Origin of the sequence: Noviherbaspirillum cavernae (genome assembly GCF_003590875.1) — a bacterium.
Classification (GTDB): Bacteria; Pseudomonadota; Gammaproteobacteria; order Burkholderiales; family Burkholderiaceae_D; genus Noviherbaspirillum; species Noviherbaspirillum cavernae.
Window position 1 is genome coordinate 2,749,062 of sequence record NZ_QYUN01000002.1, and the last position, 115,343, is coordinate 2,864,404.

At 60.4% G+C, this 115,343-nt stretch carries 106 protein-coding genes and 1 pseudogene (2 of these 107 cut by a window edge); 46 read left to right on the forward strand and 61 right to left on the reverse strand.

Going from position 1 to position 115,343, the window contains the following annotated elements:
• From D3870_RS12920 to D3870_RS12930, 3 genes are all read right to left on the reverse strand, one after another.
• On the reverse strand, nucleotides 1-265 hold the 5' portion of the coding sequence (locus tag D3870_RS12920) for a VOC family protein (protein ID WP_119739669.1). It extends 173 nt beyond the left edge of the window; 265 of the gene's 438 nt are visible here — the first part of the coding sequence; its start codon is at nucleotides 263-265; its stop codon lies off the left edge, out of view.
• Nucleotides 266-385: 120 nt separating this feature from the next.
• Nucleotides 386-808 carry a hypothetical protein gene (locus D3870_RS12925; RefSeq protein ID WP_119739671.1) on the reverse strand — a complete coding sequence of 141 codons (423 nt, stop codon included), beginning with the start codon at nucleotides 806-808 and terminating at the stop codon, nucleotides 386-388.
• Between the two features lie 38 nt (nucleotides 809-846).
• A complete protein-coding gene (locus D3870_RS12930; protein ID WP_119739673.1) occupies nucleotides 847-1,662 on the reverse strand; it encodes an IclR family transcriptional regulator in 816 nt (271 codons plus the stop codon).
• Between the two features lie 141 nt (nucleotides 1,663-1,803).
• On the opposite strand from D3870_RS12930, the gene D3870_RS12935 reads away from it, so the two are divergent.
• Genes D3870_RS12935 through D3870_RS12955 form a run of 5 tightly spaced genes read left to right on the forward strand, consistent with a single transcriptional unit; the run spans nucleotide 1,804 to nucleotide 8,067 of the window.
• A complete protein-coding gene (locus D3870_RS12935; protein ID WP_242489967.1) occupies nucleotides 1,804-2,604 on the forward strand; it encodes an enoyl-CoA hydratase in 801 nt (266 codons plus the stop codon).
• On the forward strand, nucleotides 2,601-4,724 hold the full coding sequence (locus tag D3870_RS12940; protein WP_119739677.1) for an acetate--CoA ligase family protein: 2,124 nt from the start codon (nucleotides 2,601-2,603) through the stop codon (nucleotides 4,722-4,724). Before D3870_RS12935 ends, D3870_RS12940 begins: the two co-directional genes overlap by 4 nt.
• A 46-nt stretch (nucleotides 4,725-4,770) precedes the next feature.
• On the forward strand, nucleotides 4,771-5,745 hold the full coding sequence (locus D3870_RS12945) for a tripartite tricarboxylate transporter substrate binding protein (protein ID WP_119739679.1): 975 nt from the start codon (nucleotides 4,771-4,773) through the stop codon (nucleotides 5,743-5,745).
• 11 nt (nucleotides 5,746-5,756) lie between these two features.
• Nucleotides 5,757-6,938, forward strand: coding sequence for an acyl-CoA dehydrogenase (locus D3870_RS12950; RefSeq protein ID WP_119739680.1), 1,182 nt, complete (start codon nucleotides 5,757-5,759; stop codon nucleotides 6,936-6,938).
• A gap of 25 nt (nucleotides 6,939-6,963) precedes the next feature.
• Nucleotides 6,964-8,067 carry an acyl-CoA dehydrogenase family protein gene (locus D3870_RS12955; RefSeq protein WP_119739682.1) on the forward strand — a complete coding sequence of 368 codons (1,104 nt, stop codon included), beginning with the start codon at nucleotides 6,964-6,966 and terminating at the stop codon, nucleotides 8,065-8,067.
• Between the two features lie 66 nt (nucleotides 8,068-8,133).
• Here D3870_RS12955 and D3870_RS12960 read toward each other — a convergent pair whose 3' ends face one another.
• From D3870_RS12960 to D3870_RS12980, 4 genes are all read right to left on the reverse strand, one after another.
• Nucleotides 8,134-8,874, reverse strand: coding sequence for an ABC transporter substrate-binding protein (locus D3870_RS12960; protein ID WP_119739684.1), 741 nt, complete (start codon nucleotides 8,872-8,874; stop codon nucleotides 8,134-8,136).
• Nucleotides 8,875-8,963: 89 nt separating this feature from the next.
• The gene (locus D3870_RS12965) at nucleotides 8,964-10,463 is read right to left on the reverse strand and encodes a tripartite tricarboxylate transporter permease (RefSeq protein ID WP_119739686.1); all 1,500 of its coding nucleotides are present in this window, start codon (nucleotides 10,461-10,463) and stop codon (nucleotides 8,964-8,966) included.
• 279 nt (nucleotides 10,464-10,742) lie between these two features.
• The gene (locus D3870_RS12975) at nucleotides 10,743-11,216 is read right to left on the reverse strand and encodes a tripartite tricarboxylate transporter TctB family protein (protein WP_242489968.1); all 474 of its coding nucleotides are present in this window, start codon (nucleotides 11,214-11,216) and stop codon (nucleotides 10,743-10,745) included.
• Between the two features lie 26 nt (nucleotides 11,217-11,242).
• Complete coding sequence (locus tag D3870_RS12980; protein WP_242489969.1) at nucleotides 11,243-12,223, reverse strand: Bug family tripartite tricarboxylate transporter substrate binding protein; 981 nt, start codon at nucleotides 12,221-12,223, stop codon at nucleotides 11,243-11,245.
• Between the two features lie 189 nt (nucleotides 12,224-12,412).
• Between D3870_RS12980 and acnA the strand changes: the two genes are divergently transcribed.
• From acnA to D3870_RS13015, 7 genes are all read left to right on the forward strand, one after another.
• A complete protein-coding gene (gene acnA, locus D3870_RS12985; RefSeq protein WP_119739691.1) occupies nucleotides 12,413-15,055 on the forward strand; it encodes an aconitate hydratase AcnA in 2,643 nt (880 codons plus the stop codon).
• Nucleotides 15,052-15,930, forward strand: a complete 879-nt coding sequence (locus D3870_RS12990) for a GntR family transcriptional regulator (protein ID WP_119739693.1) — start codon at nucleotides 15,052-15,054, stop codon at nucleotides 15,928-15,930. Before acnA ends, D3870_RS12990 begins: the two co-directional genes overlap by 4 nt.
• Before the next feature lie 445 nt (nucleotides 15,931-16,375).
• The gene (locus D3870_RS12995; protein ID WP_119739695.1) at nucleotides 16,376-16,954 is read left to right on the forward strand and encodes a chromate transporter; all 579 of its coding nucleotides are present in this window, start codon (nucleotides 16,376-16,378) and stop codon (nucleotides 16,952-16,954) included.
• Nucleotides 16,951-17,535: a chromate transporter gene (locus D3870_RS13000; RefSeq protein ID WP_119739697.1), complete on the forward strand. Its 585-nt coding sequence runs from the start codon at nucleotides 16,951-16,953 to the stop codon at nucleotides 17,533-17,535. The genes D3870_RS12995 and D3870_RS13000 overlap by 4 nt, the downstream gene beginning before the upstream one ends.
• Before the next feature lie 156 nt (nucleotides 17,536-17,691).
• A complete protein-coding gene (locus tag D3870_RS22795; RefSeq protein ID WP_147375790.1) occupies nucleotides 17,692-19,263 on the forward strand; it encodes a glucan biosynthesis protein G in 1,572 nt (523 codons plus the stop codon).
• Nucleotides 19,260-21,833: a glucans biosynthesis glucosyltransferase MdoH gene (mdoH, locus tag D3870_RS13010; protein WP_277986372.1), complete on the forward strand. Its 2,574-nt coding sequence runs from the start codon at nucleotides 19,260-19,262 to the stop codon at nucleotides 21,831-21,833. The genes D3870_RS22795 and mdoH overlap by 4 nt, the downstream gene beginning before the upstream one ends.
• Before the next feature lie 307 nt (nucleotides 21,834-22,140).
• Nucleotides 22,141-22,425, forward strand: a complete 285-nt coding sequence (locus D3870_RS13015) for an HU family DNA-binding protein (protein WP_119739701.1) — start codon at nucleotides 22,141-22,143, stop codon at nucleotides 22,423-22,425.
• 255 nt (nucleotides 22,426-22,680) lie between these two features.
• Here the strand turns inward: D3870_RS13015 and trxC are convergent, their stop codons facing one another.
• The gene (gene trxC / locus D3870_RS13020) at nucleotides 22,681-23,118 is read right to left on the reverse strand and encodes a thioredoxin TrxC (protein ID WP_119739703.1); all 438 of its coding nucleotides are present in this window, start codon (nucleotides 23,116-23,118) and stop codon (nucleotides 22,681-22,683) included.
• Nucleotides 23,119-23,120: 2 nt separating this feature from the next.
• Nucleotides 23,121-25,430 carry an NADP-dependent malic enzyme gene (locus tag D3870_RS13025; RefSeq protein ID WP_119739705.1) on the reverse strand — a complete coding sequence of 770 codons (2,310 nt, stop codon included), beginning with the start codon at nucleotides 25,428-25,430 and terminating at the stop codon, nucleotides 23,121-23,123.
• A gap of 214 nt (nucleotides 25,431-25,644) precedes the next feature.
• Here D3870_RS13025 and D3870_RS13030 point away from each other — a divergent pair, with 214 nt between their 5' ends.
• The gene (locus D3870_RS13030) at nucleotides 25,645-26,400 is read left to right on the forward strand and encodes an SDR family oxidoreductase (RefSeq protein ID WP_119742066.1); all 756 of its coding nucleotides are present in this window, start codon (nucleotides 25,645-25,647) and stop codon (nucleotides 26,398-26,400) included.
• 43 nt (nucleotides 26,401-26,443) lie between these two features.
• A complete protein-coding gene (locus tag D3870_RS13035) occupies nucleotides 26,444-27,628 on the forward strand; it encodes a lipid-transfer protein (protein ID WP_119742068.1) in 1,185 nt (394 codons plus the stop codon).
• Nucleotides 27,629-27,644: 16 nt separating this feature from the next.
• Here the strand turns inward: D3870_RS13035 and D3870_RS13040 are convergent, their stop codons facing one another.
• The gene (locus D3870_RS13040) at nucleotides 27,645-29,468 is read right to left on the reverse strand and encodes a PHA/PHB synthase family protein (protein ID WP_119739707.1); all 1,824 of its coding nucleotides are present in this window, start codon (nucleotides 29,466-29,468) and stop codon (nucleotides 27,645-27,647) included.
• A gap of 191 nt (nucleotides 29,469-29,659) precedes the next feature.
• Complete coding sequence (locus tag D3870_RS13045; protein WP_242490074.1) at nucleotides 29,660-30,127, reverse strand: VOC family protein; 468 nt, start codon at nucleotides 30,125-30,127, stop codon at nucleotides 29,660-29,662.
• Between D3870_RS13045 and D3870_RS22800 the strand changes: the two genes are divergently transcribed.
• Nucleotides 30,017-30,289 carry a hypothetical protein gene (locus D3870_RS22800; protein ID WP_242490097.1) on the forward strand — a complete coding sequence of 91 codons (273 nt, stop codon included), beginning with the start codon at nucleotides 30,017-30,019 and terminating at the stop codon, nucleotides 30,287-30,289. The genes D3870_RS13045 and D3870_RS22800 overlap by 111 nt on opposite strands.
• A gap of 309 nt (nucleotides 30,290-30,598) precedes the next feature.
• On the opposite strand, the gene D3870_RS13050 is transcribed toward D3870_RS22800, so the two are convergent.
• The 6 genes from D3870_RS13050 to D3870_RS13075 all read right to left on the reverse strand — a co-directional run bounded on the left by D3870_RS13050 (nucleotide 30,599) and on the right by D3870_RS13075 (nucleotide 41,419).
• Complete coding sequence (locus tag D3870_RS13050; RefSeq protein ID WP_119742070.1) at nucleotides 30,599-32,854, reverse strand: CHASE2 domain-containing protein; 2,256 nt, start codon at nucleotides 32,852-32,854, stop codon at nucleotides 30,599-30,601.
• A 38-nt stretch (nucleotides 32,855-32,892) separates the two neighbouring features.
• Nucleotides 32,893-34,521, reverse strand: coding sequence for a GAF and HD-GYP domain-containing protein (locus tag D3870_RS13055; RefSeq protein ID WP_119739710.1), 1,629 nt, complete (start codon nucleotides 34,519-34,521; stop codon nucleotides 32,893-32,895).
• A 66-nt stretch (nucleotides 34,522-34,587) separates the two neighbouring features.
• Nucleotides 34,588-35,355 (reverse strand): 3',5'-cyclic-nucleotide phosphodiesterase, encoded by a 768-nt coding sequence (locus D3870_RS13060; protein ID WP_119739712.1) that lies wholly within the window; start codon nucleotides 35,353-35,355, stop codon nucleotides 34,588-34,590.
• Between the two features lie 110 nt (nucleotides 35,356-35,465).
• On the reverse strand, nucleotides 35,466-36,356 hold the full coding sequence (locus D3870_RS13065) for a FecR family protein (RefSeq protein WP_119739714.1): 891 nt from the start codon (nucleotides 36,354-36,356) through the stop codon (nucleotides 35,466-35,468).
• Nucleotides 36,328-39,834: a two-partner secretion domain-containing protein gene (locus D3870_RS13070; RefSeq protein ID WP_119739716.1), complete on the reverse strand. Its 3,507-nt coding sequence runs from the start codon at nucleotides 39,832-39,834 to the stop codon at nucleotides 36,328-36,330. Before D3870_RS13070 ends, D3870_RS13065 begins: the two co-directional genes overlap by 29 nt.
• Nucleotides 39,835-39,850: 16 nt before the next feature.
• Entirely contained in the window at nucleotides 39,851-41,419 is a 1,569-nt protein-coding gene (locus D3870_RS13075; RefSeq protein WP_119739718.1) for a ShlB/FhaC/HecB family hemolysin secretion/activation protein, read from the reverse strand.
• 440 nt (nucleotides 41,420-41,859) lie between these two features.
• On the opposite strand from D3870_RS13075, the pseudogene D3870_RS13080 reads away from it, so the two are divergent.
• A pseudogene (locus tag D3870_RS13080) lies at nucleotides 41,860-44,817 on the forward strand (bifunctional diguanylate cyclase/phosphodiesterase); the annotation flags it as partial.
• A gap of 94 nt (nucleotides 44,818-44,911) precedes the next feature.
• Here the strand turns inward: D3870_RS13080 and D3870_RS13085 are convergent.
• A complete protein-coding gene (locus D3870_RS13085) occupies nucleotides 44,912-45,511 on the reverse strand; it encodes a DUF938 domain-containing protein (protein WP_119739722.1) in 600 nt (199 codons plus the stop codon).
• Between the two features lie 108 nt (nucleotides 45,512-45,619).
• The gene (locus D3870_RS13090; RefSeq protein WP_340638443.1) at nucleotides 45,620-46,462 is read right to left on the reverse strand and encodes a Mut7-C RNAse domain-containing protein; all 843 of its coding nucleotides are present in this window, start codon (nucleotides 46,460-46,462) and stop codon (nucleotides 45,620-45,622) included.
• Between the two features lie 217 nt (nucleotides 46,463-46,679).
• Between D3870_RS13090 and D3870_RS13095 the strand changes: the two genes are divergently transcribed.
• The 3 genes from D3870_RS13095 to D3870_RS13105 all read left to right on the forward strand — a co-directional run bounded on the left by D3870_RS13095 (nucleotide 46,680) and on the right by D3870_RS13105 (nucleotide 48,563).
• Entirely contained in the window at nucleotides 46,680-47,525 is an 846-nt protein-coding gene (locus D3870_RS13095) for a universal stress protein (protein WP_119739724.1), read from the forward strand.
• Between the two features lie 231 nt (nucleotides 47,526-47,756).
• The gene (locus tag D3870_RS13100) at nucleotides 47,757-48,104 is read left to right on the forward strand and encodes a DUF2188 domain-containing protein (protein ID WP_119739726.1); all 348 of its coding nucleotides are present in this window, start codon (nucleotides 47,757-47,759) and stop codon (nucleotides 48,102-48,104) included.
• Between the two features lie 189 nt (nucleotides 48,105-48,293).
• On the forward strand, nucleotides 48,294-48,563 hold the full coding sequence (locus tag D3870_RS13105) for a GlsB/YeaQ/YmgE family stress response membrane protein (protein WP_119739729.1): 270 nt from the start codon (nucleotides 48,294-48,296) through the stop codon (nucleotides 48,561-48,563).
• A gap of 452 nt (nucleotides 48,564-49,015) precedes the next feature.
• Here the strand turns inward: D3870_RS13105 and D3870_RS13110 are convergent, their stop codons facing one another.
• The 5 genes from D3870_RS13110 to D3870_RS13130 all read right to left on the reverse strand — a co-directional run bounded on the left by D3870_RS13110 (nucleotide 49,016) and on the right by D3870_RS13130 (nucleotide 54,314).
• Nucleotides 49,016-49,330 carry a thioesterase family protein gene (locus D3870_RS13110; protein ID WP_158590453.1) on the reverse strand — a complete coding sequence of 105 codons (315 nt, stop codon included), beginning with the start codon at nucleotides 49,328-49,330 and terminating at the stop codon, nucleotides 49,016-49,018.
• A gap of 234 nt (nucleotides 49,331-49,564) precedes the next feature.
• On the reverse strand, nucleotides 49,565-51,286 hold the full coding sequence (locus D3870_RS13115; RefSeq protein WP_119739732.1) for a long-chain-fatty-acid--CoA ligase: 1,722 nt from the start codon (nucleotides 51,284-51,286) through the stop codon (nucleotides 49,565-49,567).
• A gap of 199 nt (nucleotides 51,287-51,485) precedes the next feature.
• Nucleotides 51,486-52,721, reverse strand: a complete 1,236-nt coding sequence (locus tag D3870_RS13120; RefSeq protein ID WP_119739734.1) for an acyl-CoA dehydrogenase family protein — start codon at nucleotides 52,719-52,721, stop codon at nucleotides 51,486-51,488.
• A gap of 100 nt (nucleotides 52,722-52,821) precedes the next feature.
• A complete protein-coding gene (locus D3870_RS13125) occupies nucleotides 52,822-53,592 on the reverse strand; it encodes an SDR family oxidoreductase (protein WP_119739735.1) in 771 nt (256 codons plus the stop codon).
• A gap of 14 nt (nucleotides 53,593-53,606) precedes the next feature.
• A complete protein-coding gene (locus D3870_RS13130) occupies nucleotides 53,607-54,314 on the reverse strand; it encodes a histidine phosphatase family protein (protein ID WP_119739737.1) in 708 nt (235 codons plus the stop codon).
• 102 nt (nucleotides 54,315-54,416) lie between these two features.
• Here D3870_RS13130 and D3870_RS13135 point away from each other — a divergent pair, with 102 nt between their 5' ends.
• Nucleotides 54,417-55,322: a LysR family transcriptional regulator gene (locus D3870_RS13135; RefSeq protein ID WP_119739739.1), complete on the forward strand. Its 906-nt coding sequence runs from the start codon at nucleotides 54,417-54,419 to the stop codon at nucleotides 55,320-55,322.
• Nucleotides 55,323-55,486: 164 nt separating this feature from the next.
• Here D3870_RS13135 and fumC read toward each other — a convergent pair whose 3' ends face one another.
• The 8 genes from fumC to D3870_RS13175 form a co-directional block, all read right to left on the reverse strand.
• The gene (gene fumC, locus D3870_RS13140; protein WP_119739741.1) at nucleotides 55,487-56,884 is read right to left on the reverse strand and encodes a class II fumarate hydratase; all 1,398 of its coding nucleotides are present in this window, start codon (nucleotides 56,882-56,884) and stop codon (nucleotides 55,487-55,489) included.
• Between the two features lie 124 nt (nucleotides 56,885-57,008).
• The gene (locus D3870_RS22350; RefSeq protein WP_158590454.1) at nucleotides 57,009-57,398 is read right to left on the reverse strand and encodes an energy transducer TonB; all 390 of its coding nucleotides are present in this window, start codon (nucleotides 57,396-57,398) and stop codon (nucleotides 57,009-57,011) included.
• Between the two features lie 281 nt (nucleotides 57,399-57,679).
• Nucleotides 57,680-61,726 (reverse strand): pilus assembly protein, encoded by a 4,047-nt coding sequence (locus D3870_RS13150; protein WP_119739745.1) that lies wholly within the window; start codon nucleotides 61,724-61,726, stop codon nucleotides 57,680-57,682.
• A 13-nt stretch (nucleotides 61,727-61,739) separates the two neighbouring features.
• A complete protein-coding gene (locus D3870_RS13155; protein WP_119739747.1) occupies nucleotides 61,740-62,435 on the reverse strand; it encodes a pilus assembly PilX family protein in 696 nt (231 codons plus the stop codon).
• 44 nt (nucleotides 62,436-62,479) lie between these two features.
• Entirely contained in the window at nucleotides 62,480-63,688 is a 1,209-nt protein-coding gene (locus D3870_RS13160) for a PilW family protein (RefSeq protein ID WP_158590455.1), read from the reverse strand.
• 16 nt (nucleotides 63,689-63,704) lie between these two features.
• Nucleotides 63,705-64,130, reverse strand: a complete 426-nt coding sequence (locus tag D3870_RS13165) for a type IV pilus modification PilV family protein (RefSeq protein ID WP_119739751.1) — start codon at nucleotides 64,128-64,130, stop codon at nucleotides 63,705-63,707.
• 18 nt (nucleotides 64,131-64,148) lie between these two features.
• Nucleotides 64,149-64,742, reverse strand: coding sequence for a GspH/FimT family pseudopilin (locus D3870_RS13170; RefSeq protein ID WP_147375792.1), 594 nt, complete (start codon nucleotides 64,740-64,742; stop codon nucleotides 64,149-64,151).
• Between the two features lie 17 nt (nucleotides 64,743-64,759).
• Entirely contained in the window at nucleotides 64,760-65,221 is a 462-nt protein-coding gene (locus D3870_RS13175; RefSeq protein ID WP_119739755.1) for a type IV pilin protein, read from the reverse strand.
• A 328-nt stretch (nucleotides 65,222-65,549) separates the two neighbouring features.
• Between D3870_RS13175 and D3870_RS22555 the strand changes: the two genes are divergently transcribed.
• A complete protein-coding gene (locus D3870_RS22555) occupies nucleotides 65,550-66,557 on the forward strand; it encodes an SRPBCC family protein (protein ID WP_199710640.1) in 1,008 nt (335 codons plus the stop codon).
• A 93-nt stretch (nucleotides 66,558-66,650) separates the two neighbouring features.
• Here the strand turns inward: D3870_RS22555 and D3870_RS13190 are convergent, their stop codons facing one another.
• The 8 genes from D3870_RS13190 to rpsP form a co-directional block, all read right to left on the reverse strand.
• Nucleotides 66,651-67,001, reverse strand: coding sequence for a DUF3579 domain-containing protein (locus D3870_RS13190; protein ID WP_119739757.1), 351 nt, complete (start codon nucleotides 66,999-67,001; stop codon nucleotides 66,651-66,653).
• Between the two features lie 357 nt (nucleotides 67,002-67,358).
• Complete coding sequence (locus D3870_RS22355; protein WP_158590456.1) at nucleotides 67,359-67,520, reverse strand: hypothetical protein; 162 nt, start codon at nucleotides 67,518-67,520, stop codon at nucleotides 67,359-67,361.
• 24 nt (nucleotides 67,521-67,544) lie between these two features.
• The gene (locus D3870_RS13200) at nucleotides 67,545-68,501 is read right to left on the reverse strand and encodes a CobD/CbiB family protein (RefSeq protein WP_119739760.1); all 957 of its coding nucleotides are present in this window, start codon (nucleotides 68,499-68,501) and stop codon (nucleotides 67,545-67,547) included.
• Nucleotides 68,502-68,632: 131 nt separating this feature from the next.
• Nucleotides 68,633-69,301 carry a CoA pyrophosphatase gene (locus tag D3870_RS13205; RefSeq protein ID WP_242490076.1) on the reverse strand — a complete coding sequence of 223 codons (669 nt, stop codon included), beginning with the start codon at nucleotides 69,299-69,301 and terminating at the stop codon, nucleotides 68,633-68,635.
• A gap of 155 nt (nucleotides 69,302-69,456) precedes the next feature.
• A complete protein-coding gene (gene rplS, locus D3870_RS13210) occupies nucleotides 69,457-69,840 on the reverse strand; it encodes a 50S ribosomal protein L19 (RefSeq protein WP_119739762.1) in 384 nt (127 codons plus the stop codon).
• 109 nt (nucleotides 69,841-69,949) lie between these two features.
• Nucleotides 69,950-70,696: a tRNA (guanosine(37)-N1)-methyltransferase TrmD gene (trmD, locus tag D3870_RS13215; protein WP_119742078.1), complete on the reverse strand. Its 747-nt coding sequence runs from the start codon at nucleotides 70,694-70,696 to the stop codon at nucleotides 69,950-69,952.
• Nucleotides 70,697-70,734: 38 nt separating this feature from the next.
• Nucleotides 70,735-71,280, reverse strand: coding sequence for a ribosome maturation factor RimM (gene rimM, locus D3870_RS13220; RefSeq protein ID WP_119739764.1), 546 nt, complete (start codon nucleotides 71,278-71,280; stop codon nucleotides 70,735-70,737).
• A gap of 18 nt (nucleotides 71,281-71,298) precedes the next feature.
• Nucleotides 71,299-71,553, reverse strand: coding sequence for a 30S ribosomal protein S16 (gene rpsP, locus D3870_RS13225; protein ID WP_119739766.1), 255 nt, complete (start codon nucleotides 71,551-71,553; stop codon nucleotides 71,299-71,301).
• Nucleotides 71,554-71,815: 262 nt separating this feature from the next.
• On the opposite strand from rpsP, the gene D3870_RS13230 reads away from it, so the two are divergent.
• A complete protein-coding gene (locus tag D3870_RS13230; RefSeq protein WP_119742080.1) occupies nucleotides 71,816-72,166 on the forward strand; it encodes a TM2 domain-containing protein in 351 nt (116 codons plus the stop codon).
• An 86-nt stretch (nucleotides 72,167-72,252) separates the two neighbouring features.
• On the opposite strand, the gene D3870_RS13235 is transcribed toward D3870_RS13230, so the two are convergent.
• From D3870_RS13235 to ugpQ, 10 genes are all read right to left on the reverse strand, one after another.
• The gene (locus D3870_RS13235) at nucleotides 72,253-72,471 is read right to left on the reverse strand and encodes a DUF1059 domain-containing protein (protein ID WP_119739767.1); all 219 of its coding nucleotides are present in this window, start codon (nucleotides 72,469-72,471) and stop codon (nucleotides 72,253-72,255) included.
• 356 nt (nucleotides 72,472-72,827) lie between these two features.
• The gene (locus D3870_RS13240; RefSeq protein ID WP_119739594.1) at nucleotides 72,828-74,351 is read right to left on the reverse strand and encodes an IS1182 family transposase; all 1,524 of its coding nucleotides are present in this window, start codon (nucleotides 74,349-74,351) and stop codon (nucleotides 72,828-72,830) included.
• Nucleotides 74,352-74,462: 111 nt separating this feature from the next.
• On the reverse strand, nucleotides 74,463-74,903 hold the full coding sequence (locus tag D3870_RS13245; RefSeq protein ID WP_119739769.1) for a DUF4864 domain-containing protein: 441 nt from the start codon (nucleotides 74,901-74,903) through the stop codon (nucleotides 74,463-74,465).
• Between the two features lie 165 nt (nucleotides 74,904-75,068).
• On the reverse strand, nucleotides 75,069-76,859 hold the full coding sequence (locus tag D3870_RS13250; RefSeq protein ID WP_119739771.1) for an acyl-CoA dehydrogenase: 1,791 nt from the start codon (nucleotides 76,857-76,859) through the stop codon (nucleotides 75,069-75,071).
• Between the two features lie 154 nt (nucleotides 76,860-77,013).
• A complete protein-coding gene (locus D3870_RS13255) occupies nucleotides 77,014-77,943 on the reverse strand; it encodes an electron transfer flavoprotein subunit alpha/FixB family protein (RefSeq protein WP_119739773.1) in 930 nt (309 codons plus the stop codon).
• Between the two features lie 24 nt (nucleotides 77,944-77,967).
• A complete protein-coding gene (locus D3870_RS13260) occupies nucleotides 77,968-78,717 on the reverse strand; it encodes an electron transfer flavoprotein subunit beta/FixA family protein (protein ID WP_119739775.1) in 750 nt (249 codons plus the stop codon).
• A 222-nt stretch (nucleotides 78,718-78,939) separates the two neighbouring features.
• Nucleotides 78,940-79,167 (reverse strand): sulfurtransferase TusA family protein, encoded by a 228-nt coding sequence (locus tag D3870_RS13265; RefSeq protein WP_119742082.1) that lies wholly within the window; start codon nucleotides 79,165-79,167, stop codon nucleotides 78,940-78,942.
• Between the two features lie 101 nt (nucleotides 79,168-79,268).
• Complete coding sequence (locus D3870_RS13270; protein ID WP_119739777.1) at nucleotides 79,269-79,787, reverse strand: NUDIX domain-containing protein; 519 nt, start codon at nucleotides 79,785-79,787, stop codon at nucleotides 79,269-79,271.
• A gap of 16 nt (nucleotides 79,788-79,803) precedes the next feature.
• Nucleotides 79,804-82,413 (reverse strand): alanine--tRNA ligase, encoded by a 2,610-nt coding sequence (gene alaS, locus D3870_RS13275; protein ID WP_119742084.1) that lies wholly within the window; start codon nucleotides 82,411-82,413, stop codon nucleotides 79,804-79,806.
• Nucleotides 82,414-82,696: 283 nt separating this feature from the next.
• The gene (ugpQ, locus tag D3870_RS13280; protein ID WP_119739779.1) at nucleotides 82,697-83,452 is read right to left on the reverse strand and encodes a glycerophosphodiester phosphodiesterase; all 756 of its coding nucleotides are present in this window, start codon (nucleotides 83,450-83,452) and stop codon (nucleotides 82,697-82,699) included.
• Nucleotides 83,453-83,581: 129 nt separating this feature from the next.
• Between ugpQ and D3870_RS13285 the strand changes: the two genes are divergently transcribed.
• The gene (locus D3870_RS13285; RefSeq protein WP_119739781.1) at nucleotides 83,582-84,820 is read left to right on the forward strand and encodes a CaiB/BaiF CoA transferase family protein; all 1,239 of its coding nucleotides are present in this window, start codon (nucleotides 83,582-83,584) and stop codon (nucleotides 84,818-84,820) included.
• Between the two features lie 97 nt (nucleotides 84,821-84,917).
• Here the strand turns inward: D3870_RS13285 and D3870_RS13290 are convergent, their stop codons facing one another.
• Both D3870_RS13290 and D3870_RS13295 read right to left on the reverse strand, forming a co-directional pair.
• Nucleotides 84,918-86,240 (reverse strand): metallopeptidase TldD-related protein, encoded by a 1,323-nt coding sequence (locus D3870_RS13290; RefSeq protein ID WP_119742086.1) that lies wholly within the window; start codon nucleotides 86,238-86,240, stop codon nucleotides 84,918-84,920.
• 20 nt (nucleotides 86,241-86,260) lie between these two features.
• On the reverse strand, nucleotides 86,261-87,700 hold the full coding sequence (locus D3870_RS13295; RefSeq protein ID WP_119739783.1) for a TldD/PmbA family protein: 1,440 nt from the start codon (nucleotides 87,698-87,700) through the stop codon (nucleotides 86,261-86,263).
• A gap of 210 nt (nucleotides 87,701-87,910) precedes the next feature.
• Between D3870_RS13295 and D3870_RS13300 the strand changes: the two genes are divergently transcribed.
• From D3870_RS13300 to D3870_RS13320, 5 genes are all read left to right on the forward strand, one after another.
• On the forward strand, nucleotides 87,911-88,291 hold the full coding sequence (locus tag D3870_RS13300; protein ID WP_158590457.1) for a DUF2306 domain-containing protein: 381 nt from the start codon (nucleotides 87,911-87,913) through the stop codon (nucleotides 88,289-88,291).
• 11 nt (nucleotides 88,292-88,302) lie between these two features.
• Nucleotides 88,303-88,584, forward strand: coding sequence for a 2TM domain-containing protein (locus D3870_RS13305; protein WP_119739786.1), 282 nt, complete (start codon nucleotides 88,303-88,305; stop codon nucleotides 88,582-88,584).
• Nucleotides 88,585-88,592: 8 nt separating this feature from the next.
• Nucleotides 88,593-89,666: a sensor histidine kinase gene (locus D3870_RS13310; protein WP_242489970.1), complete on the forward strand. Its 1,074-nt coding sequence runs from the start codon at nucleotides 88,593-88,595 to the stop codon at nucleotides 89,664-89,666.
• Entirely contained in the window at nucleotides 89,663-90,454 is a 792-nt protein-coding gene (locus D3870_RS13315; protein WP_119739790.1) for a LytR/AlgR family response regulator transcription factor, read from the forward strand. The genes D3870_RS13310 and D3870_RS13315 overlap by 4 nt, the downstream gene beginning before the upstream one ends.
• Nucleotides 90,455-90,633: 179 nt before the next feature.
• Complete coding sequence (locus tag D3870_RS13320) at nucleotides 90,634-92,244, forward strand: methyl-accepting chemotaxis protein (protein WP_119739792.1); 1,611 nt, start codon at nucleotides 90,634-90,636, stop codon at nucleotides 92,242-92,244.
• A 61-nt stretch (nucleotides 92,245-92,305) separates the two neighbouring features.
• Here D3870_RS13320 and D3870_RS13325 read toward each other — a convergent pair whose 3' ends face one another.
• From D3870_RS13325 to D3870_RS13335, 3 genes are all read right to left on the reverse strand, one after another.
• Nucleotides 92,306-92,773: a DUF2269 family protein gene (locus D3870_RS13325; RefSeq protein ID WP_119742088.1), complete on the reverse strand. Its 468-nt coding sequence runs from the start codon at nucleotides 92,771-92,773 to the stop codon at nucleotides 92,306-92,308.
• 345 nt (nucleotides 92,774-93,118) lie between these two features.
• The gene (locus tag D3870_RS13330) at nucleotides 93,119-93,889 is read right to left on the reverse strand and encodes a DUF1223 domain-containing protein (RefSeq protein WP_119739794.1); all 771 of its coding nucleotides are present in this window, start codon (nucleotides 93,887-93,889) and stop codon (nucleotides 93,119-93,121) included.
• 90 nt (nucleotides 93,890-93,979) lie between these two features.
• Nucleotides 93,980-95,083, reverse strand: coding sequence for a DUF2157 domain-containing protein (locus D3870_RS13335; protein ID WP_119739796.1), 1,104 nt, complete (start codon nucleotides 95,081-95,083; stop codon nucleotides 93,980-93,982).
• 201 nt (nucleotides 95,084-95,284) lie between these two features.
• Between D3870_RS13335 and D3870_RS13340 the strand changes: the two genes are divergently transcribed.
• From D3870_RS13340 to D3870_RS13365, 6 genes are all read left to right on the forward strand, one after another.
• A complete protein-coding gene (locus tag D3870_RS13340; protein ID WP_119739798.1) occupies nucleotides 95,285-97,048 on the forward strand; it encodes a glutamine--tRNA ligase/YqeY domain fusion protein in 1,764 nt (587 codons plus the stop codon).
• Nucleotides 97,049-97,132: 84 nt separating this feature from the next.
• Nucleotides 97,133-98,128, forward strand: coding sequence for a DUF262 domain-containing protein (locus tag D3870_RS13345; protein WP_119739800.1), 996 nt, complete (start codon nucleotides 97,133-97,135; stop codon nucleotides 98,126-98,128).
• Between the two features lie 44 nt (nucleotides 98,129-98,172).
• Nucleotides 98,173-98,757 carry a hypothetical protein gene (locus D3870_RS13350; protein WP_147375793.1) on the forward strand — a complete coding sequence of 195 codons (585 nt, stop codon included), beginning with the start codon at nucleotides 98,173-98,175 and terminating at the stop codon, nucleotides 98,755-98,757.
• Nucleotides 98,758-98,897: 140 nt separating this feature from the next.
• Nucleotides 98,898-99,128, forward strand: a complete 231-nt coding sequence (locus tag D3870_RS13355; protein WP_119739803.1) for an oxidoreductase-like domain-containing protein — start codon at nucleotides 98,898-98,900, stop codon at nucleotides 99,126-99,128.
• Between the two features lie 320 nt (nucleotides 99,129-99,448).
• Complete coding sequence (locus D3870_RS13360; RefSeq protein WP_119739805.1) at nucleotides 99,449-99,892, forward strand: DMT family transporter; 444 nt, start codon at nucleotides 99,449-99,451, stop codon at nucleotides 99,890-99,892.
• Nucleotides 99,893-99,997: 105 nt separating this feature from the next.
• The gene (locus tag D3870_RS13365; RefSeq protein ID WP_242489971.1) at nucleotides 99,998-100,588 is read left to right on the forward strand and encodes a hypothetical protein; all 591 of its coding nucleotides are present in this window, start codon (nucleotides 99,998-100,000) and stop codon (nucleotides 100,586-100,588) included.
• Nucleotides 100,589-100,731: 143 nt separating this feature from the next.
• Here the strand turns inward: D3870_RS13365 and D3870_RS13370 are convergent, their stop codons facing one another.
• Entirely contained in the window at nucleotides 100,732-101,178 is a 447-nt protein-coding gene (locus tag D3870_RS13370; protein ID WP_242489972.1) for a hypothetical protein, read from the reverse strand.
• A gap of 397 nt (nucleotides 101,179-101,575) precedes the next feature.
• On the opposite strand from D3870_RS13370, the gene D3870_RS13375 reads away from it, so the two are divergent.
• The 3 genes from D3870_RS13375 to D3870_RS13385 all read left to right on the forward strand — a co-directional run bounded on the left by D3870_RS13375 (nucleotide 101,576) and on the right by D3870_RS13385 (nucleotide 103,182).
• Nucleotides 101,576-101,821: a hypothetical protein gene (locus D3870_RS13375; protein ID WP_119739811.1), complete on the forward strand. Its 246-nt coding sequence runs from the start codon at nucleotides 101,576-101,578 to the stop codon at nucleotides 101,819-101,821.
• A 184-nt stretch (nucleotides 101,822-102,005) separates the two neighbouring features.
• Nucleotides 102,006-102,392 (forward strand): GYD domain-containing protein, encoded by a 387-nt coding sequence (locus D3870_RS13380; protein WP_119742090.1) that lies wholly within the window; start codon nucleotides 102,006-102,008, stop codon nucleotides 102,390-102,392.
• Nucleotides 102,393-102,726: 334 nt separating this feature from the next.
• Nucleotides 102,727-103,182, forward strand: a complete 456-nt coding sequence (locus D3870_RS13385; RefSeq protein ID WP_158590458.1) for a nuclear transport factor 2 family protein — start codon at nucleotides 102,727-102,729, stop codon at nucleotides 103,180-103,182.
• A 103-nt stretch (nucleotides 103,183-103,285) separates the two neighbouring features.
• On the opposite strand, the gene D3870_RS13390 is transcribed toward D3870_RS13385, so the two are convergent.
• Nucleotides 103,286-104,293 (reverse strand): MBL fold metallo-hydrolase, encoded by a 1,008-nt coding sequence (locus tag D3870_RS13390; protein WP_199710642.1) that lies wholly within the window; start codon nucleotides 104,291-104,293, stop codon nucleotides 103,286-103,288.
• Between the two features lie 195 nt (nucleotides 104,294-104,488).
• Here D3870_RS13390 and D3870_RS13395 point away from each other — a divergent pair, with 195 nt between their 5' ends.
• Complete coding sequence (locus D3870_RS13395; RefSeq protein ID WP_119742093.1) at nucleotides 104,489-105,328, forward strand: DMT family transporter; 840 nt, start codon at nucleotides 104,489-104,491, stop codon at nucleotides 105,326-105,328.
• A 297-nt stretch (nucleotides 105,329-105,625) separates the two neighbouring features.
• Entirely contained in the window at nucleotides 105,626-105,982 is a 357-nt protein-coding gene (locus D3870_RS13400) for a CzcE family metal-binding protein (protein WP_119742095.1), read from the forward strand.
• Nucleotides 105,983-106,042: 60 nt separating this feature from the next.
• On the opposite strand, the gene D3870_RS13405 is transcribed toward D3870_RS13400, so the two are convergent.
• Both D3870_RS13405 and D3870_RS13410 read right to left on the reverse strand, forming a co-directional pair.
• Nucleotides 106,043-106,297 carry a hypothetical protein gene (locus tag D3870_RS13405; protein ID WP_147375794.1) on the reverse strand — a complete coding sequence of 85 codons (255 nt, stop codon included), beginning with the start codon at nucleotides 106,295-106,297 and terminating at the stop codon, nucleotides 106,043-106,045.
• Between the two features lie 116 nt (nucleotides 106,298-106,413).
• Nucleotides 106,414-106,716, reverse strand: a complete 303-nt coding sequence (locus D3870_RS13410; protein ID WP_199710644.1) for a hypothetical protein — start codon at nucleotides 106,714-106,716, stop codon at nucleotides 106,414-106,416.
• Nucleotides 106,717-106,879: 163 nt separating this feature from the next.
• On the opposite strand from D3870_RS13410, the gene D3870_RS13415 reads away from it, so the two are divergent.
• The 5 genes from D3870_RS13415 (at nucleotide 106,880) to D3870_RS13435 (ending at nucleotide 111,739) form a co-directional block, all read left to right on the forward strand.
• Nucleotides 106,880-107,407 carry a DUF2721 domain-containing protein gene (locus D3870_RS13415; RefSeq protein ID WP_277986361.1) on the forward strand — a complete coding sequence of 176 codons (528 nt, stop codon included), beginning with the start codon at nucleotides 106,880-106,882 and terminating at the stop codon, nucleotides 107,405-107,407.
• A gap of 97 nt (nucleotides 107,408-107,504) precedes the next feature.
• Entirely contained in the window at nucleotides 107,505-108,152 is a 648-nt protein-coding gene (locus D3870_RS13420; protein ID WP_119739816.1) for a LysE family transporter, read from the forward strand.
• A gap of 126 nt (nucleotides 108,153-108,278) precedes the next feature.
• Nucleotides 108,279-109,478, forward strand: a complete 1,200-nt coding sequence (locus D3870_RS13425; protein WP_119739818.1) for a GGDEF domain-containing protein — start codon at nucleotides 108,279-108,281, stop codon at nucleotides 109,476-109,478.
• Nucleotides 109,479-109,606: 128 nt separating this feature from the next.
• Entirely contained in the window at nucleotides 109,607-110,227 is a 621-nt protein-coding gene (locus tag D3870_RS13430) for a class I SAM-dependent methyltransferase (protein WP_119739820.1), read from the forward strand.
• Nucleotides 110,228-110,470: 243 nt separating this feature from the next.
• Nucleotides 110,471-111,739 (forward strand): M20/M25/M40 family metallo-hydrolase, encoded by a 1,269-nt coding sequence (locus tag D3870_RS13435; protein WP_119739822.1) that lies wholly within the window; start codon nucleotides 110,471-110,473, stop codon nucleotides 111,737-111,739.
• A gap of 99 nt (nucleotides 111,740-111,838) precedes the next feature.
• Here the strand turns inward: D3870_RS13435 and D3870_RS13440 are convergent, their stop codons facing one another.
• Nucleotides 111,839-113,071, reverse strand: coding sequence for a malic enzyme-like NAD(P)-binding protein (locus tag D3870_RS13440; protein ID WP_119742101.1), 1,233 nt, complete (start codon nucleotides 113,069-113,071; stop codon nucleotides 111,839-111,841).
• 56 nt (nucleotides 113,072-113,127) lie between these two features.
• Entirely contained in the window at nucleotides 113,128-113,670 is a 543-nt protein-coding gene (locus D3870_RS22100) for a hypothetical protein (RefSeq protein WP_147375795.1), read from the reverse strand.
• Between the two features lie 31 nt (nucleotides 113,671-113,701).
• Between D3870_RS22100 and D3870_RS13450 the strand changes: the two genes are divergently transcribed.
• Both D3870_RS13450 and D3870_RS13460 read left to right on the forward strand, forming a co-directional pair.
• On the forward strand, nucleotides 113,702-114,385 hold the full coding sequence (locus D3870_RS13450; protein ID WP_119739826.1) for a methyl-accepting chemotaxis protein: 684 nt from the start codon (nucleotides 113,702-113,704) through the stop codon (nucleotides 114,383-114,385).
• A gap of 509 nt (nucleotides 114,386-114,894) precedes the next feature.
• On the forward strand, nucleotides 114,895-115,343 hold the 5' portion of the coding sequence (locus tag D3870_RS13460) for a CHRD domain-containing protein (protein WP_119739830.1). Its footprint extends 772 nt past the window's final position; 449 of the gene's 1,221 nt are visible here — the first part of the coding sequence; the start codon lies at nucleotides 114,895-114,897; the stop codon falls past the right edge of the window.

Below are 115,343 nucleotides of genomic sequence, written 5' to 3' on the forward strand. Positions count from 1 at the left end.
CCTCTTCCCCGGCCAGCGCACACAAGCGATCCACCTCGTCGCGAGATGCAACGCCGACGCCCAGATGTGCGCAGGGCTGCAGCGGATGCGGCACGGACGATGCCTTGATCAGCACGATAGCGAAGGCGCGCGTGAGGTCACTGAGCCAGACGACATCGTGCCGCTGGTGCACCACTTTCATCGAGGCGTAGCGTGCATAGAACGCGATGCTGGCGTCGAGGCTGACAGCGGGCAAGGCGACATGGGTGAGGCCGAGGTCGGACATGGTGGTTACCGGCGGGTGAACAGGCTTTCCTTTTCGACCAGAATGCGGGTGCGTAATTCCACCATGACGTCCACCACGACGATGCCGTCGCGCCACGAATCTTCGCGAGCCTTGCCGGCGTCAAAGATATTTCTTCTTCAACCTGAAATCATGACTGAGCACGATTCTGGTCGCCTCGATCAGGCTGCTCAGTCCCAGCACCAGTTGCGTCATGGCATGGCCGGGCAATGCCCATATCTGCGAGGACGGCGCTTCCACACGTGTCGCTGCGGTGATGAGGGGTGCGACCCACTCGGCTTCGGGCGTGACGTCGAGCAGGACATCGCCATCGGGATCGGTGTGCATGAAAATCTCGCCGCCTTCGGCCAGATAGAAGCAGATGCCGTAGCCGCTGGCATTCGCCTTTTGCACGGCGCGCTGCAGTTCGCGGTTGTAGTTGTCGATCCATGCCTCGACGTCATAGGTCGTGGTCAACACGATCCATGGACGCTTGGGCAGGTCTTCGTTGCCGGTGGAATCCGGATCTTGATCCGTGCTGTGCATTGCTGTGCTTTCCTGTTGAACCAGTGCGTTGCCAGAAATTATCTTTCCGTCAGGAATCTGGCTATCGCATGTTGAATGACCTTCACGACTTCCGCGTAGCGCTCGGGATGAAGACGAGAGGATATCGCGGCGACGCTGATTGCTGCATAAGGCGTGCCGTCGGGATTGGGAATCGCCACGCCGATGCCGCTGACGCCTTCGGTCAGGCGGTCGCGGCTGACGCCGTAGCCGCGCTCGCGCGTGTCGCGCACCATGTCGCGCAACTCCGCGATGGACAAGCCGCGAAATTGCGCGATCGCCGCCCTGTTGCGCGCGCAAACCTGCTCGATCTCATCGTCGGCGAGGCTGCTCAACAGATGCAGCCCGCCCGCGCCGACACCGAGGGCGCGCCGCCCGCCCACCTCCAGCATCAGCGCCTTGATCGGGAATGAACCTTCCTCGCGATGGAGGCAAACCGCTTCGTCGCCGCTGCGCACCACCAGGTACACGGTATCGCCGGTTTCGGCGGCAATCGCTTTCATCGCCGGGATGGCGCGCTCCAGCAAGGGCGAGCGCTGCATCGCCGCCAGCCCGATCTCGAACGAGAGCAGACCGAGCGCATATGCCTTGTCCGGCATGCGCTGCTCGATCAGGCCTTCTTCGACCAGGCATTTGAGAATGCGGTAGGTGGTGGAGACGTCGAGTTGCGCCAGATCCGCCAATTGCGTCAGACGCACGCCGTCGCGTTGATGCGCGGCGACGAGGCGCAGCAATTGTGCGGCGCGTTCGATGCTTTGCGTGCCGGAACGCGCCGTGGCCGCCCTCGGAACTGGCGAAGGCGTTTCTATTACATTCTTTTTTTTATTAACTTTCATATTGTGACAATATTCATCGGTAAGCAAATGAAACAAACAGCTCACTATTCATAAAGCGTTGACACAGGATTGGATGCCGTTGTAATGTCTATCAACGACAAAACTATAGCACAACTATCACATTGTGAAAAAGGAGACGAAGTGAATTTCGAGCATTTACTGTATGAACAACAGGGCGCGGTTGCGCGCATCTGGCTGAACCGACCCGAACAGCGCAATGCGCAAAGCCAGCAGTTGCTGCAGGAACTCGACGACGCGCTCGGCCATGCGGTGCGTGACGATTCCGTGCATGTCGTTGTGCTGGCCGGCAAGGGCGATCATTTTTCCGCCGGACACGATCTCAAGCAGGCGCAACGGGAGCGCGCCAACTTCACGGTGGAGGAACGCTGGCAGTACGAGGAACGGTATTACTACGACTACTGCCTGCGCATCTTCGATCTGCCCAAGCCCACCATCGCCCAGGTGCAGGGCGCATGCGTGGCCGGTGGCTTCATGATCGCCAACATGTGCGACCTGATCGTGGCTGCGGACGATGCCTACTTTTCCGATCCGGTCGGTCACACGCTGGCAACCGCCGCGACCGAAGTGTTGATTCATCCGTGGGTGCTCGGCCTGCGCAAGGCGAAGGAAATGCTGTTCACCGGCGCGCGCCTGTCAGCCGAGGATGCACGTGAAATCGGCATGGTCAATCGCGTCGTGCCGCGCGCCGAACTCGACGATGTCACGATGGAACTGGCGCAGCACATCGCGAAGGCCCCGCCCTTCGGCCTGCGCCTGCTGAAACGCTCGCTCAACCGCTGCCTCGACACGCAGGGCATGCGCAACAGCATGGCCGCGCACTTCGACACGCACCAGCTGTCGCATGTGACCGAGGAATTCAAGGCGGTGCGCGACAAGGGTCTCGCGAACGCGATCCAGAAGAACAAGGCGGCGGGTCAATGATGCGCGATCTTCGTCCCCTGATCAGTCCCGACTCGATCGCCATCATCGGCGCGTCCAGCAATCCCGGCCGCGTCGGCGGCATGCCGCTGGCCCTGCTGCTGCAGCACGGCTATGCCGGACGCATCTATCCGATCAATCCGAAATACACCGACATCAGCGGCCTCACCTGCTATCCCGATGTGGAATCGCTGCCCGGCCCAGCCGATCTGGCGGTGCTGGCGATTGCAGCAGAGGACGTGGTGGCATCGCTCAAGCGTTGCCACGCCAAGGGCATCCCCGCAGCGATCGTGTTTGCGGCCGGCTTCGCCGAGGCGGGCGATGCAGGCAAGGCGCTGCAGGATGAGCTGGAGCAGTTCGCCGCCGCATCGGGCATGATCGTCGCCGGCCCGAACTGCATGGGCTTCGCCAATCTCAACACGCACGCCTACACCGCCTTCGCCTCCGTCTTCAAGAACACGCCGCCACCCGCGCAGCCGGGCAACACGGCACTGGTGACGCAGAGCGGCAATGTCTGCGCCGCCGTGTACAGCGTGGGCCGCAAGCAGGGCGTCGGCTACAACTACGTGATCAACACCGGCAACGAGGCCTGCCTGGAATTCTCCGAATACCTCGAATGGCTGGTGGAGGACGAATCCACGCATTGCGTCGCGGGCTATGTCGAAGGCTTGCGCGACGGGGCACGGTTCGTTCGCACCGTCGCGCGCGCCCGTGAATTGAACAAGCCGCTGATCCTGCTGAAGGTGGGCGACAGCAGCAAGGGCCAGGAAGCCGCCGCCTCGCACACCGCATCGCTGGCGGGCGACCAGCGCGTCTACAAGGCCGCCTTGCGCCAGCTCGGCGTGATGCGCGCCGACGATCTGGCGCACATGGCCGACCTCTGCTATCTGGCGCAGTTCCGCCACAAGACCGGCGGCAAGCGCATCGCCATCGTCACCATCTCGGGCGCGCTCGGCGCGCTGCTGTCGGACCGCTTCAGCGATCACGGCGTGGAGATCCCGACCCTGCCGGCCGACGTGCAGGCCACCCTGCGCGCGGGCATTCCCGACTACGGCATGGTGTCCAACCCGATCGACATCACCGGCAACGTCGTCAATCAGCAAGGCTTCTTCGCCGAGGCACTGGGCACTGTGCTCGACTGCGCCGAGGTCGACGCCATCGTGATGTACGCGCCGGGTTATCTGCTGGATCGCCTGACGCCGGAACTGGTCGAGGCCGCCGGCAAGACCGACAAGTTGATCGCCGCCATCGACACCGGCAATGCAACCGTGCGAGAAACGCTGGAACAGGCGGGCATTCCCGTCTTCACCGAAACCGGACGCGCGGTGGCGGCGCTGTCGTCCTTCCTGCACTGGCAGGATGGCCGGCGCGCGACGTGGCGGCCCATGCCGCAACGCGCGGCAATGACCGCATCCGCACTCGATATCGTCGAGACGGTTCGTTCGAAAAAACGTGTCGCGCTGGACGAGGCCGAGGGCAAGAAACTGCTGGCGTCCTTCGGCGTGCCGGTCGCGCATGAAGCCGTCGCCACCAATCCCGCCGAAGCGGCGTCGATGGCGCAGCGCATCGGCTTTCCCTGCGTGCTCAAGATCCTCAGTCCCGACATCCTGCACAAGACCGAAATCGGCGGCGTGCGTCTGAATATCGGCAGCGCGCAGGAAGCCGCCAGCGCCTGCGAGGAAATCCTCGCCGCCGCGCGCGCGAAGATGCCGGACGCAAGATTGACCGGTGTGCTGTTGCAGCGCCAGGAGAAATCCGCCGCCGAACTGCTGGTCGGCGTCACGCGCGATCCCGTGTTCGGCCTCGTCATGACGGTCGGACTCGGCGGCATCCTGACCGAGCTGTATCAGGACGTGGCGCAGCGCATCCTGCCGGTCGATGCCGCGATGGCGCAAGAGATGTTGCGCGAGCTGCGCGCATGGCCGCTGCTCGACGGCTATCGCGGACGCCAGCCTGCGGACGTGACCGCCGCCTGCCAGGCCATCGCGGCAGTGTCGGAAGCCGCCCTCGCGCTCGGGCCGGAATTGAGCGAACTTGAAGTCAACCCGCTGATGCTGCGTGCAGCGGGTGAAGGTGCCGTCGCGGTCGATGCCTTGGCAATGCTGACGCCGCGCGAGAAATAAGTCGTTGTTCTACAAGCCCGCAATTACAAACCACAAGGAGACAAGCATGACAATTCGTTCACGCCTTTGCGCCGCCCTGATCGCCGCATTCTCGATCGGTGCGCTGCCCGCACATGCAACGACACCCTACCCAACCAAACCGGTCAAGCTGATCGTGCCGTTCTCGCCCGGCGGCGCGTCCGACACGATGGCGCGCATCATCGCCGAAAGGCTCGCCGTCAATCTCGGCCAGCCGGTGATCGTCGACAACAAGCCCGGCGCGGGTACCATGATCGCGTCCGAAGCCGTCGCCAAATCCGCGCCGGACGGCTACACGCTGGGACTGGCCGCATCGTCGCTGACCATCAACCCGGCGCTGTATCCGAAAGTGCCGTTCGATACCGTCAAGGACTTCGCGCCGGTGATCCTGGTGTCTTCGCTGGTGCACGTGCTGGTGGTGCGTCAGGACATGCCGGTCAAATCGGTCGCCGATCTGATCAAGCTGGCCAAGAGCAAGCCGAACGGCCTGAACTACGGCTCGGTCGGCAACGGCACCTCGACCCACCTCGAGATGGAACTGTTCAAGAGCATGTCCGGCACCGAGATGACGCACATCCCCTACAAGGGCAGCGCACCGGCCTTGACCGACATGATGGGCGGCCAGCTGCAAGTCATGTTCGACGCCGCCGCGTCCTCGATGCCGCATGTCAAGTCGGGCAAACTGCGCGCGCTGGCCGTCACCTCGGCCAAGCGTTCGACCCTGCTGCCCGATCTGCCGACGGTGGCCGAATCCGGTCTGCCGGGATACGAAGCGATGCCCTGGCTCGGCATCCTCGCGCCTGCCGGCACCTCGCCGGAAATCGTCAATCGCCTCAACGCCGAAGTGACCAAGGTGCTGGCCCAGCCCGAGGTGAAGGAGAAATTCGCCGGACTCGGTCTTGAAATCATCGGCGGCACGCCGAAGCAGTTCGCCGACTTCATCAAGGCCGACCTCGTCAAGTGGGCCAAGGTGGTCAAGGATTCCGGCGCGAAGGTGGATTGAGGAGCGACACGATGCATCTTTCATTTTCCGCGGCGGATGAAGCCTTCCGCGCCGAACTGCGCGCATGGCTCGACGTTAACCTGTGCAGCGTCGAGACCAGCTTCGGCGGCAAGGTCGCACGGCACAGCGACGAGTTCCGCCTGAAGTGGGACAAGCACCTCGGCGCGCATGGCTGGACCGGACTCAATCTGCCGCAGGAATATGGCGGACGCAATCTGCCGCTGGTGCAGCAGGCGATCTTCCATGAGGAGTACGCGCGCGCGGGTGCCCCGCAGTCGATCAACAGCATCGGCCAGGGCATCCTCGCGCCGACGCTGGCGCACTTCGGCAGCGAGGCGCAGAAGCGGCGCTTCCTCGCGCCGCTGCTGCGCAACGAGGAAATCTGGTGCCAGGGCTATTCCGAACCGGGCGCCGGTTCGGACCTTGCCTCGCTCGCGACGCGTGCGGTGCGTGATGGTGACCATTACGTGATCAGCGGGCAGAAGATCTGGACCAGCTTCGCGCAGTTCGCGCACTGGTGCTTCGTGCTGGTGCGCACCGATGCGACCGTCGCCAAGCACAAGGGCATCTCCTTCCTGCTGGTCGACATGAAGTCGCCGGGCATCACCGTCAAGCCGATCCACCAGATGAACGGCGAGGAAGAGTTCAATGAAGTCTTCTTCGACAATGTGCGGGTGCCGGTCGAGAACCTCGTCGGCGCGGAAAACGACGGCTGGCGCATCGCGATGGCGGCCGCAAGCTTCGAGCGCGGGACCTATTTCATTCCGCGCCAGGTGAAGCTGCAGCAGGAACTGCGGGACATCGTCGTCCTCGCGCAGCGGACCGTGCGCAACGGCAGGCCGGTGATCGAGGATCCGGTGATTGCCGATCGCCTCGCGCGGCTCACCATCTCGGCGCACGTGATGCGCGTGCATGCGTATCGCGTGTTGACGCAGGCGATGCGCGGCGAACCGCCGGGGCCGGAAGCGTCGTACACCAAGCTGTTCTGGAGCGAGACGCATCAGGCGCTGTACGAGCTTGCCGCCGACATCCTCGGGCCGGACGCAGCTGCGGGACCGCAGGACAGCCACGCGCCACGGCAAGGGCGCTGGATGCGCGACTATCTGTGGACGCGCGCCGAGAGCATTCTCGCCGGCACTTCCGAAATCCAGAGAAACATCATCGGCGAACGCGCGCTGGACTTGCCGCGCTGAATCCGCCACGCTGACAGGACTCGAAATGAACTTTGCATTCACGGACGAACAACAGATGTTGCGCGACAGCGCGCGCAAGGCGCTCGCGGGCATTCCGCGCGAACGATTGCGTGCCGGCGAACACGATCCTTGCGTGGCCCGCGAGGCATGGGCGCTCGCAGCCGAGCTGGGATGGCCGGCGCTGGCGGTTGCCGAGAAGGATGGCGGACTCGGCATGGGCCCGGTCGAAATCGTCGTGCTCGGCGAAGAAATGGGCCGCGCGCTGTATCCCGCCTCGTTCAGGGATACCGCAGTCTTGCTGCCCGCATTGCTCGCACGGGCCGAGGCAAATGACATGGCCTATCTGTACGAGGAATTGTGCGGCGGTGCATTGCATGCGTCGTTCGCGCAGCTCGAACAGGACGGCGACTGGTTTTCCGACAGCGCCTGCGCGACCAGGGAAGGAACACTGCACGGACGCAAGGTGCTGGTTGAACACGCGCAAGCCGCCACGCATTTGCTGGTGGCGAATCGCCGCACGCATGGCGCAAAAACAGTGCTGGAGGTGACGCTGGCCGCCATGAATGCACCAGGATTGTCATGCATTCCGCGACAGCCGCTCGACGTGATCTGCGGCCTTGCCGATGTCGAATTCAATGCGGTGAGTGGTCCGCGCCTGAGCGTGCATCTCGATGCCGAAGGTGAAATGGCATGCTTCGGCACGGCGCGGCTGTTCAATTGTGCGGAACTCAATGGCGCGGCCGAAGCGGCCTTGCAGATGACACTCGGCTACGCGCGTGAACGCAGGCAGTTCGGCCAGCCGATCGGCAGCTTCCAGGCGATCAAGCACAAGCTGGCGGATGCCTTCGTCATGCTGGAAAACGCAAAGTCAGCCACCTACTACGCCGGCATCGCCTTGCAGGACGGCTTGCCGGATGCGCGCTTCGCGCTCGACGCAGCGCAGGCGGCAAGCTGCGAGATGGCGGTGCGCGTCACCTCGGATTGCATCCAGGCGCACGGCGGGATCGGCTTCACCTGGGAATACGACCTGCATCTGTACTTCAAGCGCGCGCGCCGCCTTGTCGCCTGGTTCGGCGGCGCGCGCTTCGCGCATCAGCGCATTGCGCACGATCTGATGGCGGCGGCATGATGCGATGAACGCCTGCTCTCTGCAGGAGAAGCGGCAGGCGAAGCGGCTTGACGACAGCGCAGCTTGTCACTCATCCGAAAGCGGCGCAACAGCAGCGCCCGCAATGGCGTGCCGCTCAAGGGATTGCGCAACAAAACCGGAGGCCTTCATTTCCTCCACAAATGCGCGAAGGTACTCGACGACTTCGGCCGGCCGGCACTTTGGCGTGGCCATGGCTTGCCTGATCACCATGAATCGTCCCGCCAGCAGGCGCAAGCCGCCGAAGCGCGCCGCATCGGACTCGAGCTGCTGCCTGACCCCGGCGGCCACTTCCAGTCCCTGTTCGATGAATGTGTCCACGACCGTGGGTGAGGTCGGGGCCCGGACGATCTGCGCGTGTTTCAGTTCCCGGCTCAGGAACAGATCGTATGCGCTGCCGGCACCCACCGCGACACGCATGCCCGGTCGGTCGACCTCTTCGTTTTTCACGACAGGCGATTCATTTCTAACCAGATAGCATCCTTCGATCAGCACATAAGGCGCCGTGAAGCTGATGCCTTCGCCGCGCACCGGGTCGATTGCCAGGAAGCCCGCGTCGATCTCGTTGCGCGCCAACGCATCAGCCGCTTTCCCCGCTGCGTCGAACACGACGTATTCCGCCTCGACACCCAGTCGTTGTGCCAGCGCGTTCGCCAGATCGACAGAGATGCCGAAGGGCTGGCGCGTTTGGGGATCGGCATTTGCCAGAATCGGATTGCCCAGATTGATCGATGCGCGCAGCCTGCCGGTGGGAGCGAGGTGAGCGATGATGGATTTGCTTGCGTTCATGGCCGCCCTTGTCAGTGGAGAAAATTTCAGGGAACCGGGGCCGATGCGGCAGGAGCAGTCGATCCCTGCCGCATCGTACCCGCGCCCTGTTACTCGTCGCCGCCCTTGAATCGGCGCAAGCCCTTGAAGACCATCGGCGCTATCAGTGCGATGACCGCGATGGCGATCAGCGTGGCCGATACCGGATGCTTGAAGAACACCCAGGAATCGCCGAGACTGACTTGCAAGGCCCTGCGGAACTGGCTTTCCGCCATCGGCCCCAGGATGAGGCCCACGATCATCGGTGCCACCGGATAATCCCAGCAGCGCATCAGATACCCGACCGCGCCAAAGACCACCAGCATGGTGAGTTCGACCACCGAGGGATTTGCTGCCAGCGTTCCCATCGAGGCGAAGACCAGGATGCCGGCATACAGCCATGCCTGAGGGATGGCGAGCAATTTGACCCACAGGCCGACCAAGGGAAGATTGAGTACCAGCAGCATCAGATTCCCGACGAGGAAGCTGGCAATCAAACCCCAGACCAACTCGGGATTGGTGGTGAACAAGAGCGGCCCCGGCACCAGCCCGTATTGCTGAAACCCGGCCAGCAGCATGGCGGCCGTCGCAGAGGTTGGCAGCCCGAGCGCCAGCAGGGGCACCAGGGTACCGGTGGCCGCGGCGTTGTTCGCCGCCTCCGGGCCGGCCACGCCTTCAATCGCGCCTTTGCCGAATTGCTCGGGATTCTTGGCAAGCCTGCGTTCCAGCGTGTAGGACAGCAGCGTGGGCACCTCGGCACCGCCCGCCGGCAGCGCACCGATCGGAAATCCGAGCAGCGTGCCGCGCAGCCACGCCTTCCAGGAGGATTGCCAATCCTTCAGTGTCATCCACAAGGAGCCGCGTACCGCCTCCACCTTCTCGACAACGCCGGTGAAACGCGAGGCCATGTACAAGGCCTCGCCCATGGCAAACAGGCCGACGGCAAGTGTGGTGATCGAGATGCCATCCAATAATGAGGGAACGCCGAAAGCCAGCCGCGCCTGACCGGTCAGTTTGTCGATGCCGACCAGTCCGAGGAACAATCCCAACGACAGGCTGGTGAGGCCGCGCAGGACGGAGTCGCCAAACGTGGCCGAGACCGTAATGAAGGCGACCACCATCAGCGCAAAGTAATCCCATGGCCCGAACCGGACCGCGAGTTCGACAATCCATGGCGCCAGCACCGCCAGCCCGATGGTGGCAATCGTGCCTGCGACGAATGAGCCGATCGCGGCAGTCGCAAGCGCAGGACCGCCGCGACCGGCACGGGCCATTTTGTAGCCTTCGATTGCCGTGGCAATCGAGGCCGCCTCGCCGGGAGTGTTGATCAGGATCGCCGTGGTGGAACTGCCGTACATGCCGCCGAAATAAATACCGGCAAACATGATGATCGATCCGGTCGGGTCCAGCTTGAACGTCACCGGAAGGAGCAAGGCCACCGTGAGCGACGGACTGATACCCGGCAGGATGCCGACCAGCGTGCCAAGCAGAACGCCGATACCGGCGAACAGCAGATTGCCGGGCTGCAGAGCGACCCAGATGCCCTCTGCCAGGAGTGCAAAAATATCCATGAATTCCCCTTGGAGCGTCTAACAAAATGATTCTGAGGGTGTTGCGCCCCTTGCAGGGCGCACCTTGGCTGGCAAGCCAAGGCTGCTACGCAGGCGCAAAGCATGCTTTGCGAATTCCCTGCTTCGCCCTTGCCGTACAGGCGTACTGTCTGCGGCGGCGCCCTTGCAGGGCGCGCACAGGCTTGCATGCCTGTGCCGTTTCGCAGGCGGGCAGCAGGCTGCCCGAATTCCCTGCTCAACCCTACTCAGAACCGCTTCGCTTCATTGTGCTAGACGCTCTTAGCCCAGCAGCAGTTTCTCCAGCGGGCCCGCTGGCAGCGACAATGAAAGCGCCTTGGTAAAGAACACGTAGACGGCGATGCTGAGTACCAGGCCATACACCGGGCCGAGCGACTTCAGCGAACGGCCGAATCCGCGTGCGGTGGCGACAAAGAGAATGGTCGACGAGACGACGAAACCTGCCCCAAACGCCAATGCGGCAATCTGCACGATCAGGCCGCCGAGTACCCAGGCCAGCGCGCGCGGATTGCCCTTTTCTCCCTGATGTGGCGCCTGCTGCTGCTCCCCTCGCTTGCGCCACGCCTGCACGAGGTGCGCCACCCCGAGCACGGTCAGCAGGGCAGCGACCAGCTTCATCGCCACCGAGGGACCGACGCCCGGACCGGTACTCACCGCCAGCCGGAACGCATCGGCGAAGGTCAGGCCTGCAAGCAGCAGCAGCACGACGCCGACGATCAGCGGCGCCCGCCACACGGGCGCCTTCCTGACGTTGCCGTCGATCATTTCACCAATCCGATCGAGGTCAGCACCTCCTTGATGCGCGCCTGGTCAGCCTTCATGAACGCGGCGAACTGATCTGACGGCAGATAGGCGTCTTCCCAGCCACGCGCCTTGAGAACCTTTTCCCATTCAGGCGACTTGATCGTCTTTTCGACCGCCGCTGCCAGCGTCTTGCGCTGCTCAGGCGTGATGCCGGGAGCGGCGACAATGCCGCGCCAGTTGACCAGTTCCACATCCATGCCCTGCTCCTTCAGCGTGGGCACATCGACGCCCGCGAGCCGCTTGCCGGTAGACAGGGCCAGGGCGCGCAGCTTGCCCGCCTTGATCATGCTTTCAAACTCGTTATAGCCGGATACGCCCGCAGTGACGCGGCCGCCGAGCATCTCGGCAAGCGCTTCGCCGCCGCCGGAGAACGGCACATAGTTCAGCTTGCTGGCATCGCCACCGGCAGCCTTTGCCACCAGTCCCGCCAGGATATGGTCGGCGCCACCGGCCGAGCCGCCCGCCCACACCACCTTCGAGGTGTCGGCCTTGATCGCCGCAGCGAGGTCCTTGATCGTCTTGTGCGGCGAATTGGCCGGAACCACCACCACCAGCGGATCCGCCGTCAGCCGCGCAATCGGCGTCACGCTATCCAGTCCGACGGGCGATTTATTGGTCAGCACGGCGCCCAGCATCGTGATGCCCATTGTCATGAGTTGGTTGCCGTCGCCCTTGGCATTGTTGACGAACTGGGCAAGGCCGACTGTGCCGCCGGCACCTGGCACGTTGATGACTTGAACGCTTTTGGCGGCCTTGGTCGCGACCATGACCTGCTGCAAGGAACGCGACGCACCATCCCATCCGCCGCCCGGCGCGGCCGGCGCAATGATCTTGAGTTCCAGTGCCTCTTGCGCCATGGCAGGCAAGACAGAGGCGCACGCAGCGCCGAACGCAATCGCATGGCCTGCACGAACCAGCATCGTCTTCAACTTGAACATATCCATATCTCCTAGAAATGAAACTCCACTTGTTTTGATGCGGATTTTTTTGCCGGGGGCTTCCGCTCGCTTGCCCGGTATGCAACAGATGGTACGCCGCAAAAGCCGTTTTTTGCCAGCCGGTTTCTCATCATTTTTCATTCTACGTTACTTTGCATTTTTTTGCGATCATATGCAATAATACGTTTCATGAAAACCTCCCCCGCCTACCCGCCCGGTGACCTGGATGTGGCCGGCCGCCGCTACAAGATCGTTGATTTGCCGGCCCTGTTCGGCAGCGAACTCGATCGGCTTCCCCTTGTCTTGCGCATCCTGCTGGAAAATATCGTGCGCAACATGCGCGGCCAGGAGCGGGACGATGCCGTCGCCGCCATCTTCGGATGGCTCGCTTCCGGCAGCAGCGAGGCGGAGATTCCGTTTCAGCCTGGCCGCGTGCTCATGCATGACACGACCAGCACCCCGGCACTGGTTGATATCGCGGCAATGCGCAACGTCCTTGCCGAGCACGGCGTCGACCCATCCCTCCTGAATCCGGTGATTCCCGTCGACGTCTCGGTTGACCATTCGCTGGCGGTGGAAGAATTCGCCAGACCCGACGCGATCTCTCTCAACCTGCAACATGAAATGCGGCGCAACGAAGAGCGTTACCGCTTCCTGCGGTGGGCCTCCAAGACCTTGAGCGGCGTGCGCATTCATCCTCCGGGAACGGGGATCATGCACACCATCAATCTCGAACAGCTGGCGACGGTCGTTTGCGCCGAAACGCGCCGGGAAGAATCCGGCGAGGAAACGTGGGCAGTCCCCGACACCTTGATCGGCACGGATAGCCATACCCCGATGATCAACGGCATCGGCGTGCTTGGTTGGGGCGTAGGTGGACTTGAGGCGCAGACCGTGATGTTCGGCATGCCGACCATGCTGCGCATTCCGGATGTGGTCGGCGTCCGGCTCACCGGCGCGCTCGGTGCCGCCTGCACGTCGACCGATCTGGCATTGACGGTGACCCAGCGCCTGCGGCAGGCCGGCGTGACCGGCGACTTCGTCGAATTCTTCGGCCCCAGCGTCGATACCCTCAGCGCAGGCGATCGCGCAGTGGTTGCCAACATGGCGCCCGAATATGGCGCCACCACCGGCTACTTCGGCATCGACCGCCATACCATCTCCTATCTGCGCGCGACCGGGCGGACCGAGGACGCACAGGCACTGGTCGAAGCGTACGCGCGGCGTACCGGCCTGTGGTTCGAACCGGGCGCCGAGCCGCGCTACAGCCGGGTCATCGAGATCGATCTCGATGACATCGGCATGCACGTGGCCGGGCCGACCCGGCCGCAGGATCGTTTGCGGTTAGCCGACGTGCCGGCAGCATTGCAGCAGTTCAGCGTGTCGGCCCCCTCCCCGGAACTGCCGCTGCATCCGATCGCGATTGCTTCCATCACGAGCTGCACCAACACCTCCGACCCGGCGCTGCTGATTGCCGCCGGACTGGTCGCGCGCAAGGCACGCGCCTTCGGCCTGCAACCGGCCAGGTGGGTCAAGACCTCGCTCGCACCCGGCTCTCCCGCCTCGGCTTCCTATCTCAAGCGCACAGGCTTGCTTCCTGATCTGGAAGCCATCGGATTCGGCATCGTGGGATTCGGATGTGCAACATGCATCGGCAACTCCGGTCCGCTGACCGAGCCGATCCGGAAGATGATCGATGAAGGCAGCGGCAAGCCGGTGGCCGCGCTGTCCGGCAACAGGAATTTTCCCGGCCGCGTGCATCCCGATCTTGACCTGGGCTTCATCATGTCTCCTGCGCTGGTGATCGCATACGGATTGGCCGGCGATGCAGACAAGAATCTGGAGGCCGGTCCGATCCAGACAACGGCGGACGGAAAGCCTGTGTATCTGCGGGACTTGTGGCCGACGCGCGAAGAAATCGCGCGCTGCCTTGCTGCGGCACAGGATACAGCGGACTACCGCAGGGATTTCGAGCGGGCGGAAAAGAACCCGGCATGGCATGGCCTCGATGCCCCTGACTCGGCGCTTTTCCCCTGGGACGAGCGGTCGAACTACCTGCAGCGCCCGCCCTTCGCGTCACTTGAGGCAGGCGGTCTGCTCGGTAATTACCGCGCCTACCCGCTGATGGTGCTGGGCGATGACATCACGACGGATCACATTTCGCCGGCGAGCGCCATTCCGCCCAAGAGTCTGGTTGCCGACTATCTGGTGCAGCGCGGCGACAAGCGCAACGACCTGAACGTCTTCGCCTCACGGCGAGGAAACTGGCAGGTGATGCTCAGAGGCACATTCCACAATCGGAACGTGATCAATTTGTTGAAAGACGGACTCCCCGTCGCCCATACCGTGCATGTTCCGAGCGGCGACGTCATGCCCATCTGGGAAGCGGCACAACGCTATCGCGACGACGGCGAATCGATCGTCGTCATTGCAGGAGAACGTTACGGCACCGGCTCGTCCCGCGACTGGGCGGCAAAGGGCTTGCGCCTGCTGAATGTGCGGTCCGTGCTGGCGTGCAGCTTCGAACGGATCCACCGTTCCAACCTGATCGGCATGGGCATCCTTCCCGTGCAACTCCCGGCTGCCGCGATCAAGGGGATGCCGGCCATCGCCCTCGGTGACCGGATTGAAATCCACGCCGACGCAGATGCGTTGTCACCGCGCTGCCCGATTGCCGTTCGCGTGCACCGGGCCAATGGCACTGTCGATACCATCGCGGCCAAAGCCGCGGTCGAAACGCAACTGGAAATCAATCTGCTGAAAGCCGGCGGCGTCATTCCTCTCATCCTCGACCAGACCATTCAATCCAGCCGGCAAGTCGCAGCATCATGAAACCCGTCGCCGCGCGCATTGTTGACATCATCCAGGCCGACAACCTCGAGATCGGGACGCATCTACCGGCGCAAATGCTGGCGGATCGCTTGCGGGTATCGCGCCAGCCGGTCAACGACGCGCTCGGCATGCTGTGTGAAAGAGGCATTCTTCGGCGGGAGCCGAACCGCGGCTATTTTCTTGCGCAAAAACCGTTGCAGCCGGCCAGCGAAATCGGGCTGGCGGAAAATGACATCGTGACCGCCGTGTACTTTCGCATCGCGGAAGACCGGCTGCGGGGACAATTGCCTGACGAATTTTCGGAGAGCCTGCTGAGGCAGCGCTACCAGCTGACCGCCACCCAGCTGTCATCGGTTCTGGCCCGTATTGCCCAGGAAGGATGGGCAGAGAAAAAGCCCGGCTACGGCTGGTCGTTTTCCTCGATGCTGACCACGCCCGACAGCCTGGTGCAGTCGTATCGCCTGCGGCTCGCCCTGGAACCGGCGGCCCTGCTCGAGCCGGGTTACCGGCTGGATCGTCAGGCAGCCGATCGTTGTCGCGCCGCGGAACTGCACCTGCTCAATGGCGGCATCGAAACCGACAGCGCAGACCAGTTGCATGATCGCGGCGTGCGCTTTCACGAGACGCTGGTCGAGGCATCCGGCAATCCCTTCTTCATCGACGCCATCCGGCGCGTCAACCGCGTCAGGCGACTGCTCTCCTACCGCTCGATGCTGGACCGCAGCCGCTACAAGCAACAGTGCAAGCAGCATCTGCATATCCTTGAGCTCCTCGAACACGAGCGGAACGAAGAAGCATCACAAGCGATGGCAGAACATTTGCAAAGCACCTTGAAAAACATCGGAAAGATTCGCAAGATCCTGGACGCGGCGTAACGAGCCGCAGGAGAGTGCAGCAAGCCGCGAAGAGAAAAAAAAAGCCCGCTGACCTTGCGGTAGCGGGCTGAATCCAATTCAAAGGAGAGTTGGAGGAGACAGATTTCATTGTATGGCACCGCATCATATTTTTCCTCTTTATTCTTGTGATAGCAGATATGCGCAATCCTTATATCTGCACGCGACCCACACAAAAAAACGCCCGGCAAGCCGGGCGTGTTTGTCTCCTGTCATCCTTGAGCATGGATTTTTTTGATGTCGGCAGATACTACACTACAATCATTCAAACGAAAAACAACAATGATTCAGGCTTGATGTCGACTTCACTTCCAAGGACCAGGTTTGCCATGCCAGCCTTCCCGGAACTTGAACATTGCCTGAACAGCAATACCTTTTTCACTCCGCATCACCCTCGTCGGTACATCCCGACCCGCGCCAGCACCTCATGACCGATCTCCAAAAAGCGGAAGACCGTCCGCGCCCGCAATCCCTGACTGATTTGTTTGTCTCCTTCACCTTGATTGCCTTGCAAGGTTTCGGCGGCGTGCTGGCCATCATCCAGTACGAACTGGTGGAAAGAAAGCGCTGGCTGAGCAAGGAGGAATTCATCGAGGATTGGGCGGTCGCGCAAATCATGCCGGGTCCGAACGTGGTCAACATTTCCCTGATGATCGGCGCGCGCAGTTTCGGACTGCCGGGCGCGATGGCGGCACTGGCTGGCATGCTGGCGGTGCCGCTGATCGTGCTGTTGCTGCTGGCGCTGGCCTATTCACACTACGCAACGCATCCCGGCGTCACTGGCGCATTGCGCGGCATGGGCGCGGTCGCCTCGGGGCTGATTATCGCCAGCGGCCTGAAGCTGTTCAATGCCTTGAAGAAGAATCCGCTTGGCATGCCATGGTGCATCGCGCTCGGATCGCTGTGCTTCATCGCCATCGCGCTGCTGCGCTGGCCGCTGATTTACGTGTTGCTGGGCCTCGGCATCGTCGGCTTCGGGCTGGCTTACCGGAAATTGAAGCCATGAATTCCGCGCTGCAGATTTCCATGCAATGGAGCGACTGGCTCAACCTGTTCGGCCACTACCTGTTGCTGTCGTTGTTGTCGATCGGCGGCGCCATCACTACCGCGCCGGAAATGCACCGCTACCTGGTCGACGAGCATCGCTGGCTGACCGACATGCAATTCAATGCGTCGATTTCCATCGCGCAAGCCGCGCCTGGACCGAACATCCTGTTCGTCGCCTTGATGGGCTGGAACGTCGGCATCAATGCGGGCGGTTTCGGTACCGGCCTGCTGGGCCTGACTCTGACGATGGCCGGCATTCTCTTGCCGAGCACCACCCTGACTTACCTGGCGGCGAAATGGGGACACCGCAACCGCGACTTGCGCGCAGTGCGCGCCTTCAAGCTGGGCCTGAGCCCCATCGTGATCGCACTGGTGATCGCGACCGGCTGGATACTGGCAAGCGCCAACAACAATCCGGCCGAGGATTGGCGGATCTGGCTGCTGATCATTGCCACCACGCTCATTGTCTGGCGCACCCGCATTCACTTGCTGTGGTTGCTGGGCGCAGGTGCCTTGCTCGGCTGGTTCGGTCTGATCTGATTTCGCTTCGGCAATTGTCGAAGGCGCTCGCCCTGCCAATCGCATCACATATCGCCATCAGGCCCGTCCGTTAGTTGACGTTGCATTGCACCACGTCAAAAAGCCGAACGGACACACGGTCATCATTGCAGATCGGTGACTGCCTTTCGGATTCCGATGCCTCGCTTTCTCTTCAACATCATTTCGTCATGCTGCCGCCAACCGGCGCTTGCATTGTGTCTGTGCCTGCTGCCGTCGGCGGCGCTGGCCTTCAACTTCGACGACGTCGCGGCAAAAGCGAAACAGCTTGCCGAGAGCCCGTACAAGAAGCCGGCGAAGAATATTCCGAAGGCGCTCGAAAACATCACCTACGATCAGTACCGCGACATCCGCATGCGGACCGACAAGACGCACTGGCGCAACGCGAAGCTGCCGTTCGAACTGGCGTTCTTCCACCAGGGATTGTTTTTTGAAAGCCCGGTGAAGATCAATGAGGTGAGCGACAAGAGCGTGCAGGAAATCCGCTTCGATCCGAAGTCCTACAACTACGGCGCGAATGAAATCAACACGAAGGATTTGACCGGCCTCGGCTTTGCCGGCTTTCGCGTGCACTACAACATCAACACGCCGCAATACAAGGATGAAGTGATTGCCTTTCTCGGTGCCAGCTATTTCCGGGCAGTCGGCAAGCGCCAGCTGTACGGTTTGTCGGCGCGCGGGCTGACGATCGATACGGCCTTGAATTCCGGCGAGGAGTTTCCGCACTTCACCGAATTCTGGATCGTACGTCCCGACGCGGCGGCGAAGGAATTGACGATCTACGCACTGCTCGATTCGCGCCGACTGGCAGGCGCGTACCGCTTCATCGTCAAGCCCGGCGTCGATACCGTGGTCGATGTCAAGACGCAACTTTACTTGCGCGAAAACGTCAGCAAGCTTGGCATCGCACCCTTGACCACCATGTTTTTCTTCGGTGAAAACCAGCGTGCGAGCATCGAGGATTATCGGCCCGAAGTGCACGATTCCGATGGTTTGTCGGTCCAATCCGGAACCGGCGAGTGGTTGTGGCGCCCCTTGGTGAATCCCAAGCGCTTGCTGGTGACTTCGTTTGCCACGATCAATCCTTCCGGTTTTGGCCTGATGCAACGCGACCGCCACTTCAACAGTTTTGAAGACCTCGAAGCACACTATGAAGCGCGGCCCAGCGCATGGATCGAACCGCTCGGCGCATGGGGAGCCGGGCGCGTCGAACTCGTGCAGATACCGACGCCGGACGAAACCAATGACAACATCGTGGCGTTCTGGATACCCGATGCCGCGCCGCGCCCCGGCACGCCGCTCGCTTTCGAATATCGGGTGCTGTGGCAAAAGGACGTCGAGAAGCGCCCGCCACTGTCATGGGTGACACAAACGCGGCGCGGCCACGGCTATCGGCGCAAGCCGGATGACAGCATCGCGTTTCTGGTCGATTTCGAAGGCCCGGCGCTGAAGAAACTGCAGAATGAAACGAGCGGAACGAATGGAACAAATGGGATGAATGGAGCGAAAGTCGAAGCCATCGTCACCATCGACAGCAACGGCAAGCTGCTCGAAACCAATGCCTACCCGAACGAAACGACCGGAGGATGGCGCATGACGATCCGCATGCGCCGCATCGACGACAAGAAGCCGGTGGAAATGCGCGGCTACCTGCACAGCAACAACGAAACCCTGTCCGAAACGTGGAGTTACATACTGCCTCCGGACTGAGCCGCGATGCGGCACAGTCGGTCTTGCCTTTGCCGCACTCGCAGCTGTGCGCAAGTTATCTTGCGCGGCTGCCGCTGTCATCCGTCATGCGCCGCAGCATCGCCGCAGGCGTGGACGAGCATGCCGACCATGACGACCTGATACCGCGCGCAGCGATGACGCGGCTGCACCAGGTGCTCGCCGGCGAACGCGCCAGCGAGGATAATCCGGCATACGCGTCGATCGATGCGCGGCTCGGCTTGTGCTACCGGCCGCTGCCGTCGCTGGCAACGCGTCGCGATGCGTCGGCGCCGTCACCGCACAGCGCGGACCGGTTCGACGGCCGCTTGCCCCTCGCGCCGCCGCTCAACCGGGCATCAATGGTGCCGTATCCGTGGGGCGCGCTGAATCCGCTGGTGCGCTGGATCAGGAAGGCGATCCGCCGTCCGCATCACTGGAGTACGCGCCGATCCGACGACGACTCCGGCAACACCGCGCGCCAGCCGTGGCCCGCCGCGACGCCCGAGATTCCGGAAGACACGGTCGATGCCCCCGATCCGCGCGGTGGCTGGCAGAACAACGGCAACGTCCGGCGCATCGTGTTGTTGACCCTGATGCTGATCCAGACCGCACTGGCGACGCACTTCATGCGCCAGGTTCTGCCCTACCAGGGAAGCCAGCCGCTCGAGCTGGCGCTGCTGGCCCTGTTCGCGATTCTGTTCTGCTGGGTATCGGCCGGATTCTGGACGGCGATGACCGGATTCCTCGTTTTGCTGCGCGGCACCGACCGCTACATCATCTCGCGCCACGCCGGCGGCAATGCACCGATCGATGCAGCCGCGCGGACCGCTATCGTCATGCCGATCTGCAACGAGGACGTGGCGCGGGTGATGGCCGGCCTGCGTGCGACCTACGAATCCGTGGCGCGCACGAACGACGCCGACCGCTTCGATTTCTTCATCCTGAGCGACAGCAATGAAAGCGACATCTGCACCGCCGAAGTGGCGGGCTGGGCCGATCTGTGCCGCGCCGTGAACGGCTTCGGCCGCATCTTCTATCGCCGGCGTCATCGGCGCGTCAAGCGCAAGAGTGGCAACATCGATGACTTCTGCCGCCGCTGGGGCAAGGACTATCGCTACATGATCGTGCTCGACGCCGACAGCGTGATGAGCGGCGCGTGCCTGACCACGCTGGTGCGTTTGATGGAAGCCAATCCCGGCGCCGGCATCATCCAGACCGCGCCGCGTGCTGCCGGGCGCGACACCCTGTATGCGCGCATCCAGCAGTTTTCGACCAGCGTGTACGGTCCGCTGTTCACCGCCGGCCTGCACTACTGGCAACTGGGCGAATCGCATTACTGGGGACACAACGCGATCATTCGCCTCGCGCCGTTCATGCGTCATTGCGCACTCGCGCCGCTGCCCGGACACGGTTCGCTGGCCGGCGAAATCCTGTCGCACGATTTCGTGGAAGCGGCGCTGATGCGGCGCGCGGGCTGGGCGGTGTGGATCGCGTACGACCTCGACGGCAGCTACGAGGAAATGCCGCCCAATCTGCTGGACGAATTGAATCGCGACCGGCGCTGGTGTCACGGCAACCTGATGAACTTCCGCCTGTTCGCGGCGCGCGGCATGCATCCGGTGCACCGCGCCGTGTTCGTCACCGGCGTGATGGCCTATCTATCTGCACCATTGTGGTTCATGTTTCTTGCCATATCGACCGCCCTGCTGGCGCTTCACTCGCTGACCGAGCCGCAGTACTTCATCGAGCCGCGCCAGTTGTTCCCGATCTGGCCGCAATGGCATCCGGAAAAAGCGATCGGCCTGTTTACCGCGACCGCGACGCTGCTGCTGCTGCCGAAATTCCTGAGCGTGCTGCTGATCTGTGCGCGCGGCGCGCGGCAGTACGGCGGCGCATTGCACCTGATCGCGAGCATGGCGATCGAGATCGTTTTTTCGATGCTGCTCGCGCCGCTGAGGATGCTGTTCCACACGCTGTTCGTCGCCGCCGCCTACCTCGGCTGGGCGATCCGATGGAAGTCGCCGCCGCGCGCGGATTCGGAGACGACGTGGGGCGAAGCCTTGCGCAAGCACGGCTGGCATACCGCACTCGGGCTCGCGTGGGGCATCGGCGTGTATTGGCTCAATCCATCGTTCCTGCCCTGGCTGCTGCCGATCGCTGGTGCACTGGCGCTGGCGATACCGCTGTCGGTCCTGTCAAGCCGCATCTCGCTGGGCCGTCTGTTCCGCCGCGCGCACCTGTTCGTGATACCGGAAGAAAGCACGCCGCCGGTGGAATTGCGCGAGACCTTCGCGCATGTCGGCATGGCTGATGCGTCGCCGGATTTCATCGATGCGGTCGTCGATCCGCGCATCAATGCCTTGATGTGCGCAGCCGCCACCGCGCATCCGGCGCTGCCATCCGGCAGCCGCCAGGCGCGGGCACGACTCGCGCAGACCGCGCTGCAATCGGGCCCCGATGCGCTGACCAATACCCAGCGAAACATCCTGCTCGCCGACCCTCTCGCATTATCACAATTGCATCTGGATGCATGGACCTCCGAGCGTGCACACCATGCATGGCGACAGTGAGCGATCGCCGTTTTGTTGAAATGGAAACAGTGCCTTGCATGAGGCCGAGGATTCCTTGAACACGCGCCGTCGGTGGTCCTGCCATGAACATGGTAGGACAATTCCTACGCCACGCTTGCGGCCCTTCACTCGCCTGCAAAAACTCAATACAATCTGTCGCGCTCGTCGATGCAAATGGCGTTTCCGACTCGCATGGCTGCAGTCTCTGTACAAAATTTGCGACGCATGCAGCGTTTTTTCCTTTTGAGAATGATGTTCAAAAGAAATACCAGTGCTAGAATGAACGGCACTTTTTTATGGAGGCTCAATGAACAAAACAGAACTGGTCGACGCTATTGCAGCTGATTGCGACATTTCCAAGGCATCTGCACAACGTGCTCTCGATTCGCTGATCGAAAACATCGTGAAGACCGTGACCAAGGGCGGCACGGTGCAACTGGTCGGTTTCGGATCGTTCGGATCCGGCAAGCGTGCAGCACGCACCGGCCGCAACCCGCGCACCGGCGAAGCGATCAAGATTGCAGCAGCCAAGACAGTCAAGTTCAGCGCAGGCAAGGCATTCAAGGATGCCGTGAACAAAGTCAAGAAGTAATTCTCGGTGCATCGGTGTCACAGCCGATTCGATATTCGAGATCAAGAAAGCCTGGCCGAAACGCCAGGCTTTTTTCATGGGCACAAGCAATATCGAGCGAGAGTCCTCACATGCGTTCGGAATGACAGCACCCGCTCCAACCGGTCTTTACATGGCACGGAGAACCGCACTGGAAGCGCTCGCTTTCTCCACGCAATCTTGCGATGTCCGCACTTCACGCCGCATCGCCATTCGTTCCGGCAAAGGGTTCCGACCTCATCCTGCATGCGCCCTGGCCCACGCCACAATTCGGCCGGCATCCATCGCGCCGGCCTGACGCGCGACTTCACGCCCGCTCTTGAATAATGCCAGCGTGGGGATGCTGCGAATTGCATAGCGCGCAGCAATGTCCTGCGCTGCTTCGGTATTGAGCTTGACCACGCGCATGTCAGGCTCCAGCATCTGTGCCGCCTGCGCATAGGCCGGTGCCATCATGCGACAGGGGCCGCACCACGGCGCCCAGAAATCCACCAGTACCGGAATGTCATTGCGCTCGATGTGCCTGGCGAATCCCGCGCCATCGAGCTCGGCGGGATGCCCGTTGAACATGCCGCGCCCGCATTTTCCGCAAACGGGCTGCTCATGCAATTTGACGGCAGGCACGCGGTTCACCGTGGCGCAGTGCGGGCAGACGATATGCAGCGAATCGCTCATGCTCAACCCGCCTTTTCCGCATCGATCACGTCGGCCACCGCGACCGCCGTCATGTTGACGATGCGCCGCGTGGTGGCGGCAGGGTTCAGGATATGCACCGGCTTGGCCGTACCGAGCAAAATCGGCCCCACCGTCACGCCCTGCCCGCCGGTGATCTTCAGCAGGTTGAAGGCGATGTTAGCCGCGTCCAGCGTGGGCATCACCAGCAGGTTGGCGCTGCCGGCCAGCGTGCTGTGCGGCAGGAAGTGACGGCGCACGTCTTCCACCAGCGCGGCATCGCCCTGCAGCTCGCCCTCGACTTCCAGATGCGGCGCGGAACGCGCGAGGATGTCGCGCGCCATGCGCATCTTGAGCGCGGATGGCCGGGTGGACGAGCCGAACATCGAGTGCGACAGCATCGCCACCTTGGGCTGCAGGCCGAAGCGCATGACTTCCTTCGCCGCCAGCTTCGTGATAGCGGCGAGTTCTTCGGCACTCGGATCGTCGTTGACGTAGGTGTCGGTGATGAACAGCGTGTACTTTTCCAGCATCAGCGCATTCATCGCTGCCAGCGCATTGACGCCGGGGGCCATGCCGATCACATCGCGCACGTGTTCCAGATGGGCATCGAAGCGCCCGATCGTGCCACACAACATGGCGTCGGCATCGCCCATATGCATCAGCATCGCGCCGATCAGCGTATTCGAGCGTCGCAATGCCGCCTTCGCCATGTCAGGCGTGATGCCGTCGCGGCCGCGCAGACGCTGATATTCCTCGTGATAGGCGCGGTAGCGCGGATCTTCCTCCGGGTTGACGAGTTCGAAATCCGTGCCCGCTTTCAGGCGCAGGCCCGCCTTCTGGATGCGCATCTCGATCACGTGCGGTCGTCCGATCAGCGTCGGCTTCGCCAGTCCTTCATCGACCACGGTCTGCACCGCGCGCAAGACACGCTCTTCCTCGCCCTCGGCATACGCCACGCGCCGGGGATCGTTCTTTGCGGCAGAGAATACCGGCTTCATGATGAGGCCGGTGTGATAGACATATGTACTGAGCTGCTGGCGGTATGCGGCCGGATTCTGGATCGGACGCGCCGCCACGCCGGATTCCTCTGCCGCCTTGGCCACGGCCGGCGCGATCTTTTCAATCAAGCGCGGATCGAAGGGCTTGGGAATGATGTACTCCGGTCCGAAACTCAGTTCCTGACCGGCGTACGCGGCGGCCACCGTGTCGGTGGTTTCGGCCTCGGCCAGTTCCGCGATCGCCTTCACGCAGGCCAGCTTCATCTCCTCGGTGATCTTGCTCGCGCCGCAATCGAGCGCGCCGCGGAAGATGTACGGGAAGCACAGCACGTTGTTGACCTGGTTCGGATAGTCGGAGCGACCGGTCGCGATGATGCAGTCGGGTCGCGCAGCCTTCGCCACTTCCGGCCTGATCTCCGGTTCGGGATTGGCGAGCGCGAGGATGATCGGCCTGTCGGCCATGGTCTTGACCATCTCGCCGGACAGCACGCCGGCGGTGGAGCAGCCGAGAAACACGTCCGCGCCCTTGATGATGTCGGCCAGCGTGCGCGCATCGGTTTGCTGCGCATACCGTTGCTTGTTGACTTCCATGTTGGCCTCGCGGCCGATGTAGATCACGCCTTTCGAGTCGGTCACGAAAATATTCTCGCGCTTGACGCCGACGCTGACCATCGTGTCGAGACAGGCGATGGCGGCAGCCCCTGCACCGGAAACGGCGAGCTTGATCGTCCCGATTTCCTTGCCGACCACCTTCAAGCCATTGAGCAATGCCGCCGTCGAAATGATCGCCGTGCCGTGCTGGTCGTCGTGGAAGACCGGTATGTTCATGCGCTCGCGCAGCTTCCGTTCGATGTAGAAGCATTCGGGCGCCTTGATGTCCTCCAGGTTGATGCCGCCGACGGTCGGCTCCAGCATCGCGATCGCATCCACCAGCTTGTCGGGATCGTGTTCCGCCAGCTCGATGTCGAACACGTCGATGCCGGCGAACTTCTTGAACAGACAGCCCTTGCCTTCCATCACCGGCTTGCCGGCGAGCGGGCCGATGTTGCCCAGGCCGAGCACGGCGGTGCCGTTGGTGACGACCGCGACGAGATTGGCGCGCGACGTATATTCAGCCGCGGTGGCGGGATCCCTGGCAATTTCCTCGCAGGCGTAGGCGACGCCCGGCGAATAGGCGAGAGAAAGATCGCGCTGATTGGACAGGGCCTTGGTGGCGACGACTTCGATCTTGCCGCGCGTCGGGCTGCGGTGGTATTCCAGCGCGGCTTCGCGCAGCTGGTTTTCCTTGCGTGTGTCGGATTCGTTCTGGTTCATGGCAGTCACCGGATTGAAGGGGCGGCAGTATTCATTGAAACAGGGGACAATGTGATGCTGATTTGCATCTTGTTGTCGGCGCTGACGAGAATGACGTTCTGGGTAACATGTGTTTTCCACCCTAACTCTTTGCCTCATCGGTAGTTTGATTCTCGTCTAAAACGAGAACGCAAACGCCAGCTGATACATCTGTTTCATCATGGAGGAAAAACAAATGACATCGAACAAAATCGCTCTCGTTACCGGCGCGGGTTCCGGCATCGGCAAGCATGTCGCGCTTGCCTTGTTGCGCGAGGGCTATTCCGTGGTGCTGGCCGGACGCCGGCGCGAGCAGCTCGAACAGACCGCGCAACTGGGCGCGGTGGCCGGCGCGCGTTCGCTGGTGGTGCCGACGGACGTCAGCGACCCCGCCTCGGTAAAAGCGTTGTTCGCACAGACAAAGGAAGCCTTCGGCCGGCTCGACCTGTTGTTCAACAATGCGGGCGTGTTCGCCGTCTCCGTCTCGCTGGAAGACTTGCCGTATGAGCAATGGAAGGCGGCTGTCGATGTCAACCTGTCCGGCGCATTCCTGTGCACGCAGGAGGCGTTCAAATTAATGAAGGAGCAGCAGCCGCGCGGCGGCCGCATCATCAACAACGGCTCGATCTCGGCGCATGCGCCGCGTCCCAACTCGGTGGCCTACACCTCCACCAAGCACGCCATCACCGGCCTGACGAAATCGACCTCGCTGGACGGCAGGAAATATGACATCGCCTGCGGCCAGATCGATATCGGCAATGCCTCGACCGACATGACGGAAACCATGAGCAAGGGCATCCTGCAGCCGAACGGCGCGCTCGCGATCGAGGCGACGATGGATGTCGAACATGTCGCGCGTGCGGTGCTGTACATGGCGAGCCTGCCGCTGGATGCCAATGTGCAATTCATGACAGTGATGGCAACCAAGATGCCGTTCATCGGCAGGGGATGAATGGGGTTATGCAATAGCTCGATACAACAACATGGAGGATGACATGAGTCGCAAGGTAATCGTCGCAGGTGTTGGCATGATCCCGTTCGCAAAACCCGGCGCGAGCGCGTCGTATGACGAGATGGGCGCGCAGGCCGGGCGGCTGGCGCTGGAAGATGCGGGAGTCGGTTACGACGACATTCAGCAAGCCTATGCCGGATACGTGTACGGCGATTCGACCAGCGGGCAGAAGGCGCTGTACCGGATCGGCATGAGCGGTATCCCTATCGTCAATGTGAACAACAACTGCTCGACCGGCTCGACCGCGCTGTTCCTTGCCCGCCAGGCGATCGCGAGCGGCGCGGCGGATTGCGTGCTGGCACTGGGTTTCGAACAGATGAGCCCCGGCGCACTGGGTTCCGTGTTCCAGGACCGGCCGAGTCCGTTCGATCAATTCGACGCAGTCACCGACAGGCTACTCGGTATGCCGGAAATTCCGTTGGCGCTGCGCTACTTCGGTGGCGCGGGATTGAGCCACATGAAGAAGTACGGCACGAAGCTGGAAACCTTCGCGAAGATACGCGCCAAGGCGAGCCGCCATGCCGCGAACAATCCGCTCGCGCTGTTCCGCAAGCTGGTGTCGGAAGAGGATGTGATGAGCGCGCCGATGCTCTGGCCCGGCGTGATGACGCGCCTGATGGCATGTCCGCCGACCTGCGGCGGCGCGGCGGCGGTGCTTGTCTCGGAAGACTTCGCGAAGGCGAAGGGGCTGGATACCCGCGTATCCATCGCGGCGCAGGCGATGACTACCGATCGCGCCGGCACCTTCGAGTCGGACGACATGATGCGCGTGGTCGGCTACGACATGACGAAGGAAGCGGCGGCAAAGGTGTACGAGGCAGCGGGCATCGGTCCCGACGAGGTGGATGTGATCGAGCTGCACGACTGCTTCGCGCAGAACGAGTTGATCAGCTACGAGGCGCTGGGCCTGTGCCCCGAAGGCGGCGCGGAAAAGTTCGTCGAGGATGGCGACAATACCTACGGTGGCAGGTTCGTCACCAATCCATCCGGCGGCCTGCTGTCAAAGGGACATCCGCTCGGCGCGACCGGCCTCGCGCAATGCTTCGAATTGACGCACCAATTGCGCGGCACCGCTGGCGAACGCGGCGTGCCGGATGCGCGCATCGCTCTGCAGCACAACCTCGGCCTTGGCGGCGCATGCGTGGTGACGATGTATTGCAGGCAGTAGCGCCGATCAAGTCTCGTCAGCGTTCCAGCACATAGCTACCGGGCGCCGGCCCAAGCGGCGGATAGCCCTTGTCTGCCGCCCCCATTGCGGGCGGCGCGACCCACCCCTCTGAATTGCTCGCCAGCCAGTCCGCCCACACCGGCCACCACGAGCCTTCGACGGCGGGCGTGCCGAGGAACCATCGGTCCGGATCGACGTACTTGTCACCATGCAGCCAGCGCGATACTCGGAAATGGCGGCCTTCGTGTCCCGGTTCGCTCACGATGCCCGCATTATGGCCGCCATTGGTCAACAGGAAAGTCAGATCGGCATCGACGATCACATTGATCTTGTAGACCGAGCGCCACGGCGCGACATGGTCGGACTCCGTCGCCACCACGAAGATCGGCAGATCGATATCGCTCAATGCCACCGGCCTGCCCCGCACCTTGTAGCGCCCCGCGTACAGATCGTTGTTGAGGAACAGCGAGCGCAGATACTCGCTTTGCATGCGGTAAGGCATGCGCGTGGCATCGGCATTCCACGCCATCAGATCGTTCATCGGCGCGGGCCGTCCCATCAGGTATTGATTGATGATGCGCGACCAGATCAGGTCATGCGAGCGCAGCAACTGGAACGCACCGGCCATCTGGCGGTTGTCGAGATAGCCCTGATCCCACATGATGTCGTCGAGAAAATTGAGCTGGCTGTCGTCGATGAAGAGGCGCAGCTCGCCCGCTTCGGTGAAGTCGGTCTGCGCCGCGAACAGCGTCATCGAATTCAGGCGCGAATCCTCGCGCTGCGCAAAGTACGCCGCCATGATCGATACCAGGGTGCCGCCAAGGCAGTAGCCGACCGCATTGACCGGCCGTTCCGGCACGATGGTCTGCACGGCATTCAGGGCTTCGAGCACGCCGCTGTGCAGATAATCATCCATGCCCATGTCGCGATCCTTCGCCGTCGGGTTGTGCCACGAAATCATGAACACTGTGTGGCCGCGCTCGACGAGATACTTCACCAGCGAATTGGCGGGAGAGAGATCGAGGACGTAGTACTTCATGATCCACGCCGGCACGATCAGGATCGGCTCCGCAAGGACCTCGGGTGTTGCCGGTGTGTACTGGATCAATTCCATCAGGCGGTTGCGGTACACCACTTGTCCGCGGGTCACGGCAAGCTGTTTCCCTGGTTGAAACGCTTCGGTACCCGCCGGCGGCTTGCCGCCGACTGCGCGTTCCCAGTCTTCCAGCAAGGTGGCGGCACCGCGTACAAAATTCTGCCCGCCTTCCTCGATCGTCGTCTCCAGCACTTCCGGATTGGTCGCAATGAAATTGACGGGCGACATCATGTCGAGCAATTGCCGGCTCACGAATGACACCATGTTCTGATGATGCGGCGATACGCCGCCGATGCCGGTGGTCGCGTTATGCCACCATTGCTGATGCAGGAGGAAGGATTGATGGATAACGTTGTACGGCCAGCGCTGCCACGCAGGATCGTTGAAGCGGCGATCGTGCGGCAGCGGTTCGATGCAGCGTTCCGTCGCCTTGCCGACCGACGCGCGCGCCGCATACAGTTGCAGGCGGCCCGTCTTGCGCATCGCCTTTTCGGCAAGCTGCCCCCACTTGCCGGGGGCCTGCGCGAGGTGCGACGCCCAGTCGATATAGGCGAGCGCAAGGCTGGATGGGGAAATCGACGACGTCAGCCGCCCCATGAAAGCATGCATCAGCCGATCGATGCTGGCCGGTGAAACGGCATCGCCGTCGGATTCGTGCAGAGGCAGGGCTGATGACAGATGCGCGTCGGCCGCGTGCTGCTCGCCGGCAATATGCGCATCGCTTGGCGGCCGGGACAGAAGCATATCCACGTTGCACCTCCAGTATCGATGTTGACTCACTGTCTAAAGCATAGGCCGTGCCTCGCCAAATTTCCATTCCGGCATGTCCCGCTTGAGAGGACGGATTGTCTTTTCGCAATGGATGAACATCGATGCAGGCGCACAGGGGCTGACAGCATTGTGCATACACCTCGGGCGGCGCTGCTGCAACCACGCTAACCGGCATAAGCGCGCTTGAGCGCAGCGATGTCGAACTTCTTCATCTGCAACATCGCCGTCATGGCCCGTTGCGACTTCACCGTATCGGCATCACCGAGCATCTCGATCAAGACGCTCGGCACAATCTGCCAGGAAACGCCGTACTTGTCCTTGAGCCAGCCGCACTGCTGCGCCTGCTCATCGCCGCCGGCAGAGAGCCTGCTCCAGTAGTGATCCACCTCTTCCTGCGTCGCGCAATCGATCTGGAACGAAATCGCCTCGTTGAACTTGAACATCGGACCGCCGTTAAGCGCAGAGAATGGCTGCCCGTTCAGCTCGAAAGAAATCGCCATCACCGTTCCCGGTTCTTTCCCGTGAAACTCCTTCCCTGCCTCGCCATAGCGGGAGATTTTCGTGATTTTCGAATTTTGAAAAATTCCCGTGTAAAACGTGACGGCCTCTTCGGCATGGTCGTCAAACCACAGACAGGGGGAGATTCTGTTAACGCTTTGCATGATGTTCCTCCAGGTGACGTGGAACCGGTGAACGAAACAAAGGTGCGCAAGCTGCGCAAGGGAGTGGAGCTGAAGGCGATGACATCGCAGATGGGTGATGCAAGCGCCTCGCAACAATTCTATGCAATGTGATGCGACCTCGCCAATGTCATGCGCGCGATGCCCCAGGGAGCGCGACATGGATCGGTCACGGCAAAAAATTTCTCGCGTGGGGGGAAGAATGGAACCAACGCGGAAATATTCTCCATCCAAGAGTGCGCATCAGCCACTACGCAAAGATAATCATCATGGCATTTTTTCGATTCGGGAACCCGGCATGCCCGCACCACACAGCAGCGTCAGATACAGGCTCGCCACAATGACGACTATATTCAAGGAGATGCCGAGTGGAATTCGACGATAGCGAAGGCAGACAGGCCGTGTACTTGCCGCAGGGACGGTTTACTTCGTCTCGAAGGTCGTAACGCCATCCCAATCAGTCCCGGGCGGATGCTCGCGATAATGCGCGATGCGCTCGAGATAAAGCAGGTACAAGCCGTCATCCGGAGCGCTGTCATGCAGCGCACGCACGCGGCTCTCCGCCTCATCCCATCGCTGCGCGCGGATCAGCGCCAGCGCCTCATGCCACTTTTCGAGATTGTCCCTGACACCAGCATCCAGCTGTGTCTTCAGCGCAATCGGTTCGAAGATCGGCACCGGTTCGTTCTTCCCCTTCACCTTCACGCGATCCAGTTCACGATAGGCGAAATCCGGCGCGGCGCGCATCGTGCCTTCGCCGACGGTGATGCCGACACCATAGACCTTGGTGATGCCTTCCAGTCGTGACGACAGATTCACCGCATCGCCCATGACCGTGTAGGCACGGCGGATTTTTGAGCCCATGTCGCCGACGCGCATTTCGCCGGTGTTCAGGCCGATGCCGATCCTGAGTGCCGGCCAGCCGCGCGCGAGGAAATCCCTGTTCAGCGATGCGGCGGTAGCCTGCATCTGGAGCGCGGTGGCGACCGCGCGGGCGGCGTGATCAGGCAGCGTGACCGGCGCCCCCCAGAAGGCCATCACCGCATCTCCGATGTACTTGTCGAGCGTGCCGCGATTGCCGCGGATGTTTTCCGACATCGCGGTGAGATAGATGTTGATGTATTCGCGCAGCGTATTCGGGTCGAGCCCTTCGGAAATCGTGGTGAAACCGCGCACATCGGCGAACAACACGGTCAGTTCGCGGCTCTCGCCTTCCATGCTGTAGCTGTTGGGATTGGCGGCCATTTCCGCGACCAGTTCCGGCGCGACGTATTCGCCGAACAGGTTGACCATCGCGCGACCCTTGCGGTGCTCGAACAGGTAGCCCCATGCGATATTCACGACGAACAGGCCGGCGATCAGCAGCAGTGCGTTGGCGACCGGCAGCACCATGTCGTGCGCTTGATACATCCAGAAATTGAACGCGCCGATGGCAGCCGCCATCGTCAGCGAGAACAGGATGGACCAGACCGGCGTCAGCAGCGACAGTGCCACCGTGAGCGTGACGCCGAGCGCGATCACCTGCAGCAGATCAATGGCCGCGGCAAAGTCCGGACGCTGCTTGAAGTCGCCGTCGAGGATCGACGCGACCATGTTGGCGTGGGCTTCCACTCCCGGATATTCGCTGTTGACCGGTGTCGCGCGCAAATCCTTCAGACCGGCGGCGGTTGTGCCGACGAGCACGATTTTATTTTCGAGATCCTGCAAAGGTACCCTGCCCTTGAGCACGTCCGCTGCGGCAATGTAGCGGAACGTCCCGCCGTCCGGGCCGCCACGGCCGCGGTACTGGATCAGCGCCTTGATCTCGCGTTCGACCGGAATCACGGTCTGTCGAGGCAAGGTGTTGAGGCGGAGCGATTCCAGCACGCCGTATTCGCGCTGCGCCTGGTCCGATCTGACGTCGTCGGAAAGAAAGACGGGCCGGATCGCGGTCGCGCCAAGGGCAACGCGCGCGGTGGCCAGTGCAAGCGATTCGTAATAGCTGTTGTCGATCTGCGCGACGAGCGGTATCGAGCGCAGCAGGCCGTCGGGATCAATCTCGGTGTTCATGTATCCGCCGGCCTTTGCCGTCCGCTGCAAGGCGGGCAAGGCACCCTCGTATCCCTTCCACGGCAACACGTCGAGCGCATTGCCGTTCAGCTCTGACGCGGTGAACGCGGGCGCGGGGAGAAGTCCTTTATGCGCACGGTTGGAAAGAAAATACGACAGCACGACGGGACGCTCGTGCAATGCCGCGGCAAGTCGTCCGTCATAGTCGAGCGAGGCTTTCAGCGTCTTGAGTCGTTCGCCGAAGGCCGCAAACTCCTTCAACTCTCCCTTGGCAAGCCCTTCCAGCACGCCATAACCCGAACTGGTATCCGCTTCGCTGAACAGCACGTCGAAGGCAATCGTCCTTGCGTGATAGTGGTCCGCCAGTTTCGTCACGAAATCGGCGATCACATTGCGGCTCCACGGCCAGCGTCCCACTTCGGCGATGCTCTTGTCGTCGATATCGACGATGACGATGCGCGGGTCCGGCGCGGCGGGCTGCACCCGTATGCGCATGTCGTAGAAAAACAGGTCGATGCGGTCCGTCAGCGTTGCGGGAAACATGCCCAGCGTCTGCGCACAGGCCAGTACAGTGAGGACGAGGCCAAGGGTCCAGCGGGTACCGTGTTTGGAAAATAGCCTGCGCAAGATGACTCCAGAAAAATTGAACGCCGTGTCAGGCGCTTGTATCAAGACTTGTAACCGGGAATGCGGCTTTCATCGACCTCGTCGATCTGCGCGGGATCCATGAAGCGGCGCGCATAGTCGAGATACACCTTCTCGCGGATGAATACGTCGAACAGGTCTGGATCGATGTGGTTGCGCAGAACGAAGCCGCCGAGAATTTCCAGCGACTCGCTCAGATTCTTTCCCTTCTTGTACGGACGGTCTTTCGCGGTCAAGGCCTCGAAGATGTCCGCGATCGCCATCATGCGCGCCTGCACCGGCATCTGGTCGCCGCGCAGTCCGCGCGGATAACCCTTGCCGTCCATCCTCTCGTGATGGCCGCCGGCGTACGCCGGCACATCGCGCAGATGCTTCGGCCACGGCAATGACTCCAGCATCCTGATGGTGACGGCGATGTGGTTGTTGATGATGTCGCGCTCCTGCGGATTGAGCGTGCCGGCGCGTATCGTCAGGTTGGCGATTTCCTCGTCGTCGAGCAGATTGCGCTCCCTGCCATCCGGCCCGGTCCAGCGATGCAACGCAATGTCGCGCACCCGCTGCTGATCTTCCGGCGACATGCCTTCGTTGCCGAAGTTGGCGCGGCGCAGGAAGGCGCGATCGTCGTCCAGCCGCGCCAGTTCGCTTTCCAGTTCGCGCTCGATCTCCACGTCGCGCAAGGGATCGCCCGGCACCGCAAGACGCTTGTTCAGCGCCCTCAGCTGCGCGTCTCTCTTGAGCACTTCGAAGCGCGTATCGACCAGATGGATGCGGTCGCAGATCGTTTCCAGCTTGGTCGCCTTCTCCACCACGTGCACCGGCGTCGTGATCTTGCCGCAATCGTGCAGGAGGCCCGCAAGCCACAATTGCCGGCGGTCATTCTCGGTCATCGCGAATGCCGCCAGCGGTCCGCTGTCGGTGCGATGCGCGGCTTCGGCCAGCATCATGGTCAACACGGGGACCTGCTCGCAATGACGGCCGGTGTGCGGCGATTTTTCGTCGAGGCCGATGTTGATCATCTTCACGAAGGACTCGAACAAATCCTCCAGCCGCGCAATCAGGTTGCGATTGTTGATCGCGATGGCCGCCTGCGACGCAAGCGCCTCGACGAAACGCAGGTCGGTTGCGGTGAATGGCCGCGTCCTGCCGGTGGCCGGGTCTTTTGCATTGATGAACTGCATCACGCCGAGCAGCTCGCCCTCGTGATCCTGCATCGGCACGGTCAGGAAGGATTCGGAGTGATAGCGGTACTGCGCGTCGAACTTGCGCATGCCGGAGAAGTTGAAGCCGTCGGCTTTGTAGACATCGTCGATGCTGACCGAGGTTCTGGTGTTGGCCGCGAATGCCGCGACTGCGCTCAGGTTTTTGCCGCCGCTTTCGGTGACGAGCGGAATGGGCGGAAGGTCGATCGCCTTGCCGTTCTCGCCGCCCTGGTACATGCCGAGCGAATCATTGATGGAAATCGTGAAGCACAGCTGCTGTCCGTCGGCGCTGACGCGATACAGCGTGCCGCCGTCGGCGTGCGTCATGCTCTTGGCGGCGAGCAGGATCCGCTCCAGCAGCACCGTGATGTCGTGGCCGGCGCCGAGCTCCACACTGAGCTCGGTCAGCTTCTCCAGCCTGTCGGCGACTTCGGCATGCGCAAGGTCTGTCATGTGTCGCGGCCCGTGACGCGGGGCGCTCCCGCTGCGCTGTTGCGGTTTGCGGGGCTCATGGCATCGTCAGAAATCGAACATGTCGCCGCACTGGAGCGCCGTCAGTGCGCGACCGCCTGCTGCGGCAGCGAGCTCTTCCATGATCTGCCGTTCCTGCCCCGGTTTGAGATGGTAGATCAGGAACTCGATCGAACGCGGCATCGCCTCGATATCGGCGAGCAGCGATTGCGGACAGAAATGCCTGGACCTGGCGGCGAGTCCGGCTTCGCTGTTCGTGAACGAGCAATCCACGATCACCTTGCGCAACTTCTCTTCATGCGCGAACGCGGCCCACAGAGAGGGCGTGGACGACATGTCGCCGGAGAACAGGAAGCCGGCATCGCCGTCATGCACCCAATATGCAACCGAGCCGCTCATGTGATCGACCGGATGCGCGGTGATCATGCGGCCGCCGATGTCGATCGTCTCGCCCGGCACGAAGGGTACCCAGCGCAGCACCGGATTGACGGCATCGGGAATCGTCGCGAAGTCGGGCCACAGGACCCAGTTGAACAGATGCGTCTTGAGGGCGTCGATGACTTCCCGCGTGCCGTGCACGGTCACCGGACCGGCGCGCTTGCCGACCACGGTATCGACCAGAAAGGCCAGCCCCGCGACGTGATCGAGGTGGCTGTGCGTCAGGAAGACGTGATCGATGCCGACCAGCTGATCGACATCGAGACTGGAGACGCCCGTGCCGGCATCGAGCAGAATATCGCGATCCAGCCGCAGGCAGGTGGTCAGCCGCTGCTGTCCGCCGATCCCGCCGGCACACCCCAGCACCTGCAATCTCATCGTATGGAACCTCGTCGCGCGGGATGCGCCATCGCGACGTCCGTGCGCAGCTTGCCGGCCGCTGATGAAAGCACCACCATTTCGTCTCCTATGGATTTCATGATGACCGGCTACCGTACTTCACAGTCCACTGCGGACGATGCCGCGCCGGCATCTTGCCGGCCTTGCGCTCCGACGGAGGCCGAGAATGCAGGCGGAGGCGTGAACTGTATGCCCGGATTGACAGGCAATAGTATCGGCGGTTGCTGGAAGCTCGGCACAAAACCAAACTGACCGGCAGAAAAGCTTTGCGTGCCGCCTTTGTTGCTGAGATTGATCATCCCGTCCACAACCTGGACGTAGAGACCGGGGGCTCTCACGGGCGGTGCCGATGGCATCAACTGAGCAAGCACCACCGGTGTCTCTTCTCTGCGCGGCAGGATGGCAAGCGGCGCTTCGCTGAACGGCATGTCGGTCAGTCTTGCGCGATCCGATGTCCAGCTCGACGCACCGGCGGCCGCGACGCTGGCAAAGCCGTAAGCAGCGACCGCCGATTGCGACGGCGGCACGTATTCGACGAGGAAGGTCGTGCCGCGGATGCCGATCGTCGCCGCGGGCGTATTCACGCCGACGCGCTCCTTGTTGCGCTTGCCCAGCAGGCCGGTGATGGCGCGCAGTCCGCCCTTGACCAGGCTGAAGGTGGCGCTGTCCTTGTCCGGCGCGCCCTCTTCGAAGACGAAGCTGTCGATCTTCAATTGCGAATTCGGCTTCAGGGTGATTTCGCTGTTGTCGGCGAACTTGATGCGCGCATACGTGTCCTTCTCGGTGAACAGGACATCGCCCTGCTCCACCGTCGATTGCTGCGACAGGATTTTCACCGAACCGTCCGCCTTCTTCGCCAGCAGCGGGCCGCTCAGATGCGTGATCGTTCCGGCGACCTGCGCGGCATGTGCCAGCGCCCCCGTGAAAAGGAGCGCCAGCAACAGCAACGCATTAGTTGCAATACATCTTGGCAGCTTCATTCCGCTTTGCTCCGTTGTTGTTGATGGCTACTTTCTGGTTCCCGCCGCCACTGCCGGGATCGGGCACGCCGTCGTCATCGCCTGACACGCCGCCGATGATGACGTCCTGCGTGACGCGCTCGGTCATCGATGTGATCTGGCTGTTCACGTTGTTGATGGTGGCGGCAATGGATGCGGATGGCACGAGGCTGGGTGGCACGACGCTGGGTGGAACGACCGGCGGTGGAAACAGGACGCTGTTCTGGTTGGCGGTTTGCGTTACCGAACTACCCACGGGCATCTGGTTGATGACGATACCGGCCCCTGCGGTCAAGGCGATGGTGCCGCCTGCGCTGACCGGACCGTTGATGGTCAGGATATCGTTGACGCTGTTGCTCGCACCCGCTTCCAGTGCAATGTTCCCGGCAGTGCTGACTGCGCCGTTGATGGTCAGCGGGCTGTGCGTGACCAGGCTGATGTTGCCCGTGTTCGCGAAAACACCGGCTTGCGGCACCGGACTTCCAGCCATCAGGTAGGTGGTGGTCGCAGCGACCGTCATCGCGCCGATGTTGTCGATGGAGATGTTGCCGCTTCCGGCTTGCCAGACGTACTCCACTGAAAGCGGGCCGGTATTCTTGATACTGATATCGGAAGTGCTGGCCGAGCCGGCATTGCTGGCGACAAGGGCACTCACGCTGGTGTTGAGTGCGATGCCGCTGTAGGCCTCGGCAACCAGCCGGTTTCCGATCACGGTTCCTCCACCATCGATGATGGCATCAGCCGCGCGCAACATGACTGTGCCGGTACCCGCATTGACGCCAGACGCCACGGTGATATTTCCGGGGGCGTAAGACGGGGACGGCGAGTCCGGAGAGTTGGGATCTCCCTCCAGGAATTCGCCTTGGCTGCTGATGGTGATATCGCCGCCATTACCGGCCTGCCGGACCTCATTGACTGTCAGCGCGCCTTTGTTGTCAATGACGATCGCGGAACTGCCGAACGTATCCGTATTGATCGCGCTGAACGAACTGACACGGCTGATGATGCCGATCCCGCGCTTCGCCTCGGCCGACAGATGATTTGCCATGATGCCGTCGCCATAATCCTCGTACTGGTCCATGGATATCGCGCCATCGGACGTTAACGTGACGTTGCCGGTTCCTGCATCGAGGCTCTTGTTCACCGCGATATCCCCGCCGCTCGCGCGCAGCGAAATGTTGCCGCCTCCCGTACGAATGCCATATGCAGCTGCGGGTTGCACGGCGACATTGGCAACATTGATGCCCTGCGAATTCGTGAAGTTGAAGGCACCGCCCATGGTCGAGCCGGCAAGGTACCCTACCGTATTGCCCGGATGGTCGAGAAACACACCACCAGGATTCACCACGACAGACGATTCGCTGTCCCATCTACCGGAATTCACACCCAATGCATTGGCGATGATTGGCGCAGACTGGCTGACGGTGCCGCCGGTTTCCAGAAACACCGTCTTGCCCGGCAGTTCGATGGCTCTGTCCACAATGATATTGCCCTGCATGGCACCGTTGAAACCGGCATTGCTCATGAGGAGCACCGGCGCATTGAATAGGGCATTCATCAGCGCGCTGGTTCGGATGTCTCTACCTTCCGTGTAAGTGCGGTATTCAATCGTCTGCCCTGCATTGATCGTGAGGCCCGTGAAGTCGGTGTTATCCGCTGTCAGTTCGACGTCGGTAAAGGCGCTGATCGTCGATGGCGCTCCCGCTGTCGAGATGGTACCGCCAGCGCTGTTGGCGCTCAGTTGGACAAGCCGTCCTTCTATGGAACTGCCGGCACCCGTCCCCAGCTGGATGTTGTCGGCACTCAGGTACACCATTCCCGCCGTCTCGCCGCTGCCTGCCGATACCGCGCCGCCCACCGCGATGGATTTGCCGTTCAGGGAGATCTCGCCGCCGTTCGATGTCAGCGCATTGTTGATCCGCACGGCGCCGGTCGTATTGCCCGGATCGGACGGGAGATAGTTTGCGTTCAGCGATATGGCGCCACCGTACGTCTCGATGCTTTGGTTCACCACGATATCGTTACCGGCGCTCGCGTACAGGCCGACGCCGGGAGCCGTGATATCGACCGCCGCATTGAAGGTGATGTCGTGCTGCGCTTGCAATATCACATCGGCGGTCGCGCCCGAAATTGTGTTGGCACTGATGGTCGAGACGCCCGTGTTCGGCGGCTTGGTATAGTTGTCGAAGTCAGTCAGGACATCGCTTCCGCTGGCGGCAACTTCAATGTCGTAAGGGTCCAGCAACCAGGTTCCTGTCTTGCCTTTGGAGGCCCCGGCATTCACCCGAATGCCGGCCACGTCCAGATAGTGTCCCGACGTTTCGATCAGCCCGCCGTTGCCGCCCGCCGCGCCGCCGCGCGCCGACAGGCTGCCGTAGACGCGCGTCACTTCGTCCGACCAGATGATCAGTTTGCCGCCGTCGCCGTCGCCGATGGCATCGGCCTTGATCTGCGCGTCCTTGCCGATGTAAGTGCTCTTCGCGTTTGGCATGGCGGCGTTCTTGCCCTGATAATCGCCGCCGACCAAGACCGTGCCGCCGCCGGTCTGGCCGCTGGCGTCGATCTTCGCGTCGCCCAGCACGCCGATGCGCTCGCCGAGCACGTGGATTTCACCGCCCCTGCCTGCGCCGGTGGCGCTGGTCTTGCTGCCGGCGTCGAGGATGGTTTCCTTGCTGGCCTTGAACACGATCTTGCCGCTTTCGCCGACCACCGCGCTGTCGGCGCTGATGATGCCGCGCTGCTTGATCAGTGCGCCGTAGATGCCGGCCTTGCCGCCTGCCGCGATGATCTCGCCGAGGTTGAGCGACTGGTTGTCGGGGGCGCTGATGACGACGTGCAGATCGGGATCGGCGGAATCGACCAGCTGCACCGTGTGGCCGGCTGCCAGCACGACCTCGCCTCTCGGCGAGGTGATGATGCCGGTGTTCTCGACGTTCGGCGCGATCAGGTAGACCTGTCCGCCGTTCGGCGTGGTGATCTTGCCTTCGTTCTTGAGGTTGCCGGCGGTACTACCCGCCTGGAATTTCATCTTCCCTGCCCAGAAGTCTTCGTTTGTAATGTCCAGCGTCGATGCGACCAGACCGTTGACATTGATCTGCGCGCCCTGACCGAACAGGATGCCGTTGGGGTTGATCAGGAACACGCGGCCTTCCGATTGCAAGGTACCGAGAATTTCCGACGAGTATTTGCCGACGACGCGGTTCAGTACGCTGCTATTGGCGCTTTGCTGGAATTTCGTGACTTCGCCGGCATTGATCGAGAAGCTGTCCCATTTGATGATGGAGCCGTGCGAGTTGGTGATCGTCAGGGTGTTGCCCTTGGTGTCGAAGCTCACCTGACCGCTCACCACCTGCGCGCCGCTCGGATTGGCCCATGCCGCACTTGGCGCGAAGCAGCCGGCGATCAGCAGCGGCATTAATTTGCGACGAAGGCTGGTACGCGTTTCGGCATTCTTTTTCATGTTGTTCCCCTGATTCTCAATACGACAGGCCGAGACGGAAATGCACGCGGTCGTCGCCTTTCCCGGTGGTGATCCCGGCATCCACCACATGACCGTAATCCACTTGCAAGCTCATGGTCTTGCCGATGTTCATGCGCAGGCCGACGCCGATGCTGCCGATCGAGGCCTTGTCGATTTCACCGGGTAATGGGTTGTTGCGGCTCACGCGGCCCATGTCGTAGAACGCCAGCGCGCGGCATTGCGCGGCAACGGCCTGGATGCCGCCGCACAGATTGGGCGTGTAGACCTCGGCGTTGATCACGTAGCCGGAATCGTTGGAGACTTCGCGCTCCTGGAAGCCGCGCACCGAGCTTGCGCCGCCGATGCCGAATTGTTCGCCCGGCACCAGTTCATCGTTCGTATACTGGCCGGTCATGCTCACGCGGGCGAGCCAGTCGTTCGGCAGCGCACGGCTGTAGCTGGCGCCGTAGCGCACGATGTTGTAGACCGACGGCGCGCCGAAGCGAACGCGGTTGAAGTCCGCCGTGCCGCCCTTGTCGCCGCCCGGGATATTGTGGAACGCGGTGGCGCTGAAGTTGACTTCGGATTTGGCCGGCGTCCATGTCCCCAGATAGCCGATGCTCAGGGGATGCACGGTCACGTCGTCGGTGATGCTGTTCTTGTACGCCTTGTAGTCGAGGCCGTAGATCAGCTTCGATTCGTAATCGCCGCGACGGCGGAGGTTCTGGTTGTAGCGCACGCCAAACACCGAACCCTCACCGGTGACTGGGAGATCGAAAATGCCGGCCAGCACCACGCTCGAATTAACCTCGGAATAACTGGCAAACAGGTCGATCGATTCGCCCAGCGCATACAGCGGGATGTGGTAGCCCGCGCCATAGACGCTGACCTTGCTCGGATGCTCGACCGAAGTCGTGTATTGCAGGCTGACGACGTGGTCGAGATTAGCGACGTTGGCATGCTGAAAGATCGCGTTGATCTGCGTCTCGCCGGTGCTGGGGTTGCCGGTGTTGTCGATGACCGCGCCGACGCGCCATGGCTTGTCGTCGATGACCTTGACCGTGGCGTCGATGTCGTTCTCGCTGCTGCCGCCATGCAATTGCAGATTGGTCTTCTTCACCGGATTTTCGTTGGCGAGCTTGAGGCTGGACGAGATTTTTCCGATGTTGGGCGTCTCGCCCTCGCGCAGGCCGGGCAGGCTGCGACGGATGTTGGCCTCGTCGAAGAACTGCTGCCCTTCCACGCGCACCCTGGCCAGTCTGGGCTGGATTACCCGAACCCGCACCACACCCTGGTTCAATTCCTGCTCCGGCAGCACGACCTGGACCACGTTGTAGCCGAGCTTCTGATACGCGCCTTCCAGCGCCTCGACGGCCTGCTGCACATCGCCGAAGCTGCGCTGCTTGCCGGTAAACGGAGCCAGCAGCTGGTCGGTTTGCTGCGGCGTGAGCAAGGTGTTCCCCTGTATGTCGTACCGCACGATCTCGAAGCGGCCAATCGGGTCCTGCTGGGCGTGTGCAAGCTGCGGCAATGCCAATACTGTCAACACAGTACTGGCGATCAAGCGCGATAAATGGGGTTTCATTTCTTCGTCGTTATTGTTGCGGGCGAGGGTTGTTTCGGAACGTTAATTGTATTGACTTTTGTCAATACTTTCCGTAGCGCAACTATACCCCACCAGGTTGACGAAACCCTCATAAGTTGCATTAAAGAAATATTAATTTGGCATTCGCAGGGCTTTTTGTTGCAAATCAAACCCTGCCCCGGAAATCCGGTCAAACGAGTCGATTCCGGATCGCGCTGGCCGGCGGGAAACCCCTCCCAAGGCCGTCTCGATGCCAGGGCGCGTACTTCCGCGCGTACCTCGTTCCCTTGAGAATGTTCAAACGGCACGACGGAGGAACTGGCATATTGATCCATCGAGACAACCACCGACGGTCGCTGGATGTGCATGGAATAAACGGGAATATGGGCCGCAGCAAGTACCGAACCTCAGCGACAGAAGACCTCGCCCCGAGTCCCGGCATGGATCATCTGCCGGAACTCGGCAAGGCGCTGCTGCTTGTCGCCGCGTATTACCTGACGGCGGCACTTTCCCTCAAGTTCTTCGCCGCCGGGCCCGCCAGTCCGTTGTGGGCACCGGCGGCGATCGCCTTGTGCGCCTGCCTTGCCTGGGGGCTGCGCATGGTGCCGGCGGCATGGCTGGGCGCGGCATTGATCATGTGGAGCGCCGGCCCGCCGTTCTGGGTCGGAGCACTGACGGCGCTGGGCGTGACGCTGGAGACGGTCGTCGCCGTCTTCCTGATCCGGCGCATGATCGGCATGCCGGTCAACTTCAGCGATACGCGCAACATCTTCCGGCTGGTCGGCATCGCCGCCGTCAGCAGCGTGCTGTCGGCCACCATCGGCGTATCCGTCCTTGCACTGACCGGCCACCTGGACAGCGCCGGCATGGGGCAGTCCTGGCTGACGTGGTGGCTGGGAGACACCACCGGCATCATCATCGTCGCGCCGCTGATCCTGACGTGGAGCGGCCGCTTCGGCAGCATGCTGAACCGGCAGCAGTTCGCGAGAGCCTTGCTGAATGTGCTGATACTGGCGCTGATGACGCATCTCGTCTTCGGCAACGTGTTCGGCCCCCTGCCGCTGGCCTTTTTGCCGATCACCTTCGTGATGTGGGCCGCGTTTCGCTTCAGTCTGCCGGCCGTGACCTGGATCAACGGCCTGATCTGCGCCATCGCGATCTGGCACACCCTGCACGGCACCGGCCCGTTTGCGATGCCGGACCTCAACATGTCCCTGCTCATCCTCGGCGTCTACAGCAGCGTGCTGGGCACCGTGGGATTGTCGCTGGCCAGCCTCGTCAGCCGGGCGCGCATCACCCAGGAAAAGCTGCGACAGGAGCGCGACTTTCTCGAGCAGCGCGTGCAGGAAAGAACCGCCGCGCTGGTGCGGGACATCGAGGAACGCAAGCGCATCGAACGCGAACTGGCCGCGCGCGAACGGCAACTGGCGGACGCGCAAAGTCTTGCGCAGGTCGGCAGCTGGAATCTGGATATCGAGGCGAATACCATTTCCTGGTCGGACGAGCTGTATCGCATATTCGGCGTGACCAGGGAAAATTTCGACGTGACGCGCGAAAACTGCAAGGCGCTGATCCACGAGGACGATATCGCGCCGCTGCAGCAGGTTGTCCTTGCCAGCCGGGCAACGGGCGAGCCGTTCGACATCGAGCATCGCGTCATCCTGCCCTCCGGCGAAACCCGCATGCTGGCCGCACGCGGCTATGTCACGGCGGACGAGAGCGGCCGCGTGGTGCGCATGTTCGGCACCACGCGCGACATCACCGACGCCAAGCGCGCCGAACTGGCGCTGCGGGAAGCGGAGGAGCGCTACCGGCTGGTGGTCGAACTGTGCCCCGATGCGATCCTCGTGCAGCAGGACGATAACTATACCTTCGGCAACCCGGCGGCCACGGCACTGCTCGGCGCGGGCACGGTGAACCTCATCCTCGGCAGACCGGTGCTGGGCTTCGTCCATCCCGATTTTCACGAGATCGTGCGCCAGCGTCATGCCAGCCTGGTGCGCGGCGACAGCGTGCCGCGCAGCGAGGAAAAATTCCTCCGACTCGACGACACGCCGGTGGATGTCGAAGTGCATTCCTCATCGTTCATGTACCGGGGAAAATTCGCCGCCCTGCTCATCGCACGCGACATCACCGAACGCAAGAAATCCGCCGAGCAACTGGCCTGGCTGGCGCACTACGATTCGCTCACCGCGCTGCCGAACCGCATCCTGTTCCACCAGCGGCTGGCCCACGCCATGCGCATCGCGGAACGGCCGGGCCGCTCGCTGGAAGTGCTGTTCCTCGATCTCGATCATTTCAAGCAGATCAACGACACGCTGGGCCACGCAACCGGCGACTGGGTCCTGCAGGAAACGGCCGAACGGCTGCAAGGCAGCCTGCGCGAGTCGGATACGGTGGCACGCCTGGGCGGCGACGAATTCGTGGTGCTGGTGGAAAACGTGGACGAACCGCATCGCGGCGGCTTCATTGCGGAAAAGATACTGGCCGCGATGAAGCGCCCCTTCATCAACAGCGAGCACACGCTCAACATCACGACCAGCATCGGCATCAGCAGCTTCCCGACCGACGGAATCGACGCCGATGCGCTGCTGAAGAAAGCCGATACCGCGATGTACCGTGCCAAGCAATCGGGCCGCAACGCCTACCGCTACTACTCGGAGGAAATGAATCTGCACACGAGCGAGCGGCTGCGGCTGGAAGAAGCGCTGCGCGACGCGATCCGGCACGATCAGCTGTCGCTGCACTACCAGCCCAAGGTCGACATGCTGTCGCGCCGCATTACCGGCATGGAGGCGCTGCTGCGCTGGAACCATCCGGCGCTGGGATCGGTCCCGCCGCAACGATTCATTCCGCTGGCGGAAGAGACCGGACTGATCCATGCGATCGGCAAATGGGCGATCCGCGCCGCCTGCATCCAGAACCGGTTGTGGCAGGACGCGAATGCGACGCGTCTGAAGGTGGCGGTCAATCTGTCGCCGCTGCAGATGTCGGACGACAACCTGATCGCCGACATACGCGAGATACTCGACGACACCGCGCTCGATCCGGCATGGCTGGAACTGGAGATCACGGAAAGCACGGTGATGGCCAACCCCGACAAGGCCATCGTCCTGCTCAAGAGCCTGCGCGACATCGGCATCAGCGTGGCGATCGACGATTTCGGCATCGGTTATTCGTCACTGGCCTATCTGAAACGCTTCCCCATCCAGGCGGTCAAGATCGACCGCTCGTTCGTGCAGGGCGTGCCGCAGGACCACGGCGACGCCGCGATCACGAAGGCGATCATCGGCCTTGCGCACAGCCTCGAATGCACCGTCATCGCCGAAGGCGCGGAAACCCAGCAGCAGGTCGATTTCCTGCACGAACATGAATGCGATACCGTGCAAGGCTACTTCTTCAGCGCGCCGGTCAATGCGGACAGGTTCGGCGAACTGCTGAGGATGGAAATGCGGATGCCGGTGCATTGAACGAAAAGTCGTTCGATCCTCGTCACGCCCGTCCGCGCCGCCACACCAGCAGCCGGTTGTTGGCCGGCATGGCGTGGTCCGCCTGCAGCTCCAGACCTTGTTCACGCGCCAGGCGGTTCACTTCCTCGACATCGCGGATGCCCATGTGCGGGGCCTGCTCCTTCAACGCCGTGTCGAAGCGCGCATTGCTCTCGCTGGTGAATTTCCCTTCGTAGTTGAACGGGCCGTAGATGCACAGCACGCCGTCGCGGCCCAGCACACGGCCGATGCCGGCGAACATGCCTTCCACTTCGTGCCACGCCATGATGTGGCAGGTGTTGGCGCTGAACACGGCATCGAACGGACCGGCTGGCCATGCATCGCCGCCGGCATCCAGCGCGAGCGGCGGCATCACGTTCGGCAAGCCGGCCTCGTCTTGCCAGGCGATGATGCTGGAATGATTTCGCGGCAGATCGCTCGTCTGCCACCGCAGGTGCGGCAGGTGCGCGGCGAAGTGGACGGCGTGCTGGCCGGTGCCGCTGCCGATTTCGAGCACATGTCTGCGGTCGGCGAAGACCTCGCGCAGGATTTGCAAGATGGGATCGCGGTTGCGTTCGCAGGCGGCGGAGAACTGTTTTTCCATGTCGGGATGCTGGTGAAAAAGATCGAGGATAGCGTGGCGTGCGCGGTTCCGCATTGTGCGCGGTTTCTCGTCACGCCGTGAGGTTGCGGCAGACGCATGGAGCCTTCCTTACAGACCATGCACCCCGATACTTTCGCGATTGCCGTTACCTCCCAGCATCTGCGCCACTCGTTCGCGCATGTGCGCCACGTGCGAGCCTTCCCAGTACACCTGCGCACAGACTTCGCATTCGAAGAAGCGGTCGTAGAAGCGCCTGCTGTGCGTCGGCACGCGATGCGCCACGGCGCTTTTCTCCACCACGCGCAGCACGCCGTTGCAGGTCAGGCAGCGGCTGAAGGCGCGGGCGCTGCCGGACAGGTCGAAGCGCGCCACCAATTCGGCGATCTGCTCGTCGCACGGGACGGCATGCAGATAACAGCCGCGCACGATTTCCTTTCTGATCAGCAAATCGCGGTCGCGGGTCAGCACGATGCGCTCGTCTTCGGCCGCGATGCGCGCCACTTCCGCATCGCTGTAATCGTTGCGGTACAGCACGTCGAAGCCGAGCATGCGCAGGTTTTTCGCGAGCTGGCCGAGATGCGCATCGGCGATGAAGCGTTCGCCGCGCAACGACGGTCCGCGCACTTTCGTCAGCGCGCTGATGTCCAGCGTGCTGAAGTGCGGGTACACGCTGACCCGTTCGCCGCCCTGCAAACGCCATGAAAAATCGACCGATTCGCCATCGACGAGGATCAGTTCCACTTCGGTATGGGGCGCGCCGAGCGCCTCGATGGTGTGCTTGACGGTGGCGTCGCGTGACAGCGCGTAACTGAAGCTGCGCTGGCGATGGCGTGGGGCGAGGAATTGATTGAGCTCTGCGTAGAACCGGAAATGGGCGATGGCCACGATGGGAACCTTGTTGGACGCCGGCTCAGCGGATGACCGCCGCACCGCTGCGCTTTTGCGGGACACAACATGTTTTATTGTAGGCAAGGGCACGCTGAAATCAAGGAAGCGGCGGCAACGGCCGCCACCGCATACCGCCCTTGGCGATTGCATGCATGCCGCCGATTTGAGATATATCAAATCCCGGCCTCTGCACCTTCTTGCCGCTCCCGCTCCGCACTAACGTAAAAGCTGAGGAAGTCTTTTATCGCAGCGTGGCGCGGCCTGTGGGTCGAGGTGCAAGATGTCGTACAAGACCGTCCTGGTGCATGTGGACGAATCGGAACATGCGAGCGAGCGGATCAAGCTCGCCGCGACCGTTGCCATGGCGGAAAACGCTCATCTGATCGGTACGGCAATGACCGGCGCATCGCGTTATCTGCAGCGCGCGAAAATGCTGGCCGATGTCGGCCCCAACTTCAGGATTCACCTCGATCTGCTGCGCCAGCGCGCGGATCGCGGGCTGGAAGAATTCGAAGCGGTGGCGCAGAAGGTCGGCATCCCCTCCTTCGAAAAGCGGCTGGTGGATGACGAGGCGGGCGGCGGCGTGTGCCTGCAGGCGCGTTATTGCGACCTGGTGGTGATCGGACAGATGGATCCCGATGAAATCTCGCCGATCGTGATGCCGGATTTTCCGCAATACGTGGTGCTCCATTCGGGACGGCCGGTGCTGATCACTCCCTACGCCGGCCGGTTCGACAACATCGGCAGCCGCGTGCTGATCGCGTGGGACGCGAGCATGGCCGCGACGCGCACCATTACCAACGCGATTCCCTTGCTCAAACGCGCACAGATCGTGGAAGTGGCGCTGTTCAATCCGGACGAACAACTGCCCACGTCGGCGCAAGGCGGCGTGCCGGGCGCGGACATCGCCCTGTACCTCGCGCGGCACGGCATCAAGGTTGACGTCACGCAACGCAGTACCGATGCCGAGATCGGCCATGCGCTGCTCGCGCTGGCGGCCGAATTGCACTGCGATCTGATCGTCATGGGCGGCTACGGCCATTCACGCTTTCGCGAGATTCTGCTCGGCGGCGTGACGCGCACGGTGCTGGAAAGGATGACCGTGCCGGTACTGATGTCGCATTGAGTTGAGGCAAGTCTCGCTTGAAATCGACTTTTATCAAGACATGTCGATTCCTGATGCAGCGCATGTAGCGTTTTCAATAATCAATGGAACATTTACAAGATGAGATTGCCAAATAAACAGCAATGGCCTGGTTTTTGACAGCAACAGACAGGCACAGGATTTGCACCATATCTCACGCAATGCAGATGGCCCGGCGCGTGTCATGTACGAAGGCATGAAGCGCATTTCGGCATGAGCGCAGCAATGCTCGCATTGGACAAGCGCGGCCATCGCGCGTCTGACCGACTCCTGCACCGAGGAGATATGGCGATGGAAAACGAAGGGAAAGAGCCATTGGTGATCTGCGTATCGCCGGGTCTTCACGGCAGATGGGATGTATCGGAGAAGGGTGCCGAGATGCCGCTTGCATCGTTTGACGAGAAGGAGGACGCCTATGCCTACGCCGCCGGTTTGACCAGATCACGCGAAGACGCAACAGTGCTGGTCGAAGACGAGGAAGGTTTTTCCATGTTGCCCTTGCCGGATGACGGCAAGTCCGGCCGCAAGCGCGGCAGGCACATGCGCAACGGCATGTCATGAACAGGCAGGCCGTGCCGTACGGTTTTCAGTCGTTTCAAGCAGGAGGGAACAGGTAGCGAAAAATGCAGTGCAGTACCCGGTTTGTACAGTCAGCGGTTTGAATCCGAACAGCCGGGCCGGCCATGAACCAAGTTCTTCATGACCAGTCTATCGATGTAGCCAGTCTATCAACATACATAGGAGGTAGGTATGAATTTCATTATCTGGATTGTTGTTGGCGGTATTCTCGGATGGCTCGCAAGCCTGGTGATGAGAACCGATGCACAGCAAGGCATGCTGCTCAACGTCGTGGTCGGCATCGTCGGGGCATTGCTGGGCGGCTGGCTGCTGGCTCCGTTGTTCGGCACCGGCACCATCAATCAGAACGACTTCAGCATTTCATCGCTGCTGGTATCGTTCCTCGGCGCGGTCGTGCTGCTTGCGATCGTGAACCTGCTGCGGCGCGGCACGCCACGTTGACGGATACATCGATTCGGTTCAACCGGCTTGTCTGCAAGTTGTAGAGCAATCGGTGCGGGGCTCCACTCCTGCGGGAGCCCCGCACCGCGATGCTTTTGTCAGACGCAAATTCGCGGCCCGAATTTGCAGCCCTCCCTCTTCCCGTCTCCCTTCCATATCATTCTGCACAGCTTTGGCAGTCTGCCTCGAATCGCCAGGGTTCTTAGAGCATCTAACAAAATGAAGCAAAGCGGTTCTGAGTAGGCGCGCCGCCGCAGACAGTACAACTTGTACGGCAAGGCGGGTGTAGCAGGGGTTTCGGACGGCATGCCGTCCGCCTGCGAAACGGTCTGCGCTTGCAAGCGCAGATGCGCCCTGCAAGGGCAACACCCTCAGAATCATTTTGTTAGATGCTCTTACAAGGCGTTGATGGCGTCGTCCCAAGATTTCAAGGATTGCGGCTTGAGAGATCCTCACTGACCGACGAGATGGGCGGGATCAATCGTCTTGCCGCCTTTCTTGAACTTCACCTTGACGAATACCCGCGCGTATTTTTCGCCCCGGACAGAAAACACGTGTTCGAAGTATGCGCATTTGTCATCCCAATAGGCGATTCCTGTTTCGATCTCCAGTTTCGTGAATATCCTGATCGGTCTGGAGAATTTGATGAGTTGCGATGCGTTGACGAAGCGGTATCCATTTCTCAGAAACATGCCCAGCAGCCCGGTCTTGATCATGAAGTCAAACTGCGCGGCCTCCACCAGCTGAAAATACTTGTCGCTCTTCAAAGTGGCAATGCCGGTGTCCCAGGGGCCAACGAGAAAAGCGGTTCGCACACACCCGACGGGGACCGCCGTCCCATGCCTGAACAATGAGACAAGGATCGTGATCATGTTTCTGATGATTCCCGACATCGTCAATGTGCCCCGCAGGTGAAAGAATCAATGCAAGTTTGCGATTGAAAAGTGAATCCCCGCACGACCGGCCAGTGGCTCCTTCGACCCAGGCTGGCCGGGGCCGCATCAGGATACCGCCCGTCTCTTCGCCTCTTCGTCGTACAGTTCCTTTTTGGACAGCTTGCCCACCGGCGTCTTCGGCAGTTCCGCGCGGATCTCCATCGCCTGCACCATCTCGTGCTTGCCCAGCCGCTTTTTCAGGAAGCCCTTGAGATCCTCCAGCGTGAACGCGGCAGCTCCCTTCTTCAGCGAAATGAATGCCTTCGGAGACTGTCCCCGGTATTCATCGGGGATGCCGATGACGCTGACCTCGGCCACCGATGGATGCTCGTAGATCGCTTCCTCGATGTTGCGCGGATAGACGTTGTAGCCGCCGCACAGAATCATGTCCTTGGTGCGATCGACGATGTAGACGAAACCGTCTTCATCCATGGTCGCCACATCGCCGGTGCGGAAGAATCCGTCCGCCGTCATCGAGGCCGCCGTCGCTTCCGGCTTCTTCCAGTAGCCCTTCATCACGTTCGGCCCCTTGATGCACATTTCGCCGCGCTCGCCACGCGACACTTCCTGCGTCGGGTCGTCCACGCTGACGAATTTCAGCGTCACTCCAATGGTCGGGATGCCGCAGGAACCGACCTTTTGCGTGCCGTAGATCGGCGTGAAGGTGCCGGTCGGCGAAGTCTCCGTCATGCCCCAGCCTTCCACCAGGCAGCAGCCGGTCAGCCGCTGGAAAGTCTGGTTGACTTCGACCGGCAGTGGCGCGCCGCCGGAATTGCAGAACTTCAGGGAACTCAAGTCGTAGTTACCGATGTCCGGGTAATTGATGATCGCGGTGTACATGGTCGGCACGCCGGGGAACACGGTGATTTTCTTCGCCGACAAATCCTTGACCGCCGCTTCCACCTCGAAGCGGGTATGCAGCACCAGTTCCGCCCCCATCTGGATGCCGAACAGCATATCGACTGTCAGCGCGTAGATATGGAACAAGGGCAATACGGCCAGCACGCGTTCCTTGCCTTCCTCCAGCACCTTCGGTTCGCCGCTGACGTTGGCGAGAATCTGGCTGCATGCCGCCGTGAGATTCGCGTGCGTGAGCATCGCGCCCTTGGGCAGTCCGGTCGTGCCGCCGGTGTATTGCAATACGGCGATGGCATCGGCCGGGTCCGTCACCGGGTACGGCGTGTATGCGCCATCGTTGTCCAGCAATTGCGCAAAGCTGTGATGACGTTCGTCGGCCGCCACTTCGCTCAACAGGCCTGCCTGCTGCATGTGGCCGCGCACTGCGTCGGGATGCGCAGCCATCTCAGCGATGCTGCCGATCACCAGCTTCTGCAGGCGCGTCGCACCCAGCAGCTTGTCCATCTGCGGATACAGCACCTTGAGGTCGAGCGTCACGATGATGTCGGTTTCGCTGTCCTCGACCTTGTGCTCCAGCACCTTTTCCGCATCGAGCGGCGAATAGTTCACCACCGTGCCGCCCGCCTTCAACACAGCGAAGAAACTGATCACGTAATGCGGCGTGTTCGGCAGATAGAGGCCGACATGCACGCCCGGTTTCACGCCCAGCTTCTGAAAACCCTTCGCGGCGCGATCGACCAGTTGCTGCAACTCGCGATACGTGATTTTCCTTCCCATGAAATCGAGCGCGGGATTGTCTGGCCACTTCGCCGCCGCATCGTCCAGCAATTGCGGCACGGGCATGACGGGCAATTGCGCCTCCCAGCGCACGCCTGCCGGATAGGATTTGATCCACGGAAAATCCACTGCATCAATTACGTTGTCGTTCATCGTTTGTCTCCTTCTCGTTGTGTCATGCCGTCATCGTTTCGCGCCGGCTCTCTGGCCGCTTTTTCGAGACGATGGCGGTTCGGTATTGCATGCTCGACCGCCTGCCAATATCACTTCCACATAGGAACACTCCTCCCCTCTTTGCAGAGGGAAGGAGCTGTTCGGCGATGTCGATGTTGATGTTGATGACGCAGTAATCCTAGCGCTGCACCGCCTTTTCCGCCTTGTACTTTCTCAGTTCCAGCTTGCCGATCTGGTTGCGGTGCACTTCGTCCGGGCCGTCCGCGATGCGCAGCGAGCGCGCGCCGGCGTAGGCATGCGCGAGGAATTCATCCGTCATGCCGCCGCCGCCATGCGCCTGGATCGCCCAGTCGATCACCTGGCATGCCATGTTCGGCGCGGCCACCTTGATCATGCCGATTTCCTTCAGCGCGGCCTTGTTGCCGACGGTGTCCATCATCTGCGCGGCATTCAGCACGAGGAAGCGCGCCTGGTCGATCAGGATGCGCGACTCCGCGATGCGCTCCAGCGTCACGGTCTGTTCCGCTACCGGTTTGCCGAAGGCGACGCGGGTCAGCGTGCGCTTGCACATTTTTTCCAGCGCGCGTTCCGCCACGCCGATCAGGCGCATGCAGTGATGGATGCGGCCCGGGCCGAGGCGGCCTTGCGCGATCTCGAAGCCGCGCCCTTCGCCGAGCAGGATGTTGGAGGCCGGCACGCGCACGTTCTCGAACACGATTTCGGCATGGCCATGCGGCGCGTCATCGAAGCCGAGCACCGGCAGGTGGCGCAGGATGTTCACGCCCGGCGTGTCGCGCGGCACCACGATCATCGATTGCTGCAGGTGCTTGTTCGGATTGTCGGGATCGGTCTTGCCCATGAAGATGAAAACCTTGCAGCGCGGATCGTTCGCGCCCGACGACCACCATTTGCGGCCGTTGATCACATAATGGTCGCCGTCGCGCACGATGCGACTTTCGATGTTGGTCGCGTCCGACGAGGCAACCGCCGGTTCGGTCATCGCGAAGCAGGAGCGGATCTTGCCTTCCAGCAGCGGCTTCAGCCATTGCTCTTTCAGTTCCTCGCTGGCATAGCGTTCCAGCGTCTCCATGTTCCCGGTATCGGGCGCGGAGCAGTTGAACACTTCCGGTGCCCAGCTGGCGCGGCCCATGATCTCGCACAGCGGCGCGTATTCGAGATTGGTCAGGCCCGCGCCACGCGTCGATTCCGGCAGGAACAGATTCCACAATCCCGCCGCGCGCGCCTTCTCCTTCAGCTCTTCCATGATTTTGGTCGGAATCCAGGCATCGCCCTTGCGGCGGTTCGCCTCGATCTCGCCAAAAAACGTCGCTTCGTTCGGATAGATGTGCTCATCCATGAAGGCGTTCAGGCGTTCCTGCAGTTGCTTGACTTTGGGGCTGTATTGGAAATCCATTTTTACTCCGTTGTGTGCACACCGCGTGCGTTGTGGTTCATGTCAATCAAGGAATGTTCAGTCTTTTTCGGTATCGATATTGCTCGCCGTCGGCATGCCCTTATCCGAGCAGATAACCGCCATCCACATTCAGGCAGGTACCGGTGGTGTAGCTCGCGGCATTCGATGCCAGATACAGCACCGCGCCCGCCATCTCGTCCGGTTGCGCCACGCGGCGCATCGGCACGTGCGGCATCATCTTGTTCAGCACGGCCGGGTTGTGCACCAGCGCGGAGGCGAACTTGGTGTCGGTCGCGCCGGGCAGCAAGGCGTTGACGCGCACACCGGACGGCGCGCACTCCTTGGCGAAGGCCTGCGTCATCGAAATCACCGCCGCCTTGGTGATCGAATAGATGCCTTGCATGTCGCCGGGAATGACGCCGTTGACCGAAGCGACGTTGACGATGCTGCCGCCGCCGTTCTTCGCCATCAATTTGACGCCATGCACCGAGCTGTAGAAATAGCCGCGAATATTGACGTCGAGCGTCTTCTGGAACGAGGACAGGTCGGTATCGACGATCGGGCCGAAATACGGATTGGTCGCCGCGTTGTTGACCAGAATGTCGAGCCGGCCGTGTTTGCGTTCAATCGTGGCGAACAGCGCCTCGATCTGTGCCATCTCGCCGATGTGGCAGGCGATTGCTTCGGCCGAACCGCCCGCTTCCCGGATGGCGGCGACGACCGTTTCGCAGGATTCCGCCTTGCGGCTGGAAACGATCACATGCGCGCCGTAAGCGGCGAGCGTTTTGGCGATGGATTCGCCGATGCCGCGGCTGGCGCCGGTGACGAGTGCGACTTTTCCGGTGAGGTCGAAGAGATTGGTGGTAGCCATGATGTTCCTGTGGATCAGCGATAAGTAACGCTCTCCGGCTGGCCGAGCCATTCCAGATGCGCGAAGTTGTTGAGATAACTGAGGGAAACCGCGCCGCGCCGGTACAGCAGCTTGGTGATGGCGCAGTTGACGAGCGACCAGTTGAGTTCGGCCACCTTCTGATCCGGCAGGCCGAGCAGATGCTGAGCGATGGTCGAGATCGTGCCGCCGGAGGTGAAGACCGCGATCGACTGCGACTGGCCGGCGCTTTCGATCAAGCGTTGCAACGCACTCACGACGCGGGTGCGGAACGCGGACCAGGGTTCGCGATAGTCGGCATCGTGTTCGCCGCTCATCCAGCGCGCCATGGATTCCTGGAAATATTGCTGGAACACATAACGCGCGTTCTCGGTCGTGGCGAAAAAATGCTTCACAGCCGCCGGATCGTCGAACTCCGGGCGATGCCGGATCATCACTTCATGGTGATCGTATTCATTGAAACCGGGATCGGTCTGCCAGTCGAGATCGACGCGCGACGCCATGGGCAACACCGCAATGCAGGCATTCGCGGTCTGCCGATGGCGCTTCAGATCACCGGTGACGATGCGGTGGAATTGCTGCTTGCCGTTGGCGAACCACTCGCCCAGCAAACGGGCCTGCTCGTGCCCGAGTGCGGACAGCTCGTCGTAGTTCTCGCTGCCGAATGACGCCTGTCCATGCCGAATGAGATAAATCTGTCCCATGCCGAATGCCTTCCGTGAAATCTCATTACCGAGTTGAGGAAAGCTTATCGCCGGGCGTAGAATCCATCAAATGAATAGTTATTATCGATTCACATAAATTTCATGCATATATCCCGCGTAGACCTGAACCTCTTCACCGTCTTCGAAGCGATCTACACAGAAGGCAGCGTCACGCGCGCCAGCCAGAAACTGAATCTGACGCAGCCGGCCATCAGCCACGCCCTGGGACGACTGCGGCAGATGTTCGACGACCCGTTGTTCGTGCGCCAGGGACACACGATGGTCTCGACGCCGCTGGCGCGCAACATGATCGAGCCGGTGCGGCGAGCCTTGCGCGGACTGGAAGTGACCTTGAACGGGCTCGACCAGTTCGACCCGGCCACCATGCCGAAGCAGTTCAAGCTGGGATTGCGCGACGTGCTGGAAGCGACCATCCTGCCGCCGCTGATCATGCGCGTCAGTCAGCAGGCGCCGCTGGCGGACCTCGCGGCGATCCACGTCGACCGCCGCGAGCTTGAAGGGGAGCTGGCCGCCGGCACGCTCGACGCCGCCATCGACGTGCTGCTGCCATTGTCGAACAAGGTGCTGCACAAGCGCATCGACCAGGACTCGACCGTCGTGGTCGTGCGCAAGGGCCACCCGGAAATCGATGGCGCGCTCGACATCGCCACCTACCTGAAGCAGGACCACATCCTCGCCAGCTCGCGCCGCAAGGGGCCGGGGTTGCAGGACTTCGAACTGAGCCGCTTCGGCCTGGAACGCCGCATCCGCCTGCGCTGCCAGCACTACTTCGCCGCCTGCCGCGTCGTCAGCCAGACCAATCTGATCCTGACCATGCCGGGCCGCTACGCGCGCATCGCCAACCAGCAATTCGACAACCAGATCCTGCCCTTCCCGCTTGAGGTCCCGGCCTTCGACGTGTTTCTCTACTGGCATTCGAATGTGGACAACGATCCGGCCAATTGCTGGCTGCGGGAGCAGATTGTGCAGTCGTTTCAGGCGCAGTGATCGCAGTGATGGAATTTCCTGCCATGCATGGCAGAGGAAGGTAGAAGGCGGCGGCAATGATGCGCACTGCGCACCCTGCTGACATCCCTTGCTGCCAACGGTGCCGTGTTCTTGTCGTCACGGGGCGACGCCCGTATCACGGACAGATTGTGTGAGGAAGAACACTACATGTGCTTCGGTCGCGTCATTTCGCTCGGCTGAATCCACTTGGAAAACTCCTCCTCCGTCACATGTCCCAGCGCCAGCGCCGCCTCTTTCAAGGTCGAGCCTTCGTGATGCGCCTTTTTCGCAATCTGCGCCGCGCGGTCATAACCGATATGCGGCGTCAGCGCCGTCACCAGCATCAGCGAGCTTTCCATCAAGTCGGCAATGCGCGCGTGATTGGCCTCGATCCCGCGCGCGCAATGCTCGTCGAAACTCTTCATGCCATCGGCCAGCATGCGCACGCTCTGCAGGAAATTGTGCGCGATCAGCGGCTTGTACACATTCAGCTCGAAGTTGCCGGAAGCGCCGCCGAAGTTGATCGCCACATCGTTGCCGAACACCTGCGCGCACAGCATGGTCAGCGCCTCGCACTGCGTCGGATTGACCTTGCCCGGCATGATCGAACTGCCCGGCTCGTTCTCGGGAATCGTGATTTCGCCGAGGCCGGAACGCGGCCCCGACGCCAACCAGCGCACATCGTTGGCGATCTTCGTCAACGCGGCGGCCAGCGTCTTCAACGCGCCATGCGCCGCCACCATCGGATCGTGCGTCGCCAGCGCGGCAAACTTGTTGGCGGCGCTCCTGAACTGCAAACCCGTGCTGCGTGTCAATTGCGCCGCCACGCGCTCGCCGAATTCGGGATGCGTGTTCAGGCCGGTGCCCACCGCCGTGCCACCGATCGCCAGTTCATACAGCGCGGGCAACGTCGCCTTGATCATCGCCTCGGCAAAATCGAGCTGCGCCACATACCCGGAAAACTCCTGCCCCAGCGTGAGCGGCGTCGCATCCTGCAAATGCGTGCGTCCGATCTTCACGATATCGGCAAACGCCGCCGATTTCGCATCCAGCGTCTTGCGCAGATCGCGGATCGCATGCAGCAGGCGCTTGGCCACAGCGATCGCCGCCGCCACATGCATCGCCGTCGGGAAGACATCGTTGGACGACTGGCCGAGGTTGACCTCATCGTTGGGATGAATCAGCCGCCCCTCGCCCACCATCCCGCCCAACAGCTCCGAGGCGCGATTGGCCAGCACCTCGTTCATGTTCATGTTGGTCTGCGTGCCCGATCCGGTCTGCCACACCGACAGCCGGAACTCGTCGCGATGCAACCCCGCGATCACCTCCTCCGCCGCCTGTCCGATGGCGTTCGCCTTCTTCTCGTCGAGCAGGCCGAGCTCAAGATTGACCGTCGCGCAAGCCTGCTTGACGCTCGCCAGCGCCACGATCAATTCCTCCGGCATATGCTCCGTGGAAATATGAAAGTGCTCGAGCGAACGCTGCGTCTGCGCGCCCCACAAACGATCGGCAGGAACCGCAATCGGGCCGAAGGTATCGCGCTCTGTCCGGGTCGTGGTCATGATTTCCTCCGTTCACAGGAATTAGGACAGGTGTGGCGGGGATTGGTTTTACAGCGGGGTTTGGCGGGTGACAAGGAAGTTTGCCGCATGCGTGAGTGACGCGGCCTCGCCTGATTTCGCCGCTCTACTGTCCCTCAAATTCGACAAGAATTTTCATGCGCGACCGGCTCGTCTTGCCATCCTTGATGCCCGGCTGCATCTTCGCTTGCATGAAGGTTTCGATGGCAACTTTCTCAAAGCCTGGAGACCAATCCGCTTCGTCCACCTCAACACGATCAACCTTGCCGTCCGCGCCGATGTACAGGACCAGCACACCGGCCGCCCTGCCGGTTTGAAGCGGTTCATCGGGGAACGGCACGATCACCGGCTCCTGCGGACGTGCGGGCTCATCGAGCTCTCCGGCGGAAAGATACGGTGCTTCCTGCACGCGCAGAATGGGCAGTATGGCGAATGGAGATGAATCATCTTCCGCCTTGTCCATCGTGCCCGCTTTGAGTTGGCTGTCGGCAATCATTTCGACGGCAGGCTCAGGAACCGCCGTCGGAGAGACTGATTGCGGACCGGCCGGAGCATCGCGTGGAGGGGATCGGAATTGCACCTGCATGACACGCTCCTCGTGCGCAGGTGCGGAGGAGACATGCATGTTCGTTGACTGCGATTGCCATACCGCGACTGACGCAGCATGCAAGGCCAGTGTAGCGAGCAGGCCGAACCGCATTGGCTTTTCCATCTTCATTTTCGACATCAAAGTCCCCTGCCTGGCGGCAAGGGACTTCGCGAGACTGCTTGCATCGATCAATCGGGAATTTCGCGCCAGGTTGTGCGGCGCGCATTGATGCCGCCGCCCAGATTGCTTGGATTCACTTCCGAACTGACGTTGCCGGCTGTGTCGGTAATGATCGTGACCGTTCTGCCGTTGATCAATCGCACCGTCCTGATACCCGCCACCAAGGCATTGCTGCTCAGACGCAGGCCGGCCATGCCGTCTGTCGACAAGCTCAGATTCATGCCTGTATTGATGTCAAGGAAATAGAGGAATGCATAGCCGCCTGCATCATTGCAGACACTATTGGCCGGCACGTTTGCCGCAAGGGTCAGGGTATTGAGCTGCATCGACATATCGACATTCACGCGCTCCCCCGGAGACGCATTGTTCGGATTGAAGTCGAGGTACCAGCCGTCGTTGCTCGCCCAGTTGATCGCATCCCCGCTGACAGTACGGATGGTCCGACCGGCCAGTTCTTTTTCATTTGAGCCACTTGTTTGCGTCAGGGTTCGCGACACCATCGTGCTGCCGCGCACGTTCGCGATCCCGGTCGTGCCGAGGGAATCCTTGAGAGCGTAGACGGATTGCTGGCTGGTGTCAGTGAGATCTGCCTCGCCAAGATACCTGCCGGTGCCGACCATGACGATGGGCTGCTGCGCGCCGGATGTCCCTGCCACGGCAAGCTGGGGCTTGACTGTCACAGGCTGCCGGTTGTTGCCGCCATCCTTGAGCTGCGCCAGCAGCACCGCCTCCTTGCCCGCCGGAGCATGGTTGTTATCGAAATCGATGCGCCACATGTTGCCTCGCAGGTCGCCACCATACAAACGGTCCGCGATCGGAAGCGAGACGTTTTCCACCCATCCGGCGAGCTTGCCCAGCCCGCTCGGCGTATCCGTCGTGCCGGCAGGCGTTGTGCCAGTGGTATACGTGGGTATGTCATCCAACAGTTGACCGGTCACTGCATCCACCACAAACACGTGGCCGTTACCATCACCGGTATTGCCGCAGCCGTTACCGGGATAGTTGTTGTAGCCCGAACTGAAGATCACGACCCAGCGGCCATCCTTGCGCTTGACCACCACCGGATTGCCGAAGCTGTATCCGAGATTGGGGTTGCTGAATTCCCACAGCCCCTTGGGCGCGGCCGGATCGGTGACGTCCAGCGCATAGTAGCCGCAGCCGCCCTTGTTCAAGCCGCCGACAAGAATGGTCTTCCAGTTCGAGGTCGCTGCGCAGACCTGCGGATTGTCCGTGCTGAATGTCGTGCAGATATCGGCCAGCGTCGGCGAACCATCGACAAGGTATTGATGGTTGTCTGCGTAGTTGCGATCCGCGAGGCGCCACATCTTCGACATGACGAAAGTCGGCACATAGGCCCACCGCTCCCTGCCCTTTTGCGTACTGTTGCCGTCGGCATTGAAGGCGTGAAGCATGCCGTCATTGGCTGCAACAAAGACCGTGGCCGCACGATTGACATTATTGGTCTTGAACGTCGCATACGTGGTGTCGAACGTGTCGTAGCTGAACGGCGGTTTCTTCATGTAAACCGGAACGGCATTGACGATATCGCCCAATACATGATCGCGCCCGCGATAGATGCGGTTGATAGTCGTTGCGTTGACGGCCTCGTCTTCGTATACGCTACGGCCGCGCAGGTAATTGACGAGATTGTCGCCATTGTTGGCCAGTGCTTTCTGGTCGGTGCTCAAACTATCGCCATTGGAACCGCATTGGGCAATCGCAGGCGTCTTGCTGCAGATGTTTTCGAAATGGCTGTTCAAGCCATCCGCCGTCAGGTCCGTCAGCGTGAAGTCCTTCAGCTTGTTCGTCGCACCGGCACTGAAGAACTTGATGGTCCGGCCATCGCCTGGGGCAGCCGCAGTTTCGGCAGCATTGACTTGTGCGTCCAGCTGCGCCTGCGCGGACCAAAGTGGTACGCCGGATAGCGCACCGGTGCCTGGATCCATTGAATACGCCGTCAAATCACCATCCCATTTGAGCGTCTGGTACAACGCGACATAGACAAAGTTGTCGCCTGCTACTGGTTCCAGATTCGATGTCGCCGCTGCGGCGGATGAGCCCTTGCTCGACTGGATACCGGCCAGCGCGGACTGAATCCCGTCTTTCAGCGTTTTCGCATTGGTCGCGCTGTAATACATGGCTCGGCCATTGACCGCGGCATGCCACAAGTCGTCGATTTTTGTAAGTTCGGTATTCGGATTGGGCCAGTTGGCGCTGCCATTGACGATGTCGTAGTACTGCGTCACGCCCGTGACGTTTTGAGCGTCCTTATAGTTGGCTTCATACTTGATCGTGCCGCTGACTCCCAATCCGATGGTGAATGTGGTCATATGCTGCTTGCTGTTACTGTCCTTGTCGCTGCCGCGCACATTGTTCTCGCAGAGATTGGAGTAGGTCGTGCTGCCGATCGTGTTGCTGCAATTGTTCAGGACCTGGTCCCGCAGATCGGTGGTGTAATAGTAGTAACCGATATCCGCGAGTGTATTGCTGATATTGAGCGCGTCCATGTACGGCAGCATTGCCCCTTCCGTCGCAGGCGCTCCACCGTTGAATGCGGAAGCGGGAAAATTACGGTACTTCGCTCCGGAATTCGGATCCTTCGCCGCCGTGACAACAGGAACGACCGTCAGTGCGCCAAGCGATGCGGGTGCCGTGATAGTGATGACATTGTTGTTGTAAGCCGCACTGAACCCCGTGGTTCCCGTCCTGGCTTTGATGGAGTCGCGCACAGCCATGCCGAGAGTGTCCGCGTCGACCGTACACTCTTTCGGTGCAGCGCCATTCATCAACTCGATGGGTGCGGTGCCCGGATTGACGCTGACGCTGGTGAACTGATAGCAGCCACTTTTCCCATTGCCTAACTCCTTGCTGATGGAAATCGTTGCTCTCGCGCTCACTGCCGACGTGGCGGCCCCGTCCTGATTGCCGACGTCGGTCGAGCCATCAATGCGCTTGGGACCGTAGGATGAGGTTTCCGCCTGAGTGTTCCAATATCCGTCGGTCGAAAGAATGGTGAAATTCTGCTGGCAGGAATACTGCACCGGATCCCATCCGGATATCTGGCCCGCATACATGCGCCCCATGCGCGACAGGGCGCCACGCAACGGCGTATATCCTCCATCCCGGCCGCCATACAGCCGGCTGTACCAGATGCTGCGCTGCGATCCGGATGCCGTGCCGCTGAAGTCGGCGATCTTCAGATCATTGTTCTTCTGGGTGGACTCGTCTGCGCCGGATTCAACACTGTTCAGAAAAAACAGGCCAATCCTGTATTTTGCTTCGTCCAGATCCTTGAATGCTTCTCCGGTAGCCGCCTTCATCAGCATCGCGCGGCGGCGATAGTAGGTGTACCAGTTTGCGTAATTGGTCTTGGCAGCGGCGATCTTGGCAGCAGTACTCCCGCCATCCAGCATACCTGGCGCACCGATCTTGTCAGGATCAATGACGATGCTGTAATTGCTGTCAGCTTCGCACGTTGCAGCATTCTCGTTGGTTTTGTGTCTGGAGTAGTAGTACTTGGTGGAAGTGACGGAAGCATTTGGGCAATCCACCCCTTTTGAACAGCTGACCGCATTCGGCGTCAGATTCGACAATGTGGAGAGATTCGTTGTCGTGTTGCTGCTGGAGTCCCCGCTGTAGGTATAGCCATTGGCTGGGAAATAGCCGTCTTTCAATGCTGCGGTGAAGCTGGCGTCAGGATAGCGGGTAACGCCATCGGAATACACGGCACCATCCAGCTTGAAAGGCGGCTTGTATGTATTTTCCGGATCATAGAACAACGTGTTGTATTTACTGGATCCCCAGCAACGGTTGCCCCTGTTGGTACCCTCGTCATTCGGCATGTTCTGATCATCCATCGAGCCGGAATCATCCACGACAAATGCGATATTGGGCTTGACCGTGTTGGCGCTGGTAATGCCGGTTGCCAACGGTCCATTGGCAAGGTCCGTGACGGCCGCCAATGCGATGACGGATTGCACGCTGGAGAGCGTCAGCAAGATCGCGCGCATCGTGTGCATACAGCGCCGATCCATATATCCAGTGTTCGGTTTCATGTCACTCCCCGCATTAGAAATGGACGTAGGTTTCCGTAAAGCTCACGGTATTGCGTGGCCCTTTGGAGCGGACCACTATTCGATAGTACGGACCGGGCGGCACCGTAAAGCGCGCATAGTCGGTGTAGTTGGTGTCGTTCCTGCCGCTGGCAACATTGCTGCTGCCCGATATCGGCTTCGCGCATCCGTTGCCCGTCGCGTTAGGGTCGCCCGTCGTCTTGCACATGCGCGTGATCACGTATTGTGTCGTGTAGCCATTACCGGCCGCATCTTCTGGCGTGGCCTTGATGCACGATGCACGCGATGTGCTCGCGGCATACGCGCAGCCGTCATCGTTCCAATCCACGAGCACTCTTGAAGTACTGCTTGATTTTCCAGTGATATCGAGCTCGTCGAGGCTGCTTGCGTAATAACCATTCGTGACGCTGTTCTTGAAGAGCGTGTTCGCCTGATTATTTTCCGAGACAGACGCACCTTCTCCGTTATTCGCAAGAATCCAGTTGACGCCGGCTCCAACTGCTTTGTCGGCTGCCGATGTCGCCCCCTGTTTAAACGCCACATTGCCGACGATCAGCGATCCGGTATCCACCATCCGGATCAATCCGACTGCGCCAAGCGACAGCAGTACCAGTGCGATCAGCACGATCATCAGCGAGACCCCGCGCTGACCGGATATCGCTTTCTCGCCGTTGCGAACACTCATCTTCATATTGGCTGCACTGTACGTTGACGTCATGGCTGTCCTGCTCCTGCCTATTGTTGCCAGATGGCGTTACGCAGCGGTATCGTCGTTTCCATCACGCGATATCGATAACGCTGCCAGTTCGCACTGCCTGCACTGACATCGATCTTGGCGCCGTTGCCGGTCGGATTGGGCCGCCAGCAGACTGCCGCCGGATGCGGATTGGCACTGTCGCATGTCGATGCAGCCACGCTGCCGTCGAGAGTCACGATGCCCGGTTCAGGAGACTGGCTGCGTGCCACCAGCGCAATGCGAATCGCTATGACTTGCTGCCATTCAGCCGGCGTGGTCGGCGCATCCGCATTCCATGCATCGACCACGTGATCCGGCGGGGTGGTTGTGTCCTTGCCGTACACCGCTTGCAATTGCACGATGTTGGGATACAGGTCGAACTCGGCCCGGTTATTTGTCTTCAAGCTGTAATCGGTAAGACGCAGATAGTTGCCGCGGATGCTGTAGGTATGGTCGAGGAAGCTTCCCAGGTTGATGACGTAATCACCTGGCGCGTAGCCGGCTTCGGGGAATATGGTTGAACCACCCGGCTGATTCCAGTCACTCTGCCCGGAGTTGTGCAATACCTGGTTCTGCCCCTGTGCGTTTCCATTGCCATTGCCGTTGTCGCTGCCATTCCCGCTACCACCATTTCCGCTGCCATTCCCGCCACCGCTTGCACCGCCGGTGCCCGTGACCTGAAACAGCGAACACCACGTCGGAGGTGTGGCGGAGAGATTAGTGGGCACCGCGATCATCAGGTCCCCGTCCTGCACTCCCATGTCCGACTCAACGAAAAAGTTGGCCGCAGTCCTTGGATGCTCGACCGCGATACGTGTTGGCAGCGTGACGCCGTTCTTGTTGCTTGCCAAAAATTGCACCGAATCAGGGGCATTGGCATCCGTGTCGCTGCCGTTGACGATTCGTGCCGGCACGAGGTTGAATTCGATCTCGTCTTCGCCACCATACTTCGCGTGAATGGGGCATCCCGTGGACTCCTTGACGGTATTGATCCCGTAGCCTGCATTCTTGCCATCGCGCTCGATCGTATACAGCGCCATCGTCGCATTGACGGTGGCATCGGCGCCCGACGTCGATACGCGTTTTCGCGCCTCGGCCACCTGCATGACCTGACTGACGACCAGGACGGTAATCAAGCCGATGGTCAGACCTACCATGATCTCGACCAGAGAAAAACCTGCGGAGCGTCCGGACTTTTCGATGTGCACGATTTTCTCCGCCGATTCAGTTGGTGATGTTCGCATCAATCGCGAAGCGTGCAGGCACTGTCTCACCCGGCATTTGCCAACTCAGCGAAATGCTCACGTCACTTCCGTTGACGGTGACATTGGCGGCACCGTTCGGCAACATCTGTTGCACCATGCTTCGCCATGCCGTGCAACTCGCATAGGTGGAGGTGGTGCAACCGTTCGCCGTCATCGCATAGCTCGCAAGGTTCGGCAAGTCCGCCCACATCTGTCCGATGAGCTGGTTGGCCAGAAAGGAGGCCTCGCCGCGAAGCTTGGCTTCCGTCACATTCTTGCTCATTACCGCCTGCAGTCCGACCAGGGCGAGGATGCCAAGCGAGAAAAGAAAGATCGCGATCAGCGCCTCGATCAATGCGATGCCGTCTTGATTCTTTCGAAGGGGGAGTCTTGCGTACCTATGCATGAAAATTCCTTTCGGGATTCAGCAACGCGTCGGGGTGCCGTCAGCCGCATTGGGGTCGCACATCCGGATCGCGCCTCCCGGTGTGACATGCACTTCCAGCGCGCGCGTGGTGGCCGGTGCTGCTGCCGATACGAAACTGATGCGGGCAAGTGGCGACGCACCGCCGGTGCAGGTCGTCTCGACACCACCGAAACCGTTGAACGTGATGCAGCTCGATGCCGCGTCGGCACCAGTCAACGCGGTAACGTTCACGCCGCTGCTGCCGTCGCTGCCGGATCGCGCCTGAATCAATCCCGGTGCGGCGCTGTCCGACGCAGCGGCTCCGCAGCGAGCGGCTGGGTCGGTGAAGCTCACCACCCAGGAATTGCCGGTATTGCTTTGAACGCACGTTGCATCGATTCCCGACACCACCCACAACGAGACTCGTGCATTGCGCCGCAGCGCCTCGGCGCGTGCCAGATTCAATCCCGCCTGCATGCTGTCTGCTGCCGTGCGGATCTGCGTATTCTGGATAAAGGCCTGAAAGCCAGGCATGCCGACCGCCAGCAGTATCGCCATGATCACCACGGCAATCATCATTTCAACGAGAGTGAAGCCGGTGCTGCGCATCATGGTGTCGTCTCCGTGGTTCAGCACTCGCTGCCCTTGATCAGCCAGCAAGATTTGTCCACGCTGCCCCCCTTGAATCTGGTCGTCTTCTTCACATTGTTATGGTCGATCGTGAAGACGTGCCCAACTGCCCCACCTGTGCTGCCGGTGGCGGTAATCACATAGGCTTCATTCGCAGAGACGGGGGCGGTGCCGGTGAGTGCACAGGCATATGTGAACCGTGCATTGGGCACGGAAAAATCGATTCGGCCGGCCGTACCGTCGTGTCCGCATGTGTCGGTACCGAAGTTGCGATTGCTTTGATAGAACTGCTCCATCCTTATCCGCAAATCGGACATCGTGGAGAGCGCTTCCTGCAACGCACTGCGCCTGACATAGTCGCTGTAGTTGGGCACCACGATCGCGGCGAGGATGCCGACAATGACGACGGTGATCATGAGTTCGATGAGCGTGAAGCCGCGTTGAATCTTGTGATTTTTCATGGCAGGTTTCCCATAATCTTGCTGTGAGATTAGTTGATGGCGGGAAATATGTCATGGTCTGAAAGGATTGGCGGCCAGGTTTGACCGACAAGCGGTAAGTAGCCCGGCAACATAGATGTCAATATGTCAACGCAATCGATGACGACCGTCTACATTGGCACGATTACCTGCACATGGAAGCAATTGCATGATTGGCAATCAACCAGACTATCCGGTCCTGCCGCCCTACCAATCAACCCCATTGAAATGCGCGTCTCCGCCTTCCAATGCGCCGGCGCAAACCACGCCGTGGACATTGCGGGAAAACTCCGGAATAGGGATCTCCGTCATGGCCCGATACCACATCATCACCTGCTGGCATCTGCAAGCTCCGCTGCAAAACGTCTACGACGCGGTGGTGGAGTCTGCGTGCTGGCCGCAATGGTGGCAGGGAGTGGAACACGTCAAGGAGATCACGCCCGGCGATGCGAAGGGCATCGGCAGCGTCCGCCGGTATGCATGGAAAAGCCGCCTGTCCTATCGCCTCGGCTTCGAAGCGCGCGTGACCCGCATCGAACCGCTTGCGCTGCTGGAGGCCGTCACCACGGGAGATCTCGAGGGAACCGGCCGCTGGTCCTTTGCGCATGCGCACGGCATCACGACCGTGCGGTACGAGTGGGATGTGCATACCACGAAAGCATGGATGAACCTGCTGACGCCGGTGGCGCGGCCGCTGTTTGCGGCAAACCACATGGCGCTGATGCAACAAGGAGCCGAAGGCATGGCACACATGTTGAATGCCCGGCTGCTCGGCGTGTCGCATGCCGCGCCGTCATCCGGCGATGATTGCCCGTGGCCACATCCACCCGACATGTCCGCACCGACAACGTCATCGCGCGCACCTTCCGTCAACTGGGCGTCCGGCGCCATTGCCGGCGTCGGCGCCGGCATCATCGCGACCTTCGTCCAGCTCGCATTGTGGCTGGCTTCTTCCGCGCCGCTGGCAGCCATGTTTGCGCGGGACACGCGCATGGCCGCCGCCATTGCTATGGGATCTTCGGTGCTACCACCGCCTCTCACGCTTGCATGGGACATCGTGACCGCGGCAACCATGGTGCATTTTGCGTTGTCCGCCATCTATGGATTGCTGCTCGCACCGCTACTGGCTCGACTTCGCATGCGTGCGGCGATTGTCGCGGGCGCGGGTTTCGGATTGATCGTGTACTGCGTGAACATGTACGGCTTCACGAGCATCTTTCCCTGGTTTGCAGCGAGCCGCGACTGGATTACTGCCACTGCACATGCGGCATTCGGTCTTGCATTGGCATATTTGTACAAAGCGAGGACGCTCGCCTGAGCTTGTGCAGGCAGAACAACGCGTCACGAGGGAAGGATTCGCGCGGCAGACATGATGACGCAGCGAATTGCGTCAGAGACAAGGGGAAAACGATCAGCCTTTCCCGGCCTCGGGCCCCGGCTCCGGCAACAGGCAGGCATCGATCACCTGCAAGTCATTGTCTTTGGCGAAATTGAGAACGAAGTGGTATGCAAGCGGCTCAACCTCTCGCAATTCCTCATTGACGACAACCGATTTCACGCCGCCAAGAACGGTTGGACGGACATAAGGGGAATACTGAAGATGCGCATTGGGACCACCGGAGCCTTCGGGGCGAAAGCACGCCATCACACCGCACAAGCGTTCGGCCCAGTCGCTGGGGCGAAACTGCTTGCCGTCCCTGGTAAGGCCCTGGATGAAAAACTCGCGGGCGATGGTGTTCGGTTTGGGCGTTTGGTCGGCCATGTGTTCGGCTTGTTTCTAGAGCAGTTACCATCGAGAGGCCGAGCAGGAGACTTGCATTCCCGTTCGACTCACCATCCCTTTTGCAGGACCTGCATCGCAGATCCGTACCCTCCCAAGGCGCTCAGCGCAGTGCGGATTGCCTGAAGGACCATCCATGCTGCGTGCGTTTCGAAATGCGGCAACCTCATGTCGCTCCATCGAGTATGAGCGGAATTATCGCGGCCTCCTTCTTACGCCTGAAACGTCATGCAATCCGAGGCTTTCGATATTCTTTCATATGATATCTTATAGAAGACTTATTGTGAAACAGTCTTCCATATCGCGAAAAATGCAGCACCCCTGAAGAGTTGCCAGACATCAGCTGGCAGCGATCCCACTGCGGATATCAAAACCAGTATAGACATCGCGCTCCACGGAAGACAACAAGCCGATCCCCGAATTCCAGAGTCCGTCAGCATTCTTGCCGCCAACAAAAAACAACACCGGCCGCACGGGCCGGTGTTGATATTGATCGGTCATATCGCTGCGGAAAACCGGCAAGACTCAACCGAGCCACACCGCGAGAGAAAGCAGCAACAGCAGCAACATCCATAGCAAAAGCGCACGCCAAACCAGTCCCACAGTGCTTTGCAAGGCGCGAACTGATGCCTCCTCGCCCGGCGGACTGTCGATGATGGCAGCGGTCGAGTCGATGACAGACGCATCGGCCGGCAGAATGTCGGCAGCGATCTCGGAAGAGGCACCCAAACGCAAACCCATTGCGCCACCGCCGGCCGAGAGGATGATGCCGATCGCCTCATCATTCCAGCGGTTTGCGAAATTGCGCCACGCATAAATGGCATCCTCAAAATTGCCGACGATGGCAAATGCAATCGCGGTCAACCGCGCCGGTATCCAGTCGAGTACATAGAATGCCTTGACCGCAAAGCGGCCGAATGCTTCATTCTTCATGTGGTCCGGCTCGTTCCAGGCGCGCGCGAGATGTTCTGCGACGCGATACATGATCGCGCCGGCCGGGCCCAAGGGCATCAGGAACCAGAAGAAGACGCCAAACACATTGCGGTGCGTCGTTATCAGTGCATTCTCTACCGCAATGCGCGATATCTCGCTCACTTCCATCTCTGCCGTATCCTGCCTGGTCCATTCCGCCAGCAGACGGCGCGCAGCGACCATGTCGCCGCTATTGAGCGCAAGCTGGATGGAAGTGAAGTAGTGACTGTAATGCCGGAATCCGAGCGTCAGGTAGCAGATCAGGATATTCAACGCCAACGCTGCAAAAGGACTGATTTTGGTGCACAGCCAGTACAACAGCAGCGTCGGCACGATCAGGACCATCATCATCACAATCCATGCCAATCGCCCCTGGCTTTCCTGACCAGCGTTGAACCAGCCCTCCATTCGGGCAGCGAGGGATCTGATTGCCGCATACGCGGGATTGTCTGCGCGCAAAGGTTTGAGTTGCTCAATCAACAGCGCACAGAGGATGGAAATAAAAGTCATCAGACAGTCTCAAGCATCACATTACCCGTACGATAACGCAGCGCAACGCGAGAATCAAACGGCGTGGCAAGATGCTTTTTCGCCATGGCTGATCCGAAGATTCGCGGCCCAACGTGATCAGCGCGAAAAAATCAGGCGCGCAGGAAATGAAACAGATTGCGAAGCATTGCAGCGGTTGCGCCCCAGATGAAAAATCGCTCATAGGGCATCGCGTAAAACGTGCGATGGCCACCGGTCGGCAGTTGAATCGTGCGACGTTGATGGTTCATACCATTCATGAGGAACGAGAGAGGCACTTCAAAGATTTCGGCAACTTCGAAAGGGTCGGCACTCAAATCGAATGGAGGCCGCACGATCGAGACCACCGGCGTAACGCGAAATCCGGTTCCGGTGAAGTAATCAGGCAGCGCGCCAAGGATTTCAATATGACGCCTGTCAAGACCGACCTCTTCCGCAGTTTCGCGCAGGGCCGTTTCGATCGCGGAAGTGTCAGATTGGTCGACTCGCCCCCCGGGGAAGCTGACCTGCCCTGCGTGATCATGCAAGTGTGCAGTACGCTGGGTCAGCAGCATGGAGAGACCATGGCTGTGCACCACGATCGGCATCAGCACCGCGGCAGGAATCGGCGTCACTGCGGATTGCAGCATGCGGCTTTCATCCATGCGCTCCGGCACCCAGACCTGCGGATGAACAAATCGTTCGTGCAACCAGTCGACTGACATCCTGCTTGCCGGGATGGCCGGCTCGCCCGCAATGGATTCGACAGGGCACTCTTCCGGATCAAAATCAATTTTGGACAATGCGTTTTCCTGATCTTGCAGAATTGAAAACAATCGAAAACCGGCGCTTGCATTGGTCAGCACACCGGATGGCATGACGAAATACCATCGAGACGAGCGCATAACGCAAAAAGGGCACCGAGGGTGCCCTTTTGAACGCAATGCCGCAGCCGTGATTACTCTGCAGTTTGTCCCGATGCGCGACGGGCCGGCAGCTTTTCCTTGATGCGTGCCGACTTGCCGGAACGCTCGCGCAGATAGTACAGCTTGGCGCGACGCACATCGCCGCGACGCTTGACTTCGATCGACGCGATCAGCGGTGAATACAACTGAAAAGTACGCTCGACGCCTTCACCGGACGAAATCTTGCGAACGATGAAATTGGAGTTCAGACCGCGATTGCGGCGCGAAATCACGACACCTTCGTAAGCCTGTGCACGTTTGCGCGTGCCTTCAACCACGTTGACGTTGACGACGACCGTATCACCCGGTGCGAAGTCAGGGATGTTTTTGCCCAGACGAGCGATTTCGTCCTGCTCGAGTTGTTGGATCAAGTCCATTTTTAGCTCCAGAAACCATCTTGCCGACGCCACTGATTTTCACAGCATGTTGCCCGGTAGAGGATGGGGTTGCAAATATGGGCAAAGCCGATGCATCACCCACTCGTTACTACAAACTGCTCAAAAAACGTTCGTCAGCCCGTGACAGCGATCCTGCCTCACGCGCCTGCGCAATCAAATCGGGCCGTTTCCTGGCGGTGACTTCAAGCGCCCTTTCACGCCGCCATTTTTCGATTTCCGCATGATGCCCGCCCAGCAATACTGACGGCACCGCGACATCTTCATATACTTCGGGCCGCGTGTAATGCGGACAATCCAGCAAGCCGTTGACGAAACTGTCTTGAACCGCGGATGCATCGTCATTCAACACCCCCGGCAATTGCCGGATCACTGCATCCATCAGCGCCATCGCCGGCAGTTCGCCGCCGGACAGGACGAAATCGCCAAGGCTGATTTCCTCATCGACGCATCGATCCAGCAAGCGCTGATCCACTGCCTCGTAACGCCCACACAACAACACAAGTCCCGGTTCTGCAACCAGCTGCATCACGCGCTGATGCGTCAGCGCACGACCTTGCGGCGAAAGATATATGACTCGCGGCGACACCAAGCCTGAATGCCTCTGGCGTGACTTGGCCGCGTTGATTGCCGCCTCCAGCGGCTTCGCCAGCATCACCATTCCGGGGCCGCCGCCATAAGGCCGGTCATCGATGGTCCGGTAATTGTCATTCGTGAAATCCCTGGGATTCCACAACGACAGAGAACATTTCTGCTGATCGAAGGCACGACGGGTAATCCCGGACTGCGTCAATGCAGCGAACATCTCGGGGAAGAGCGTAACGACGTCAAATTGCATGCGTTCCACCCAACTGTTCTCAACAACTCATGAGAGGGCTAGTAATCCAGCCCCCAATCCACCGTAATTTTCCTTGCCGATTGGTCGACCACTTTGACAAACTGATCAACAAACGGTATCAGCAATTCTCGCGTCTCTTCAGCACCCATCGGAACGATTACCCGCAGAATCGGGTGTGCGCCGCTATCCATCAAGTCGGCGACCGCTCCGAGGGACTCGCCCTGAAGATTTTCGACGGCAAGGCCGATCAAATCAACCCAGTAAAACTCATTGTTTGCCAGTGCGGGGAAATGACTGCGCCGAATCTGCACAGTAGCGCCCTTGAGCGCCTCTGCCGCATTGCGATCGGCAACCCCCATCAGCTGTGCCACGACATCTTCGCCATGGGTCTTGGCCTGCATCGCATCAACATCGCGTAACGCTGGCTTGTCCAACCACCATGTCTTTGCATGCAACAGCGCATCGGCATCGGCGGAATAGGGCTTGATCCGTACCCAGCCTTGAATACCGTACGCACCGGTCACGTGACCGACCAGCACCAAGTCGTCAGGGATCGAAACCCCTGAAACAGTGTCGCGTGTCAAACCGGGTGACAAGCTTGATTAAGCTGCAGCTTTCTTGCCGGCTTCGCTGACCAGACGGGCAACGGTCGGCGACAGTTGAGCGCCAACGCCTTGCCAGTGAGCCAGACGATCTTGCGCAATGCGGAAGCCCTCATCCTTGCCGGCAGCAATCGGATTGTAAAAACCGATGCGTTCGATGAAACGACCATCGCGGCGATTGCGCGAGTCAGTGGCCACGATGTTGAAAAACGGGCGCTTTTTGGCGCCGGAACGAGATAAGCGAATAACGACCATAATGTATTTCCAAAAAGTGTTCGAACGCGGAAAAAGCGGACGATTATAACCTGTTTGCCAGCCCTCGGCAACTTTGATAATGCGTGGCAGACGAACTCCCGCCCCATCCTCGCGCTTTCATCGAGAAGTTGCAATTCTCGTCATTGTCATGCCCCCGGCACTCATGCACACTACGCGCGGCATTCAGATCGCCGAAATTACTGTTCAGACACATCTTTACCATCTGACCGGCAAATACTGTTTTTCACTGGATAAACTCGACATGCTCCATTCACACAAAAACAAGACACTCGCCACCTTGCTTGCCTTTGCCCTTGGGGGTGTGGGCGCGCATCGCTTTTATCTGTACGGCACAAAGGATGGCTTGGCCTGGCTGCATGTTGTGTTATTCCCACTTTCCATCTTCGCCGGCTTCGTCGAAGCTCTGGTTATCGGGCTGACGCCGGATGACAAATGGAACGCCACTCACAATGCCGGCTCGGCAACGCAATCGAAATCGGGCTGGCCGCTTGCCTTATTACTCGTATGCACCATGGGAATCGGGGCAATTGCGGTGATTGCCGCAATTGCACGCACTGTGGATTACTTGTATACGGGTGGAGCCTATGGCTGACATCCAAATTGCACGAAAAATCGACCGCAAAGCATCATCCTCTCCATCCATGAGCGATGTCGATACCAACACAACAATTTCTTGCTTCAAAGAGCGGCGCTGACAGGCCTCTCCACAGGCGGCGTGCCTTCCTTGAATAGCTGCTTGAGCTGCTGGCGAAACTCTGGCGTGTCTTCGTGCTTGTGGACCGTCGTTGCATGTTGCACCGCAGCTTCCATCAACTCCTGATCCGTGTCGGCGGCAATTGCAACAGAGCAGTTGGATTCGCTTGGAAATTCGCGGCAATCGATATATTTGCGTGCCATGATGAACCCCCATAAGGTAAACGCATGAACCTGGCGATACAACCCCGGATGCAAGGCAAGAGCGGAATCCGCTTCAGACAGAACAAACTACGGCGCTGACGCCACACCTCATTTATAGGAAACACTACCGACCGCCGCAAGCCGTTTTCAGTGAACTCCACGACCTCTGGCTAACGACGCTGTAGAAAAACCCCATTCTGAACACCCGGTTCAGCCTGAGGCAGCATTTTTTCAAACCATTCCGCGATTTTCATTTTCGGGTCCCTGTTTTTATCGAACATCGTCGCTGCAAACAGGTCTTGTCTGACAAGCCTGTTCGCGCGATACCGCGGCGAGCCGGCATTCTCCCGGCCTCTTTATTGCGCATAACCGTGGTTCGCCAGTTTTTCAACATTATGTACCAGGCAGTACAGTTTCCACTGTCCGTCCACCTTGGCTTTTCCCCGTAGCGTAAAGCGGTGCAGCCGCTTGTTGCCGCGCAGGTTGCCAAACACCGGCTCCACCGTCGCAAAGCGGCGCGTGATCATTTCCCGACCCGCATCCGAATCGATTTTCACCTTCATCCGGTCAACATGATTTTCGTGGATGTCTCGTTTCCCCTGGAAGAAGGAGACCTGCCGGGTTGCCGTCTTCTCGGGTGTGCGCAAGCATTCCTTGCGCCGTTCGCACGGCACGCAATCCTGTTTGGCGCCACTGAACTTCATCGCCGCATAGCCATTGATGGTGCAATTCGATCCGTTGCTGTAGAGCCGCTTGCCTGCCGGACAAAGACAGTGGGAGCGATCCTCTGCCAGCCGGAAATCCGCCGTCTTGAAGCATGTGGATTTCTTTGGTGGTTTGGCTTTGTTCCACAGCGGGTCAGGCTTGGCAGCATGGACATGCCGGTCCGCATACCGCTCATCCCGCTTGCGATAACCATTGTCCGGCACATAGGCATTGATCCGCAGTTGGGCCAGTGCCTTCAGATTGGCTTGCGAATGATAGCCGGCATCGGCGGTGATCACCGTCTCGACGCTGCGTAGTGCCTCTGTGGCCTGAATCACCGGCAGCAGCAGTTCTTGTTCCGAGCCAGTGCCGTGCGCCTGCGCATCGACGATGATTTGCGATTTCTCATCGACTGCGGCCACACCGGTATAGCCTTGAATCACGCCTTTGCCGGTGGCCATCTTGGCCGATTCATTGTCGGTGCGATTGGATAGGCGAATGCTGCCTTTGCTTCCCTTGCGATCTTCCGGGTTCTTGTTGAGCCAGTCGCGCAGCTGCTGCGCTTCCTTTTGCAGGCGTTCCAGTTTCTGCGCTTCGCGCTTTGCCAATGCCTCGTCGGTGGGGGCGTTGTCGGCGCTCTGGTGCTTCTCCAGCAGCTGTTTGGCCGCGTGCTCCATCTTGTCAAGCTGGCGCTGATAGTCGGCGCGCGTACCTGATTTCGCTTTACTCGCATTGGCCGGAAGCTTGACGCCGTCAATGGCGAACATCTCGCGTCCAATCAAGCCCTGACGGTCGCAAATGAGCAGAACTTGCGCAAACAGTCGGGCAACCGTATCGCCCATGCTCGAGACAAAGGCGGCCAGTGTGGTGAAGTGGGGTTGGCTGTCTCCCGAGACGGCGATGAACAGCACATTCTCGCGGCACGCCGCTTCCATCTTGCGGCTGCTGATGATGCCCCGGCTGCAGGCCAGCAGGATGATCTTGATCAGCACCGCCGGGGCGAAGGCAGAGGCGCCATCGACCTCATTCCTGTAGCGGGCATGGAAGGCGGACAGATCGAGTTCATGATCGACCAGATGGCACAACGCGTATTCGAAACTGCCGGGAATGACTTGCCGGTCAAAGTCGACCGGCAGCAGTTTCAAGCCTTGGTGGATCGGTTTGAATCGCGCCATGTCGCACCCATTCGTGTGTTACGCCATGAACAAAGTATGCCGGCTCTGCCGATCCGGTTTTTGAGCAATTCGGGTTTTTCTACAACCTCAACGTTTGCGGCATGCATTGATTCAGATCGAAATGCTATCGGTTTCAAACATCTGGCAGCCATCGATTTTCCAGTTGCTGTCTTCGTCTTGCTGCATCCAGAAAATCGCAAGCCAGACATGGCTGTTACTGTCGGTAATCCGAACCACCTGAATCGGGTCTCCATGCAGCATCTCGGGCCTGGAAAATATCAGGCCCACGGCACGATAAATCGGAGTGTATTGGTTCTTGATCATCCGCATGAAATTGTCCGGCGTGCCGATCTGCATGCGTTTCGCAAGGCTCGTCATCTCGAATGCACTTGTCGCATCATCCTGAGCCAAGGCCTCAAGCTGCGACTGCACAGCAGCATGAATCGCTATCGCGTCGGCAGTAGTGATTTCATCAATCGGTTCGGTATTGCCATGTTGCGGAAGCAAACCCAAACCAAACAGTAGTACCGTTGTCGCCAGAAAAATTTTCATGCCCGCCTCTCGATACACGACTGCAATGGCTGAATCGATTCAGTATATGGCGGATAGAATATTTTGCCGGACGCGCTCCTGCTAAAAGACGATCTATTGAGATAGGCAAAATGAAAAAGGGCAGCGCGCAGGCTGCCCTTCAACGGTCCACGGTTCCAGCGCCTGTCAGAACTGCTCTTCCGCAAGTGATAGAACGCCGATGCTGCCATCCACGATCGCGGCACGGTAGCCTGAAGCCTGCGAAAGAAAATGATCGGCAAAGAAACGCGCTGTCGCAATTTTTGCCTGATAGAACTTCACGTCGCCCTCGCCTGCCTTGAGCTTGCGTTCTGCCACCAGCGCCGCGCGCGCCATTTGCCAACCGCCCAGCACGATGCCCGCCAGTTTCAGATAAGGCACGCTGCCAGCGAACACGCCTTTAATGTCGGACTTCATGTTGGATGCAACGAAATTGACGACATCTTCCAATGCCTTCGACCCTGCTGCGAGGTGATTGCGGATCGCCGCAAGATCGCCCGACGTGAATGCGGCAAGCTCTTCCTCGGTCTGACGCACCTTGGCGAGAATGCCCTTGGCGACAGCACCGCCATCGCGCGCGGTTTTGCGACCGACAAGGTCGTTCGCCTGGATGGCGGTCGTGCCTTCATAAATCGACAGGATGCGTGCATCGCGGTAATACTGTGCCGCGCCGGTTTCCTCGATGAAACCCATGCCGCCGTGAACCTGCACGCCGGTGGAGGTGACATCGATCGACAACTCGGTGGACCAGCCCTTCACGATCGGCACCATGTATTCATAGAAGGCCTGGTTCGCCTTGCGCGTCGCCTCATCCGCGTGATGATGCGCGGCATCGAATGCGGCGGCGGTAACGTACGACAGCGCACGCGCTGCCTCGGTCTGGGCGCGCATCGACATCAGCATGCGACGCACATCAGGCTGATGGATGATCGTGACCGGGCCGGCGGAACCGGCGAGATCGCGCGACTGCACACGCTCTTTCGCGTACTGCACCGCTTTCTGGTAAGCACGCTCGGCCACGCCGATGCCTTGCATGCCGACCGCGAAGCGCGCCGCGTTCATCATGATGAACATGTATTCGAGACCGCGATTTTCCTCGCCGACCAGCGTGCCGATCGCGCCGCCGTGATCGCCGAATTGCAGCACGGCAGTCGGACTGGCCTTGATGCCCAGCTTGTGTTCGATCGACACACAATGCGCGTCGTTGCGCGCGCCGAGCGAACCATCCGCATTGACCAGGAATTTCGGCACGATGAACAGCGAAATGCCCTTGACGCCTTCCGGCGCATCGGGCGTGCGGGCCAGCACGAGATGGACGATGTTATCCGCCATGTCGTGTTCGCCGTAGGTGATGAAAATCTTGGTGCCGAAGATCTTGTAGGTGCCGTCGCCTTGCGGTACGGCGCGAGTACGCACCAATGCGAGATCGGATCCGGCTTGCGGCTCGGTCAGATTCATGGTGCCGGTCCACTTGCCGGAGATCAGATTGGCGAGGTAAGTAATTTTCTGTTCATCCGTGCCGGCGGTCATCAATGCCTCGATCGCACCATCGGTCAGCAGCGGACATAATGCGAACGAGAGGTTGGCCGAATTGAGCATCTCGATGCATGGCGTCGCCACCAGTTTCGGCAAGCCCTGGCCGCCGAACTCCACCGGGTGCTGCACGCCCTGCCAGCCTGCTTCGCCGAATGCCTTGAACGCCTCCTTGAAACCCTTTGTGGTCGTCACATTGCCGTCGTGCCAGTAGCTGGGCTCCCTGTCGCCCGCGACATTCAGCGGTGCAATCACTTCGCCGCAAAATCTCGCATTCTCTTCCAGCACGGCCCCAACCGTTTCGGGGCTGGCGTCTTCACATCCCGGCAATGCGTTGACTTCAGGCAGCCCGGCCAGTTCATTCATGACGAACAGCATGTCTTTCAAGGGGGCGACGTAGCTCATGTAAGTCTCCAAAAAATAAGGCAGGGTTTGCAGGATTATTGCGGCTGGAAGGAAAAAATCCTGTCAGTTCCGCGACAAACCCGGCAAATCCTGCCCGGTGGTAGTTATAGTAATTTTTCACAAGGCGGACGCATGTGCATCCGCCGCATTCCTGTCAACCGAGTTCTTTCACCAGTTGCGGCACAACTTCGAACAGGTCGCCGACGATGCCGTAATCAGCCACGGAGAAGATCGGTGCTTCCGGATCCTTGTTGATCGCGACGATGGTCTTCGAATCCTTCATGCCGGCCAGATGCTGGATCGCGCCGGAAATGCCGACGGCGATATACAGCTGCGGCGCGACGATCTTGCCGGTCTGACCGACCTGCCAGTCGTTCGGCACGAAGCCTGCATCGACCGCTGCGCGCGAGGCACCCATGGCTGCACCAAGCTTGTCGGCCAGAGGTTCCAGGATCTTGAAATTGTCGCCGGAACCCATGCCGCGGCCGCCGGAGACGATGACCTTGGCTGCGGTCAGTTCCGGGCGATCGGACTTGGCCACTTCGCGCGAGACGAAGGCTGACTTGCCGGAGTCGGCAACCGGCGTGACGTTTTCAATGGCAGCCGAACCGCCTGTGGCCGCAGCGTCAAAGCCGGTGGTGCGCACGGTGATCACCTTGACCGGGTCGCTCGATTGCACGGTGGCAATCGCGTTGCCTGCATAGATCGGACGCTCGAAGGTGTCGGGCGCATCGACGCGGGTGATTTCGGAAATCTGTCCGACGTCGAGTTTGGCGGCCACGCGCGGCAGGATGTTCTTGCCGTAAGCAGTTGCCGGCGCGAGGATGTGCGAGTAGCCGCCGGCCAGCGCGAGCACCTGCTCGGCAACGTTTTCGGCAAGGCCGTCGGCGAATTGCGCGCCATCGGCGACTAGAACCTTGGCGACGCCAGCGATCTTCGATGCGGCTTCGGCGACGGTACCGGCGTTTTGGCCGGCAACGAGGACGTGGACATCGCCGCCGCATTTGGCGGCAGCGGTAACGGTATTGAGGGTGCTTCCTTTGAGCGAAGCGTTATCGTGTTCAGCGATGACGAGTGCGGTCATGATGGTTTCCTGATCTGAAAATGGTTAGATGACTTTCGCTTCGTTCTTGAGCTTGGCGACCAGCGCCGCTGCATCCGGCACAGTGATGCCGGCGGAGCGCTTCGGCGGCTCGGACACTTTCAGGGTCTTCAGGCGCGGCGCGACGTCAACGCCGAGGTCAGCAGGCTTGACGGTGTCGAGCTGCTTCTTCTTCGCTTTCATGATGTTCGGCAAGGTCACGTAACGCGGCTCGTTCAGGCGCAGATCGGTGGTGACGACCGCCGGCAGCGTCAAGGCGATGGTTTCGAGGCCGCCGTCCACTTCGCGGGTGACAGTGGCTTTTCCGTCTTCCAGCATGACCTTGGAGGCGAACGTGGCTTGCGGCCAGCCCAGCAGGGCGGCGAGCATTTGACCGGTCTGGTTGCAATCGTCATCGATGGCTTGCTTGCCGAGAATGATCAATTGCGGTTGCTCCTTGTCGGCGACGGCCTTGAGCAGCTTGGCGACGGCCAACGGTTGCAGTTCGGTATCAGTCTCGACCAGGATGCCGCGGTCGGCACCGATCGCCATGGCGGTGCGCAGGGTTTCCTGGCATTGCGTCACGCCGCACGAGACGGCCACGACTTCGGTGACCTTGCCGCCTTCCTTGAGGCGGGTCGCCTCTTCCACGGCAATTTCATCGAACGGATTCATCGACATTTTGACGTTGGCGATATCGACGCCGGATCCGTCGGATTTGACGCGGACCTTGACGTTGAAGTCCACCACGCGTTTGACTGGAACCAAAACTTTCATGGGTTTGCCTTTGGGGGAAAAGATTGACGTAAACGTAAACCAAAAAACGATTATAAAAGAGAATACCGCGACAGGCCAAAATTTAGCACGACCGTTCTATTTCGTGTTAGAGATTATCCACTAATTCGGATCAAAAAAGCGAAAAACCTGTTCGTGACGATTGCCTGCAACCGCAAGGCCTGCCTTGGCGCTCGGTTGCAGATCGAGAGGAGCGCGAGGCGCTTACTTCCGTTTCATGAAAAAGGTAAATACCTGATTTTCTTCGCTATGGGAGAGGAGTTCGTTGCCGGTCTGCTTCGAGAATGCCTGAAAGTCGCGCACTGATCCCGGATCGGTTGCCATGACGCGCAGCACCTGCCCGCTCGCCATTTCCGCCAATGCCTTCTTCGCTTTCAGAATGGGCAGCGGACAATTCAACCCGCGTGCGTCAAGCTCTTTTTGAAATTCCATGGCCATGCTCTCGGGAGAGAGGAATGAATGCAGAATTGGAAATTCTACTCCAAACGCCCGAAATTTGTGCGTCGCAACAAGAAATATCTGTTTTCAGGAAATCAAGATGCCGGCCAGTCGAGATACTCCACCGGCAGACCGCGGGCGCGCATCCAGTCCGCCATGGCGTGGCCGGTTCCGGCGTGCCATGGGCGAAGCTTCTCGGGCGCAATCAGCCGGTAATCCACCAGCTCTTCGGAGAGCCGGATGTCGCCGGCGGCTTTCACGTGATAGGCAATGATGAGTTCGTTCTTGCGGATGAACTCGTAGACGCCGATCAAGCTGATTTCTGTGGCGTCGAGATTGGTTTCTTCCTTGAGTTCGCGCGCCACGCCTTGTTCCGGCGTTTCGCCGCGCTCCATGAAGCCGGTGATCAGTGCAAACATCTTTTCCGGCCAGGCCGCATTGCGCGCCAACAGAATGCGGCCCTCGACTTCGACCAGGGCGGCCAATACCGGAAGCGGATTATCCCAGTGCGTCCAATGTCCGTCGGGGCAGGCGAGGCGGACCTTGCCGCCCTCGCCCACATCCGCGCGCTCGATGAGCTGCGCGGCACACATCGGACAGTATTGGTAGGTCATCCCGCCTCGCCGCGCATCAGGCGCGCTGGCGCACCCAGTCCGCGACGCCATCCAGCGCCTTCGGCAATCCGCTCGGATCGGTGCCGCCGGCCTGCGCCATGTCGGGACGGCCGCCACCCTTGCCGCCGACCTGCTGGGCGACGAAGTTGACCAGGTCGCCGGCCTTCACCTTCGAGGTGGCATCGGACGTCACACCCGCGATCAGGCTGACCTTGCCGTCGTTGACGGCGGCCAGCACGATGGCGGCGGTTTTCAGCTTGTCCTTCAGCTTGTCCATCGTCTCGCGCAGGGTCGGCACATCGGCGCCGGCGAGCGTCGCCGCCAGCACCTTGATGCCGTTGATGTCGGCGGCCTTGGCGAGCAGTTCGTCGCCCTGGCTGGATGCCAGTTTCGATTTCAGCGCGGCGACTTCCTTCTCCAGCGCCTTCACCTGGTCCTGCACCTGACCGATGCGCTGCGTGATTTCTTCCGGCTGGGATTTCAATGCAGCAGCGGCTTCGCTGACGCGAGCTGCGAGGTTCTGCACGTAGACCAGCGCGGCTTCACCCGCCACTGCCTCGACGCGGCGGATACCTGCGGCGACGCCGCCTTCGGAGACGATCTTGAACAGGCCGATGTCGCCGGTGCGGCTGACGTGCGTGCCGCCGCACAGCTCCTTGGAGGAGCCGATGCCGAGCACGCGGACTTCATCACCGTATTTTTCGCCGAACAGCGCCATCGCGCCGTACTTGATCGCATCGTCATACGACATGTGCTGCGCCTGTGTCGATTCGTTCAGGAGAATTTCGCGATTCACGATATCTTCGACGCGGCGGATTTCATCGGCCGTCAGCGGCGCATTGTGGCTGAAGTCGAAACGGGTCTTTTCCGCATCGACCAGCGAGCCTTTCTGCGACACATGCTTGCCCAGCACCATGCGCAAAGCCATGTGCATCAGGTGCGTCGCCGAATGGTTGCGCATCGTCTGCGCGCGCAGTGCGGTGTTGACCTTGGCAGTAATCCTGTCGCCGACCGCGATGCTGCCCTTGGTCATCTTGCCGTGATGGCCGAAGACGTCAGCCTGAATCTTCTGCGTGTCGTCGATAGCGACGGCGGCACTGGCGGATTCCAGCGTGCCCGAATCGCCGACCTGACCGCCCGACTCGGCGTAGAACGGTGTGCTGTCGAGCACCACGATCACATCTTGACCGGCTTCAGCCTTCTGCACGGCACTGCCTTCGACGTACAGGGCGACGATCTTGCCTTCCTGCTCCAGCTTGTCGTAGCCGACGAATTCGGTCTTGTCGCCGCTGTATTCGATGGCTGCAGTCATCTTGAATTTGCCGGCGGCGCGCGCCTGCTGCTTCTGGCGTTCCATCGCGGCGTTGAAGCCTGCCTCGTCGAGTTCGACGTTGCGCTCACGGCAAATGTCAGCGGTGAGGTCGAGCGGGAAGCCGTAGGTGTCGTACAGCGTGAAAGCGGTTTCGCCGTCGAGCTTCTTCGGATTCTTCGTCAATGCGGCTTCGAGAATCTTCATGCCGTTTTCCAGCGTCTCGCCGAAGCGCTCTTCTTCCTGCTTCAAGACCTGTTCGACGCGCGATTGCGCTTCCGCCAGTTCCGGATAGGCGGCGCCCATTTCCGTCACCAGATCCTTGACCAGTTTGTAGAAGAACGGCTGCGTCTGATCCAGCTTGTAGCCATGGCGCAGTGCGCGGCGGACAATGCGACGCAGGACATAGCCGCGTCCTTCGTTGCCGGGAATAACACCATCGACGATCAGGAAGGAGCAGGCGCGAATGTGATCGGCGATGACCTTCAGCGAATTGTTCGCGAGGTCTTTCGTGCCGGTCTCGCGCGCGGCGGCCTTGATCAGGTTCTGGAACAGGTCGATGTCATAGTTGGAATGGACGTGCTGCAACACGGCGGCGATGCGTTCCAGCCCCATGCCGGTATCGACGCACGGACGCGGCAGCGGGTGCATGATCCCCTGGTCGTCGCGGTTGTACTGCATGAACACCAGGTTCCAGACTTCGATGTAGCGGTCGCCATCCTGCTCCGGGCTTCCCGGAGGGCCGCCCCAGACGTCCGGGCCGTGATCGTAGAAGATTTCCGAGCAGGGACCGCAGGGGCCGGTGTCGGCCATCTGCCAGAAGTTGTCGGAGGCGTAGCGCGCGCCCTTGTTGTCGCCGATGCGCACGATGCGCTCGGGCGGCACGCCGATTTCGTTTTGCCAGATGCCGTAGGCTTCGTCGTCTTCCTGGTACACCGTGACCCACAACTTTTCCTTCGGCAGCTGGTAGACCCCGGTCAGCAGTTCCCAGGCAAAGTGGATCGCGTCGCGCTTGAAGTAGTCGCCGAACGAGAAATTGCCGAGCATTTCGAAGAAGGTATGGTGACGCGCGGTGTAGCCGACGTTTTCCAGGTCGTTGTGCTTGCCGCCGGCGCGCACGCTGCGCTGCGCGGTGGTCGCACGCGTATAACTGCGCTTGTCCTGGCCGAGGAACACGTCCTTGAATTGCACCATGCCGGAGTTGGTAAACAGCAGCGTCGGATCGTTGCCTGGCACGAGGCTGGACGAACGGACAATGGTGTGCCCCTTGGATTCGAAATACTTGAGGAATTTTTCGCGGATTTCAGACGAGTTCATGTTCTTTGGCAGATAGGTGGCGAAGCGTTGCAAACCATTGATTATACGTGATAAGCCCCTCTGAATCCGGCAAGAAAAAGCGCGCCGGACAGGCGCTGCAGGCCTTTTTCTGACATGGATTGCCAGCCATCATTGTCATTTGATTAATTGCGCTGCGAGCCTTCGCATCCGCCGATGAACGCCCTTGCACCGGCAGCGTTCGGCACGCCGCATCTGATCAAACCGCAGATGAAAAGACACTGCAGTGAGCGGAAACTGCGCGTCGCGCAGCAAGCCGTTTCAATCAAGAAAACTGCGGGCCGATCACATCGATCCGGTCCGTGCAAAACGCATCCACGCCCCACGACAGGATTTCGCGTGCGCGCCCGGGATCATTGACGGTGTAGCAAAACAGGCCGAAGCCCTGGCCCTTGATTTCGCGCGCCTGATCCGCGGATAACTTCTTGTGATTCGTGTGCAGGGCAATGGCGTCGAGCGCCTGCAATTTTTGTCGCCAATCCGCCGGGATGGCATCGACCAGATAGCCTCGCGGAATTTCGGCGGCCGCATCCCTTGCAGCCGCCAGGGCATCGAAGGAGAACGAGGAAAACAGGGGCAGCGCCGCAGCAGGTGCGCCCGACGCGATCTCCGCAGCAAACAGGCGGCGGGCGATTTCCGCCACCACGCGTCCGGTTTGCACATCAAATCCGGGAGCGGGCTTGATCTCCACATTCATCCATATGTGATGTTTCTTGCAGTAATGCACGGCCTCTTCAAAGGTCGGCACGCACTCGCCTGCGAATTGCACGCCGAACCAGGCGCCGGCATCCATGCGGGTCAGTTCGCCGGCAGTGGCGTCCGACACGTTACCGGTGCCCTTGATCGTTCGGCCGAACACCGGATCGTGCATCAGTATCGGCACATTGTCGGCGGAGAGCATGACGTCGAATTCAACGGCCCTGAACCCATGCTGCACGCCGCAGCGCATGGCGGCCAACGTGTTTTCGGGCGCCAGCGTGCCGCCGCCGCGATGCGCAATGATTCCGGGATAGGGCCACATGCGAATTCTCTCTGGAATGAAGTACACAGAAACGAAGTCTAAAGCACAGCAGTAGAATCAGGCACGGCTTCACGAGCGCGTTCACAACGACCACTTCTTTCGACATTTATCCGCAGGACAATCCACAAGATGACTGACGCATCGCTGAAAAAGGCATTGGGACATATTCGCGTGCTGGACTTGACGCGCGTATTGGCAGGACCGTGGTGCGCGCAGAATCTGGCTGATCTCGGCGCCGACGTCATCAAGATCGAACGCCCCGACACAGGCGACGACACGCGCCACTGGGGGCCGCCCTACCTGAAGGATGCCGAGGGCCGCGACACGGCGGAAGCAGCCTACTACCTCGCCGCCAATCGCGGCAAGCGCTCGGTGACACTCGACATCGCCACGCCGGAAGGGCAGGAAATCATTCGCCAGCTCGCACGCGTGTCGGACGTCGTGCTGGAGAATTACAAGGTCGGGCAGTTGAAGAAGTACGGACTGGATTACGCATCCCTGCGGCGCGAAAAGCCCGACCTGATCTATTGCTCCATCACCGGCTTCGGCCAGACCGGTCCGTATGCGCAGCGCGCCGGTTACGATTTCATCGTGCAGGGCATGGGCGGCTTCATGTCACTCACCGGCGAGCGCGATGATCTTCCCGGTGGCGGGCCGCAAAAGGCAGGGGTGGCGATTTCCGATCTGATGACGGGCATGTACTCGACCATCGCCGTGATGGCGGCGCTGACGCACCGCGACCGCACCGGCGAAGGCCAGTACATCGACATGGCACTGCTCGACGTGCAGGTGGCGATGCTGGCCAACATGAACACCAACTATCTCGCCAGCGGCAACGCGCCGAGACGCTGGGGCAATGCGCATCCGAACATCGTGCCCTATCAGACCTTCGCGACGTCGGATGGACACATCATTGTCGCGGTCGGCAATGACGGCCAATATCGCAGATTTGTCGAAACGGGCGGACGGCCGGAACTGGCAACGGACGATCGTTTTGCCACCAACCCGATGCGGGTGCGCCATCGCGACACGCTGGTGCCACTGCTGGCCGAGATGGTGAAAACGAAGTCCAGACAGGAATGGATCGATGCCTTGGAAATGGCCGGCGTGCCCTGCGGCCCGATCAACAACCTCGACGACGTGTTCGAGAATCCGCAGGTCGAGGCGCGCGGCCTGCGCATCGACCTGCCGCACCCGCACGGCGGCACGGTCAAGCTGGTCGGCAGTCCGATGAAAATGTCGGTCACGCCGCCGCAGTACGAGATGCCGCCGCCGCTGCTGGGAGAGCATACGGCGGAGGTGTTGCGTGAGGTGCTGGGGAAGAGCGAGGAGGAGATTGCGGTGCTGACGGGGAAGAGGATCATTTGATTGTGTGAGGCGGAGGGCTGTCATTCCGAACGCAGTGAGGAATCTCAACCGCCGCGCGCCGTAGCCGGCAACAATTCACCGCTACGGCATCACAACTTCACAGCACGAACCTGAGTTCCTTCACCAGCGCTCCCGGCAATCGCATGCTTCCCGTGCTGCGCGCGCCGTAGGTATCGGTATCGATCAGCAATTCCCGCTCCCGCGTCAATCCGAGCAGATTCTCACCCAGCATGCGGTACAGCGAATCGTCGAAGCGCATCACGTTCAGCGGCGCCTTGATCTCTCCGTTTTCCACCCAGAAGGTGGCGAAGCGGGTCATGCCGGTGAGGCGAAAATTGCTGCGATCGGAGAAATTCAGATACCAGAGATTGCCGATGAACACGCCAGTGTCCAGCTCCTGCAGCGCGCGCGACTGCGGCAGAGCGCCGCCCGCAAGATCGAGCGAATTGGCCGACTCGCCGCCGTCCGCGCCATTGGTCGCGATACCGTATTCCTTCGCCGTGCGCGGGGAAATCATGCTACCCGCCAGACATCCCTGCTCGATCAAGGCGATACGCTCCGGCTTGATGAAGCCCTCGTTCTGGAACGCCGGGGCCAGACCATCGGCGGTGTTTTCCGCCAGCGTCACGGCAGGATTGAGTTGCCATCCTTCATCGCGCATGCGGCGCAGTGAACTCTGCCTGGTCCGCAGGGCCTTTTCCGACAAGCCATCCCAGTTCAGCATGCCGATGATGTCGCTCAACGCAGCCGGCGTGAGATAGGCGCGATATGCGCCGGGCCGGATGCTGATCGGTGTGCGCTGGAGCATGGCGAGCTGCGCGGCGGCGTTTGCAAATTTTTCGCGGAACTCTGCGCTGCTCCATTCAAAACCGGCATGGGTGGTTTTCACCGCCTTGTCGCGACTCTGGTACAGACTCCAGTCGAGATTGAAGCTGGCGCTCTGATGCCAGTTGCGTTGCCCGAACGAATTCGCGAAACCGCGCCAGAGCGGGCCGGCGGCGAGAATGCCAACCATGTCATGGCCTTGGGCCGCAGTCAGCGCCTCGTCGACGATTGCGCCGGTTTCAGGCAACTGCGATGCGGAGATATGCTCGCTCGATTGCACTTCGGTCGAGATCAACAGGTGCGGATCTTCCGGCAATTCCGGCAGGCGGGAACGCAGCCCGTTCAACATGTATTCCAGCAAGGGGCGGTCGGATTCGAGATTGCCCGCCAGCGAGGTCGATGTCTTCGCATGGCGCATGCCATCGATCAGGTGCAGCGACAGATAAATCTGCCGCACATGCCCCGGCTGGCGAATGGCGCTGCGGTTGAAGCGCACGAAATCGGAGGCTTCCGCAGAAAGCCAGCAGGTGTATTGCTCTTTTCCCTTGAGACGCGTATCGAGGAAAGCGGCGAGATCGTGAAAATAATTCTGCATGTCGTTCCGCATTGCTTGCATCATTCGCCCCCAAACACATCGATATTCCCGAACAGGCATGCGGGCGAGGCGTGGCCGACGCGGATCACTTGCGACGGCTCGCCCTTGCCGCAGAACGGCGTGCCCATCACGTTGAAGGTCGATTGATCGCCGACCGCCTTGAGCGAGCGCCAGAAAGTCGCCGAGATGCCGCGATAATTCGGGTTCTTGACGATGCCTTTCAGCTCGCCATCCTCGATCAATCGCCCGAATTCGCAGCCGAACTGGAACTTGTTGCGCGAATCGTCGATGGACCACGACACATTGGTATCCATCAGCACGCCGCGTTCGACCGAGCGGATCATCTCGTCGAGCCTTGAACTGCCGGGTTCGATGTTCAGGTTCGCCATGCGGTCGATGGGCGGGCGATTCCAGCTGCAGGCACGCGAATTCGCCACGCCAGCCATGCCGGCGCGCGCCTGCGACACCGCACCGCCCAGCGGGCGTTCGAGGAGGCCGTTGCGGATCAGGAAGGTACGCTCGGCGGGCGAGCCGTCGTCGTCCCATCCATAGCTGGCGAATTGCTCGGGCCGCGTCGGATCGTAGGTGACGTTCAGCAGATTCGCGCCATATTGATAATGGCCGAACATGTCGAGCGTGACGAAGCTGGTGCCGGCGAAATTGCGTTCATCGCCGAGAATGCGATCCAGTTCGAGCGGATGGCCGATCGATTCATGAATCTGCAGCATCATTTGTTCCGGCATCAACAGCAAGTCCATGCTGCCGCTCGGACAATTCGGCGCGGCGAGCAAGTCAAGTGCCTCCTGCGCGACGCGCCGCCCCGCGCCATGGAATCCGGCCTGCTCCAGCACTTCGAGTCCGCCCTGCCGGCAGTAGCCGTTGTATTGTCCGCCGAGGCTGCGGGTTTGCGTGTCGGCGCCCTGATTGGCGGTCGCCGCGAGGCCCGGGATCAGGTAGCGGAAATGCTGCGCGATATCACCGCCATCCACCGTCAGGTAAAGCTGCGACGACGCGACCGACCAGACCGATGCTTGCCAATCCACGACGCGCGGATCGATGGCGCAGGCATGCGACTCCTGCATCAGCAGGTCGATCAAGTCCTTGCGGCTCCACTCCTTGCCGTTCGGCGAGGCGGGGCTTTCAAACAAACCGCTCGGGCGCGGCAGTGCAATGGCGGAATAGTCGACCACCGAGCGGCCCCGACTGGCCTCGGCCCACGCCTGCGCGCGAGCGATCGCATCCTGCAAGCCGGCGCGCGTCACGTCACTGCTTGCCGCATAGCCATATCCGCCGCGATGCATGACCGTGATCATCGCGCCGCGGTCGATGCCGGACGAAACGGGTTGCAGAACGTTCTGACGCACCGTCAGCTGCTCGCTGGCTTCCTCGACAAAACGCAGGGAGCAGAAGTCGACCGCCGGAGCCAGATCCTTGAACAAGGTTCGGATGGAATCGAACAAGATTCACCTCGATAAGAATGACGAAAAAACAGGATACAGGAGCATTCGACAGTCGGCCCGCTGCCGGACGGCAGGCGAACGGCTCCGTTTGCTCCGCAAAACGCCCTGTTCGCTCCTGCGATCCGCCGTTTCGTCGCATTGCGCTACCGCCGCCGCGCGCGCTTGCCAATAATGCAGCCATCGACGAATCGCCCCACTCAGGAGAAGATCATGGCATTCACTCCCCTCATTCTGACGCATGTATTGGCAGCGAGCGGCGCATTGGTGATCGGCGGCATCACGCTGGCGATGAAGAAGGGTACGCGGACGCATCGCCTGTTCGGGCGCGTCTGGGTGGCGCTGATGTTCATCGCCGCGGCCGTGTCGTTCGGCATCCAGTCGAAGGGACATCTGTCGTGGATACATCTGCTGTCGGCATGGGTTCTGTTGCTGCTCGGCATGTCGATCTATGCGGTCCTCAAGCGCAACATCAAGGCGCATCAAAGACGAATGATCGGTGCCTACATCGGGCTCATCGTCGCGGGCGCGTTCTCCTTCCTGCCGAACCGCCAGCTTGGCACACTGCTGTTGCAGACAACCGGACTCATTTGAGGAAAGCCATCATGTCAGACTCGATCACTCATCACGACGCGAAGCGTCATGTCGAACGCAAGCTCGGCTTCTTCATCCACCTTGCCGTCTATCTGACGGTCAATGGCGGGCTGCTGCTTCTCAACCTGCTCATCGTTCCGGGAAGGTTCTGGGCGTGGGCGCCGCTGTTCGGCTGGGGAATCGGGTTACTATTCCACGGTCTCGCCGTTTTCCTGAGCGCGCCCGGCGCGACATGGAAGGCGCGCATGATCGAGCAGGAAATGAAAAAGCATCAGCGACTCCAATCCGAATGACTTCCTCCTTGCCCGCCCCACTCCACATGCGCGCCCTGTTCCGGCGTTTGCCGACCGACCTGGCCATCGTCACCGTTTTCAACGTGCTGATCGCGGTGACGCTGACCTACCTGGTACGCACGGGAAGCCCCTTGTCAGTGAATCTCGCGTATTCGCTGTGCATCGGCACCCTCGCGCTGCTGTTCTGCGACGTCCCGCGCCTGCTGCTGTGGGGCGAGGGCAAGCCGCCCAGACTGCCGTTCTTTCTGATTCTGGCCATCGCGAATCCGATTGCCTGGTATCTGGGCGTCGGCATCGCCACGCATATTCTCGGCATTCCACGTGAAAACTTCACGCTCGCCCGCGCCAGGAACCCGACCGGTTTCCTCACCTTCTTCGCCCTGGTCTCGCTGTTCATCTGCTGGTACTTCTGGAACCGCGGCAAGCTGCAGCTGCTCGCCGCCGAAGCCGCAACCGAAAAGGCCAGAACCGCCGCCATCGAAAAGCAGGCCATGCAGGCGCAGCTGCAAATGCTGCAGGTCCAGATCGAACCGCACATGCTGTTCAACACGCTGGCCAACCTGCGCGGCCTGATCGCGCTCGATCCGCCGCGCGCGCAGCACATGCTGGACCAGTTGATCCAGTACCTGCGCGCCACGCTCACCTCGTCGCGCGCCGAAAAGACCACGCTGGATCAGGAATTCGCGCTGATGGAAGCCTATCTCGGCCTCATGTCGGTACGCATGGGTGCGCGCCTGTCGCATGACTTGCAGCTGCCGGATGCATTGCGCGATCTGCCGGTTCCGCCCATGCTGTTGCAGCCGCTGGTCGAAAACGCGATCAAGCACGGACTGGAGCCGAAGATGGACGATGGACACATCGGTATCCGTGCGGAGCAGCAGGACGGCATGCTGATCCTGACCGTTGCCGATACCGGACTCGGCCTCGATGCGCCTGTCTCCGACACGCCCGGCACGCATGTCGGTTTGGCGAATGTGCGCGAGCGCCTGCAGGCGCTGTACGGCGAGCGCGCGACGTTCACCCTGACACCCAATGCGCCGACCGGCGTGATCGCCCGACTCACTCTTCCGACAAGACCATGACCAGCCTGCGCGCCATCATCGCCGAAGACGAACCCATCCTTGCCTATTCCCTGGTGCAGACGCTGAACCGGCTGTGGCCCGAGCTGCAGATCGGCGCAGTGCTGGAAAACGGCGTGGCCGCCGTGAGTGAAGCGCTTGCCCAGCACCCCGACATTCTTTTCCTCGACATCAAGATGCCAGGCAAGACCGGGCTTGAAGCGGCGCAGGAACTGGCCGAAGACTGGCCCGAGGACATCCCGTTTCCGCTGCTGGTGTTCGTCACCGCCTACGACGAATATGCGCTGCAGGCGTTCGACCAGGCGGCGGCCGACTATGTGCTCAAGCCGGTGAGCGACGAGCGGCTCGCGAAAACCGTCGACCGCCTGAAGGCGCGCCTTGTGCAGCATCAGGAACGCAACGGCGAGCTGGAGCGCATCGTCGGCCAGCTGCGCGCTCTGGTTCCCGCGCCGTTCGCCACGACCGAACGCCTGAGCATCATCCGCGCTGCCGTGGGCAACCAGATCCGCATGATTCCGATAGGCGAGGTGCTGTACTTCGAAGCGACCGACAAATACGTCAACGTCGTCACCGCCGACAGCGAATCGCTGATCCGCACCAGCCTGAAGGAACTGCTGCCGCAGCTCGACAACGACCGGTTCTGGCAAATCCATCGCGGCACCGTGGTCAACACCGCGTGCATCCAGGCCGCCGTGCGCGATGACAGCGGCAAACTGTCGCTCAAGCTGCACGGCCGCAGCGAAAGCCTCGTCGTCAGCCGCGTCTTCTCCCATCTTTTCAAGCAGATGTAGAACGTTCCCTCGGGTCTTTCGTGCCTTTCTTGCATTGCAATAAAGAAATATTTCGTCTATAACTTGGTGTTAAATCATTGACAACGTGAGCACGCGTGGCCGTTCACACCTTGTCATGGCTATTCGCAAGACCGTGCGTCTTCTCACACCCTGCAAAATCACGAACCGAGGAAGTCCGAATGAACGCCATTCGCCACCTGAAGCTGTCGCATCGCTTTTCCATTCTCATCGCCGTGTTTGCCGTCGGCTTCCTGCTCTATGGCGCGTGGTCGTTCAAGACCATCGGCGAGCTGAAGGTCAACGGCCCGGTCTATCAGCGCATCGTGCAGGGCAAGGACCTGATCGCGGATGTCCTGCCGCCGCCGGAATACATCATCGAGTCCTATCTCGTCAGCATGCAGCTGGAACGCGCAACCGGGAAACCCGAACAGGACGCACTGGTCGATCGGCTGAAGACACTCAAAAGCGAATACGACGCCCGCCATGAATTCTGGCTGAAGGAAACGCTGGAGCCGGAACTGGCCGAACTCTTTCTCAAGCAGGCGCACCAGCCCGCCGTCGCTTTCTATGCCGCCGCCTTCAATGAGTTCATTCCTGCGATGCAAAAGAACGACGGGCAAGCCGCCACTGCCGCGATGGCGAAGATGAACCGCGAGTACGAAGCGCACCGCAAGGCGGTCGATCAAGTCGTGCAGATCACCACCGCGCGCAACGCCGCCGACGAGGCGCAGGCGCGCGAACGCATCGAATCGGCCAATGCACTGTTGCTGGCGATCCTTGCCGCCTCGCTCGGCGCGGCAGTTGCGGTGGCTGCCGTCATCATGCGCGGCCTGCTGGCGGAGCTGGGCGGCGAACCGCGCTACGCCGCCGAAATCACGCGCAAGATCGCCGCCGGCGACCTCACCATGAAGGTCGAGGTCAAGGATGGCGACAGGGACAGCCTGCTGCACTCCATGAAGAGCATGCAGGAAGTGCTGGCGCAGATCGTCGCCAACATCAAGACTGCCGTCGATTGCGTCAGCACCGGCTCGCATCAGATCGCATCGGGCAACGTCGATCTTTCCACCCGCACGGAGGAACAGGCCAACTCGCTCGATGCCAGCGTGACGTCAATGCAGAAGCTCAACCACATCATCAAGCAGAATGCCGATCACGGCCTGCATGCCAACCGCCTCGCGATGTCGGCATCCGAAGTGGCGCTCAAGGGCGGCAACGTGGTGTCGCAGGTGGTGGAAACCATGGAGTCGATCAATGCCTCGTCGAAGAAGATTGCCGACATCATCGGCGTCATCGACGGCATCGCCTTCCAGACCAATATCCTTGCACTGAACGCTGCAGTGGAAGCGGCGCGCGCCGGCGAACAAGGCAAGGGCTTCGCGGTAGTCGCAGCCGAAGTGCGGCAACTCGCCCAGCGTTCCGCCGCTGCCGCACGTGAAATCAAGAACCTGATCGGCGATTCGGTCGACAAGGTGGACACGGGCGCGAAGCTGGTCGATCAGGCCGGCGCCACCATGGGCGAGATCCTCGCCAGCGTCAAGCACGTGAGCGACATCATCGGCGAGATCACCGCCGCCGGCCAGGCGCAAAGCACCGGCATCGACCAGATCAGCCATGCCATCAATGTGATGGATGAAGCGACCCAGCAGAATGCCGCTCTGGTGGAAGAGGCAGCGGCGGCGGCCGAAAGCCTGAAGGATCAGGCCGCCAGCCTGGCGCAACTGGTCAGCGTGTTCAAGGTGGATGAGGCGCGCGTGGCGCGGGCGACGCCCCTTGCAGCAGTGTTGACGTAACCGCAAGGGCTTTGCATTGATTTCGTCATTCCGAACGCAGTGAGGAATGACAGCACAGGCCCTAGCCCGCCGGCTTCACTGCCATCAGATAGATCGCCGGCAGCGGCAACAGCGTTGCAGGAATCCCGGCAACCGTCCACAGCATGGACAGCTTCCAGTACCGCGCCGGGATTTCAGCCTGTGACGCCAGCGGCCTGAGCAGACGCGATTGCGCGATCTGCACCGGCAACAGCACGAACAGCCAGATCAGGCCGCTGCCAATGACCATAAAATAGCTCCAGCGAATCCACGATGTCGCCATCACGCCGCCGTAGAAAGGCGCCATCGCATGACCGGTCGCCATCAGGAGCGCGATGCCGCCCGCCGTGAAGAACACGTCGGTCAGATTCACCAGGCGCGTCGCGTAACGGATGATGCCGACGTCACGCGTGCGGTCGGCCAGAGCCTTCCAGAAGGCGCTGACGATGATGTTGCCGACGAAGAGCGTGACGGCGAAGATGTGCAAGGCTTTCAGGGTTGCTGCTGACATGGTGGCTCCTGCGGTGGATGAATGTTCGGACGTGGGCCATTGTCGCGCCTGCCGCAGGAATTGAGGAGCCGCATGCGACGAAACGCGACATCCGATGCGTGAAACGTTGCTTGCGGCGATGAAATGCGCTTGCCTCATCTGCCGCATCTTCCAGATCGGAACGGCTCAAGCCCTCGAATCATCTCAACATCATGAGCTTCCTGAAATCGGCAGTCATTGACTGCCCATGGCCTTGTCATCCCGGCGAAGCACCCGGATTCGGTGACGTCCATGTGCGACGTCGGATTCCGGCGTACGCCGGGATGGCGGCGACGGCAGCGCAATCGTCCGGTTTTCGGATTCCCGCTAGCCGGCACACACCGGCAATGCCAGTGCCTGCAATACCTCTCCCGTGTCCGACTGCACGAAGGCGGCAACGCCAAGATTCTTCGCCGCGCCGGCCGGCAACGCCAGCGCGCGTTGCAGTTGTGCCTTGCCAGGCGCGCCATTCAGCGCAATCGGGCCGATCCAATCGCGCACCACGTAGTCGTGCTGCAGCGTCACTCCCCGGTTCTCGCCGGCCCTGATCACGCTCGTCAACCCGTTTTCATACAAGGCGACGAACAGCTGCCCGCCTTGCGCCGATTGCGCGTTCACATCGACCGGCAGACCGGCGTCGGAAAGCGCCCCCAGCGCGATACGGATGTCCGCCTGTGCAGGCCGCTCGTTGGCGCGCCGGACCGCTGCCGGTACGCCGCTGCGCCAGTTCCGCAATTCCTTGCCCGCAACGAATATTTCCGGCGTATAGATCGTGCGGCTGGATGCGCGCTCGGACAGCCAGCGTTGCCGCTCGGTGAAGGTCCGTTTCGCGTATATATCTTTCCAGCCGATGTAGTCCCAGTAATCGACATGCAGCGACAGCGGCACCACCTGCTCCGCCGTCAGACCGGCATCCCGCAGTTTGCTGACGAATTGGTCGGCGGGCGGGCAACTGCTGCAACCCTCGGACGTGTACAGCTCCAGCAAGGCAACCGTATGCGCAGGGCTTTGCTTGCTGCAAGCCTGCGCGACGGCATTCGGCCATGGCACGATAAACAATGCGAGGAACAGTGTGAACGACGTTGCAAGCGTTTTCATCGCATCTCCAGAATGGCCGGTCCAGTCCGGTATGCATTGGTCGATGCGTGATACGGAAAACTTACAGCGCGGCCCGCACACGTCCTGCCCTCAGCGCCGCGCCTCGATCAACTCGCGCAAATCGTCCGGCAACATCGCCCGCATCCGTACGGAAACCACCACCTCGTTCTTGCTCCACCACAAGCCTATCCAGATCAGCGCAAAGCCGAGCAAGGTCAGCACCAGCACAAACGCCAGACTATTCCTGAACAGGTGCCATGACAGGTCGCCCAGCACGATCGCAATGCCGATCCCGCCGAACACCGCAAACGTCCGCCGTCCCAGCACCGCGCCGATGAACACCAGGCCGAAGTGGATCGCCAGATACACCAGCTTGCCCGACAAGCTGCCCGAACCCATCAACGACAGCGCACCGCAGAACGTCAGCAAGCCGAACAGGTACAGCCAGAATGCGTAATCCTTGTCATGCCGCGAGCGCAGATCGACAAAGAACGCGAACAGCAGCATCACGAGGCCGAACACCAGCGAAATCATCTTGCGCAGTTCCCACGCCGCGCCGCCGAACCAGCCGCCCGGCTCGCCGCTCGCCTGCGTCAGCAGCGCCGGCACGATGTCCATGCCCATGTACCAGAGCGTCACCGCCACCGGCATCATCAGGAACGGATAGCGGAAGCGCCACAGCATCGCCGCGCCCGCCACCAGAGTCGCCAGTTCCATCACCAGCCAGCGCCAATCGATGTAGCGGTGGTAATCGCGATAATGCTGCGCATGCGGACCATCGCTCCAGAATCCGAGCACATGCTGCAAGGCGTACACCGCCAGCGGCACCAGCGCGATCGCGAGCGTCGCAAAAATGCCCGCCGGCACACCATGACTGCGCTTCTCCAGCCACGCGGCAACCCCGATCGCCGCCAGCGCATAAGCCACCGACAAACCCAGCAACGCGCCCATGCCCAGCGCATCAACGGCAATCGTGGTGAACAATGTCGCCGCCCCGATCGCCAGCATGCCGCCGAGGTAATACAGCACATTCGTGCCATTGAATCGCGTCCCATTGCGCGCCCCATTGCGTGCCCGATTGTGCGGCGATTGCGTATCCCGCTGCACCAGGAAGGCGAACAGCGCATCGATCGCCACCGGATCGAGCACGCCCGCCTTTACCGCCGCCTCCAGATCTTCCCTTCTGACCGTCATGGACCACTCCTTGTCATTATTGCCATTGCGGAATGTATCGCGTTCCACAGCCGGCTGGGCGGAGAACTTCGCCAGCCTATTGTCGCGATACGCGCAGTCTCGGCCGGCGATACGGGACCGCCACCCTTGGCAGACCTGGCGCACTACCCTCTACGGTAAAATGCAAGCAACCCTTTCAGCGAATTTCCACGAAACACATTCATGAACGATCCGAAAAACAGCGCCGCCAATTCGTCCGCTAACTCGTCCGCTAACGCGCCCGCCTCCAATTTCCTGCGCGGCATCATCGAAGCCGACCTGGCCGCCAACAAATACGCCAACCGCACCGACCCCAACGGCCACACGCTGCCGTCCGTCGTCACGCGCTTCCCGCCGGAACCCAACGGCTACCTGCACATCGGCCACGCCAAATCGATCTGCCTCAACTTCGGCCTCGCACGCGACTTCGACGGCCGCTGCACGATGCGCTTCGACGACACCAACCCGACCAAGGAAGAACAGGAATACGTCGATACCATTCTCGACAGCGTCAAGTGGCTCGGCTTCAACTGGAAGGATGACAGCGGCGACCATCTGTACTTCGCCAGCGACTACTTCGACCAGATGTACTTCATGGCCGAATACCTGATCACCGCCGGCCACGCCTACGTCGACAGCCAGTCCGCCGAAGACATGGCAAGGAATCGCGGCAACTTCGGCGAACCCGGCAAGAACTCGCCCTACCGCGACCGCCCGGCGCAGGAATCGCTCGACCTGTTCCGCCGCATGAAGGCAGGCGAATTCAAGGATGGCGAACACATTCTGCGCGCCAGGATCGACATGGCCTCACCCAACATGAACCTGCGCGACCCGGCGATCTACCGCATCCGCCACGCGCACCACCACCGCACCGGCGACAAGTGGTGCGTCTACCCGATGTACGACTACGCACATCCGATCGAGGACGCGATCGAGAACATCACGCACTCCTTCTGCACGCTCGAATTCCAGGATCACCGCCCGTTCTACGACTGGGTGCTGGAGCGTCTCGCCGAAGGCGGCTTCTTCAAGAAACCGCTGCCTGAACAAACCGAATTCGCGCGCCTGAACCTGACCTACGCCATCACCAGCAAGCGCAAGCTCCTGCAACTGGTCGAGGAAAAAATCGTCGACGGCTGGGACGACCCGCGCATGCCCACCATCGTCGGCATCCGCCGCCGCGGCTTCACCCCCGAATCGATTCAACTCTTCTGCGAACGCATCGGCGTCACCAAATCCGACAGCTGGATCGACATGGGCACGCTCGAAGGCGCGCTGCGCGACGACCTCGACGCCAAGGCCCCGCGCGCCGTCGCCGTACTGCGTCCGTTAAAACTCATCATCGACAACTTCCCGGAAAACCTGCAGGAAGACTGCACCGCCCCCGTCCACCCGCATCACCCGGAACGCGGCCACCGCACCTTCCCCATCAGCAAGGAACTGTGGATCGAGCAGGAAGACTTCATGGAAGTCCCCACCAAAGGCTACTTCCGCCTCTTCCCCGGCAACAAGGTGCGCCTGCGCTACGGCTACGTCGTCGAATGCACCGGCTGCGACAAGGACGACAACGGCAATGTCATCGCCGTCCACTGCAACTACTTCGCCGACAGCAAGAGCGGCACCGAAGGCTCGAACAACTACAAGGTCAAGGGCAACATCCACTGGGTCAGCGCGCACAACGCACTGCAAGCCGAAGTGCGCCTGTACGACCGCCTGTTCAGCGATGCGATGCCGGACGCGGGCGGGAAGGATTTCAAGACGGCACTGAATCCGAATTCGAAGGAAGTGATTACGGCCTATTTCGAACACGGGATGGGGAAGGCGCTGGCCGACGACAAGTTCCAGTTCGAGCGGCATGGATACTTCGTCGCGGATCGGGTGGATTCGAAACCGGGAAAGCCGGTGTTTAATCGGGTGGTGACGTTGAAGGATTCGTGGGGGAAGTGAGGGAGTAATTAATTATCTGCATCGCTTTGATGCGGTACTAGCAACAGCATTTTTCATGCTTAACAATAAAAACCGGAGCGCTCAATGGATCGCGTTGACTATGAATCTCTTGTAATACAAGACTTAGCCAATTTTTACAAAAATAACGAACTGAAGCTCGACCCGTGGTATCAACGTCGCTCCGTATGGAATCTCGCACAGAAGGGATACCTACTCAATACACTGTTCGTCAAGAAGCCGGTACCAACGATATACATTCGCCATTATTTGGACGTAGAGAGCGAGAAAAGTATTAAGGAGGTCGTCGATGGGCAGCAGCGTATGCGCTCAATTCTGGGATATCTTGATGATGAATTTGCAGCGCGTCATCCCAATCACAATGCACCCGTAAAGTACTCTGCTCTCTCGCCCAAAGAGCGAACTGAGCTGAAGATGACCAAGCTGTCGATCGGATCTCTTGTCAACGCCGAGGAGAGCGACGTTATCGAAATATTTGGGCGCTTGAATTCCATTTCTAAGTCGTTAAACGCTCAAGAAAAGCGGAACGCAAAATTTAGCGGAGCAATGAAACAGTTCTGTTTGGAGTATGCGGCCAAAAAGGTGGGCTTTTGGCGAGAAACCAGCATATTCTCCGCGACAGATATTTCCCGCATGGACGAGGTCCAGTTTATTTCAGATCTTGTCCTGAATCTGTTATCGGGGCTTTCTGACTTCAGTTCGGCCAAACTCGATAACTTGTACGAGCAATATGACGATCTGTTTGATGACGAGAAAAAAATTCAAAAGCGGTTGGATCGAATTTTTTCAATTATTGAAAAACTGACTGCGACTGCGATAAAAGATACGATTTTTTATCGCTCCCCAATTTTCTTCTCTCTTTTAATAGTGCTTGATCAAAAAAAAGGCGCTATTGGTTCGAAAAAACTAGAAGAACAGATGAAGGCGATCGACGCACTTTTTAACGACGCATCGAAGCATAAAGCCGAGGATAGAGCTTTTTATGAAGCATGCACTGCTTCTACGCAGCGCATAAAAAGCAGACGGGTACGCCATGAATACTTAGCAAAGCGAATCAGCTGACCCATATGGTTTCGCTTGCGTCGGACTATCAACGATTCGTTAGATTGACGAACGAATTGTTGCAACTAAACCATAAGCTAACCAATCTTGAGCTGGAGTATCAAAAGCTTATATCTGAGAACATCATGCTACGGCTCTTTTACGAACTGGATAAATGCGCTGAGAACATCGCTTTAAAGCTTACACGCGGGGTTCTTTACCTGGACGGCAGTGCTCCGCGGCTATTAATACCTGGATTTCGAAGTGTTGATGCGGCACGCCAACATATGCTGCAGGTGACGAAAAAATATTACTTAGAGTGGACTACGCTATCCAAGATACAAAAAAACTTAAATGGCATTCTAGATCCGGGCGACCATTTCTTAAGCATTAGAAGTCTGCATGATGCAACCTATGACGATATGAGGCATGTGCGGAATCATATCGCTCATGGCTCTACATCAACACAATTAAAGTTTTCTGCTCTCTCAACCAAAATTTTCTCGGCATCACGAGGCATTAATCCTGGTAGATTTCTTTTGTCCTGCAAAGCAGCTATCCCTGGTAATCCGCCCAAAGATCGCATTATTGTTCAATACATAAGGTGGTCGAAAGTATTTATTAAGACCTTGACGAAGTCTCCCATCTAAGGCAACGCTGAACAAGTAAACGAGATCTCGAGATTGCTCGTCAAGTTCCATGCGCACCATTCTGCATGCGGACCCAGTTACCTAATCACTGACGCGCAACGTTCCTCCAAATCGGTACGCGGGGCGCTCGGCAATTACCAATGAATGAAAATCTGCAGTCCCCGTCTCCTGCCAACGCCTGTCAAGCCAGACAATGGATCGCCGATCTGATCGCGCAACTGTCTCAACACAGCGTCTTGCTGCGGGATCCACCGGAAGAGCCGACTACCTGCTGCGGTCGCGGCTGCAGTGGCTGCGTGTGGGAAGGGTATCTGAGTGCAGTCGGATATTGGTGTGAACAAGCGCGGGAAGCTTTGCTCAGGCACGGCTGATACGGCAAGCGCAGAGTGCGCCTCGCCCGCTTGGCGCCGAAGCTTCGGATGTGATGCTGCCCGGCGCTCGACGAAACGTCCGCCAATGATTACAGAGAAGTCAGTAATTTAGATGACAACATTGTGACCACATTCCCTCCCCTTCAAGGGGAGGGTTAGGGTGGGGATGGGTTAAATCCGCAGCGAAAAACCCATCCCCATCCCGGCCTTCCCCTTGAAGGGGAAGGAGTTGAAGCAATGCAGCCGTCGTCCAAATTTCTGACTACTGAGTAATGGGCGCATGGCAGTAGGCGCATGACACCTTTCACAGGACGAACAATATGAAAACATGGTATGTAATGCTCGCCATCGCAGCGGGTGCGGTCCTGCCGATCCAGGTGGGCGTGAACAGCACTCTTCGCCATGGCATCGGCAGCCCGATCGTGGCCGCGCTCATTTCATTTGGCGTGGGGACCGTGTGCCTGTTGGCATACGCGCTCGCGGCACGCGCCGAATGGCCGACGGCCCAGATGCTGGCGAAGTTGCCGATGTGGGCGTGGATCGGTGGTGTGGTGGGCGCGTTTTACGTGGCAACCGCGATTCTCGTTGCGCCAAAACTGGGAGCAGCAAACCTGGTGTGCCTGACCATTGCCGCGCAATTGTTCATGTCACTCCTGCTGGACCATTACGGCCTGATTGGATTCGCTCAGCATGGCATCAATGTGGCGCGCATTGTCGGCGCACTACTGCTCATTGCGGGAACGGTGATGATCGTGAAGTACTGACGAATGAACGAGACAGTGTGACATGCGCAGCGCATCGACCTGTCTGTCTGTTTGCTCGCGTCGCCTCATCAATGTAACAAATTTCTTCATCGCAACATCTCTCCATTGTCACTGGCTAATATCGAACCGCACTGCAACCAACCTCGGGCAGTGCGGCTTCAGCGCCATCGGCGTGAGCAGGCCTTAACCATTCCGGCGCGAACGCTCGAAACTGACCGTGAGAGATCGCGTCATAACGGAGACAATCTGATGAAGAAACTATTCCCTGTCCTTTTTGGCATCGGCATGACCGTCGCAATTCCTCACGCGTTCGCAGAGAGCGCTGCTCCGGCACCAACGAGGAAACCGGTAAAGCACGCCGCAAAGAAGGCGGTGCAAAAAACGGATGAGGACAATCAACCCGACCTCGCCGGCAAGACCCGCACCGACTTCCATTGCGAGCTTGGCAACAAGGTATCGATCTACGACAACGCCGGCGACAACCAGCGCATCGGCATGCGCTGGAACAAGAAGATGCACGAACTGACGCGCGTGGAAACCTCGACAGGCGCGCATCGTTTTGAAGACAAGGATGCCGGTCTGGTTTGGATCAGTATTCCGGCCAAGAGCATGCTGCTCGACTCGAAAAAGGGACTACAGCTTGCCAATGAATGCAGGAGCAGAGAGCACATGAAGGCCAAGAGTCCGAACACCTGAGCGAACACACAAGCCAGGACCCGCGGCAGCGAAGGCGGAAAAGTGAAGCGCATTCCGCCGACTTCCGCTCCTCGGTTGCAAGACAACCGTCGGCTGAACAAACGCCGTGCATTCCGATGAGTGGCACGGCTGTTACGACGCGATCAGAAATACTTCTTCACAACCTCGCCAAACGCTTCCTCAACCGACTTGCCCTTCTTCATCAGTTCGGTAATCTCGTCCGAATATTCGGTAATCTTCGGCGGGAGCGTTTGCCGATTGTTCTTGAAATATTCATAGCGTTGGGCGGCGAACTGGTCTTCGAGTCTTGCCGCGCTGGTTGCGCCGCCGGCGCGGACGACACGTGCTGTGCGCGAGCCGGTGCGAGAGCCTGTGCCGATTCCGGCGATGAGCGCCTTTACCTTGTCCAGCGTGAGGATCGCGCTGAGGTTGGCACCGGAGAACTCATCGCCCTCGGGACGCAGCAGGTGATGGTTCTTGTCGAACGCCATTGTTTTTCCGAGGGTGGTCAGGATTTGATAGCTCGGCTCGGAGCCGCCGCTAACAAAGGAAAACTGAACGCGGTCGCCATAGTCGGCCATTTTTGCCATGACGCCTTTGAGATATTCCGCTGGAAGGGTGTCAAAGTTGCCATTCCAGCGCTTGCTTCTAGTTGAGACCAAGATAGTGTGCTTTCAAAAAAGTTACTGATATGCCTGCGAGCTGTCGGCTCTGCTAGTGCTGCGAAGTAAATCCGGGCGCGCATTATCGCTTAAATGAGGGGCAACGTCTTGACCAACGAAGACGGCGCCAGTTCCCTTCATCAACTGACCGGAAGAATGCAGCGAATGGCCGACCCTGATGGTCATTCCATCATGCGGGGCGACAGGCAGAACATGGAGCACATATCGTCACAGTTTGTCCACCGTTCGTCCACCGTTCGCGTCCATCGTCCAATATACTGCGACAACTCCCTCCAAACCGCTGCGCGCGCCGCGCCTATTGCCCATGACCTACGAAGAATACCTGGATGAAGTGACCACGCTCATGACGGAAATGTTCAACATGAGCGACGAAGATGCGATCAAGCATGTAATGCGGGCGCAGGCGGCGGATTTTTTTACCTTGCATGATGACCTTCCGGCCATGCGTACACAGGAACGCGCCGTTCAGGATGCTAAAACCATTTTCGAGCAAAAGAACAAATCGCGTCCGCATACACCACCCAAGCGTTCAGGCAAGCGCAAAACATGATCGCCAGCCGGTGCGGCTTCGCCGCCCGTCAAGCGCGGCATGAGAATTTCAGCGGTGTTATCGCACCCTACCATTGCACCATCACATCAGGGCTGCATATTTATCAATCCTTTTGCACTTCTGCCTTTATCGGGTCCGCCGGTGAATCTACATTGAGTGATGCCAGACTCGGAAGGAGATGCAGATGCCCAAATATCTCATTGAGGCCAATTATGTTGGCAAAGGTGTGGATGGTCTGCTGAAGGAAGGCGGCACCAGGCGGCGTACGGCGATTGATGAATTGTTCAAGTCGATGGGCGGCACGGTCGAGGCCTTTTACTTTGCCTTCGGCGACACCGACGTTTTCGTGATCGGCGAACTTCCGGACAATGCCACCGCGACGGCACTTGCCCTCAAGATCAATGCGGCCGGAGCGGCGACGTGCAAGACGACCGTGCTGATCACGCCCCAGGAAGTTGACGACGCCGTGAAGAAGAGCGGCGTTTATCGGCCGCCCGGATATGAGGCTGATCAAGCCGCAGTCACCAAGTGGGATGCCGAAGGCGGACAGCTCGCCCAGGATTCCGCTTGAAGCGATATGAGGGGAAATCTTCCGCATTCTTGCGGATGGCTGAGGGCGTTGTTGCGACTTGCCGAGTGAGCCGAGAATGCTCGCCTGGAGTCGTGCTGCATTCCACGGGCTGCGCCTGCGGATGACCATTTCTCTTCGTCTTCATCCTTCCATTGAGCGCCGCTGTCATGATGCGGCATTGATCATCATTTGCTGACTTCCGGATTTGCACACACCGCATCCGGCACGCTTCTGCCTTGATCATCCTCAATCATCCCTGCCAATGCTGACCTATGGTGTAACGCAAGGACAACGCAGGGAGAAGGGGAAATCGATCGCATTGAAGGAGACCGTGATGGACATTCAGCAAAACAAGCAACTGGTCATGCAGGGGTATCAGCTGTTCCAGGCCGGGGATATTGCCGGTTTGCTGCAACTGTTTGCCGACGACGCGGAATGGGTCGGCCCAACCACGGAATATGTGACCTTCTCCGGCAACCGTCACGGCACGCAGGAACTGGCGCAGTTTTTCGCCGAACTGGACCGTACCCAGGAAGCCCGGCATTTTGCGCCCGAGGACATGATCGCCGAGGGCGACAAGGTGGTGGTCACCGGACAGGCAACGTGGACAGTGAGGGCGACCGGCCAGGACTATGACAATCCATGGGTGCACATCTTCACCATCCGCGATGGCAAGGTGGCAAAGTTCCAGCAATTCAATGACACGGCGGCAGCGCGGAAAGCCTTCAAGCCGGTGGATACAGCGGCACAACAGGCAGGGACCGGCACAGGCGCGACACCGCTCCATTGACCCGCAACCAACGCGGCAACATCATGCCCCGGCTGCCTGCCGGGGCATTTTGCCGGGCGCGCCGACCCGCATCGCGCCAACACTCAGGATCGCCGCCCGCCGATCACGGTTTGCCAGGCAGCGGCGAGAATTCCACCGGCACCCACGCGTATCCCTTGCGCTCGGCGCGGACATGTCCGATGCCGGGGAATGGAATGTGCGCGCCCGCGACCCAGAGTTTCTTCTTCGCGGCGTCGGCAAAGACTTTCTTGCGGCTGGCGATGGCCTGCTTGCTGTTGAAGTCGAAGTCAATCGCGACTTCGGGCCGCGCGAACTGGACCGAGTGGCTGTGCACGATATCGCCCCACACCAGAAGCTGCTGCTGCGCCGAGGAGAACAGGTAGCCGGCATGGCCTGGCGTATGCCCCGGTGTCGACACGGAAACGACACCAGGCAGGATCGTTGCACCGGCGTCGAACTCCTTGAGCTTGCCCGCTGCAAGGTATGGCGCAACGGAATCCTGCGCCATCTTGAAGTAGGGCTGCGCGTCCTGCGGCGCTTTCGCGGCGATGTCCTTGTTGAGCCAGAATGCCGCTTCCTCCTTCGCCACGTATACGGTGGCATTCGGGAACGCAGGTTTGCCATCGGCAGCAACAAGACCGCACGCATGATCGCCGTGCAAATGCGTCAGCAGCACCGTATCGACCTGCGCCATGTCGTAGCCGGCGGCGCGGATGTTGCCGCCAATCACACCGAGCGTCGGACCGAAGCATTTTGCCGCGCCGGTATCGATGAGAATCAGGTTGCCGCCGGTATTGATCAGGTACGCGTTGACTGCGGTCTGCATGCCTTTCGTGGTTTCGACAAACATGCGTGCCAGCAGACTTTGAATGTCCGTCGCGCTCGCGCCCTTCAGCAGCTTCTGGTCGAGTACGACCAGCCCGTCGTACAGCGCGCTCACTTCAAGCTCGCCCAGCACCATGCGATAGAAGCCGGGGACCTGGGTCGCCTGCTTCGCCGGCGGCGCAGCTGAAGCCGTGGCAGGAATGAGGGCCGTCATTGCCGTGGACCCGGCGATCAATGTGGCCAGCAGGATTTTCCGCGAGATGTTCTTCATGTTGTGTCGTGCCATGGCTTTCTTTGTGAAAATTGATGATGGGAATTTGATCATAACGTAATTCCGTCAGCGCTTTTCCTGTGGAAATCCGCCGGCGGATTGTCGTGTTCGGTCGGGGGGCGGCAAGGAGATTGCGCAATATGGCTGCACCGGAACGCATTATCTTGTGCATATGCGGCAGCCGATGCCTTGCTGCCGGAAAGGCATCTGATGTCGTCCATGCGGATTGTGTTGCTGACGTCGCTTGCGATGCTGGCCTTTGCCGGCAATTCGCTGCTGTGCCGTCTTGCGTTGACGGACACCGGCATCGATGCCGCAAGCTTCACGACCATACGCATTGTTTCCGGCGCGCTCGTGCTGGTGCCGGTGGCGAGATGGCGCAACGGTGCGGGTGCACCTGCGCCGGACTGGCCGTCGGCCATCGCGCTGTTTGCCTACGCGGCGTGTTTTTCCTTCGCCTATGTCAGCCTGTCGGCGGGGACCGGTGCCTTGCTGTTGTTCGGCGCGGTGCAGGCAGCGATGATCGGCTACGGCTTGTGGCGCGGCGAATCGCTCGCCTGGCGGCGGATCGCGGGTCTTGCATGCGCCTTTGCCGGCATCGTCGGCCTGGTGCTGCCCGGCATTACCGCCCCGCCGCTGCAGGGTGCGGCGTTGATGCTGGCTGCGGGTGTCGCGTGGGGAATTTTCAGCATCCGCGGCAAGGGCGCGGGCGATCCGACCGCCGTGATGGCGGGCAGCTTCCTGCGCGCCGCGCCGCTCGCTGCCGTGTTGAGCATCGTCACCCTGCACTCGGCGACGCTAGACGCCATGGGTGTTGCGTATGCCATTGCATCCGGCGCGCTGACGTCCGGAGTCGGTTATGTCATCTGGTACACCGCACTGCGCGGATTGAGCGTGACCAGCGCGGCCATCGTGCAACTGACCGTCCCGATGATCGCGGCAGCAGCCGGTGTGATTCTGTTGAACGAACCACTTACCGCACGACTGCTGATTGCCTCGGCCATCATTCTGGGCGGGGTGGCATTGGCACTGACCGGCAAGAAAACCTGACCTCAAAAAAAAACCCGACACCGGTTCCGGTATCGGGTTCTGCCTTGCATCATGCGCAAGGACACATGCAGGGAGCCGACAACAATCAACATTGCGGCTCTTCGTAATCATGCGTCATCGGGTTGTTCCTCGGCATGATCTCTGCCCTAGTCAAGGGCCATCAGCTTTCACCGCATCGACGTTTGTCGAGCGTAATACTCACTGACTTGATATTACTTTAGTCTCCTACACTGTAAATGCAAGGGTGAAGATCGGCATTGCGTGCGGGTCGGGTTTTATTTTTTCATGGAGAGCGGAATGACATCGAAATTTTCATTGCTGACTGTGATTGTTGCGTCATTGCTGGCGACAAGCATCGCGCCGGTGAGCGCGATGGAACCTCCGGTCAAACTGCTGGGCGATCCCGCGCCGGCATCGTCGGGGACGCGCACGATCGTGATCACGCCGGATACCAGGCATGTGAACGTGACAGGAGGCGAGGTCGTGAATTTCGCGGTCGGCGACAAGATGTTCACATGGAGCTTCTTCGTTGCGGCAGGCATTTCCTCATTCGATCTGAACCGCATCGCGCCGCCCGGCATGCTCGACCACGTGGTGACGGCATATGTCGCGCGCGACCCGCGCTATATCGGCGGGGGCAATCGGAATCGTTGACGCTCTTTGCCGACGACTCGATGATATCGAGGCGGCGCTTGCACCAATCCGGAGCCGGTTTCAGTACGCCCGGTAAATCGGATAGCCATAGCCGATGTAGCCGCCGGATCGCACCAGATCGTCACGTGTGCTCAAGCGCAAGATGCAATCGCGCCAGCGATCGGTGTCTCTCGCATAGCCTAACTTGTCGCAAGCCGGGCCGTACACTTGCATCATGTAATCGGCCTCTTTCGCCATGTACTGGGCGCGTTGCTCCGGCGTAGTACACGCAGCAAGCAGCGCAGCCATTGCCAACACCATCATCGACACACGCATTCCGGCCTCCTCGGTTTGTCACGGCACGCGCTCGATCCGGCGCATCATCGATGTGCACAGCCTGATGCCGTATTTAGAAGATAGGACAATGCCGCGCGTTGCGAAAGCCGAAAGCATCAGCCGTCGTACCAGGGTGTCTTCGGGGTCTGCAGTGTTTCGGTCACTTGAAGCCGGTGCACGACGAGTTCGTCGATTTCCAGCCGGCGAATCCGCGCATGCCCGATGGCAAGCCGACCGATAGCCAGCACCCCCATCGCAATCGCGCCAAAGGCCAGCGCACCGATGGCGAGCGCGCCGACGGACTGCGAACCAATCGCGATTGATTTGAGGCGCACAATCTCCGGGGGCGGTGCGATTGCACCGGATACCGCTTGCGGCATCGGCTCACGCACTTTGACAACACGTTCGCGCAGCAGCATGGCACCTCCTTGTGACGACATGACCATTGCTTTATACGCCATATGAGAGGTGCCGGACCTGCGCAATGCGCGATGCAACGCTGCGCTTGATTCGTCTCAAATGACGAACAAGCCGCCACATGCTCGACGGCACGGATGCGCCGCGATCAGGAAGCGATGCGCCGTGCTCTACTTCAAGATTCGGACCGTTTCGGGTTATGCTTGCCTGCAACATGCCCGCTTCGACGCACCGGCAAGCGTATTCCTCTTTTCTTCCCGCACTGACCACGCCGCACTGACCACGCATTTCATGAACCTGACCACACCCGCCCTGCTGTTTCCTGCCATCTCATTGCTGCTGCTGGCATATACCAATCGCTTCCTCGTGCTGGCACAACTGATCCGGCACCTGCACAGCCAGCACCGGGACAACTTGCCGGACGTCGTGGTGCGGCAGATCGACAATCTGCGGATCCGCATCACGCTGATGCGCCGCATGCAGACCATGGGCGTGTCCAGTTTCCTCTTATGCGCGCTGTCGATGTTCCTCGTGTTCATCGACATGATCGAGATTGCGCAATACATCTTCGGCTTGAGCATCCTGCTGCTCGTGATCTCGCTGCTGCTGTCGCTTTACGAAATCCTGATCAGCACCAAGGCCATTGAAATCGAACTGGAAATGGTCGAGCAGGATCTGCAAAAACGATTGTGAGGCAAGGCATCCGCCGCCTTGCAAGAATGGCCAGCCGTGCAGGATGGCGGGCGCGGCTGCATAATTGCTCTTCCCCTGAAATCCGCCGAGAAACACCATGAACTTCGCCACCTGGATCACCTTCTTTTTCGCCGCCTGCGCCATCGCCGTTTCGCCCGGTTCCGGCGCGGTGCTATCGATGTCGCATGGGCTTTCCTATGGCGTGAAGCGAACCACCGGCACCATCCTCGGCTTGCAGGCCGGCCTCTTGCTGGTGCTGTTCATCGCGGGCGCGGGTGTCGGCTCGATCCTGGTGGCATCCGAACTCGCTTTCAACATCGTCAAGATCGTCGGCGCGCTCTACCTCATCTATCTCGGCTTCAGCCAATGGCGCGCGCGGGTGGAAGTCAGCGCGGACATGCCGCTGCAGGCGGCCGCGCATACCGAGGTACCGGCCCTGTCGCGGCGCTTTCTGACTGGCTTCCTGACCAACGCCACCAATCCCAAAGGCATCATTTTCCTGGTCGCGGTACTGCCGCAGTTCATCGACCACAACGCCGCGCTGGTGCCACAGCTGCTGATCCTGGCGGCAACGATGTGCACCGTCGACCTCGTGGTAATGCACAGCTATGCCTTCGCCGCATCGTCGATGCAAAGATATTTCCGCGATGCACGAGCGGTGAAGCAGCAGAACCGCTTTTTCGGCGGCATCCTGATGGCCGTCGGCGCGGCATTGTTCTTCGTCAAGCGCAATCCGGGCACGTAAACATCGCGCGTTTCTGCGGCATCATTGATCCAGCGGAAATCGTCATGCCGTAATTGACTCAGGCCCGCCGAGAGTGTGCTAGCTTGTAGACGATTTACCAAGCACCCGGCATCCTGACAACCGACCATGAACCGCATCGTTGATCTCGTCTGGCACAGGCTTGCCGGCTTGATGCCTGGGGAACTGAGACAGGCGGAATTCGGCTGGCTGGGTGCGCCGTATCAGCATCCGCTCCTGCTCGCGCGCAGACGGGCTACGCTGATCGTCAATCGCGTGCGCCTGTTCGCCTATCTGTTCGCGGTGCTGACGCCCTTGTGGAGCATCGTCGATTTTCTGATCTTCCCTGTCGTCCTGTGGCTCGATCTTGCGCTGATGCGCTTTGCCGCCTGCGTCGCATTCGCCAGCCTGCTGATGGAATACAAGCCCAACGGCAACACGCTGCATGCGTATCGCGCAATCGCGTTCCTGTTCGCGATTCCCACCGTGTTCGACATCGCGTCGCATTTCCTGATCGCCAGCCACCAGCTGGCCGACACCCCGGCGGCCATCGTCGGCGGCTATGCCTTCCTGCCGTTCGTGCTGCTGGCGGGGTTGTCGATCTTTCCGCTGACCCTGCTGGAAAACCTGATCATCGCCTGCCCCATCCTGATCCTGCAATTCGTCTCGGGCTACGTGCGCTGGCCGACGCTGGACTGGGCGTCGTTTGCCGGCGCATTCTGGCTGCTGCTTATCATCACCGGCATGTCGGCGCTGGCTGGCATGAGCCAGCTGGCCTTCATGCTCGCGCTGGTCAGGCAGGCCTTGCGCGACCCGCTGACCGGGACCTTCTCGCGCAACAGCGGCGAGGAAGTGATCGAGCTGCAGTTCAGCGTCACGCGTCGCAGCGGCAAGCCGCTGGCGATTGCCTTCATCGACCTCGACCACTTCAAGAGCGTCAATGACCGCTTCGGCCACGAGGCGGGCGACCATGTGCTGATCGCGACGACCGAGACCATCAGCCGCAACCTGCGGCGCGGCGACGTGCTGGCGCGCTGGGGCGGCGAGGAGTTCGTGCTGATCATGCCCAACACCGACATCAAGGAAGCCGAGTCGGCGCTGGTGCGGCTGCGGCATATCGGCTTCGGCATGCGCCCCGACAACACGCCGGTCACGGCCAGCATCGGCATTGCCGAACGCATCGACATGCATGCGCAAGACTGGAAGACGCTGGTGGACAAGGCGGACCAGCGCATGTATCGCGCCAAGCAAGGCGGGCGCGACCGCATCGTCTGCACCGACGGACCGGAAACGGCAAGTCAACCGGCATCGTCCGTGGCATCGCACTGACCGCACCGACGCTTGACCTTTGGCAAGACGCCTTTCCGGTTTCTGAGGCAGATTTAACAAGCACCGTTTTTGCCGAACTTTCAGGCACCTCGCGGTCTGATATCGCAACTCAACACACAATCTCGCCCATGAAGCCAATCTCGGTAGACAACGTCGTCAACACATACCGCCTGTATGCGCCGCTATACGATCGATTGTTCGGCGCAGTGTTCGAGCCGGGGCGACAGGCGCTGACCGAGGCGGTATCGTCGATGCGTCCGGCTTCCATTCTGGAAGTCGGGGTCGGCACGGGACTGACGCTCAGCCACTACCCGGCCAAGTCCGCCGTGGTCGGGATCGATATCTCGCACGAGATGCTGGAGATCGCACGGCAGCGGGCAGAGGAAATGTCGGGACGCAACATCCATCTGGTCGCGATGAATGCGGAGGCGATGGAATTTCCGGACGGTTCCTTCGATTGCGTGGCGATTCCCTATGTGCTGTCGGTCACGCCGGAACCGCAGCGATTGATCGCCGAAATCCGCCGCGTCTGCCGCAAGGGCGGCACCATCCTGATCCTGAACCACTTCAGCGGCAGCCGCTTCTGGTGGCTGCTCGAACATGCGTTCAAGTCGCTGGCCGACCGCATCGGCTTTCGCTCCGACTTCTGTTTCGATGAGCAAATCCTGAAGCACGACTGGGAAATCCGCTCGGTCCGCAAGGTGAACTTTCTCGGCCTGTCCAAGCTGATCGTGATCCGCAATACCTGAATATCTGGACTCCAGCCCCGAAGGCAGGCTGCCGTTCATCCTCTCTCCCCTGTCGGCGCACGCTGCGCAAACCGCCGGCGATATTCAACGGGACGCATGTCGGCCGCGTGCCCCCTGCTCCTCATCAGCCGGCGACACAAGGGGTTTGACGGATCAATCGCCGGGCGGTGTATTGCTTTGCCGCTTTCATTCCAAATGGAAAGGATTAGAATCCTTGGCACATATTCATCACAAGGAGACACCATGCATCCATCGCCATTCCGTACCGCACGTGCGCCGAGGCTTGTCCTGTCGCTCATGGCCGCCCTCTCCGCCTGCGCGGTGTTCACCTGCGCCCACGCAGCCGATCCCGACACCAAACTGCTGGAGGCGGCGAAGCAGGCGCAACCTGCGCTGATCGACACGCTCAAGGACATGGTGTCGATCGAATCCGGCAGCAGCAATGCGGCGGGACTGGCGAAAATGGCCGACTACACCGAGAAGCAGCTCAAGGCGCTCGGCGCACGCACTGAGCGGCACAAATCCGGCAAAGGCGCCGGCAGTACCGTGGTCGGCACCTTCACCGGCACCGGCACCAAACGGTTGATGCTGATGGCGCACATGGACACGGTGTATCCGGAAGGCACGCTGGCGACGCAGCCGTGGCGCGTCGAGAGCGGACGCATCTACGGTCCCGGCATCGCCGACGACAAGGGCGGCATCGCGGTCATCCTGCACGCGCTCAAGATGCTCAACGATGCCGGCTGGCGCGACTACGCCAAGGTGACCGTGCTGTTCAATTCGGACGAGGAAATCGGCTCGATCGATTCCGGCGAACTGATCGCGACGCTCGCCGCCGAGCACGACTACGTCTTCTCGTGCGAGCCGATCGCGGCCAGGGCGGAGGGCTTGCTGCTCGGCGCCAGCGGCACCGGCACCGTGACAATGCAGGTGCGAGGACGCACGTCGCACGCCGGCGCGGCACCCGAACTGGGCCGCAACGCACTGGTCGAGTTGTCACACCAGATCCTGCAGACCCGAGACATCGCCAAATCCATTCCGGGTACGCAATTGAACTGGACGGTGGCGCAAGCCGGACAAGTGCGCAACCAGATCCCCGAACGCGCATTCGCCACCGCCGACATGCGGCTGACCGTTGCCGACGGATTCGAGCGCATGGAAGCCGCGCTGCGTGAACGCGTGGCCAACAAGCTGGTACCCGATACAGAAACCACGATCGCGATCGAGCGCGGCCGTCCACCCTTCGTCGCCTCCTCCGCGGCGCGCGAGCTGGCGAAGAAGGCGCAAGGCATCTATGGCGAGATCGGACGCAAGCTTGCGCTGCACGACAACACCGGCGGCGCAACCGATGCCGGATTCGCGGCCCGTTCGGGCAAGGCCATCGTGCTGGAGAGCTTCGGCCTCGCCGGCGAGGGCTACCATGCGCGCGACGAATTCATCACGGTGGATTCGATCGTGCCGCGCCTGTACCTGATGACGCGCATGATGCAGGAAGTCGCGAAGGCGCAATAAAAAGAAAAACGGCGGACTGCACCAAGTGCCGTCCGCCGCGGAATCGGTCTGCCCCTTCATGCAAGGGGCTTTCACCGACCAGTCTTTATCGACGCCCCATCACAGCAGCGTCTTCGCCAGCGCCTCCAGCTGCGCCCGGTATTCCTCCTCATTCAGATGCTTGCGCGCCACGCCGCTCTCGTGCGCGGCAGTAGCGATCTTCGGCGTCACACCTGTCAGCAGACGCTTGTCGAGCAGGGTCGGCACGATGTAATCGCGGCCGAAGTGTTCGTCGCTGCGCGCCATGGCGGCAAGCGCCTCGACGCAGGCCAGCTTCATCGGCTGATTGATGTTGGTCGCGGCAGAATCGAGCGCGGCGCGGAACAGGTAGGGGAAGCACAGCGCGTTGTTGATCTGGTTCGGATAGTCGGAGCGACCGGTGGCGACGATGGCATCCGGCGCGACTTCGCGCACCAGTTCCGGCCGCAGTTCCGGCTCGGGGTTGGCCAGCGCGAACACGATCGGCTTGGCGGCCATCTTCTTCACGTCGTCCTGCTTCAGCAGGCCCGGGCCGGACACGCCGAGGAACATGTCGGCCATGTGCATCACGTCCGACATGGTCTTGGCGTCGGTGTTCTGCGCCCAGGCACGCTTCTCTTTGGTTAATTCGCGGTTCGTGGTCAGCACGCCGCGGCTGTCGCAGACGAAGATGTTTTCACGCTGCACGCCCAGGTCCAGCAAGAGGTCGAGGCAAGCCATCGCCGCCGCGCCCGCGCCGGAGCAGACCACCTTGAGCTTCGTGATATCGCGTCCGGTCAGCTGAACCGCATTCAGCAGGCCGGCACCCACCACGATCGCGGTACCGTGCTGGTCGTCGTGGAAGACCGGGATCGACAGGCGGTCGCGCAGGTGATGCTCGATGAAGAAGCATTCCGGCGCCTTGATGTCTTCGAGGTTGATGCCGCCGAAAGTCGGGTGCAGTGCGGCGATGATGTCCACCAGCTTTTCCGGATCGGTTTCGTCGATTTCGATGTCGAAAGCGTCGATGCCCGCGAACTTCTTGAACAGGACCGACTTGCCTTCCATGACCGGCTTGCCTGCCAGCGCGCCGATGTCGCCCAGGCCGAGCACGGCTGTGCCGTTGGTGATCACGCCGACCAGATTGCCCTTGGCAGTGTATTCATAGGCCTTGGCGGGGTTCTTGTGGATCTCGATGCAGGGCACGGCGACGCCCGGCGAATAGGCGAGCGAGAGGTCGGCCTGGCTGCCGACCGCCTTGGTGACTTGAATGGCGATTTTTCCGGGCTGTCCGTGGGAGTGGTATTCCAGCGCATTTTGTTCCAGCGATTTCATTTTCTTCTCTTTCAGCAATTGGTCGGTTCGATTGTCGACGGCCCGGGCGGGCGCTTTCATTCGGGCAGGCGCGAGCGCGTCTGTCGCGCGCAAATCTTCAAGCTGCGGTTCTCCATCAGCTCCACATGTTGCTGGTGCGCTGTGCACCGGTGGCTGCCTGTCAGGCAAATGAGGTTCCGTTCCGTTTGGCGGATGCGGACGTGGGTCGACATGGTTTTTCTCGTGCAAATATTTTCGCCGTGGCTGGCGGCACGCACAAAGACCGGTAAGCCTTTGCCGTTCCGTTGGCGGGCTGCCACCCGGCTTGCCGGCGGCACGCCCATTTCTCTTCCATTGATAAGGCAGAGGGAGCAAACAGCGTGGAACCTGCGATCGGCAAGTCTTGCGTGCAGGCACGCCGACGGCAGGGAGGCGGTAGCGTAGCACACAATTTCCGGCGCTGCCCGGTTTCGGTGCGCCGCGTGACGCACCAGCCCGGGCGGCTGAGCGGCGAATGCGCAATCCCGGATCGGCGCATTGGCGCGCAGTGGCTGCCCGAGTTTGGGTGTCTGCCGAACCGGCATTCCGACGTCGGCACTGGCACGGAAAATACTTTCCATAGAGAAACAAAAATGAACAAGGGGTTTCTCGATGCTGCAGCTTCAACGAAGCGGAACGCCGACATGTGAAGAAGCCAGGGCCGCGACCAAGCTCTCGGGGGAAGCATGCGGCGCGCTGATCAACCTGTCGGGCCGCCGCCGCTTCACCTCGCAACGGATTGTGCTGTATTCGGTACTGGCATCGCTCGGGGATGCGCAAGCGCTCGACACCGCGCGTGAGGCGCTGACCTTGTTCCGCGATGCGCATATCGCGCTGATGGACGGCAAGGGCGAGCTGCCGGGCGTGTTTTGCGAGGAACTGCGGGAAGCCTGTTTCGGTACGTTGCGCGGCGATGAACACATCTGGAATTTCATCCGGCTGGCGGAACGCATCCTCGATGCGATGCAGGCGAATTACCGCCAGGCACCGGCGCTGCTGGAGGAGCTGGTACAGAGCGCGACCCCGATGCTCGCCATCCTCAATCGCATCACCGCCATTTATGAAGAACAGTCGAAGCGATATGCGCTGCAGGTGAAGAAGCAGTTGCGCGGCATCATGAGCGACATCGAAACGATCGCCAAGCAGGCCCGCATGGTGGCCTTCAATGCCCAGATTGTTGCGGCCCGGGCCGGCGAGGCGGGCCGCGAATTCTCGGTGGTGGCGAGCGTGCTGTCGGGCATCACGGGAGAGATCGACGGACTGGTGCGCGAGGCATTGAACGGTTCGGCCGCTTGAGATCGCCATCCGCCGAGGCACAGTGCCGTGGTATCGGTATTTTTTCTAACACCCTCGTAGTTGTTACCGGTTATTCCACCAGCGCCGCTCACGCCGCATTTCCACCCTGCCACATTCAGCTTCCAGCGATCGGCCCGAAGCGCAATCGCAGCAACAAATCGCCGCAATGAATCCATCTCGACAATAACGATCGCTGCACGGCATCGTTATTGTTGCCGCAAGTGCATAGCCCAGCTTTCATGCGATGCCAACGCGACACTGGCACAAACACTGCAATGCAGCTGCGTCCGGAGGTCCGCAGTCGATGCTGCATGCAATGCCGCGCATTTGCATAGTCAGTCGCCACATCGCCGCATGAACGATTCTTGCGTTCAAGGATTCCTCCATGCAGATGTTCATGCGTGCCGCCATGCTCCCGTGGAAAGTCCGGTTGGCCATGCGTCATCGCCTGCCCGCCTCCGAATTGCGAATTGCTTTCGCATCCTTCAATCCTTTCCGGAGGCATCACCATGAAACACATTTTTTCCAGACCCGTATTCCGCTGGTCGCTGGCAGCGACTTTTGCCGTGATGCTCGCAGCGTGCGGCAGCAGCGGCAGCGACGCGCCCCTTGCGGCGGCGGATACCACGACCGATACCTCGACGCCGGCAAGTACCACGCCTGCCAGCACCACACCAGCCAGTACCACGCCGGCCGGCACGACACCTGACTCAACGAGCGGCACCACCATTCCTCCCATCACCCAGGCGGCAGCGCAGGAATTGGTCAATACCTACGCGGCAACGCTGACGGGAGGCGAAGTCAGTCCGGCCACAACCAGTACCGCACGCGGCGCCGGCACGATCGAAATCGACCCCGCCACGCGCGTGCTGGTAGCAACCCTGACGACGACCGGCATCACCGGCACAGCCGCCGCGGTGCAATCCGGTGCCGCCGGCGTCAACGGCGCGGTCGTGTT

Excerpts from the sequence above, each read along its gene's own strand:
- D3870_RS12925 (WP_119739671.1), bottom strand. The coding sequence starts at position 808 with ATGCACAGCACGGATCAAGATCCGGATTCCACCGGCAACGAAGACCTG.
- D3870_RS12930 (WP_119739673.1), bottom strand. The coding sequence starts at position 1,662 with ATGAAAGTTAATAAAAAAAAGAATGTAATAGAAACGCCTTCGCCAGTT.
- D3870_RS12940 (WP_119739677.1), top strand. The coding sequence starts at position 2,601 with ATGATGCGCGATCTTCGTCCCCTGATCAGTCCCGACTCGATCGCCATC.
- D3870_RS12945 (WP_119739679.1), top strand. The coding sequence starts at position 4,771 with ATGACAATTCGTTCACGCCTTTGCGCCGCCCTGATCGCCGCATTCTCG.
- D3870_RS12950 (WP_119739680.1), top strand. The coding sequence starts at position 5,757 with ATGCATCTTTCATTTTCCGCGGCGGATGAAGCCTTCCGCGCCGAACTG.
- D3870_RS12955 (WP_119739682.1), top strand. The coding sequence starts at position 6,964 with ATGAACTTTGCATTCACGGACGAACAACAGATGTTGCGCGACAGCGCG.
- D3870_RS12960 (WP_119739684.1), bottom strand. The coding sequence starts at position 8,874 with ATGAACGCAAGCAAATCCATCATCGCTCACCTCGCTCCCACCGGCAGG.
- D3870_RS12965 (WP_119739686.1), bottom strand. The coding sequence starts at position 10,463 with ATGGATATTTTTGCACTCCTGGCAGAGGGCATCTGGGTCGCTCTGCAG.
- D3870_RS12980 (WP_242489969.1), bottom strand. The coding sequence starts at position 12,223 with ATGTTCAAGTTGAAGACGATGCTGGTTCGTGCAGGCCATGCGATTGCG.
- acnA (WP_119739691.1), top strand. The coding sequence starts at position 12,413 with ATGAAAACCTCCCCCGCCTACCCGCCCGGTGACCTGGATGTGGCCGGC.
- D3870_RS12990 (WP_119739693.1), top strand. The coding sequence starts at position 15,052 with ATGAAACCCGTCGCCGCGCGCATTGTTGACATCATCCAGGCCGACAAC.
- D3870_RS12995 (WP_119739695.1), top strand. The coding sequence starts at position 16,376 with ATGACCGATCTCCAAAAAGCGGAAGACCGTCCGCGCCCGCAATCCCTG.
- D3870_RS13000 (WP_119739697.1), top strand. The coding sequence starts at position 16,951 with ATGAATTCCGCGCTGCAGATTTCCATGCAATGGAGCGACTGGCTCAAC.
- D3870_RS22795 (WP_147375790.1), top strand. The coding sequence starts at position 17,692 with ATGCCTCGCTTTCTCTTCAACATCATTTCGTCATGCTGCCGCCAACCG.
- D3870_RS13015 (WP_119739701.1), top strand. The coding sequence starts at position 22,141 with ATGAACAAAACAGAACTGGTCGACGCTATTGCAGCTGATTGCGACATT.
- trxC (WP_119739703.1), bottom strand. The coding sequence starts at position 23,118 with ATGAGCGATTCGCTGCATATCGTCTGCCCGCACTGCGCCACGGTGAAC.
- D3870_RS13025 (WP_119739705.1), bottom strand. The coding sequence starts at position 25,430 with ATGAACCAGAACGAATCCGACACACGCAAGGAAAACCAGCTGCGCGAA.
- D3870_RS13030 (WP_119742066.1), top strand. The coding sequence starts at position 25,645 with ATGACATCGAACAAAATCGCTCTCGTTACCGGCGCGGGTTCCGGCATC.
- D3870_RS13035 (WP_119742068.1), top strand. The coding sequence starts at position 26,444 with ATGAGTCGCAAGGTAATCGTCGCAGGTGTTGGCATGATCCCGTTCGCA.
- D3870_RS13040 (WP_119739707.1), bottom strand. The coding sequence starts at position 29,468 with ATGCTTCTGTCCCGGCCGCCAAGCGATGCGCATATTGCCGGCGAGCAG.
- D3870_RS13055 (WP_119739710.1), bottom strand. The coding sequence starts at position 34,521 with ATGACAGACCTTGCGCATGCCGAAGTCGCCGACAGGCTGGAGAAGCTG.
- D3870_RS13060 (WP_119739712.1), bottom strand. The coding sequence starts at position 35,355 with ATGAGATTGCAGGTGCTGGGGTGTGCCGGCGGGATCGGCGGACAGCAG.
- D3870_RS13065 (WP_119739714.1), bottom strand. The coding sequence starts at position 36,356 with ATGAAGCTGCCAAGATGTATTGCAACTAATGCGTTGCTGTTGCTGGCG.
- D3870_RS13070 (WP_119739716.1), bottom strand. The coding sequence starts at position 39,834 with ATGAAAAAGAATGCCGAAACGCGTACCAGCCTTCGTCGCAAATTAATG.
- D3870_RS13075 (WP_119739718.1), bottom strand. The coding sequence starts at position 41,419 with ATGAAACCCCATTTATCGCGCTTGATCGCCAGTACTGTGTTGACAGTA.
- D3870_RS13085 (WP_119739722.1), bottom strand. The coding sequence starts at position 45,511 with ATGGAAAAACAGTTCTCCGCCGCCTGCGAACGCAACCGCGATCCCATC.
- D3870_RS13095 (WP_119739724.1), top strand. The coding sequence starts at position 46,680 with ATGTCGTACAAGACCGTCCTGGTGCATGTGGACGAATCGGAACATGCG.
- D3870_RS13100 (WP_119739726.1), top strand. The coding sequence starts at position 47,757 with ATGAGCGCAGCAATGCTCGCATTGGACAAGCGCGGCCATCGCGCGTCT.
- D3870_RS13105 (WP_119739729.1), top strand. The coding sequence starts at position 48,294 with ATGAATTTCATTATCTGGATTGTTGTTGGCGGTATTCTCGGATGGCTC.
- D3870_RS13115 (WP_119739732.1), bottom strand. The coding sequence starts at position 51,286 with ATGAACGACAACGTAATTGATGCAGTGGATTTTCCGTGGATCAAATCC.
- D3870_RS13120 (WP_119739734.1), bottom strand. The coding sequence starts at position 52,721 with ATGGATTTCCAATACAGCCCCAAAGTCAAGCAACTGCAGGAACGCCTG.
- D3870_RS13125 (WP_119739735.1), bottom strand. The coding sequence starts at position 53,592 with ATGGCTACCACCAATCTCTTCGACCTCACCGGAAAAGTCGCACTCGTC.
- D3870_RS13130 (WP_119739737.1), bottom strand. The coding sequence starts at position 54,314 with ATGGGACAGATTTATCTCATTCGGCATGGACAGGCGTCATTCGGCAGC.
- D3870_RS13135 (WP_119739739.1), top strand. The coding sequence starts at position 54,417 with ATGCATATATCCCGCGTAGACCTGAACCTCTTCACCGTCTTCGAAGCG.
- fumC (WP_119739741.1), bottom strand. The coding sequence starts at position 56,884 with ATGACCACGACCCGGACAGAGCGCGATACCTTCGGCCCGATTGCGGTT.
- D3870_RS22350 (WP_158590454.1), bottom strand. The coding sequence starts at position 57,398 with ATGATTGCCGACAGCCAACTCAAAGCGGGCACGATGGACAAGGCGGAA.
- D3870_RS13150 (WP_119739745.1), bottom strand. The coding sequence starts at position 61,726 with ATGAAACCGAACACTGGATATATGGATCGGCGCTGTATGCACACGATG.
- D3870_RS13155 (WP_119739747.1), bottom strand. The coding sequence starts at position 62,435 with ATGAAGATGAGTGTTCGCAACGGCGAGAAAGCGATATCCGGTCAGCGC.
- D3870_RS13165 (WP_119739751.1), bottom strand. The coding sequence starts at position 64,130 with ATGCATAGGTACGCAAGACTCCCCCTTCGAAAGAATCAAGACGGCATC.
- D3870_RS13170 (WP_147375792.1), bottom strand. The coding sequence starts at position 64,742 with ATGATGCGCAGCACCGGCTTCACTCTCGTTGAAATGATGATTGCCGTG.
- D3870_RS13175 (WP_119739755.1), bottom strand. The coding sequence starts at position 65,221 with ATGAAAAATCACAAGATTCAACGCGGCTTCACGCTCATCGAACTCATG.
- D3870_RS22555 (WP_199710640.1), top strand. The coding sequence starts at position 65,550 with ATGGCCCGATACCACATCATCACCTGCTGGCATCTGCAAGCTCCGCTG.
- D3870_RS13190 (WP_119739757.1), bottom strand. The coding sequence starts at position 67,001 with ATGGCCGACCAAACGCCCAAACCGAACACCATCGCCCGCGAGTTTTTC.
- D3870_RS22355 (WP_158590456.1), bottom strand. The coding sequence starts at position 67,520 with ATGACCGATCAATATCAACACCGGCCCGTGCGGCCGGTGTTGTTTTTT.
- D3870_RS13200 (WP_119739760.1), bottom strand. The coding sequence starts at position 68,501 with ATGACTTTTATTTCCATCCTCTGTGCGCTGTTGATTGAGCAACTCAAA.
- rplS (WP_119739762.1), bottom strand. The coding sequence starts at position 69,840 with ATGGACTTGATCCAACAACTCGAGCAGGACGAAATCGCTCGTCTGGGC.
- trmD (WP_119742078.1), bottom strand. The coding sequence starts at position 70,696 with ATGCAATTTGACGTCGTTACGCTCTTCCCCGAGATGTTCGCTGCATTG.
- rpsP (WP_119739766.1), bottom strand. The coding sequence starts at position 71,553 with ATGGTCGTTATTCGCTTATCTCGTTCCGGCGCCAAAAAGCGCCCGTTT.
- D3870_RS13230 (WP_119742080.1), top strand. The coding sequence starts at position 71,816 with ATGCTCCATTCACACAAAAACAAGACACTCGCCACCTTGCTTGCCTTT.
- D3870_RS13235 (WP_119739767.1), bottom strand. The coding sequence starts at position 72,471 with ATGGCACGCAAATATATCGATTGCCGCGAATTTCCAAGCGAATCCAAC.
- D3870_RS13240 (WP_119739594.1), bottom strand. The coding sequence starts at position 74,351 with ATGGCGCGATTCAAACCGATCCACCAAGGCTTGAAACTGCTGCCGGTC.
- D3870_RS13245 (WP_119739769.1), bottom strand. The coding sequence starts at position 74,903 with ATGAAAATTTTTCTGGCGACAACGGTACTACTGTTTGGTTTGGGTTTG.
- D3870_RS13250 (WP_119739771.1), bottom strand. The coding sequence starts at position 76,859 with ATGAGCTACGTCGCCCCCTTGAAAGACATGCTGTTCGTCATGAATGAA.
- D3870_RS13255 (WP_119739773.1), bottom strand. The coding sequence starts at position 77,943 with ATGACCGCACTCGTCATCGCTGAACACGATAACGCTTCGCTCAAAGGA.
- D3870_RS13260 (WP_119739775.1), bottom strand. The coding sequence starts at position 78,717 with ATGAAAGTTTTGGTTCCAGTCAAACGCGTGGTGGACTTCAACGTCAAG.
- D3870_RS13265 (WP_119742082.1), bottom strand. The coding sequence starts at position 79,167 with ATGGAATTTCAAAAAGAGCTTGACGCACGCGGGTTGAATTGTCCGCTG.
- D3870_RS13270 (WP_119739777.1), bottom strand. The coding sequence starts at position 79,787 with ATGACCTACCAATACTGTCCGATGTGTGCCGCGCAGCTCATCGAGCGC.
- alaS (WP_119742084.1), bottom strand. The coding sequence starts at position 82,413 with ATGAACTCGTCTGAAATCCGCGAAAAATTCCTCAAGTATTTCGAATCC.
- ugpQ (WP_119739779.1), bottom strand. The coding sequence starts at position 83,452 with ATGTGGCCCTATCCCGGAATCATTGCGCATCGCGGCGGCGGCACGCTG.
- D3870_RS13285 (WP_119739781.1), top strand. The coding sequence starts at position 83,582 with ATGACTGACGCATCGCTGAAAAAGGCATTGGGACATATTCGCGTGCTG.
- D3870_RS13290 (WP_119742086.1), bottom strand. The coding sequence starts at position 86,240 with ATGCAGAATTATTTTCACGATCTCGCCGCTTTCCTCGATACGCGTCTC.
- D3870_RS13300 (WP_158590457.1), top strand. The coding sequence starts at position 87,911 with ATGGCATTCACTCCCCTCATTCTGACGCATGTATTGGCAGCGAGCGGC.
- D3870_RS13305 (WP_119739786.1), top strand. The coding sequence starts at position 88,303 with ATGTCAGACTCGATCACTCATCACGACGCGAAGCGTCATGTCGAACGC.
- D3870_RS13315 (WP_119739790.1), top strand. The coding sequence starts at position 89,663 with ATGACCAGCCTGCGCGCCATCATCGCCGAAGACGAACCCATCCTTGCC.
- D3870_RS13320 (WP_119739792.1), top strand. The coding sequence starts at position 90,634 with ATGAACGCCATTCGCCACCTGAAGCTGTCGCATCGCTTTTCCATTCTC.
- D3870_RS13325 (WP_119742088.1), bottom strand. The coding sequence starts at position 92,773 with ATGTCAGCAGCAACCCTGAAAGCCTTGCACATCTTCGCCGTCACGCTC.
- D3870_RS13330 (WP_119739794.1), bottom strand. The coding sequence starts at position 93,889 with ATGAAAACGCTTGCAACGTCGTTCACACTGTTCCTCGCATTGTTTATC.
- D3870_RS13335 (WP_119739796.1), bottom strand. The coding sequence starts at position 95,083 with ATGACGGTCAGAAGGGAAGATCTGGAGGCGGCGGTAAAGGCGGGCGTG.
- D3870_RS13340 (WP_119739798.1), top strand. The coding sequence starts at position 95,285 with ATGAACGATCCGAAAAACAGCGCCGCCAATTCGTCCGCTAACTCGTCC.
- D3870_RS13345 (WP_119739800.1), top strand. The coding sequence starts at position 97,133 with ATGGATCGCGTTGACTATGAATCTCTTGTAATACAAGACTTAGCCAAT.
- D3870_RS13355 (WP_119739803.1), top strand. The coding sequence starts at position 98,898 with ATGAATGAAAATCTGCAGTCCCCGTCTCCTGCCAACGCCTGTCAAGCC.
- D3870_RS13360 (WP_119739805.1), top strand. The coding sequence starts at position 99,449 with ATGAAAACATGGTATGTAATGCTCGCCATCGCAGCGGGTGCGGTCCTG.
- D3870_RS13370 (WP_242489972.1), bottom strand. The coding sequence starts at position 101,178 with ATGGCAAAAATGGCCGACTATGGCGACCGCGTTCAGTTTTCCTTTGTT.
- D3870_RS13375 (WP_119739811.1), top strand. The coding sequence starts at position 101,576 with ATGACCTACGAAGAATACCTGGATGAAGTGACCACGCTCATGACGGAA.
- D3870_RS13380 (WP_119742090.1), top strand. The coding sequence starts at position 102,006 with ATGCCCAAATATCTCATTGAGGCCAATTATGTTGGCAAAGGTGTGGAT.
- D3870_RS13385 (WP_158590458.1), top strand. The coding sequence starts at position 102,727 with ATGGACATTCAGCAAAACAAGCAACTGGTCATGCAGGGGTATCAGCTG.
- D3870_RS13390 (WP_199710642.1), bottom strand. The coding sequence starts at position 104,293 with ATGGCACGACACAACATGAAGAACATCTCGCGGAAAATCCTGCTGGCC.
- D3870_RS13395 (WP_119742093.1), top strand. The coding sequence starts at position 104,489 with ATGTCGTCCATGCGGATTGTGTTGCTGACGTCGCTTGCGATGCTGGCC.
- D3870_RS13400 (WP_119742095.1), top strand. The coding sequence starts at position 105,626 with ATGACATCGAAATTTTCATTGCTGACTGTGATTGTTGCGTCATTGCTG.
- D3870_RS13405 (WP_147375794.1), bottom strand. The coding sequence starts at position 106,297 with ATGCGTGTGTCGATGATGGTGTTGGCAATGGCTGCGCTGCTTGCTGCG.
- D3870_RS13410 (WP_199710644.1), bottom strand. The coding sequence starts at position 106,716 with ATGCTGCTGCGCGAACGTGTTGTCAAAGTGCGTGAGCCGATGCCGCAA.
- D3870_RS13420 (WP_119739816.1), top strand. The coding sequence starts at position 107,505 with ATGAACTTCGCCACCTGGATCACCTTCTTTTTCGCCGCCTGCGCCATC.
- D3870_RS13425 (WP_119739818.1), top strand. The coding sequence starts at position 108,279 with ATGAACCGCATCGTTGATCTCGTCTGGCACAGGCTTGCCGGCTTGATG.
- D3870_RS13430 (WP_119739820.1), top strand. The coding sequence starts at position 109,607 with ATGAAGCCAATCTCGGTAGACAACGTCGTCAACACATACCGCCTGTAT.
- D3870_RS13435 (WP_119739822.1), top strand. The coding sequence starts at position 110,471 with ATGCATCCATCGCCATTCCGTACCGCACGTGCGCCGAGGCTTGTCCTG.
- D3870_RS13440 (WP_119742101.1), bottom strand. The coding sequence starts at position 113,071 with ATGAAATCGCTGGAACAAAATGCGCTGGAATACCACTCCCACGGACAG.
- D3870_RS22100 (WP_147375795.1), bottom strand. The coding sequence starts at position 113,670 with ATGGAAAGTATTTTCCGTGCCAGTGCCGACGTCGGAATGCCGGTTCGG.
- D3870_RS13450 (WP_119739826.1), top strand. The coding sequence starts at position 113,702 with ATGCTGCAGCTTCAACGAAGCGGAACGCCGACATGTGAAGAAGCCAGG.